Consider the following 115,343-nt stretch of genomic DNA (forward strand, 5'->3'; position numbering starts at 1 on the left):
TTTTGGGGTGCGGCTCATTCTTGGGTTTTTTGTCATCTAATTAGCACTGATTTAGTACTGATTTGACCCTAAGCATCGCCAAATTTGCGAGCTTTTTTGGCTTGGCGTTTGGCAAAAAAGACTTCTTCAACTGCTTTTGGTCGATGGCTGCCGTGTGGGCGGTCTTTGAATGACTTAGCGCCTGCTTTTGCCCCTTTATCAAAGCTTGGCTTATCTTTGCCAAACTTCTCACGGCGATCAGCTCGTGCACCACGCTCAAAACGGTCATTGCGGTCAAATTTCGGCACATCAAAGCCTTTATCAAAGCCCTTGTCAAAACGACGCTCGCCACGATGCTCAAAACCACGCTCATTACACTCTGAACGCTCAAAGCGATCACCATCGGCACGATAGTAGCTGTCACGATTTTTGTATGGCTTATCAAAACTGCGATCACTACGATCGCCACGCTCACGATGCTCAAAACGCTCTTCACGGTTAAAACGCTCAGACTTCGGCTGATCAAAGTTTCGGCGATGGCTACGCTCGTGATTGCGCTCAAAACTGCGTTCGCCACGACTTTCAAAACGCTCGCCACGATGCTCAAAGCGATCGCCACGCTCAGCACCACGCTCAAAACGCTTGGCATCATCAAAGCGTTCGCCCCGAGACTCAAAGCGATCCGAGCGACCTTCAAAACGAGATTTGCGACCAAATCCGCCACGCTCTTGGCGAGCGCCGTCACGATCATCACGGCGACGATTGCGACCGCCTTTGCCTTTACGGCGTGGCTCATCGATGATACCAAAATTTCGGCGTGGCTCTAGTCCTTCGATGGTGGCAATCGCCATATCACGCTTAAGGTAGCGGTTGATATTGGCAAGCTGTTTGTTGTCATCTAGGCTACACAGATTCACCGCCACGCCTGTACGCCCAGCACGGCCACAGCGACCGATACGATGCACATAGTCTTCGACTTGGCGGGGCAAATCATAGTTCACCACATGGCTGATGGCAGAGATATCGATACCACGAGCGGCGACATCGGTGGCGATGAGCAGGTCGCACTTACCTGCTTTCATGTCGCTGACGATGCGGTTACGCTTGCCCTGTGGCAAATCGCCATGCAGATAGCGTGCCTTGTAGCCAACTTCGTTTAGGGTGTCGGCAAGCTTTTCGGTAGATAGCTTGGTGGCGGTAAAGATAACGGCTTGTTTGATTTCTGGATTATTCAGCACTTCAAGCAGGATTTTGTTTTTGTGATTAAAATCATCACAAAAATACACACTCTCATCGATGTGCGCTGACTCAACCTTAATCGAGACTCGCTCAGGGTTGGTGGTAAAGCTCTCAGCAATCTTACCCACCGCACCATCCCAAGTGGCAGATGACATCACCGTTTGGCGAGTGCTTGGGGTGTTTTCTAGAATTTCTTTGATATCATCGGCAAAGCCCATATCCAGCATACGGTCAGCTTCGTCCAAAATTAGCATATCAAGCCCTGACAAATCCACACGCCCTTCACGCATATGGTCAATCAAACGGCCCGGAGTGGCAATCACCACTTGCACGCCCTTACGCAGTGCACGTAGCTGCCCACCATACGGCGCACCACCCACCAACGGCACGCTGAACATCCCACGCATCCCATCGCCATAGCGACGCACGCTGTCATGCACCTGCAAGGCAAGCTCACGAGTCGGGGTCAAAATCAGCGCATGAATGTGCTTTTCAAGCTTGGGCAGACGGCTCATCTTATCAAGCACAGGTAGGACGAACGCCGCTGTCTTGCCGCTGCCTGTCTGGGCAGATAATAATAAATCACGACCATTTAGCGCATGGGGAATGGCTTGGGCTTGGATAGGCGTTGGCGTGGTGTAGCCACTTTTGGTCAGTGCCTTGATGATGCCTTTGTGCAGACCTAAGTCCGAAAATTGTAGCACGAACTCGCCTGCCTGCTCGTCTGCTTGGGCGGTGTCTGCGGCGTGTAATTGATTAGTCATAAAAAACCTTGTATCAGTCATGCCCCCACGATGAGCCAATTTTTTTGGTCAAAAAAACCGACAAGCCAACTTCAGCAGATGCTTTAGGCTTGCTACAAAATTGCATTTTGGATTTGGGTGGCGTATTGTCGCTCAACTGCTTGTCGTGGTGCAAAAAAAGCACAATAAAAAACAAGCCAAAATCATCGCGACAGTTAGGACTAATAAAGATAAAATAGACAAAGCAGGTGGCAAGCCACAAGCTTAGCAAGAAATCATATCATCACATGGGTCAAGTCAAACTTACCCATCAAAATCGGTGCGATGTCATCAAAAGCGTGTGTGAATTATTCACGAAAGATGAGATTATAACATGGTTTGGATAAAATTACTTGATTTATTTTATAAAACTGCTGATTCATGACTTTTTGGCATAAAATTTATCGATTTTGTCTTTAAAATTACACGCCAAAGTGCCATAATACTAAGATAATAAAACGAAATTGGTTTGGACAAGGATACAACCGTGGTACAGATTCGTGACAGCCTGCCCCTGTTGGGTGGTAACAGTAGCAGCATGGACAGTGCGACACTGGCGGCAAGTTTGGTCGCCAAACAGCTGCATCCTGATTTTAAGGCACAGCTTGCCAATCACAAGCTGGTCAGCGCCCTTGACCACACCAACAGCACCATCAATCCAAGCGATTTGAATGTCTCAGACATCGACATCGAAGCGTGGATTGCCAAAGTCGCCGCTCGTATCGGCAAGGATGATTTGCCTATTTTGCGCAAAGCCTGCCAATTCGTCCAAATCCAAGTCAACAAACCCCATGTCACCCGCTCAGGTGCGTATATCACTGGTATCGGCATGGCAGATATTTTGGCGTATCTATTCCAAGATGAGAACGCCCTAGCCGCTGCCATGCTGTATCGCACCGCTCGCCGTGAGCTTGTCAGTATCGATACCATCAAAAAGAACTTTGGCGATGACATCGCACAGCTGGTCACTGATACGCTTGCGATGGGTAAGCTGTCTGAGAGTATTGAGAGCAACAAGCGACTTGAAGATTATTTTGAGAGCAATCAGCGAGATCAATTATCCAACATATACAGTATGCTCATCAGCACCACCAATGATGTGCGTGCGGTGCTGATTAAGCTTGCTGAGCGTACCTTTGCCATGCGTGAGCTGTCATTTTCACCGCCTGATCGCCAAAAGCGAGTGGCTCGTGAAGTGATGACCATCTATGCACCGCTTGCACATCGCTTATCGATTGCACAGCTTAAATGGGAGCTTGAAGACTTAGCATTTCGCTATCTTGCCCCTGATGAATACAAAAAAATCGCCTCACTACTTGCCGAAAAACGCAGCGAGCGTGAAGCTTATATCGAGCTTGTCAAAGCCAAACTCAGCGCCGAGCTTGAAAAAGCAGGCATCCAAGGCGAAGTATCTGGGCGTGTCAAGCACATCTATTCAATTTGGCGCAAGATGAAATCAAAGAATTTATCCTTTGATCAGCTCTATGACATCCGAGCCTTGCGGGTGATGGTCAATACCAATGCCGAGTGCTATTATACGCTAGGTCTGGTACATGGACTGTGGCGACACATTCCTGAGCAGTTTGACGACTATATCACCAATCCCAAGCCCAATGGCTACAAATCACTGCATACAGCGGTGATTGCTGAGAATCGTACGCTTGAAGTGCAGATTCGTACCTTTGATATGCACTTTGAAGCCGAGCTTGGCAAAGCGTCTCATGTCAATTATAAAGAAGGTCTAAAAGCCAAAAAAGACGATTATCTCACCCAAAAAATCAGCTCACTGCGTCAGCTACTCGGTCAAGACATCCCTGATGGCGAAGATGAGATTGAGCTGGATGTCGATAATGCTGAGCGGATTTATGTCTTTAGCCGTGATGGTGATATCACTGAGCTGCCCAAAGGGGCGACGGTGCTTGACTTTGCTTACTATGTACACACCGAAGTCGGCAACCGTGCTCAAGGCGCACGGGTCAATGGTCGCTATGTACCGCTCACCCATCAGCCCAAGACAGGCGATCAGATTGAGATCATCACCAAATCCAGCCGTGAGCCGAATCGTGATTGGCTGATGGCATCGCTTGGCTATATCCATACCAATCGTGCCAAATCCAAACTGCGCCAATGGTTCAACAAACAAGACCGTGATAAGAATATCGAAACCGGCAAAGGGCTACTGCTTAGAGAATTTGACCGCTTATCCATCGCCCCAAATCAGGTCAATCTGTCCGACTATTTTGGTGAGCTTGGGGTCAAATCCGAAGACGATCTGTATGTCGCACTGGTCATCGGTGATGTGAGTGTCACCCAAATCAGCAACCTAGTCGCCCAAAAACTGCACATCGCAGAACCTGTGCCAGATGTGCCAACCATCGACATCAAGACGCCTGCTCGCACCAATAAGTTTAAGATTGACTTGGATGGTTTTGATAATGTCGAGATGCACCTTGCCAAATGCTGTAACCCTGTGCATGGCGAGCCGATTACTGGCTTTGTCACACTATCAAACGGGATCAGCATCCACAATCAAGGCTGTCCTGAATACCTAAGACTGATCGAAAAAGAGCCTGATCGTGGGGTCAATGCACATTGGCAAGACAGTTTTGGTCGTTATCAGCCTGTGGTGATTCATGTCGAAGCACAAAACACATCAGGGCTACTGCGAGATTTGGTGCACGTGATTGACCGTGAAAAAGTCAATATCAGCCGAGCCGAAACACTGAGCAATGACGGTGCGATTAGCCATATGAAGTTTTATGTAGAAGTGGCAGGCATTTCGCATTTATCACGCCTGCTCAATAAAATCGAGCAACAGCCCGGGGTGCTACACGCTCGCCGAGCCACAGCATAACGCCCCTTTCACACTTGATTAACCAATGCCGAGTAGCATACGGCATTGGTTTTCTTAACTGATCATAAGTACAGACCATGCCAGAATTACCCGAAGTCGAAACCACCAAAGCCAGCCTTGAGCCACTACTGAACCAAACCGTCACCAAAGTCAGCATCCGCTATCCGACCTTGCGTTATGCCATTCCTGCCGATTTGGGCACTTTGGTCGGCTTTGGGCTCGTGGCGGTGCGTCGCCGTGCCAAATACCTGCTCTTAGATTTTTATCACACGATTGATCATCGGCACAAGACGGTGCTGATTCATCTTGGGATGTCAGGCAGCCTACAACAGCATCGAGACCTAGACGCTCGCAAGCATGATCACCTGCTGATTGATTTTATTGATGATGATGGCGTGACGACGACGCTACATTATCATGACCCCAGACGCTTTGGGATGATCTTGTGGACGCACAATGATGACTATATCGGCACAATTGATACCGCCGAGCGGTTCTTGTCGCATCTTGGGCCTGAGCCACTTGATGATGCCTTTGATGTCGATTATCTACGCCGTATCATCCATCGCACGGACAATCTACGCCAAAAAGCCATCACCAAACCCATCAAATCAGTTATCATGGATCAGGCGGTGGTGGTTGGCGTGGGTAATATTTATGCTGCTGAAAGTCTGTTTTTATCCCACATTCATCCTTTGACACCAGCTTATCAAATCGATGATGATAAGCTTGAAAAACTGGTCGCCAATATCAAACACATCCTTGCCAAAGCCATCATCCAAGGCGGCTCAAGCCTAAAAGATTTCACCGTTGGTAGTGGCAAGACGGGCTATTTTCAGCAGACGCTACTGGTCTATGGGCGAGATGGCGAAAGCTGTTATCACTGCGGCAGCCTACTTGAAAACACCAAAATCGGTGGGCGAGCGAGTGTATATTGCCCTAGCTGTCAGCCATTACACACTTGATAAAATCAAAAAGCCCAGAGTTGACCATCTGGGCTTTTTGGCAGATTTCTTAAGAAAATTTCTTAAGCAAAATCAATTATTTGCAATAAACTTTTGCAGTGCGTGGGGTGTAGATACCCAAGGTCACAAAGCTCAAAACAGCATCTTTTGGCTCAAGCTTGCTTTCAACTTTTGCCACATTATGAGCGCCTTGGCAAACTTCTGCGGCATTCACGGTTTTTTGTTGGCCAATGCCTGATACAAAAAATGGTTGTGATTTTTGATAGGTTGGCGTTGCCTTAGCGCCACCGTTCACCAACGTAGTTTGTGCAGCACAGCCAGTCATCACAGCTGCCAATACAGCAAGACTTACAATCTTTTTCATGATTATTCCTTAAGTATTTAATTATTTGCAATAAACTTTGTTTTGGTGTGGTGTGTACAAACCATTTGAAACAAAGCTTGCCAAACCATTCAAGAATGATTGTTGCGTTTCGATTTTGGCAACTTTGTGTGCGCCACCACAAACTTCAGCGGCATTTTCTACCACTTCTTGACCGATACCGCCAACGAAGAAATGTTGCCATTTATCAGCCGATGGTGCAGTTTGACCACCTTCTGACAGTAGATAAGTTTGGGTTGCACAACCTGTGCTAAGTGCGGCTACCAAGCCAATCATTGCAAGTTTTTTCATAATTCATCCTTAGGATTAATAACACAGTTAAGATACTGTAATTGTAATTATATAACTTCAGAAATATGATTGCAACTATTATTTACACAAAATAACTTTTTGAACAGCTAAATAATACATCCAAAGCACTGACTTAAATGACCATCAGCCATTTACAAATCCCCGATATTTTTGTAATATATCTGTAATAAATCCTTTGAAATACTTGCCAATATATCATGAGCACACAAACTTATTATGACATCCTAGGTGTCGCCCAAAGCGCAGACATCACCATCATCCAAGCCGCCTATCACGCCCAAATCAATAAATATCGCCATGACCCTGCACAGGCGCATATGCTTGGCATGGTCAATCAAGCCTATGATGTGCTCAGCAACCCCGCCAAGCGAGCCGATTATGATGCGTGGCTACGAGTCAATCAGTCACAGCCTGCCAGCGCACCGCCCTATACACCGCCCGTGCAAGTGTATCAGATGTCTGAACCAAGCTATCGTGCGCCTGCCAAGACGAGCAATTCTAAGATTATCGCTTGGCTGATTGGGCTGTTTTTTGTACTTTTGACCATTATTGTATTGGCATATATGTTCTTGTCATCGGTTGGGACATTTGATGACGACGACACAGTCACGCCAATCAATCAACCTGCCCAAACCGTGCAAACCAACCCTGTTACTCTACAAGAAGTACAGCCACTTGAGCCGACCACACCTGTCACTATCGACCCGCCAAAGCCTGTGGTCACCGTGACCAAAGAACAACAGACAGCACGCAACCAAGCGCACGCCCAATATCTGGCTGCGGTCAATCGTATCAATAGCGTTTGGAACAGCCTACCCAAATCCACCCAAAACGCCCTGCGTGCCGAGCAACGAGCCATCAATGCCAAGCGTGAAGCCGACTGCAAAGCCCAAGCCGCTAGCCAATACACCGCCGCCATTGACCAAGAAGCTGCTCGCTTTGCTTGTGAAGTGCCACGCATGGATGCACGCACCGAAGAATTGCGTGTCTATGCCGAGACTATCCGCAGTCAGCCCCCAGCACCCGTCCAAAGCGATGTCAGCGATGACCCTGTGCACTATCTGAGCCCATCAGAAGCTCGTGCACTCTATGAAGCATCTGTGGCGAACATCAATGGCGTCTGGAACAATCTATCTGACGACACCCGAGAAACTCTGCGTGCCGAGCAACGAGCCATCAACGCCGAGCGTGAAGCCCGCTGCAAGCAATATGCCAAAGAGTATTATAGTAGCAAAAACGACCAAACCGTCGCCCGCTATCTGTGCGAAGTACCCGAGCTTGATGCTCGTGCGATGGAGCTTGCGGAGTATTATTAATCGGTTTATCACCAAGCAAGTATCAGCATAAGCTCAATCAAGACGCATTGAACTGCACCAAGATGATTTGTATAATACACTCATCTATCTGTATAGGGTGATGAGAAGTTTATGAAAACACTGTCTTGGTTGATGCTTGGCGTGATGCTAAGTGCAGCACTTGGCGCATCTGCTTATGCCAACACAGATGCTAGTGCCGATGATGACACTTGGTATCAGACATTTTTGGGCAAACCCAATACAGCCGAATACATCAAAATCAACTATGACAGTATCGCTCGCCATCCCATGCGTAATGGGTTTTATACCAGCGCATGGATTGAGCGGCGCCATGAGCATTTCCAAAAAACCAACTTTGGCACAAGCTACGCCATCGACCGCACACACTGGCTGACGGATTGTGCAAATGACCGCTATTTGCTTGATGAAATCAGCTGGCACGATGCCAAAGGCAAGCGACTAGATGGCGCAACCAAATCTGTCAATCCAAGCACCGCCACCGATTGGACTGTCGTTATTGCAGGTAAGCCTGATTATGATGTCTATCAATGGATTTGCTGGATGGATAAAGTAAAAGCCCAAGACCAATCTGCTATGTGACCGCTAAGCTGGGCATTAGACTTGGCAGATTTAGCTTTTTTTTACAAATATATAGATTTATAATAACTTTATCATAACTTATCAAAGATGGGCGACCCATCAGTCATCATTCGCCTGCTTTAGCCCGCCAAAATCTGCTATCATGGGCAAATCTTTTTAAGCACATCGGAACGTCTTATGTATCCTTTTATCCGTCTTGGCACAGGCATTGGCAAAAGCATCTATCACACGCTAAAGGGTGATACGCTTGGCGTCACCGACACTGGCGAAGTCAGCTTTGTGTGCAATATCAATGACATTGATAATTTTCTTGAAATGAACAATGGGCGGATTTTGACGCTGTTTGACCTTGGGCGCAACGACTTTGCCATCCGTACAGGACTTGGCAAAAAACTCATCGCCAACCGCTGGGGGCTAGTGGTCGCAGGTAGCACCATCCAATACCGTAAACGCATCCGCCTATTTGATAAAATCACCATCAAAACTCGTATCTGCGCCATCGATGAGCGTTGGTTCTACATCGAGCAGACCATGTATGCCAAAGGCGTACCGACATCGCACGCACTGCTACGCACAGGCGTGACCAATCTGATGAGCGGTAAAGTCATCGACACCAAGCAGGTACTTGATGCGCTCGGCGTAAGCGGGCTTGATATACCACCTGATAAATGGGTGCAAGCATGGATTGATGCTGATAAACTGCGACCCTTTCCAAATGAATAACAACAAAGCCCACCGATAGACCATCGATGGGCTTTGATGCACAAAGCTGATTGTGCTTATTTTTTCTTGACGGTAGGCTTGTCGCCTTGTTCGATAACATCTTTGGTGACGATGACTTCACTGACATCAGTCATGCTTGGCAGCTCGTACATGGTGTCCATCAGGGCATTTTCGATAATCGAGCGCAGACCACGAGCACCAGTTTTGCGAGTCATGGCGCGCTTGGCGATGGCGGTCAATGCATCAGGCTCAAAGCTTAATTTCACCCCTTCCATATTAAACAGGTACTGATACTGCTTGACCAGTGCGTTTTTTGGCTCGGTCAAAATCTGCACCAACGCCGCTTCATCGAGCTCTTCTAGGCTTGCAATCACAGGCAGGCGACCAATCAGCTCAGGAATCAGACCAAACTTAATCAAGTCTTCGACTTCCACTTCACGGAACAACTCCGTGATGCTCGACTCATCCGCCGCCTTGACATCGGCATTAAAGCCAATGCCTGTCTTCTCGGTACGCTGACGGATGACCTTATCCAGCCCTGCAAACGCCCCACCAACAATCATCAAGATGTTGCTGGTATCCACCTGAATCATCTCTTGGCGTGGATGCTTACGACCGCCTTGCGGTGGGATATTTGCCACCGTGCCTTCGATGAGCTTGAGCAGTGCTTGCTGTACGCCTTCACCTGAGACATCACGAGTGATGGATGGATTTTCGCTTTTTTTGGAAATCTTATCAATCTCATCGATGTAGATGATGCCTTTTTGGGTTTTTTCGACATCGTAGTCCGCCGCTTGTAGGAGCTTTTGGACGATGTTCTCGACATCTTCGCCGACATAGCCTGCTTCGGTCAAGGTCGTCGCATCCGCCATCGCAAATGGCACATCAAGCATCTTGGCAAGTGTCTGTGCAAGCAATGTCTTGCCCGAACCTGTCGGCCCAATCAATAAGATATTACTCTTGGCAAGCTCAACATCCGCTTCATCGGCATCATTTTGGGCGACTTTTAGGCGTTTGTAGTGGTTATAGACCGCCACCGACAGCGCTTTTTTGGCGGCATCTTGACCGATGACATAGTCATCCAGATACGCTCGTAGCTCTTTTGGCTTTGGCAGTGGTTTATTGAGCCAATCTTCCAAGCCATCTTGCTTGTCTGCTTTGGTGTCATCCGCCTTATCTGCTTTGCTGGTTTTGGCTTTAGCAGGCTTGTCTTTACTTTTTTGATTACCCAATAAATCACCGCACACTTCGATGCACTCATTGCAGATATTGGCATCAGTGCCTGCGATGAGCTTTTCGACTTCGGTTTTTTTCTTGCCACAAAATGAGCAGCTTGGTACTTCGGTTTTACTCATAGCACTCTTCTCTTATAGGGCTTTTGGGCGTTTTTGTAGCACGATATCCACAAGCCCGTATTCTTTGGCTTGCTCGGCACTCATAAAATTATCACGGTCAGTATCACGCTCAAGCGTCTCAACAGATTGACCAGTATGCTCCGCCAATAGACGGTTTAGCTTGGCTTTGAGCTCGATAATCTCACGGGCGTGAATCTCGATGTCCGATGCCTGACCACGAAAACCACCCAACGGCTGATGAATCATCACGCGAGAGTTGGCGAGCGCATAGCGTTTGCCTTTTTCGCCCGCTGACAGTAGGAACGAGCCCATTGATGCCGCCTGACCTAGACAGATGGTTGAGACATCTGGCTTGATGAAATTCATCGTATCATAAATCGCCATACCCGCTGTCACCACACCGCCCGGTGAATTGATGTACAGATGGATATCTTTTTCGGGGTTGTCCGCTTCTAGGAATAATAGCTGAGCGACGATTAGGTTCGCCATGTTGTCTTCGACTTGACCGGTCAAAAAAATCACACGCTCACGCAATAGGCGAGAGAAAATGTCAAATGAGCGTTCGCCACGACCTGACTGCTCGATGACCATCGGCACAAGTGCGTTTTGGGGTGCATGATAAGCATCCGCCAATTGGTCATAAAAAGGATTGTTCTTGATATTCATAAATATTCCACTGTTTAATTAATTATCCATACTAAGAAACTTGAGAACAAAAACCCCAATGCATACGCTTTGGGGCATTTGTCAATTTGCTAAAATTCAACCTTTAGCCGTCTAAGTACTTGGGCAATTAGATGGCTTGTTGTTGTGCTGCCGCCAATAGCTCTTGGTACTTGACTTCTTTTTCAGTCACTTTGGCTTGACCCAGTAGATAATCCACGACCTGATCTTCTAGCACCACAGACTCAACTTGAGCACGCTGCTGCTTGTCGTTGGTGTAGTAGTCGATGACTTCTTGTGGGTCTTCGTAGTTTTCAGCAGCTTCAGCAATGAACGCAGAGACACGCTCTTGATCCACTTCTAGCTTTTGTGCTTCGATGATTTGGCTTACTAGCACACCTAGACGCACCGCACGCAATGCTTGGTCTTCAAATAGCTCATTTGGTAGCATATTTGCATCAAAGCTTGCAGGGTTTGCGCCGAACTGCTGTGCAAAGCGGTTTAGCATCATTTGACGCTGACGATCAATCTCTTGATCCAGCATCGCTTTTGGCACATCAAATTCGTTCTTTTCTAGTAGCGCATCAAATGCCGCTTGCTTGACTTGGTTGCGACCTGCGTGCTTAACTTCACGCTCCATGTTCTTGCGAACATCAGCTTTTAGCTTGTCAAGACCGCCTTCGGTCACACCAAATAGTGCAAAGAATTCATCGTTTAGCTCAGGCAAGGTCGCAGCTTTGACTTCTTTGACAGTGATGACAAACTGTGCATCTTTGCCCGCTAGGTGTTCAGCTTGGTAGTCCGCAGGGAAAGTAACGGTGATGGTTTTTTCTTCGCCAGCTTTCATGCCTTTCATGCCATCTTCAAAGCCTGGAATCATACGACCAGAGCCGATCACTAGCGTGTAGTTCTCAGCGCTGCCGCCTTCGAATTTTTCGCCATCGATTGAGCCTGAGAAATCAAAAGTCGCTTGGTCGCCATCTTCGATTGCACCGTCTTTGGTTTCAAAAGTTTGGCGTTGTTTTTGTAGGCTTTCGATCATCACATCGACATCTTCGTCAGACACGGTCGCTACTTGACGCTCAACTTCGATTTCGCCTAGACCTTTAACTTCCACTTCTGGGAAAGTCTCAACAGTCGCTTGATAAACCAAGAAATCGTTTTCTAGCTTGACATCATCGATGTTTGGCACGCCAACCACACGCACTTTTTCGGCTGCTAGTGCTTCAAATACGGTGTCACGGATGACATCGTTGATGACTTCTTGTTGGATGCCTGCGCCGTATTGGGCACGGATGTGTGATACAGGCACTTTGCCTTTGCGGAAACCGTCGATCTTCGCAGTCTTAGCAACGCTACGGATACGGCTTTCAACTTTGTTTTGGATATTGCCAACTGGCACTTTTACGGTTAGCTGTGTTTCTTTGTCAGAGATGACATTCACAGATACTTGTAGATCGCTCATAACTCACCTTAAAATTAAAATAAAAAACGAAACAGGTCGGTCAAAAAACTGACCAAAAATCTGGCTGTGCCAATGCTAACTAAATCCATTTTTTAATGATAATTAACAATAAGCACATAAAAATACTAAAAGTAACACAGTATAGCCAATCATTGCAAAAATTACAACCAAAACGCCAAAAGTTTCGTATTAAATTGTGGCAAAATGGTGCAAATTGATGCTATCAACTAATGCTGATAATTGGCTACATTGCACCGCTTAAAGCTGTGCCAACAGCTGTGCCATCGCTTGCCCACGGTGGCTGATGGCATTTTTGGCAGACTTTTCAAGCTCGGCGGATGATTTGCCAAGCTCATTCACCCAAAACAGCGGATCATAGCCAAAGCCATGCTCACCACGGGGCGCATCCAAAATCTCACCCTGCCATTTGCCAATCGCAATCAGTGGTAGCGGGTCATCGGCATGACGCACCATCGCAAGCACGCACACAAAAAACCCCGCAATCGGCGCATCCCCCCGATAGGGACGCAGCTCCGCCAACAGCTTCTCATTATTCGCCTGATCGTCGCCATGCGTGCCTGCATAGCGTGCCGAATAAATCCCCGGTGCATTGCCAAGCACGGGCACACACAGACCGCTGTCATCAGCAATCGCAGGCAAACCACTAGCAGCCGATGCATGACGGGCTTTGATGATGGCATTTTCTACAAAGCTTAGCCCATCTTCGATAGCATCATCGATGCCCAGACTGCCTTGATTGATGATTTGTACACCCAAGTTCGCTTGGTCAAATAATGCTTGAAATTCGGCAAGCTTACCTTTGTTATTGCTGGCTAAGACCCATTGTTTCATAGAGTTTCCTTTGGTTGGATAAGTTGAATTGGTGATGATTGTAACAAGACTTCCACTCTTTGCCAATCATTCATTTGGCAGGCAATACTTGGGCTTTGATAAGCAATCAATTGCTGAATTATTTGATAAGAATTTTCAATGTCTTTATTAAATATTGGTTCATGATGTGCAATGCGGTTTCGTAGCCACCGAATTTTTTCCAAATCATCAAAAATAGCTTTACGTGCTTCGGGCAAAGTAGGCATCATCAAATTGGGAAAATACTTCGCAAGCCTGCCCTGCCAAAGCTGATGATCAAATCGCTTGGTAAAAAACTGTTGCCAAAAGAAAAAGGATAATTTAGCGATGACTTGGTCAGTTGATTGCACGCCATTGATGGCTTCTTGTAGGCTTTTACGGGTTTTATCCGCCAAGCTTGCCTGAAAAGTTTTGTTCATTGCCCAATTTTCGCCATGCAATTCAATCAAAGCTTGAGAAATGGTGTTTCTTATCAAAACTTCACAGATGCTAATACATTCAAATAACGCCGAAGAAATTTGAATATTCCACCAATACAATTGTATCGCTTCGTCCAAATTATTCGTATATTTCTCATAAGTCGATAGGCGTGCTGGCGACAGCTGTCGTTTTATTAAACACAATTTCTGATTATCACTTGAAATCATCCATCAATCATCCTATAATAACCCTGTTCGCTGGGAAGAACGTGGTCTGATTGACCTACAACCCAGACATACGCAAAAGTCCATCCGCTCGGGTGGGCTTTTTATTTTAAGCATCCATCGGCGACACCACCGCACTAATCGGCAGATGGTCGGATAAATTTGACCACGGCACACCGCCATGCACCATCGCATTATGCACCTGTAGCCCGCGCACATAGATACGGTCAAGGCAGAGCATCGGCATCTTGGCAGGATAAGTCGCAGGATACGCCCCATGACAGACATCAAACACTTCATCCAGCCCAAGACCTGACAGCGCTTGGCAAGATTTTTTTGACCAATCATTAAAATCCCCCGCCAAAATCAGTGGCGCTTGCTTATCCAAAGTGGCGATATACTCACGGATGGCTTGGTATTGTTTTAGCCTGTCTTTGTGTAGTAAATTTAAATGACAGCACAGCACAATCACAGGCATCTGCCATCCATCAGGCACCACTTCACAGTGCAAAATGCCCCGTTTTTCTAGGCGATTGACCGTGATATTGACATTGTGCTTGGGGTCAAGCGGATGGCGTGACAGCACGGCATTGCCATGATGACCATGCTCGTATTCGGCATTTTTGCCATAACTATCCGCATAACCCAAAAACTCGCCAAACCACTCATGCTGCGGCTGTGATGGAAATTCATTAAAGGCGATGGCTCGTTTTAGATTTTGCCCTTGGACTTCTTGTAGGCAGATGATATCAGGGTTTAGGCGTGCCAAAGCATCTTTCATGCCAATCAATCGCACGGCACGATTGGTCGGCGACATACCTTTGTGGATATTAAAACTGGTAATCGTGATGGGTGTCATGAGTGAATTTATCGCAATAAAAGGCTATTGTAGCATGAATTTGTCTTGTAAAATATGCATTTGGACGCATAATAGAACCAGCTTTTTTTGATAATTGAGATGCAATGACGATGACTACGATTGATTTGACCACAAGCCCACTGGATGCTCGCTTGGCATTGGTGGATTTTGATAAAGCCACACCAAATTCCTTGCAAGCCTTGACCGAACAAGCACTACAAACCGCCACCGACAAGCTTGATGCCATCGAAGCGATGGATGGTGATGTGAGCGTGGCAGACGCTTTTGCACAAATTGAAACTTTTAATACGCTTAGCCGTGCCATTGAGCGTGCATTTGGCGTATTATCACACCTAAATAGCGTGGCAAGCACTGACGATATTCGCCATGCACATCATGAAGTATTGCCCAAGCTGTCTGCCTTTGGCACTCGTGTGGGTCAATCAAAAGCCCTGTATCAGCTGTATCAGACCGTGCATGATGGCTTTGAGCAATTGCCAAATGAGCATCAAAATGACGCCCAACGCCAAGCCATCAAAAAAGCCCTACAAAGCTTTGTGCTATCAGGCGTGGCACTCGATGACGCCAAAAAAGCCGAATTTGCCGACATCCAAAGTAAGCTTAGCCTATTATCCGCCAAATTTTCGGATAATCTAATGGATGCCACTCGCCACTATACTCGCCCGCTGACTACTGATGAATTATCAGGGATTAGCGACAATGGCTTGGCACTACTCAAGGCCGCTGGTGATGCTTATCGTGCTAGCCATCCTGATGTCAATTTGCCAAGTGATTATGTAGCAACACTTGATATTCCGATGTATTTGGCGGTGATTAGCTTTGCTGATAGCCGTGCACTGCGTGAAGAGATTTATCACGCCTACAATACTCGTGCATCTGACCAAAGCCCTGATACCAAAGACTTTGATAATTCGCCACTCATGACCGACATCATCAATCTGCGTACCCAAAAAGCCAAATTGCTTGGCATGGCAGATTATAGTGAATATTCGCTCGCGACCAAGATGGCAGAAAACAGCCAAGAAATCGAAGCGTTTTTGTTAGATTTATCAAACAAAGCCAAGCCAAAAGCATTGGCAGAATATGCCGAATTACAGGAATTTGCCAAATCTCTAGGACTTGATGAGCTTAAGCCTTGGGATGTCGCCTATGTCAGCGAAAAAATCCGCCAAGCCAAATTTAGCCTGACATCTGACGAGCTACGCCCTTATTTCCCATTGCCTGTGGTGCTCGATGGCTTGTTTGACATCTGTCGCACCTTGTTTGGCGTGGTCATCGAAGTTGTGGATAAGCAGGCGTATTCTGCTTGGCATGATGATGTGCTATTTTGTCAATTGAGCGATGAAAATAGCGGTGAATTGCTTGGCGGTCTGTATCTTGACCTATTTGCCCGTAGTGGCAAGCAAGGCGGTGCATGGCTTGATGATTTCCAAAAACGCAACGAGCAAGGCGATAGCACCACCTTGCCTGTGGGCTTTATTGTGGGGAATTTTGCCCCGCCGGTGAATGACAAGCCAAGCTTGCTATCTTTTGACGAAGCCAATACCTTATTCCATGAGTTTGGCCATGCCTTGCACCATCTATTGACCGAAGTCGGTGTGGCGGATGTGGCAGGCATCAGTGGCGTGGAGTGGGATGCGGTCGAGCTACCCAGTCAGTTTATGGAAAATTTTGCCATCACTGATGAAGGCTTACAAAAAATCAGCCGCCATATCGACACTGGCGAGCCACTGCCAAGCGATAAAAAAGACGCGCTGATTCGCACCAAAAATTTCCAAACAGGACTACAGACCCTACGCCAAATGGAGTTTGGGCTGTATGATTTGCGCCTACATAGTCAATCAATGGCGAACTTTGGCAATGTCAGCTACCAAGACATCCTAGCTGTCGCCGATGCCGTCCGCCAAGAAATTGCGGTGGTGATGCCACCTGCTTATCAGCGTTTTGGCAATGGCTTTAGTCATATTTTTGCCGGTGGTTATGCCTGTGGCTATTATTCGTACATCTGGGCAGAAGTGCTGTCGTCGGATGCGTTTGGTAAATTTGAAGAAGATGGGATTTATAATCCTGCTACCGGTCGTGCATTTCGTGCCGAGATTTTGGCTCGTGGTAGCTCACGAGATGCCAAAGACAACTATCTGGCGTTCCGTGGTCGCAAGGCGACTAATGAAGCACTGCTTCGCCATCGTGGCTTGGCATAGGAGCGGTCATGCGCTATCAATCCAATCGCCCAAAACGCCAATTTCTAGCTGGCGTTGCTTGTCCATCATGCAAAAAAGTCGATGTCATCGTACAAATTCAGGTGTTCTCGCCACAGTTTGATGAATACATCGAATGCATCGACTGTGGGCACAGCGAACGCCGCCCCACCCCTGATGAGACCGCCATCATCCAAGAGCAAAACGCCAAAGCTGATGGCGTGGGCGTGGTGAAGTTTAAATAGACGGTTTAATTTATTTACAAAAAAATCTTAAAAAATCACCGACACTAGCCCTATGTACACAACTCAAATTAAGCTCTGTTGTACAAACAGAGCTTAATTCTTGCAAATATTTTGAAATATTATTACAATAAATTCATTTGCAAGGAGCGATTTGTCATGACACCACTAAAAACTTTTTGCTGCACAATCGTATTATTGAGCGCAACCACCGCCTGTACTGATACATCAAACACCGCCACACACCCAAGTGATGATACATCGCATGCTCATGCCGCTGATTCGGCGGTCACTACTCCTATAGTGACATCTGCGCCAACGACACCCGACCCAGAAGACGACCCAAGCATCACAGGCACTAATGTGCTAGGCTTTAAGCTACAGGCATCGACCTTTGAATCCGTCAAAAAACGCTTGGAAAATTACCAATTTGATGAATATGCCAAATCATACGCCGGTGGATATATTCTAGAAAATGACGGCACAGGCTTTGGCATAGAAGGCTTAAATCATGTGCAATTTGGCTTTGATACCAATCAAAAATTGGTTTATGTCTTTATGCAGATACACGAATCCGACCCCATGGATCATACCACCTACAAAAAGATTGTTTCTTATGTTAAGCAAAACGACTACACAGTTGTTGGAAGCAAAGAGCCATTTGTTGGTGATCGTGAAACACGATTTAAGACCCCAAGAGCCGAAACCATCACGGTATCATCGCCACACATGGGTGATTTTCAGGTCTATGTAGAATACTATACAGAGGAATTTGGCAAGATGCGCAAGCAAGCACAACACAATACCAAAACCAGCCAACAGCAGACAGAATCCAAAAATTTCTGAAAAAACCAAGCCTAAAACCACACCCCAAAAGTTGGGCGCTTAGACAGTTACGCACTTAGGCTAGGCTTTTGGGTGTGGTTATGACAAACTTTTTAGATAATTTACCAAACACCACTCATGCCATAAAGCCCATAGGCTGCGGCAGACTGTCTTGCTTTGCCACTTGTTTTGCGCCCACTATACCTTATCATGCATCTATCAGCTCATCCACCGCCACCTTCTTCACCTGCCACACGCTCTCGCCAAAGCCATTGAGCCAGCGATCTAGCATATCACTATCCATCACGGTGGCACGGACATGATAATAGCCATCATGCGCTTGTATCACTTGATCAGCTGATAATGGCGTCTCGGTCAGATGGAATCCTTCAATTACATCAATACAAAACTCAAGGCAAATCCGCTCTCGCCCAAAGCCAAAACCCGCCTGCTGATTGATATAATCCGATAAATCAAACCCGCTCGGATACTCAAATGTCAGCGACGACACGGCCGCAGCCTGACAGCGATGCAGTGCCAAATGACGAATATCATCAAAGCCATCAAACTGTGCGACCAGATACAGATTGCTCCCTTGTTGCACGAGCGCCAAAGGCTTTATGCTGTATTCACTGCTAAGATTGTGGCGACGCTGAGTTTGATTGGCGTATCTGATGGTCAAATATCGATTGTCATACAGGGCTGTGCTGATAGCATCAAGCACTTCAGGCAAAATCACAGGGGGTAATAATGGCTGAGCCATCGGCGCAATGGCAACCTTTTTCATCCATGCTTTGGCATGATCATCGGTCGCATCCCGATGATACAGCTCATAGCCTGCTTGTGCAAAGAGAGACTCCAGCGATGTCTTGGCAGAATTTGGCAAAAAATGCTTCAGATGCTGATATGCCAACTGCAGCAACAACGCTTCTTGGTCATTCATCTGCGAGATGCTCACGCCAGAAGACTGCGCCGACCACTGATAACGATAAGGCGTCTGACGATCATCACAAATAATCCCAAACGCATCGCACAACGACTGTAGATCCCGCTGTAGCGTACGCAGACTGAGCGTATAGCCCTGTGCCGTCAGTGCATGATGTAGCTCGCTACTACTGATGCTTTTAGGCCGTTTAGGAATTTTCTTAAGCATTTCAAGCAGGTAAACCGCCCCTTGCTTATTGGATTTGCGTGCTTTTGTCGCCATCTGATCGATACTCCTGTCATCGATAGGTGCTAGATTTTGTGTTATTTTGCCATAAAAACACCCCAAAAGCGCAAAACTTTTGGGGTGTATCAAACTTAAGTTAAATCAATCAGTTTATTGATTACTTGCGTTTTTTGCGTTGGATAGCGTGGATTGCACGGCCATCAGCAGATAGTGCCGCTTCATGCACCGCTTCAGAGACAGTTGGGTGAGCAAAAGTCATCAACTGTAGATCTTCGATGCTAGATACAAACTCCATCGCAATCATGCCTTGGTGGACGATATCGCCTGCGCCCACGCCGACCATGTGCATACCTAGTAGGCGGTCAGTTTTGGCATCTGCCACGACTTTGACCAAGCCCATGCCTTCGCCTTGTGCTAGTGCACGGCCGTTGGCTGCTAGGCTAAATGTACCAGTTTTGACTTCATGACCCTTAGCGATGGCAGCTTCTTCGGTCAAGCCCACCCATGCGATTTCTGGGTGTGTGTAGATGACGCTGATAATGGTGTCGTAGTTCACTTGCGCTTTTTCGCCGTGGATACGCTCAACTGCCATCATACCTTCTTCCATCGCTTTGTGTGCAAGCATTGGGCCACGCACTAGGTCACCGATGGCATAGACGCCGTCTAGGTTGGTTTTGCATTGATCATCTACTGCTACCAAGCCACGCTCAGTCAGCTCAATACCACAGCCTTCGGCAAGTAGTTTTTCGCTATAAGCACGACGGCCGACGCAGACGATTAGCTTATCAAAGGTCTCGGTTTTTACTTCGCCTTTAACATCAGTGGTTACAACCACTTCGCCATTGACCACTTCTGCATTGGTCACTTTGGTATCGACACGGATGTCTAGGCCTTGTTTTTTCAGGAGCTTAGCTGCTTCTTTTGAGATTTCTTTATCAGCCACTGCCAAGAACTCAGGCATCGCTTCATAAACGACGACTTCAGCACCTAGACGACGCCATACAGAACCAAGCTCAAGACCGATCACACCAGCACCGATTACGCCTAGGCGTTTTGGCACTTCAGCGAACTCTAGCGCACCAGTTGAATCAACGATGTATTCGCCGTCAGTCTTAGCCACTGGGATTTCGATTGGCACAGAACCTGCTGCTAGGATGACATACTTAGCAGTGATGGCAGACTCTTCACCTTCTAGTGAAGTGAATTTCACTTGTTTTTCAGCCGATTTACCATCAACCAGCGTACCCCAGCCTTGTAGCCAGTCCACGCCATTGCCTTTTAGTAGACCAGCGACACCAGCAGTCAAGCCTTTGACGATCGCATCTTTGCGCTCAAGCATCTTGGCGATGTCAATGTTCACATCACCTGTGGTGATGCCGTGCTCAGCCAGCTCATGCTTGGTTGCTTCATAGCGATGTGAGCTGTCAAGCAGTGCTTTTGATGGAATACAGCCGACATTCAAGCAAGTACCGCCAAGCGCAGGTTCGCCTTTGTGAACACGCTTTTCGATACACGCTACGCTAAAGCCAAGCTGTGCGCCACGGATTGCTGCTTCATAGCCACCTGGGCCACCGCCGATGACAACTAGATCATAAGAATTTTTCATAACTATCTCTTTATTATTGATTTATAAAATGGACAAAGAATTGCCAAGCCATCAGCCGACAATCCTTTGTGTGAATCATGCTACAGACATTATAGGTCTAGTAGTAGCATTTGTGGATCTTCGATCAGCTCCTTGATAGTCACTAGGAACTGTACCGCTTCTTTACCGTCGATTAGGCGATGGTCATAAGATAGCGCAAGATACATCATCGGTAGGATCACCACTTCACCATTGACCGCCATTGGACGCTCGTTGATGGCGTGCATGCCTAGGATGGCAGTTTGTGGTGGGTTGATAATTGGGGTTGATAGTAGTGAACCAAAGACACCACCGTTGGTGATGGTGAATGTACCGCCAGTCATCTCTTCGATAGATAGCTTGCCTTCACGAGCTTTGATCGCATAGTCACGGATACCCGCTTCAACATCAGCCATGCTCATGTTGTCAGTATCACGCAGTACAGGCACAACCAAGCCACGATCAGAAGATACTGCCACGCCCACATCATAGTAACCATGATAGATGATGTCGTTGCCATCGATTGATGCGTTCACCGCCGGGAAGCGTTTTAGCGCTTCGGTCGCTGCTTTTACAAATAGTGACATAAAGCCAAGTTTTACGCCGTGGCGTTTTTCGAAACGATCTTTGTACTTGGCACGCAGATCCATCAATGGCTTCATGTTCACTTCGTTAAAGGTGGTCAGCATTGCAGTTTCTTGGGTAGCTGACAATAGGCGCTCAGCGATACGCTTACGCAGACGAGTCATTGGCTCGCGTTTTTCGATACGCTGACCTACGGCAGTTGCGATGACTTGACCATTGTCACCTTTTAGCGTTGGGTTGACCATGTCTGCTTTGGTCACACGACCGCCACGACCTGAACCTTGAACATCAGCAGGGTTTACGCCAGTTTCTTTGGCAGCTTTACGTACTGCTGGGCTTTGGTCTTTGAAATCACCTTCAGCGCCAGTTGATGCTGGTGCTGGTGCAGCTGCGGCAGCTTCTGCTTTTGGCGCTTCTTCGGCAGCTGGTGCAGCGGCAGGTGCTGCAGCGACTGCGCCCGCTTCAAAAATAGCAACCACTTCTGCTGATAGGACAGTGTCATCGACATTTTTGACGATGCTGGTGATTACGCCATCATCAGGGGCAACGATTTCTAGCACAACTTTATCAGTCTCAACTTCAGCCAATAGCTGGTCACGGCTGACTGCTTCGCCTTCGGCAACATGCCACTCAACGATCGTACCATCTTGAACTGATTCTGGGAATACTGGGGCTTTGATTTCAGCCATAATAAACTCCTTAAAAGTTTATAAATATCAATTAATTTAATTTTAAAAAGGAAAAACAGCCAAACCAGTCAAATGATTTGGCTGCGGATCAATTATTGTAGCTCATCAACAGTAACGCCAAGCGCTTGAGCGACTAGGGCTTTTTGTTGTTCTGCGTGCATCTTCGGTGAACCAGTCGCCGGTGCAGCTGCCGCTGGGCGAGCTGATGGTGCGATGATTTTCGCCTTGGTTGGCGCAGGTACAACGATGCGATATAGCTCTGGCGCTAGGTAGTACCACGCACCTTGATTCAATGGCTCTTCTTGTGACCAGATGATTTCTTCTAGATTTGGATATTTTGCAATCTCTTCTAGAATGCGTGCTTCTGGTAGCGGATATAGCTGTTCGATACGCACGATGGCGATATGCTCTTGACCCAGCTTACGGCGTTGATCAAGTAGATCGTAGTACACTTTACCGCCACACAGTACCAAGCGAGTCACTTTGCTGTTGTCGATGGTGTCAATCTCTGGCAATACTGTCTCAAACTTACCTGTTGCCAGTTCTGACAGCTCAGAAGTCGCTAGCGGATGGCGTAGCAAGCTCTTTGGTGACATCACAATTAATGGCTTACGCACTGGGCGAACCACTTGGCGACGCAATGCGTGGAAAATCTGCGCAGGTGTTGTCGGTGTGATGACTTGCATATTTTCTTCGGCACACAGTTGCAAGAAACGCTCTAGGCGGGCTGATGAGTGCTCAGGGCCTTGACCTTCAAAGCCGTGTGGCAATAGCATTGTTAGACCACACAGACGCTGCCATTTGGTTTCGCCTGATGAGATGAATTGGTCAATCACCACCTGCGCACCGTTCACGAAGTCGCCAAACTGCGCTTCCCAAATAATCAATGAATTTGGCACTGTAGTTGCATAGCCATATTCAAAGGCAAGCACCGCTTCTTCGGATAGTAGCGAGTTATAAGTCGCAAATCGTGCTTGGGTTGGTGAAATGTGCTGTAGCGGAATGTACATACTGCCGTCATTCATGTTGTACAGCTCACTGTGGCGATGTGAGAATGTACCACGACCGACGTCTTCACCGGTGATACGCACCAATGAGCCTTCGTCTGCAAGGCTAGCATAAGCCAAAGTCTCAGCAGCACCCCAGTTCAGTGGCTCTTGACCGGTTTGCATGGCTAGACGCTGTTCCACGACTTTTGCCACTTGACGCTGCAAGGTGAAGCCTTCTGGGATTTTTGCCATTGCTTCGCCATAGGCTTTTAGCTTATTGATATCAACGCCAGTTTCCCAGTCATCTTCTAGCTTATGACCCAGATAAGGTTTCCAATCCACGAACAATTCGGTATTTGGCTCGCTGACCCAGCCACTTGCGACATTTTGACCATTGTCTAGCGCGACACGATAGTCGTCTTCGTACTTGGCATTTTCTTCGGCACTAATCACGCCTGCTGCGACAAGCTTGTCCGCATACTGCGTGCGAGTGGTTGGTAGTTTTTTGATGACAGCATACATCAGCGGCTGTGTGGCTGATGGCTCATCTGATTCGTTATGACCGTTACGGCGATAGCAGACGATATCAATCACGATATCTTTGCCAAATTCACGGCGATAATCCACCGCCAATTGAGAAGCGAATACCACCGCTTCAGGGTCATCACCATTGACATGGATAATCGGTGCATGAACCATCTTGGCAACATCAGTACAGTACTCGGTTGAGCGAGCATCTTCTGGACGTGATGTGGTAAAACCTACTTGGTTGTTGATGACAATGTGCACGGTGCCGCCTGTCTTATAGGCACGAGTTTGTGACATTTGGAAAGTTTCTTGGTTCACGCCCTGACCTGCAAAGGCAGCATCACCATGCACCACGATTGGCATAACGGTGCTGTTGTCAATCTCATAGCCGTACTTGTCTGAGCGACGAGCTTGACGAGCACGCACTGAGCCGAGCAGTACTGGCGAGACAATCTCTAGATGCGATGGGTTGAACGCCAATGCCAAGTGCATCTCACCACCCGGGGTCATCACGTTTGATGAAAAACCGTTGTGGTATTTGACATCGCCTGAACCAACCGCTGGCTGTACTTTACCGTCAAATTCATCAAACAAATCGCTTGGATTTTTACCCAAGATATTGACAAGTAGGTTCAAACGACCACGGTGTGCCATACCGATAACGACTTCTTTTGAGCCGTAGCCACCAGCACGCTGTACCATCTCATGCATTGCAGGGATAAAGCTTTCGCCACCTTCTAGACCAAAACGCTTCACACCTGTGTATTTACGAGCTAGATATTTTTCTAGACCTTCAGCTGCGGTTAGACGCTCTAGGATTTCTAGTTTTTTGGCTTTGTCAAAGGTGATATGACCTTGATTTGATTCGATATAATTCTCAAACCAGCGTTTTTCGGTGGCGGTGAATACATGCATGTACTCATAGCCGATGCTGCTGCAATAGATACGCTCTAGGATCTCGATGATCTCACGCAGCGTTGCGCTGTCTTTGCCGATGGCAAGATCATTGGTTGGGAATACGGTGTCAAGATCAGCTTCAGATAGACCATGATATGCCAAAGTCAGCTCTTCTAGCTGTGGGCGATCTTGTAGTCCTAGCGGATCTAGGTTTGCCATGCGATGACCACGGCGGCGATACGATGAGATCAGCTGCTGTACTGCCATCAATTTTGGATTGGTGTCACCAGAAGACTGAGCTACTGCTCGTGGTGCATTGGTTTGGTTGCGTGCCAAAAGCAAGAACTGCTCTTTGATGGCATTGTGTGGAGCATCAGTCGGTTGCTGATAGTTGGCAAAGTAGGTTTGCCACTCGGTGCTGACACTGTTATTATCTTCTAAATATTGTTCATACAGTGCTTCGACATAGGCTGCACTGTCTGCCGCCAATTCGGTGTTTAAAAACGCCACCGTCTCTTTACTGTTTGTCATTGTATTACGCCATGGTTAGCCAAAATCAGATTGCCATCCTGACTGACTCATCAAATGATGGCAACGAACTATGCGTCTTGTTATAAGACATACCGCTATATAGTGTACGCCTTTTTTCTAAAGATAACAAGTTTCAATCGTGTAAATGTCGATAAAATTCGTGCCGATTGACGCAATTATTTTCAAGGTTTGGCTAAACAGTCTGTTATTTTAAGAATTTTAAAAATGTCAAGACGTTTGACGGCTTTTTATACGAAAAATTTTAATCGTTATCATTGATTTTTTTAAAGTTGATTGTGCCCAGTGATACGTTATTTGTTTACATTTTAGCAAGTTATTGATACAAAATAACTACAAGATGCCATTTGCCAAGCATCAAATTTTTCATGCATTATAAGTGTATCGACAATGCAGGGAATGCATGGTGGCATCGCCTGTTGCGTTGATGACACAGTCACTCATAAAAGGAACTTATCATGCGTTATGCCAATCCGAATACCGAAGGCAGTAAAGTCAATTTCAAAGAAAAATACGACAATTTCATCGGTGGGCAATGGGTCGCCCCTGTGGATGGTGAATATTTTGATGACATCTCACCGGTCGATGGCAAGCCTTTTGCCAAAGTCGCCAAATCCAATGCCAAAGACATCGAGCTAGCACTTGATGCTGCACACGCCGCCAAAGACGCTTGGGGCAAGACCTCACCGACCGAACGCTCTGCATTATTATTAAAAATCGCTGACCGCCTAGAAGCCAATCTTGAGACGCTGGCGGTCGCCGAGACTTGGGAGAATGGTAAGCCAATCCGTGAGACGCTGGCAGCCGATATTCCGCTTGCGATTGACCATTTCCGTTATTTTGCTAGCTGTATCCGCAGCCAAGAAGGTAGCATCAGCCAAATCGATGACGATACGGTGGCGTATCATTTCCACGAGCCGATTGGTGTGGTGGGTCAGATTATCCCTTGGAACTTCCCAATCTTGATGGCGGCATGGAAAATCGCCCCTGCTCTGGCGGCAGGTAACTGTATCGTACTCAAGCCTGCCGAACAAACCCCTGTCAGCATCATGGTACTCATTGAGCTGATTGCAGATTTGCTACCAAAAGGCGTGCTCAATGTGGTCAATGGCTTTGGCCCTGAAGTCGGCACACCGCTTGCGACCAATCCACGCATCGGCAAAGTCGCCTTTACCGGCTCAACCGAAGTCGGCCAAAAAATCATGCAATACGCCACCGAGAACATTATCCCTGTGACGCTTGAGCTTGGCGGTAAATCACCGAATATTTTCTTTGCCGATGTCATGGACAAAGATGATGACTTCTTGGACAAAGCACTCGAAGGCTTTGCGATGTTCGCCCTAAACCAAGGCGAAGTCTGTACCTGCCCATCTCGTGCACTGGTGCATGAGAGCATCGCCGAAGAGTTCTTGAAAAAAGCTGTTGAGCGTGTCAAGAAAATCAAAACCGGTCATCCGCTCGACACCGAGACCATGATTGGCGCACAAGCATCCCAAGAGCAGCAAGACAAGATCTTAGGCTGCATTGCTAAGGGCAAATCAGAAGGTGCTGAAGTATTGACTGGCGGTGAAGCACGCAGTGAGATTGATGGCGGATTTTATATTGAGCCGACCATCTTTAAGGGTGAGAACAGCATGGAGATTTTCCAACAAGAAATCTTTGGCCCTGTCTTGTCCGTCACCACCTTCAAGGACTTTGACGAAGCCATCGCCATCGCCAACGACACCATGTATGGACTTGGCGCGGGTGTCTGGAGCCGTGACGGTAACACCGCCTATCGTGCTGGCCGTGCCATCCAAGCAGGCCGTGTGTGGACCAACTGCTACCACATCTATCCTGCACACGCTGCCTTTGGTGGCTACAAGAAATCAGGTATCGGCCGTGAGACACACAAGATGATGCTTGACCACTATCAACAAACCAAAAACCTAATGGTCAGCTACTCTGCCAAGGCGATGGGATTTTTCTAAGTCGATTTCCTAGACCAAAACACCGTTTGACAGTTGCAAACGGTGTTTTTACTTTAGAAAGTTGACAAACTCAGTAAAATAAAACGGTGTTTTGCTTTACTTTTTCGCCTGTTCCAAAACCGCCCGATAGCCATTCGCTCGTTCTTTAGAAAAATAGTCAATCACGGCAAACGAAGTCCCCAAAATAAGTAACGCCACTGCCCACGCTTTCCATTTCACGCCCACATCAAAATGCAATAACGCCAACGCCACCGCAAAACTAACCACACTAATCGCAATAGACATCGGATACAAATATTGAAAATTCGCTACCCGTTTTAATTCATCGACAACAAATTGCGTTTCGCCCACGGCTTGATAAGTGTCTGCCACGTTTGCCATGGTCTGTATATTGCTATAAATCATCGGCACACCAATCGCCAAAAACAGCACCAAAAGCACCATCATCGGCACAAACAAGGCTTTCGCCCCTGTACTTTGCCCATAAAAATGGCACAGCAAACCAATCAGCCCCAAACAAACGCCCGCCCCCACAATAAACCATGCTTCCAAAATTTCGCCTTGATACCAAGCAATCGTGTGTTGATACATTTTATTATCCTAAAAAGTGAAAGGTTTTGGCATTATTAAAACACCAAAACCCATTGATTTTTAAAAATTACTTGGCACAAAAACCGCCATCAACATTTAAAATCGTTCCTGTCATAAACGGCACATCAGGCGATGCCAAAAACACAATCGCATTAGCAATAGAACTCGTATCGCCCATTTTATTCATCGGGTGAATGCCTGCAATTTTATCTTCTGGATAAACGCCTGCGTTAATAGCATTTTGCAAAATATCGGTTTTAATTGCCCCAGGGGCAACGGCATTGACCCGAATGCCTTGCGTCGCATAATCTAACGACGCACTTTTGGTTAAGCCGACCACTGCGTGTTTGCTTGCCGAATATTGTGAAGTAAATTCAATGCCATTTAAACCTGCAATAGACGCCAAATTGACCACCACGCCACCGCCAGTTTTGAGCATTGCGTCAATGGCGTATTTCATTCCCCAAAATAGCCCCATCACATTGACTTCAATCAACTCACGGAAATTTTCGGTAGAATGTTGATGTAATGGTACATTTTCACGCCCTGCAATGCCTGAATTATTGACCATTACATCAATTTTACCAAAATGGGCAACGGCTTGTTCAATCAAGGCTTTGACTTCATTTTCTTGGGTAATGTCTGTTTTGACAAAAATCGCATTCGCACCCAACGATTTGATTTCATTGACAACTTCTAAACCTTCTTTTTTACGGCGACCGCTGACCACGATATTGTCGCCTAATTTGGCAAATGCCAATGCCGTTTCTTTGCCGATACCCGATGTTGCCCCAGTAATGACGATAGTGCGTTTCATAAAAAATCCTTGTGTGTGTTGAAAATTTAAGATAAGTGTATTTTAGGAGATTTTTATGTGTTAAAATAGCTATAAATGATATTTAAATTTCAGCATATCCATACAAAATACATAAAAAGTATGCTTATAATGAAATTAACCAGCAAATAGTTTAACCAACGAGTAAGCCATGAACAAAACCGACCTGCGTGTGATTAAAACACGCGAAACTATGCACCGTGCTTTAATTGATTTGTTACACGAAAAGCCATTTGATGAGATTACCGCTAAAGATGTGATTGAAAAAGCAAGGGTTAATCGCACGACTTTTTACCGTTATTATTCGGGATTGGTTTCTTTAATTGATGAAGTGTTTTTTGATTTTAAACAAAAATTTGCGGATTTGCTCGCTAATGAACATTGTCAAACCGAACAAGTTTTTCAAGATTTTCTCAATTCTCGGCACACTATTTCAGCGTTATGGAGAATCCAATCTCGCCGTTATGGGCTATATGATGATATGCACAAAATGTTGCGAGTTGCTTTTGCTGATGAATTGGTTAAGCAAAATATGGTGGGACATTCTTTGCATTATCAATCATTTATTTGTGCCAGTTTGTGTATGGAAAGTTTGAGATATGCGATTTTGCATAATGAAACCATGAGCTTGAAACAGAGTATTGATGATATTAAGTCATTGGCTGGTTTATTTTGATTAAAATATTGAAAGCAAGCTTAAGCATAGCTGATTAACTAAGTTCCACATGAAACCCACAAAAAAAGACATCACCGATTGGCGATGTCTTGGTATGGGTGCTGTGGCATTAGGCACGATTGCGTTCATTCTCCGCATCGACGATCTCATCAGCGATACTCATCGCCTGAAAGCTGTTCGGATCGGCAAGCAGCCACATATCATCGAGCACACGGCGACCACAGTCACCGGTCAGTAGCGAGCCTGATTCGATGAATTGATAATGCTCTGACAGTAGCTTGATCCAGCCATCGGGCTGACGACGCACGATGTGATGTGGCATCAGCTCGGTTGGGTGGGTAAGCCCTGCACAGCCGACGATTTCTGCGAGTGCCTTTAGGGTGTTGCCATGATAGTTTTTGACACGGCGAGATTTATCTGGCACATCCAGTGCCTTTTGGCGGGCTGGGTCTTGGGTGGCGACACCGGTTGGGCACTTGTTGGTATGGCATGAGCGAGACTGAATACAGCCCACCGCAAACATAAAGCCACGCGCCGAGTTACACCAATCCGCCCCAAGCGCCATCATCTTGGCAATATCAAAGGCGCTGATGATTTTGCCACTGACGCCGACTTTGATTTTGTCACGAATGCCTGCACCGACCAAAGTATTTTGGACAAAAATCAGCGCATCGACAAGTGGCATCCCCACCGAATCCATAAACTCCACAGGCGCAGCACCTGTACCACCTTCAGCACCATCGATGACGATAAAATCAGGATAGTTATTCTCTTCTTTCATCGCCTTGACAATCGCCATAAACTCCCACGGCATACCGATACATAACTTAAAGCCCACAGGCTTACCGCCTGATAGCTCACGCAGCTGCTGCCAAAACTGCACCAGCTCTTTTGGCGTGCTAAATTCAGGATGCGTCGCCGGCGAAATGCAGTCTTTGCCCATCGGAATATCACGGGTCAAGGCAATCTCTTCGGTAATTTTTGATGACGGTAGCACACCGCCCTTACCCGGTTTTGCGCCTTGTGATAGCTTGATTTCAATCATCTTGACTTGTTCAAGACTGGCACGCTGTTTAAAGGTCTCGGGATTAAATCTGCCATGCTCATCACGACAGCCAAAATACGCCGTGCCAAGCTCCCAAATCAAATCACCGCCATGCTTTTGGTGATAAGGGCTGATACTTCCTTCGCCCGTATCATGGGCAAAACCGCCTTCTTTTGCGCCTTTATTCAGCGCTTCGATGGCATTGGCAGACAACGCCCCAAAGCTCATCGCCGAGATATTAAACACGGACAAATCATAAGGCTTAAGGCAGCGCTCATTACCGATACGCACACGAAAATCATGATTATCAATCTTGTGGCTACGCCCCGAGTGCAAGAACCAATCCGTCCCCGGCTTACTCAAATCATTCAAGCTGCCAAAGGCAGTGGTGCTGTCCAAATCTTTGGCACGCTGATAGACGATGGAGCGCTGCAAGCGTGAAAATGGCACTTCTTCGCGGTCGCCTTCGATGAAATACTGACGCACTTCTGGGCGAAAATTCTCAAACAAAAAGCGAATGTGTCCACTGATGGGATAATTACGCAAAATCGCATGGCGTTTTTGGTTGATGTTATAAATGCCAAGACAGGTCAAAGCCACTGCAATGACAAGCAACCACCAAATCTGAAAAAACCACGCCACAGGAATGAGCGCCACACACACCCAAAACAGGGCAAATCGTGGCAACACCAAAAAGAAAAAGTTGGCTGAATGGTTATTTGGCTTGGGATAAGACATAACAATCACTTCTAAATGTAGCGAAGGGCATGACAAGCACGCCCTATGTATTTCTAAAATTTTTGTCAATTATAACACAGCCAATTTATCATCATAATTTGATAATATTAATAAACCTATCGATTTTTTTGATAAAACGGGTGGCAATTGTCAGCACTTATCATCATCAGATTGGCAGTCGCATATACATTCATCAACAAATGATTAACACACCTGATACTTTGTGCTATGATGTGTCAATTTTCATCCTGTTATTCAATGGATACGCCAGCTTCATGTCTTTTTTTGGGGTATTGATGGCAATATCATCAGCCATCTGCGTGCCAACAAGGGGTAAATCGTGCCAAAACAACCTGCCTATTTGACCATCAAAAATGCCATTCTAACCAACATCCATGCCGGCATTTGGCATCAAGGGAGTGCCATTCCTGCCGAAATCAGTTTGGCTGAGAAATTTGGCGTCTCTCGCATGACGGTCAATCGCGCCCTAAAAGAGCTAGAAAATGAACGTGTGCTTGAGCGTCGTCAGGGTTCAGGCACGTTTGTGGCACAGCAAAAATACAATCACACCTTTATTGAAGTGCGTAACATCGCCAAAGACACCATCGATGCCGGCAAAACTTATCGCGCCGACGTGGTGCTGATTGACACTTTGGATATTCACAAGCTCAATTTACCTGATAATCATGAGCTTAGCACCATCTTTTTTGGCGGTGCGCCACAAGCCGATGACAAGGTTTATCAAGTCAGCATCATTCATTATGCGGACAATCAGCCCGTGCAGTATGAAGAGCGATGGGTGAATGCCAAAGTCATCCCTGAGTTTATTGAGCAGGATTTTACCAAAGTTAATACCAGTGATTTTTTGATTGCTCACGTCCCCCTAGAAGCGGGTGAATACACCATTTTTGCCAAAAATCCCACCGACACCGTGCGTACCGCTCTACAGATGGCTGAGTGCGAACCTGCACTACTACTGACCCGCAAAACCCGCTCACAAGGACAAGCGGTAACCATTGTCAATATGTGGCACGCCGGCAGCCGATATCAGTTCGGTGGTAAATTATAAACAGCCCGCCTTTATCACGCATTGTCAAAGCCATCAAATCTGCACCAATCATCGAGTTTGTGCAGGTTTTTTTGTCAATCACTCACTAGACTATTGCTTTGCCTGTGATGATTGGGGTAAATATGCTATAATGGCTTATTTTTGACTGTCCCACCATCTATGAGCCAACACAGTGCCACATCGAGTGGTTATCACAGCCCTGCCATTCATGGTATGACCACTACCACCCCCACGCCGACTGATGAGCAGTTGGCGTCTTTGGACATGGCATTGACGGGGCAGTCGTTCAAGATTGTCGCTTATGCAGGCGCAGGCAAGACAACGACGCTTAAGCTCATCAGCGAAAATCTGCGTGGTCGTGGGCTGTATTTGGCATTCAACAAAGCCATCGCCGCCGAAGCACAGGGCAAATTTCCGCCCAATGTCCGCTGTCAGACCTTTCATTCACTCGCTTATCGCCATGTCAATCGTGACATCACTGCCAAGATTAGCCTACCCCGCCTGACACCGTCACGGCTGGCGGCTGAGCTTGATTTGACTGCCATTAGCACCGAGCGGATGATTGATGGTATCAAAAAACCCGTCACGCTCACGCCTGCCAAGCTTGCCAATATCATCAGCGAGTCGATTACCACCTTTTGTAAGACATCATCCGCCTATCCTGCCCCACGCCACATCAGTGCGCCATCATGGATGAGCGAAGCCGATGCCAGTCAGCTACAGCAGACACTGTATCCCGCCTTTGAACGGCGGTGGCTACAGTCGATTGACCCACGCCATCAAGCAGGCATCAGCCATGATATTTATCTAAAATTATGGACGCTGTCCAATCCCATTATCCCTGCCGATTTTATCTTGTTTGACGAAGCCCAAGACGCTGACCCCTTGATGATGGGCGCACTCATCCGTCAAGATAAGCAGACCATCTATGTCGGCGATGCGCATCAGCAGATTTATGAATGGCGTGGCGCGCTCAACGCCATGAAACGCCTGCCCTATCCGCAGACGCTATTGACGCAGTCGTTTCGTTTTGGGGAGGCGATTGCCGATGTTGCCAATGTGTTTTTGACCGCCTTACAAGAAGATATCCCGCTCAAAGGCAATCCCAATCAGCCATCGACCCTTGCCAAAAGCCTAGTACACAGCGCAAAAGATGCCATTCTTTGTCGCACCAACGCCACCGCTATGAGCCATCTACTTGATGGGCTCAAGCTTGGGCATAAGGTGGCACTGCAGGCGGACAGTCAGCGAATTTTACGCTTTTGTCAAGGGGCGGACAGCCTAAAAAACGGCAAATCCGCCTATGGCATCCCCGAGCTTGCCTACTTCAATCACTGGGGCGAAGTCCAAGAGTTTAGCGAAACTGGCGAAGGTCGTGACCTAAAAACTTGGGTCAAACTCATCGAAGAGCACGGCACAGGCACCATCACCAAAGCCATCAATAGCCTATCCACCCAAAGCCATGCCGACTATGTCGTCTCCACAGCGCACAAGGCAAAGGGGCTTGAGTGGGGTCGGGTACAAATCAGCGATGATTTTTTGTACGATGTCAATGCGCTATCGGTCAAAATCACCCCCGAAGAGCTGCGCCTGCTGTATGTCGCCTGCACTCGTGGCAAAAGCCTGCTTGATGTACATCATATTGGCGATTTGCTGCATGGCTTGGTGCACAAAAAAGTGATTTATGGCTAAGCTGCCATCAATGTTTGCATTCAACCCCATTCCAATATTTTAACAGTATTTATCCGAACTTTATGACTTTTAACCATTTCTTCCCCCATCCTGTCCGCCTACTTGCCCCGATGGAAGGTCTGACTGACCCGCTGATGCGACGGATTTTGACTGATATTGCTTGTACACTTGGCGCGCCTTATGACTGGGCGGTGAGTGAGTTTATCCGTGTCACGCATTATCCTTTGCCCGCCCATGTTTTTTATAAATTTGTCCCAGAACTACATCACGGCGGTCGGACAGCCAGCGGTACACCTGTGCATATTCAGCTACTGGGCAACAACCCCGAGACGATGGCAGAGAGCGCTGTGACAGCGGTCAGCCTTGGGGCGGCGGCGATTGACCTAAATTTTGGCTGTCCTGCCAAGACAGTCAATAACCACAAAGGTGGCTCGGTACTGCTAGAAGAGCCCGAAGTGCTGTACCACATCATCAGCGCTGTGCGGAGTGCTGTGCCAAGCGACATCCCCGTCTCTGCCAAAATCCGTCTGGGCTACACGGACACGAGCCTGATGACTGACATCGGACAAGCCATCAAATCCGCCAATGCCAGCTGGCTGACCGTCCATGCTCGCACCAAAGTCGATGGCTACAAGCCCCCTGCTTATTGGGATAAGGTCGCCCCCTTTACCACGCTTGGGATGCCTGTGATTGCCAATGGTGAGATTTGGACAGCGGATGACGCCAAACGCTGTATGGCTGAAGCTGATACCCCACATCTGATGCTCGGTCGTGGGGCGGTCACTCGTCCTGATTTGATTGCTACCATTGCAGGCTTGGATGGCATGGACTGGGCAAGCTTATGCCAATATCAATTACAATTTTTGGCGGATACTACGGATAACCAAAATGGGCTGATTGGTCGCTATAAGCAGTGGCTAGGTATGCTCACCAAAGGCTATGATGAAGCGGACACGCTGTGGCACATCATCAAAAAAATCAAGGATAAGGGGCAGATTGAGCAATTATTAGCCAATCAGTAAACTCATCTGTAGCACCTGCTTTAAGCTTGCTTGGCTTAGTTTTGCTTAGCTTAGCTTTGTATTATTTGACTTAGTCTTGCTTAGTGCTTGTGCAAATGACGGATTTCGATAATCAGCTTATGCAAAGCAAGCTCATCAATGCGTGCATCAAGCTGTGCGGTATTATCTGCATCCAAATTAGCATCCCATTCATCCAACAAAATCACAGGCACATCAAGCCCTGCAATCTCATCAAATTGCGCCATCAACTGCTGTCCTGTTGAGCCTGCCATCCGCTCACGAAAATACAGATGATGCTTTGTGGGCAGATAATACGCCTGCTCGCCCAGCTGCTCTTTGAGCAATAATAATTGACTGCTTTTGCCAGCGCCATTGTCCGCAATGAGCGTCATGCGCCCAGCGGTAGGCAATGCATTTGGGTTAAACACTTGCCCAGTTTGCCAAACCTTGAGTTTATCAGCACAAATTCGCTCCTGCAACTTAGGCTTTGGCGTACTCAATATCTCGCTAAGCCCCTGTAATCTTGAGCATATCACCCGAATATTGACATGATGACCAAGCAAGCTATAGCACACTTGTAGCAGCTGCACCTGTCTTGGCAAAGTCGCAATCAGCACCGCCAACAGCTCAAGCTGTGTGATATGTTGATAAAAAATCACCGCCGTCATTAGCATCACAGGGCATAGCAGTAGCATCATCCCCACATTCGAATAGCCATGTCGCACCGCCTGACAGCGAACGTTGGCAGCGGTTACGGTATCAAATTTTTGTGCCAATGTCTGCTGATACAGTGTGTGATTGTATTGATTATTCAAAACAACATTATCCCACGCATGATTGAGCACCGAAATCACGGCAAGTCGGCTTTGTTGCGCTTCTTGCGCCACTTGATTGATACGGCGTGAACGCTTAAGATAGAAAAACGCCACCGCCATGCCCAATGCATAACCCAGCAAAATCACACTATCTAACATCAATGCAAACACCACAATATTAAGCACGACATTTAATATCAGCCCCAACACATCAAATACCGTGTTTAGCGTCTCATCAATCGAACTTTTGCTTTCTTGGGCAAGCATGGATAGGCTTGTTGTCTTGGTAACATCATCAGCATAAAAGCTTGCCTGACCCAAAAAATACTGCTCAAACCGCCAAGCATACGCCTGCCAAGCACTGTATTTGGCACGCTCCAAATACACCATGCAAAAATACGCCGGCAAATATACCACCACCAATGATGCCACAAACAGCACGGCATACTGCATTTGGATGTCGCCTGCACCCACGCCTGCCGCCAATTTGGCAATAAAATAGGTCGATGATGCCACAATCAGTTGCTGCACCAATAAGAAAAGACAGGTAATTTTGAAGTATTTATTAAAAATATATCCGTATTGATGCATCATATCGCCACTGCCTTGTCTTGATAATATATGCTTTTTCAAAGCGTTATTCTTGTTTTACTCCACCCCCAACCACTGATTCGTATGCTATAACATAAAGTATGTACTGTCAACATTATGCCATGCCTAAAAAAGCCAACCTATAAAGGCTGGCTATCGGGTGTCAGATGATAATTAAGGCAATCGACGCTCTAACTTTGCCAAAAATGTTTCCATCGACACATTGATATCAATGCCCATGCGTTCAGCTAAGACAATTTGCCACCAAATATTTTCTGCAAGTTTATGGGCAAGCTCACTGTCCACATCGCTATCTGACTTTGTCCAACGTCCTTCATGTGCCATCGTCAAGCGACCCACCAAGCCTGCATCGGTTAAAAATGCTAAGGCATCTTCTTCTATCGTCCATTTTGAGCCATGATGCTTGTCTTCTAGGGCATGATATTTGGCACGAATTGCCATAGAACGATTGATAATTTCTTTAAAATCAGACATAAAATTTCTCCAAAAAATTGTCACGGCACAGTTAGTAGCAGTTTATCATTGGTACAGCCACCACACCAAGCCAATTCATCACGCCATCGCATCAACAATCACAGGCTTGCCATCATGATATAGCACGGTGGCATCGACTTGATACAGCTGTTTCATCGTGCTTGCGGTCAGTACATCGATAGGCTTGCCTGTGGCGATGACTTGCCCTGATTTCATCATCACCACCGTATCAGCAAACTGCGCCGCTTGGTTGATGTCGTGTAGGACGATGACGATGGTTTTGCCCGCTTTGGCAAGCACTCGAAGCTTACGCATCAATCGCCCTGCATGGTACATATCCAGATTGTTCAATGGCTCATCAAGCAGCAGATACGGCGTATCTTGGCACACCACCATCGCAATCAGCACCCGCTGACGCTGACCACCGGACAAATCGGACAAAAACCGCTCCGCTAGCGCCGTCAGCTCAAACTCCGCCATCACCTGCTCAACTCGTTCATCATCCACCGCCGTTGGCACGCCTTGATGATGCGGATACCGCCCAAACATTAACAGCTCACGCACTCGCAGCCGTCCTTGCACATGATTTTCTTGGGTGAGCATGGCAAGCGTACAGGCAAGCTTGCGACTGTCTGTCGTCGCCACATCACAGCCGCCAAAGCTCACCTTGCCCGACTGTAGTGGCGTGATGCGCGCCATCAGATTGAATAAGGTGGATTTGCCTGCGCCATTTGGCCCAATCAGCGCCACCACTTGCCCTGTGTGCAGTGACAAATTAACATCATCCAAAATCTGCGTGCCGTTATTGAGTCGATAGCCGACGCCTTGAACTTGTATCATCGTGTTGCCTGCTTTTGATATTGATGAAAAATAATCCACAAAAATGCCAAACCGCCTACCAGCTCAATCACCACTTCAAGCACGCCTGCCATCTTGAGCAGATGCTCAAAAATCATCTGCCCTGCCACCAAGCACAGCATGGCAATCAGACTCACAAGCACCAGTCGCTTGCCGTGATGCATCGATGGGCTAATCGCATTGGTCAGCGCACACACCAGAAGCCCAAAGAAAGTCACCGGCCCCACCATCGCCGTCGATACAGCGACCAGCAGCGCAATCATCGCAAGCATCCCAAGCGTCAGCCGAGTATAATCAATACCCAGATTAATCGCAGGCAGTCGCCCAAGCAGTAGAATATCTAGCTTATGGCGCATCCGATACATGAGTAGCGCACAGATGGCGCAAAGCACCATGCCGACGCTGAGCACTTGGGTATTAATCGTGTTAAAGCCTGCATAGCTCACTGATTGGATGGTCACAAACTCTTCGGGGTCAATCATCCGAGCCACCAAAAATGACAAACTGCGAAACAATAGCCCAAAGACCACACCCACCAAAATCAGCCGTGTCAAATCCTGACTGTGTCGCCCAAACAGCATCCGAAACATCACAAGCGATAGGCTAAGCATGATGATGACTTCAAAGCCAAACTTACCCAAAGTCGGTATCGACGCCATCCCCACCGACCCCAAGAAAAACACCATCAAGCTCTTAATCAGCACATACAAGCTATCAAAGCCAAGCAGCGCTGGGGTCAAAATCGGATTGTGCGTCAAAGTCTGAAACAGTAGCGTCGATGTGCCAATGGCAAAACCGACGGCCAAAAGCGCGAGCAACTTTTTACCACGCAAACTTAGGATAAACGACCAATTACCACTGGCATTGACACTCATAAACAGCAGCATGGCGATGGCAAGTAGCACCGCCATCACGGCAATCGGTCGTGCCTGAATCAGCGCAATAGGACGGGCAAACAGTTGGGTAACAGACATGATTGATCAGGTTAATTATTTAAAAAAGCCGAAAAAATTGGCGATTGTCAGTGATGATTTAGTAAATTAATTATAAAGAAAGCTATTTGGGATTTTTTAATAATAAATACAAAAACACCATCGCCCCAAGCACCCCAAAGACCACCGTCACAGGGATTTCAAACGGATAAATAATCAGCCGCCCAATGATGTCGCACAGTAGCACCGCCGATGCACCAAGCAGTGCCACCGCAGGTAGGGTAAGCCTAAGTCTATCACCCATCAGTCGGCTGATGATATTCGGCACGACCAGCCCGACAAACGGAATCATACCAACCGTCGCCACCACCACCGAGCTCACCAAAGCCACCATCACCACCGATAGGCGTAAGATGGTCTCACGATTCACCCCCAAGTTGGTTGCGATATGATCGCCAAGCCCAATGATGGTCAGCTTATCCGCCAAGACATAAGCCATCACCGACACCGCACCGACGAGCCACAGTAGCTCATAGCGACCTGCCAAAATACTCGAAAAATCGCCAAATCGCCACACACCAAGCAGCTGCACCATCTCGGTCTGATACGCAATAAAGGTGCTCATCGCATCAATGATACCACTAAAGACAATCCCCACAAGCGGAATCATCAGATGGTCGGTGGCAGGCAGTCGCTTAATCAGCATCATAAAAATCATCATGCCCGCCATCGCACAGACGGTAGCGATACTGATTTTGGCGATGATAGGTGCTGATGGCAATACAAGTGCAGTGATGAGCATCCCAAGTGCCGCACTTTGGGTAGCGCCGACCATCGATGGCTCGACAAAGCGATTTTTTAGCACGACTTGCATCATCATGCCACTGATCGCCATGCCTGCACCAGTCAAGATGATGGCAAGCGTACGGGGGATACGGCTTTGTAGTAGGATTTGGGTGTCTTGGCTGACTTGGCCTGTGATCAGGTTTTGCCAACTAAAATCCGCCACACCCACAGACAGGCTCACCACGATCAGCACCGCCATCACCGCTAGGCTTGCAGCATTGATGCTGATGGCTTTGTACCAAGGATTGGATAATGTGGCGGTGGTCATAACACTCTCAAGATACGCACGGATTGGCTAACTACTCGGAAAATATCAGCAAAACAAAAGATGGCAAGTATCACACCTGCCATCCTTGGGATTATTGTGCAGTTTTGGCGTTGAACGCATCGGTAACGATTTGGGCGTCATTGAGCCATTGATAATAACCGCCAAATGCCAAATAGCTGTCTGGGCTTAGATAGACGATTTGTTTGTTTTTCCACGCCTTAGTGCCGTGCATCAGTGGATTATCTAGCACCACTTCAGCTGATTCACCTTCTTCGCCGATCGCTGCACCACGATCTAGGACAAATAGCCAATCTGGATCGACTTTTTGTAGGTATTCAAAGCTGATTGGCTGACCGTGGCGAGCATCTTCGATATTGGCATCTGCCATCGGGATACCAAACGCCGTATGCAAAAAGCCATAGCGAGATTTGTCGCCATAGGCAGACAGCTTATTGCCATTCACCATAATCGCAAGTCCATTGCCCTTGCCTGCCGCCGCTTGTTTGGCGGCTGCGATTGCCGCATCGATGTCGCCGATGGCAGTGGTCGCTTCGGCTTCTTTACCAAATAGCTTACCAAAGTCAGTCAGCTGCTGCTTGGTGGCTTCGTACGGGTTTTTGGTGTCGATGGTTAAGTTCAGTACTGTGCCGATTTTGCCAAGCTCTTCGGCTTTTTCTGCCATGCGAGAGCCGACGATGATGGCTTTTGGTTGTAGGGCGTTCAGTGCTTCAAGATTCGGCTCTAGCACAGTGCCGATTTCTGCTGAATCTGGGGTGTTCGCCGCTTTTAGGTTGGTCAAGCGTAGCTCAGATGGCATCCCTTCGACCGCCACGCCAAGCACAGCAAGGTTCTGCATGGCTGTCATGTCATACACTGCCAGCGGGTGTGGATTGCCCGCAATGGTCGCATCACCGGTGGCTGTCTTGATGGTGACATCACCTGTTGGTGCAGCCGTTTCGGTGCTTTGGGCATCGGCTTGGGTCGCTTGGGCTGATTCGTTGTTTTGTTCGGTTTTTGACTCGCCACAAGCAGCCAAACCTAGTGCCATCATGACCGCCAAACCCAGTGATAAACGCTTTTTCATAATTACCCCTATGATTAATCGTTGCTTGAGCCAATGAACAAGTATCACTTGCCAAGTTCGCTCAAATTTGCCGTGCCATTATAATGCACAGATAGCCAAGATTCAAACCAAATAAGAATGTTTTTTATTTGCAAATTATTTTTATACAATATGATAACAGTTCGGTAATGCTATCGTTACTTTGCCAAGCCAATTTACTTTTTTTGGCAAAAAAATAACCGCCCAACAGGACGGTTATTTGGCATCATTGCCAATCAATCAAGCAAGCAATCAATCAGCGGATGGTCGCACGGTATTTAACAACCGCTGTACCGCCCAGACCAATCTCTTCGATGGTCCAGCGCAAGGCTTTGTATTGCTCAAATGGTAGGTTTTGTACCACGCCATTGACATTGGCACGGATAGGCATATGCAAGAAACGTGCGCCATCAACGCTCGCTAGCGCGCCCAGTGCAGGGTCGGCTTGACCGGTGAATACCGCACCTTCAGGCAGGCTGAGTGTTACTGTCATATTGCGGATACGGTCAGCACCTTTGTTGGTGAATAGACCCTGATATTCTACCACATCACCTGCTTTGATGGCGGTGGCTGCCGTTACAGGCTCAAGCGTCTCTTGACCATCAACTGTACGCACCACAAAGGCATTGACAACTGCATCGACACCAGCAGGTACGCTCGTTACTGCTGCGGCGCTTGCTTTTGATGCGCTTGGTGCTGGGGTAGCTGTGGTTGCTGTTTTGGTGCTTGGCATTGCGCCACACGCTGCTAACGTCGCCGCCACAGTGGTAATTGCTAGAATCTTATAAGCTTTCATAAGCGTGTCCTATAAACTATAAATCAGTCAAATGAATTGCCCGTATCATATCACAGCTTTGGGCAATGGCGAACCGTTCAACTGTTTATTTATGGTAAATTGGGCGGATTTTGGCAAATTTCTTGGCATATTTTTGATAATCCCCCAAAATGCGTCATAATTTTGGCAATTATCCATCAAATATCCGCCAAAAAACTTGGCAGAATCCCAAAACTTTGTTATCGTATCAAGATTATTTTCTCATAAATGTACCCATAAGAAAAATTTGCATTTTTGCCCAATTTGGAGCCACTTGGAGCTACGACATGAATCCAATTACCACACACACCGCCGCCACCGAATCACAGTTCAACCATGTTCATTGGTTCCGTAATTCTGCCCCTTATATCAACACCCACCGTGGCAAGACTTTTGTCATCATGTTTGGTGGTGAAGCGGTCGCTCGTGATGGTTTTAGCACTTTGATTCATGATTTTGCGCTACTACATAGTCTAGGAATTAAGCTTGTGCTCGTGCATGGCGCACGCCCACAAGTCGAACAAAACCTGATTAAACAAGGGCTTGCCACCAATATCCACGATGATGTGCGTGTCACGCCAAAGCAAGCGATGCCTGCTCTGCTCGAAGCGGTCGGCTCAATCCGCCTACAAATCGAAGCGCAGCTGTCGATGGGACTTGCCAACTCACCAATGTACGGCTCTCGCATTGATGCGATTTCGGGTAATTTTGTTACCGCTCGCCCTTTTGGTATCCGTGATGGCGTGGATTATCAGATGACTGGTGAAGTCCGCTCTATCGATGTCGATGCCATCCGCCACAATCTGGACAATAACCACATTGTCATCCTAGGGCCGACAGGATTTTCGGTCACCGGTGAGATTTTTAATCTGCTTGCCGAAGATGTCGCTCTACGCACCGCAGTAGCACTAGGTGCTGATAAGCTGATTTTCTTGGGTGAAGAAGATGGCATCATCAGCCGTGATGGTCGCCTATTGCATGAGATGATCCCAAACGAAGTCGATCGCCTACTGCGTGATCGCAATGACCAAGAAGAGATTACTCATTTCCTACGCTGTGCCGCCGCTGCCTGCCGTGAAGGTGTGCACCGCACGCATATCATCAGCTATGCCAAAGACGGCGCACTGATCGAAGAGCTGTTCACCCGTGATGGCTCGGGTACGCTGGTTAGCCACGACCCATACGAAGAGATTCGCCGTGCCACTGTCAATGATGTGATTGGTTTATTAGAACTACTCAAGCCACTTGAAGAACAAGGCATCTTGATTCGTCGCACCCAAGAGCGTCTCGAACAAGAGATTGAATATTATAATGTCATCGAACGAGACGGCACTATCCTAGGCTGCGCTGCCCTATATCCGCTTGATGAGCAGTCAGCCGAAGTCGCAAGCCTTGCCATCCATCCTGACTATCGCAAAGGCAGCCGTGGTGCGGATTTATTGGCATTCTTGGAGCAGCAGGCGCGCAGTCACGGTCGCCATCAGCTATTTGCCCTGACGACACACACGGCGCATTGGTTCGTTGAGCAGGGCTTTAGTGAAGTGGCGGTCGATGATTTGCCTGCCGAGCGTCAAGCGGTGTATGACCACAGCCGTAATTCAAAAGTTCTAAAAAAACAACTCTAATTCTACCCGACCGCTCATGCATGGGCGGTCTTAACACATGGAATGATGATGACACAGACACTTGTTAAACCACGACTGAAACCACTACTTAAGCTTGGCTTGGGTGCACTGCTACTGACCACATTGCCTGCACTTGCCAATACGGTGAATTATCAAGCACTGAACCCAAAAAACGCTTTGGTGTTTAAAACTGGTAAAGGCGGCGTCAAATTCTCTGTCATCACCGACCCCAATTGCGGCTACTGCCGTAAGCTTGAACAAAATCTTGCCCGCATTGACAACATCACGGTCAATAAATATCTGGTCAATTATTTTGGCAGTAGCGATAATAGCCAAAACATCTGGTGTAGCAAAAACCGCAATCAAGCCTTTTTGAACTTGATGCAATACAACATCCAGCCACCGGCTCGTGCTTGGTGCAAAACCCCAATGACAAGCAATATGATTGTTGCCAAAAGCTTCAATATGCGTGGCACGCCAATGATTATCAAGCCAAATGGTGAATATATCTACGGCGCACCGCCGGTTGATGAGCTGATTGCATGGCTGAATAAATAAGTATCAATTGTCAATTCACCAAAATCACCCAAAACAAAATCCCTGAAAATGTACTTTTCAGGGATTTTATCGCAACATATCAGCTAGGATTATTTGCTCTCGGTCTTGGCAGCTTCAGCCGGCTTAGCTTCGGCGGCTGATTGGGTCGCAGCTTGGGCTTTTTGTGCTTCTTCCATTGCCTTAGCTTGCTCTTCCATCATTTTTTTCACTTTAGCTTCAGCTTCTTTGATTTGTGCATCGTTTAGTAGCTCAACGGTGAAAATCAGCACGCTGTTTGGCTCGATGTTTTGGTTGCCTTGCTCACCATAAGCCAGTGCCGATGGGACATAAAATTCATATTTGGCACCCGGTTTCATCAACTGGATACCTTCAGTCCAGCCTTTGATGACTTGATTTAGCGGGAATTGTGCTGGCATATCACGCTCATATGAGCTGTCAAATACCTTGCCATCAATCAGCTTGCCTTCATAGTTCACGATAACAGTATCGGTTGCTTTTGGTGAATTACCGCTACCTTCAGTAATGACTTTGTATTGCAGGCCTGATGCGGTGGTTTTTACGCCTTCTTTCTTAGCATTTTCGGCTAGGAATTTTTCGCCATCAGTTTTGTTCTTGGCAGCAGTTTCTTCAAACTTCTTCTTCATTTCTTCGGTTTTGCGAGTTTGATACGCTGTGATGACCGCTTGTGCTTGCTCTTCGGTCAATGCGCTTTCTTTACCTTCAAAGCCATCTTTTAGTGCTTTGTTATAAATCTCCAAATCAATCGCTTCATCGATTGTTTTGGCTTCTTGACCTGCGCCAAAGCCAAGCAAGTAGCTCACTTTTTCCATTTCGGTGCTTTTTTCGGTCACGACCGTTGATTTTTCGGCTTTGGCATCAGTAGCAGATGCAGCTTCTTTATCTTTATTACAACCAGTCAAAACCAATGCCGCAGCGATTGCAGAAACCAATAGATGTTTTTTCATAAAAAAATTCTCAAAAATGGTGAAAAAAGAAATACAAAAATGTGTGCCAATAATAGCAAAAAATTCAGCATTTCGCCATCAAAAACGCCGATTTTATTGTGGTCGCTGTATAAATATTGTTAATTTTGTGAATATAGTTTAACAGTAGGCGAAACAATTGCCAATTTGGTGTTACAATCTGCGAAACTTTGCGGTTTTTATCAATGATTTTCTCTTTTTGTGGTTTAAAATGGAATAACACATTGCATGGGCATTCCCCATCATTGATAAGAACTTTTTTATTGATTTTTTATGAATTTGGAGCAATGGTATGGATTTTTCAAAAATCGCCATTTTAAACCAAAGCCTACAAGGTCCATTGGGCTCAATCATTGGGGCTTTGATTATCCTTGCAATCGGCTGGTTCGTTGCAGGTATCATCCGTCGTGTCTTGGCAGCAGCACTTGCCAAAACCAAGCTAGATAGCAAACTCTCTTCTGAAGCAGGCATTCAGCCTATCAGTGGCATTATCGCTGACTTGATTTATTGGTTCATCTTGCTGATTGTACTGACTATGGTCGTGGGTCGTCTGGGTCTAAATGGGCTATTCACCCCATTGACCAATATGATTGATAAGATTTTTGCCTTTATGCCAAATGCGATGTTGGCAGGCTTTGTGATGTTCATTGGCTTTATCGTTGCCAAGATTGTCCGCAGCATGGTAACAACGGTGGTCTCACGCCTAAACATTCAGGCGCTAGTTAGCAAAGCTGGTGTCGATAGCAAAAATAATCTGCCAAATATCGCAGGTTCGGTGGTATTTTTGCTTACGATTGTGCCATTTACCATTGCAGCACTGGATGCACTAAAAGTTGAGTCTATCTCACGCCCTGCCACCAATATGCTGAACAAAGTGATGGAGTCATTGCCAAATGTCTTTACAGCATTGGCGGTGCTTGTCGTTACTTTCTTGGTCGTGCGTTTGGTTGCTGATGTCATCAAAGGCTTGGTTGCCAACACCCAACTGGATGATTTACCAAATAAAATCGGACTACAAAACGTGCTAGGCACCAAAAAACTGTCTGATGTCATCGGCTGTGGCGTGCTTGTGTTTGCGATGCTATTTGCCATCATCGCAGCGGCAGATTTGCTTGGCTTTGGTCAAATCAGTGACATCGTGACTATGTTTATCGCTTTTGGCAGCCAAATCATTCTAGGTGCGGTGATTTTGACCATCGGTTTTTGGCTTGCCAATCTTATCGCTGGTGTGGTTGAGCGTTCTGAACAAGGCTCAAAATTCCTAGCCAACATCGTCCGAGTCCTAATCATGGGTCTGGTACTAGCGATGGGTCTAAAAGCGATGGGTATCGCTGACAGCATCGTCAATCTTGCCTTTGGTCTAACGCTTGGCGCTGTGGCGGTGGCATTTGCTCTGTCATTCGGTCTGGGCGGTCAAGAAGCAGCAGCTCGCTATCTGCGTCGCCTACAAGACAAGCTTGAAAAAGACAGCAATGAATAAGTAGCGATGATTATCCTACTTGGACACTCTAAAATTGGCAACGATTTTAGAGTGTTTTTTATTGGGCGGTTGGTGTTATGGTGATGTGGATAAATCCCCCAATTCCCCTAGTGCCTGTTTAATAATGGTAAAACTAGCACTTAACGCCAAACTTGCCAAAATAAATGCTACGATTAAATCAGGATATTTTGAACTGGTAAAATATACGGCAATGCCTGCCCCAATCACTGCTACATTGCCAATCGCATCATTACGAGAGCACAGCCAAACGCTTTTCATATTACTATCGCCATCACGAAAATGATAGAGCACCCAAAGTGCTGATAAATTCGCCAACAAAGCAAGTACACCGACAATACTCATTTCGCTATGGCTAGGAACTTCACCATACCACAGGCGATACAATGTAGTTGCTAAGATAAATAAGCCAAACCCGCCCATTGTCGCCCCTTTAAGCAAAGAAGCTTTGGCACGATAAGATAACGCCATTGGTAGCACAATCAAGCTAATCACATAATTAGCACTATCGCCAAAAAAGTCTAAGCTGTCGGACAATAAGGACACCGACCCTGAGTTAATCCCTGCCATAATTTCAATGACAAACATCGCCAAATTTAGCCCTAAAGCAATCCATAAGGCTTTTTTATAACGTGGCGAAAGCTGTTTATCATGTGTGTCGTGTGAGCAAGATGTACAAGCCATCATCATTCCCCTATCAAGTCATCATGTGATGAGATATACTATAAACCCTGTAGTAGCTACGGAGTCAAGAGGGAAATGATGTATAAAATGAGCGAACTAGCCAAATTAAGTGGCGTTCATCTTGAAACCATTCGTTATTATGAACGGCTAAAGTTAATCACACCTGCACAGCGAAATACTAATGGCTATCGAGTATTTAGTGAAGTGCAATTCAATGAATTACAGTTTATTAAGGCGTGCCGTGCTATTGGCTTTAGTCTTGATGAAATCCGTGAACTGCTTGCCTTGCAAGCCAATCCAAGTAACCCTTGTCAAATCGCTGATACGCTTGCCAAACAGCGCCTTGCCCAAATTGACCATCAAATCGAGCAATGTCAAAAAATCAAAGCCTTGCTTGAAGGCATTATCAATTGTCATTCTGCTGATATTGACCATTGTCAAATTATTCAAGGAATTAAGGAATTTGGAGAATAAATTATAACTCCCCAATGCCCAACGAACGCAAATATTGATAAGTCCCATCATAAAAACACGGTTTGCGAGTATCGTCTGCCCTGCTACCTTCAGGAATCCAAATTACCATACCTTGCCGAGCACGTGTCAGTAGTACACGGTGGGCATTTTGGGTATATTGCCTATCGTCCGCTTTATTGACATTTTGCCATTTACTGCCCTTAAAATTTTGATACTGCCATTGCCCATTGTGATAATAAAAATTTTCACCCCATGCCACGCACGCCCAATCCAGCTCAAGCCCCTGCACGTCAAATTCAGTCGCCACATCCTCCAAAAAGTACGACGAGCGCACATCATCTTTACCATTTAAAAACCAATGTTCGACTTCAATCTCATTTTTGACATTCACACCAAGCGCTTTTAGACGACGCGCACCCGATGAAGCAATCAAGCCATAACGTTCACTGCCTTTGGCTTGCTCAATCAGCCAAGATTTTGCTTTTGTCAAATCCCGAGTTAAGACAATAGGATACTGTGATGAAATTTCTTGATAAAGAGCCTTTGCCTGCTCATGCCCCGCCAATAGCGCATGAACAAAAGCAGAAACTTTTTCTGAACGAAACGAACGCACTGACACTGCCAAATGCAAAGAAGGGTGCGCTTGCCCGCGTTCTTGCAACCAGTGTTTTAATGATAAATCTGACAAATAATGGGCTTCATCGACGATTAACTCTGAATAATGCACTTGCCAATCAGCATAATGTTCTTTGAGCGCCATCATCCATTCGCCAAGCCCTGCTTCGCCCGTATTGATTTCTTGGCCGCCACCAATCAGACACACGATGACGCACCAGTCCTGATGGCGATTCATCACATCAATCAAAAACTCTGGCTCTGATTGATTAAAATCACTCTGTCCGCGTTTTTGATTCATAAATTTACTGGCTTGCTCTTTGTTCCAAGCGCGCTGCGCCTCATCAAATACCACCACTTTTTCGGTTGGCGCTTGCGTGTCTTTTAAATACTCATCACGAAAATGGTGAATATTTTGAATAAAAGCTTTGGTCTCTTTGAGCGCCTCTTTTTTACTTTTGTCCTTGCCAGCCACATTTCTTGCTAGAGCTTCTTGTAGTACTTTTACCAACGGGCCATTGCCAGACAAGAAAACAGCATGCTCATCCTCTGCCATTTGCAAGCGCTGATTTGCGATATTAAGCCCTGCCAACGTTTTACCAGCACCCGGCACGCCTGTAATAAAACAAATGGCTTTTTGTTTATTGGCTTTGGCTTGCTCAATAATTTGATTGATACGGTGTGCGGTGATGGATAAATTTTCTGCACCTGCATCAGAACGGGTAATTTCTTGCACATCATGCGATTGGTACAAAGCTTGTGCCGCTTCTACAATCGTTGGCGTGGGTTTATACGCCGATTGTTCCCATTTTTGTACATTTAGTAAGGGCTGATGCGGAAATGAATGTAAAAATTGGCCTAAGTTTTCTGCATTGACACAAATGGCCGAGCGCAAATCACGTGCTTGTTGAAGTTTATCTGCATCAATCACTTTCGCCTGTGCTTTTTCGGCAATCAGCACAGGGATTAAGGTAATCTTGTGACTACCCTCATGAAAATGATGCAAATCTAGTGCATAATCAATGACTTGCTCGATGGCTTGTTTGTCATAAGAGGTTGCACCGATTTTAAATTCCAATACAAAAATTTGCCGCCCTAATATCACAATATTATCCACACGTTTGCCCATACGCGGAATAGCAAATTCAAAATAAATCTGCCCTTCTAGTCCGGCCAATTGGGCTTTTAGTATCGCAATCTGTCTTTGCCATGCACTGTTCTGGGCATGTTCTAGGACTTGATGACGATGATTTGCTGCCAATTTCCCTAAAATACTTTTTTGGCCTTCATCAAGAAAATCGGAAATTTGATTGCTATAATAGGCTCGTGTCATGAGTGTCTGCTCTGGATATACTTTGGCTTAGCATATCATATAATAACAAGAAGGCAAAACGCCCCACCCATTTACATTATTTAAAAACTGTATTATCATGCAAAAGACAGTGATACAACAAGGACGCACCATGACCATGACCATCACCCACAACACCACCGCACAACGCTTTGAGACCACCATCGATGGCATCACCGCTTATCTGAGCTATCAAGTGGCTAGCGATGACACGCTGATTTATGACCACACTATCGTCCCAAGCGCACTTGGCGGTCGTGGCATCGGCTCGGCATTGACCAAATTTGCCCTAGATTATGCCATCAAGCATGATAAGAAAGTCGTGCCAAGCTGTTCTTTTGTTGCGCATTACATAAATAAGCACACCCAATATCAATCTGTGCTAAAATAAGCCACATTCTGATTTATTTTTTTAGGAAATACTATGAGCAGTCTAACTTCTGACCAAGTCGCCCTACAGCTTGACGGACTACCGGGGTGGTCTCGTGACGGCAACAGCCTGATTAAGACTTATACTTTTGAAGATTTTGCCACGGCGATGAGCTTTATGGTGCGTGTGTCATTTTTTGCCCAAAGCCTTGAGCATTATCCAGTGTGGCAACATGACTACAATGTCGTGAGCGTGCGTATCGGCGATGCAGAACAATCTGCTGTCCAAAGCCGTGATGTACAGCTTGCCAAGCGTATGGAAAGCTCATTGCAAGCCCTGTAATATTTTATTTACCCAACAAAAGCAATGGCTTGACGGTCATTGCTTTTGTTGTATTTGCTTATAAATCGGTCGGTTTGGCATTGCCTAACGCTGATAAAACTTGCTATCATAGTCGATTATTTCTGATTGATACCCTATTATGACCACGCACATCGATACCCGCTCGGTAAGCGACTTTACCGAATACGCCTATCTCAACTACGCCATGTATGTCATCATGGACCGTGCGCTACCGCACATTGCTGACGGGCTCAAGCCTGTACAGCGACGCATCGTCTATGCCATGAGCGAGCTTGGGCTACGCCACACCGCCAAGCCCAAAAAAAGCGCTCGTACCGTCGGTGATGTGCTGGGCAAATACCATCCGCATGGCGACATTGCGTGCTATGAAGCGATGGTGCTGATGGCACAGCCGTTCAGCTATCGCTACCCGCTCATCACCGGTCAAGGTAACTGGGGTAGTCCTGATGACCCAAAATCCTTTGCCGCCATGCGTTACACTGAAGCCAAGATGAGCCAGTATGCCAATACGCTACTGACCGAGCTTGAGCAAGGTACGGTGGATTGGCAAGATAACTTTGATGGCTCATTGACCGAGCCTGTCACCTTGCCTGCTCGTCTGCCTAATATCTTATTAAACGGCACCACAGGCATCGCTGTCGGTATGGCAACAGACATCCCACCGCACAATCTGAACGAAGTCGTCAAAGCCTGTATCCGCCTATTAAAGAACCCTGATTTGTCGGTTAAGCAGCTGACCCAGACCATCCTTGCGCCTGATTTGCCGACCACCGCCGAAATCATCACTCCAAAAGATGAGCTCGTCGCCATGTACGAGACTGGTCGTGGTAGCTACAAGATGCGTGCTACTTATCACATCGACCCAAAACAAAAAAATCTCGTCGTCATCGATGCCCTGCCTTATCAAGTCTCTGGCAACAAAATCATCGAACAAATCGCCAAATTGATGAACGATAAGAAACTGCCTTGGGTCGTCGATGCCAATGACGAATCGGACAATGCCAATCCGTGCCGTATCGTGATTGAGCTCAAAAAAGGCAAGCTTGAGATTGATAAAATCATGGGGCATCTATTTGCCAATACCGACCTTGAGACCAGCTTTCGGGTCAATATGAACATGATCGGCGTCAATGGCAAGCCTGAAGTCAAAAACCTAAAAACCATCCTATCTGAATGGCTGTCGGTGCGTCGTGGCGTGGTCATCCGCAGGCTCAATCACCGCTTGGATAAGATTGACAAACGACTGCATATCTTGGCAGGTCTATTGATTGCTTATCTGAACATCGATGAAGTCATCCGCATCATCCGTGAAGAAGACGATCCCAAGCTTGAGCTGATGAATCGCTATGGACTATCGGACATCCAAGCCGATGCCATCTTGGACATCAAACTGCGTCAGCTTGCCAAGCTCGAAGAAATCGAACTCAACGCCGAGCGTGACCGCCTAGAAGCCGAGCGTGCGGTGATTGCCGAACAGCTTGCCAATCCGGATGCCTTGACCGCCCTACTCATCGATGAGCTGACCGCCGATGCCAAAGAGCATGGCGATGCGCGCCGATCGCCTGTGGTGGAGCGTGATGAAGCCACCAGTCTAAAAGCCACCGAGCTCATCAGCGCCGAGCCTGTGACGGTGGTCATCTCGCAAGCAGGCTGGATTCGCCTTGCCAAAGGACACAGCACCGACCCAAGCGAGATGAACTATCGTGCTGGCGATGGCTATTTGACCCACGCACTTGGTAAATCGACCGAACGCCTGATTTTGCTAGATAACACAGGGCGTAGCTATGGACTGGATACGGTCAATCTGCCATCAGCTCGTGGTCAAGGCGACCCGATTACCAGCCTGTTAAACCTAGCCAGCGGCAGCAAAATCGAACAGCTACTATTTGGCACGCCACACAATATTATCATGGCAAGCAGCACGGGCTACGGCTTTGTCAATAGTATCAATAACCTTGACACCGCCCAAAAAGCTGGTAAAGCCAGCATCAATCTAGGCGATGGCACACTACTACCTGTGGCGGTGATGGATGCGAGCGATACGCTTGTGGCGGTGAGCGTCTCTAATGGTAATCTGCTGATTTTCCCACTTGATGAGTTGCCACAGCTTGCCAAAGGCAAAGGTAATAAGCTTGTCAATCTCAAAGGCGATGAGACCATCACCGCCATCGCAAGCCTATCGGCAGATGACAGCCTAGTCATTACCGCAGGCAAGCGCACCTTGACGCTAAAGCCCAATGACATCGCCAATTATACTGGCAAGCGTGCTACTCGTGGCGCAGCCCTGCCAAAGGGCTTTGGCAAGGTGAGTCAAATGACTAAGCTTATCAAAGATAGCGAATGATATAGACGGTGGTGTAATAGCCACCGTTTTTTTATTGATACATCAGTCATCAATCATCTCAATACTGATTATTAAGATAGGATAATTATAGTCATATTTTTAATTATTCCATATACGCATAAACCTAGCACCAAATCCACCCTTGATAAATATCCTAATGCACCCAACCTAAGTACTACCGATGATTTTGTCGGTGTGTTTTAAATAAATCAAAGGACATTTCCTATGAGTATGAAAGTCGCTCGCTGGTACGGTCAGCGTGATATCCGTGTCGAAACCGCCCCAATACCAAGCCCAAAAGCCCATCAAGTCAAAATCGCCGTCAAATACACAGGCATCTGCGGTTCTGATTTGCACGAATACTTAGGCGGCCCAATCTTTATCCCTACCAAAGACAACCATCCATACTCAGGTCAAAAAGCCCCAATCACCATGGGTCATGAGTTCGCCGGTGAAATCGTCGAAGTCGGTAGCGATGTTACAGGCATCAAGGTCGGCGACCGTGTCACTGTCGAGCCTATCCTTGCCAAAAATGGCTTGACAGGCAAATATAACCTAGATGAAAATCTAGGCTTTGTCGGTCTAATGGCAGATGGCGGTTTTGCTGAATTTTGTGTGGTGGATGCCGAGCTTGTGCACAAGCTACCTGACAGCATCGACTACGAGCAAGGCGCACTGACCGAGCCTGCCGCTGTTGCCCTATATGCCGTCCGCCAAAGCAAGCTAAAAGCTGGTGACACCGCTGCGGTCTTTGGCTGCGGCCCGATTGGACTGCTTGTCATCGAAGCCTTGCGAGCTGCTGGTGCGTCTGACATTTATGCCGTTGAGCTATCACCAGAACGCCAAGCCAAAGCAACCGAACTTGGCGCTATCGTCATCGACCCAACCAAAGTCGATACCGTCGCCGAAATCAAACGCCTAACAAATGGCGGTGCAGATGTGTCGTTTGAAGTCACAGGCGTCGCCCCAGTGCTTAAGCAATCAATTGAAGCCATCAAAAATGACGGCGAGTGCGTAATTGTCAGCATTTGGGAAGGTGAAGCATCTATCCATCCTAACGAAATCGTCATCAAAGAAAAAACCGTCAAAGGCATCATCGCCTATCGTGATGTATTCCCTGCGGTACTTAAACTCATGGAACAAGGCTACTTTAGCAAAGACAAGCTAGTCACCAAACGCATCAAGCTTGAAAATATCGTTGAAGAAGGCTTTGAAGCGTTGGTTAAAGAAAAAAGCCAAGTCAAAATCTTGGTTGAGCCAAAATAATCTATCGCCTGATGAGAGCAATCAGCCCCCAAGCAAACCACTTGGGGGCTGATTGTCATATCAGCTTGATGATGTCTTAATCTGACTCAACATCAACCGTCTGATACACTTCATACGCAGGCACTTCGTACGGATGCGCATCCTTGTAAGCCTGTACTACATCGCACAGCTTGTTTTCAGGGACGATCATTTCCACTTTCCATTCAGAGACAGTGGTGGTTTGGTTCACTTCGCCAATGCTTGGATTTGAGCCATCAAGCGGGCGAAACTGCCCCACGCCAAGCGTCTGCCAACAGCAGTGCGAATAGTTGCCATAGTGTCCTGCCCCTGCTTCAAACATGGCATTTTTGACGGTTTCTAGGGCAGACTCAGGGATGTAGGTGACGATTTTATACAGTTGAAAATACATAGCGATTGCAAAATAATGGACGGATAAACAAACAGGGCGAATTTGCATCCACCCTGTCAGATTGTAAAATTGGGCTTATTCTAGTGGCACACCGATACGGCGAGCTACTTCTTCGTAGCCTTCGACGACATCGCCTAGACCTTGACGGAAGCGGTCTTTGTCCAGTTTTTTCTTGGTTTCTTTGTCCCACAGACGGCAGCCATCTGGTGAGAACTCATCGCCAAGCACCACACGGCCGTGGAATAGACCAAATTCTAGCTTAAAGTCCACCAACATCAAGCCTGCATCATCAAACAGCTTTGATAGCACTTCATTGACTTTTAGGGTCAGCTCTTGCATTTGGCGTAGCTCATCAGGTGTGGCATAGCCAAGCGCAATCGCCGTTGATTCTGACAGCATCGGATCGCCAAGCGCATCATCTTTATAAAACAGCTCATAAGTCGGTGGCAATAGTGGCAAGCCTTCTGATAGACCCAGACGCTTCATCAAGCCACCAGCGGCATAGTTACGCACGACCGCTTCGACAGGAATCATTTTTAGGCGTTTTACCAAGACTTCATCGTCTGATAATTGCTTTTCAAAATGCGTCTCGATGCCAGCTTCGGCAAGCTTTTGCATGATAAAAGCATTGAAGCGATTGTTTACCATACCTTTACGGTCAAGGCTTGCCATCTTCTCGCCATTGAATGCGCTGGCATCATTGCGAAAATGCAATACCAAAAAATCAGGATCAGCGGTTTCATAGACAGATTTGGCTTTGCCGGTATAAAGTAGTGCTTGTTTTTCCATGGGAGCTCTCAAAGTTGCAAACATCAAAAAATGGTCAGGTTTTAAGTACAAAAGTGCGACACATCACATCGCACTTTTGGGGTATTAACGCACGCTTGGCGGCTTTGGCAAGGCGTATTGCTTGCCTGATTCGTTGGTGAATGCCGGTACATCGCCTGTGACTGTCGGTGTCTGATACAGTGGCACAAACTCGGCAGATGGCTGATTGGCTGGCAATTTGATTGGGTCAATCTTTTGGGCAGTGCGATAATCCAGACTGCCATTATCGCGCTTGCCAAGTAGGTTCTTGGTGGCGCTGCAGCCTGTCAATGCGATGGTAGCTGCCATGATACCTGCTGTTAGCTTTAAAGTTTTCATAAATAATCCAAAGTCTTAGGATTCAATCAGCTTGGCTTTGACCAATGCGTCATCAATCACACTGTGGTAAGCTTCCGATAGCCAAACCAATGGCAGGCGGATGCCTTGATCAATTTTGCCCATCTTATGCAGGGCGTATTTGGTCGGTTGTGGGCTTGATTCGATGAACAAATCTTGGTGCAGATGCTTGATGGTGTCATGAATCGCCGCCGCTTCATCAAATTTGCCATCTAGCGCCAATGCAAATGCTTGGCTCATGGCTTTTGGTGCGACATTTGAAGTCACCGAAATATCACCTTTAGCACCATATTTAATCATCTCAAGCGCTGTTGGATCATCGCCTGACAGGACGACGATACGATCGCTGACACGTTTGATTAGGCTTTTGCCACGCTCGACATCGCCTGTAGCATCTTTGATGGCGACGATATTTGGGATGTCAGCTAGGCGATTGACCGTCTCTTCGTTCATATCGACGACGGTACGCCCTGGGACATTATATAGCATCTGTGGCATATCCACCGCTTCGGCGATGGCTTTGAAATGCTGATACATTCCTTCTTGGGTCGGCTTATTATAATAAGGCACAACAAGCAGCGCACAGTCAGCACCAGCTGCTTTGGCGTGTGTCGTCAGCTCAATGGCTTCGTGGGTAGAATTTGCCCCTGTACCTGCAATGACTGGCACTCGGCCTGCCACTTGCTTGACAAAAAAGCGAATCACTTCACTGTGCTCAGCCATCGTCAAAGTCGCTGATTCGCCCGTCGTACCGACCGCCACCAAGGCATGAATCCCTTCGGCAATCTGCCACTCAATCAGACTGGCAAGCTTGTCATAATCCACCGCACCATCTGGGGTCATCGGGGTGATTAGGGCAGTGATTGCCCCTTGTAACTTGGACTTGATGTCTTGATATGCGTCTGTCATAAAAAGCCTTGATGCAAAATCTAAAATAAACTTGGGCTTGGCAAGCAAGCGGTACGCTTTAGTTTATCACATTTGGATGATAATTTTATAGCAAATTTTTAACCCACATCAAAAATTATTCAATCCGCATACCGATGATGGCAGGCTCGCCTTGACGAATCAGCTGTACAGGGACAACGCCTTGTTTTGGTAAAGCTGCCACCACATCTGCAAAGTCATCCACCCCCGTGACGGCATAATTATTCAGCCCAACAATCACATCACCTGCCATGATGCCTGCTCTGGATGCATTACCCACCAAATCCACCGATGTAATCATCACACCACCTTTTGCCCCTTGATAGCTCAATGAACGACGCTCGCTTGGCAATAGCTCTCGCAGGCGTAAGCCCAATCGCACGCCATCGCTTTGGCTGGATGCTTCGGCGGCGACATCAGCAGGTGCTTCGCCAAAGTTGCCCTTGGCAGTATATGTTTTGCCTTGACGCAGATAAGTTAGGCTAAAGTCTTGATTTGGCTTGGCTTTATTGGTCAAATCAAACCACTCATGCGCAAGTCCAATCGGCGTGCCATTGAAACTGAGCACCACATCACCTACTTGTAGCCCTGCACGCTCGGCAGGAGAGTCTTGGGCGACTTGGGTCAATAGCGCCCCTTGTGGCTTGGGCAGCCCATAGACTTCTGCTAAGTTGCGGTCCAAATCCTGCACCGTCACGCCCATACGTACTCGGGTGACTTTGCCCGTGGTTTTGATTTGTTCATAAATATCCATCGCTGTGGCAATCGGTATCGAGAACGACAGCCCCATATAGCCGCCTGTACCGCTAAATATCATCGAATTGACCGCAACGACTTCGCCTTGTTGGTTGAACAAGGGCCCGCCTGAGTTGCCGGGATTTAGGGCGACATCACTTTGGATAAATGGCACAGAGCCTTCGCTTGGGATACTGCGAGATTTGGCAGAGACAATCCCTGCCGATGCCGAATAATCAAAGCCAAACGGCGAGCCAATGGCAAGCACAGGCTGACCAACCTTGAGCGTGTCTGTCTTGGCAACAGGCAGGGCAGGATATTGATTGCCATCGACCTTGAGCACGGCGATGTCTGAGCTCTCATCACTGCCAATCAAGCGCGCATCGAGCTCGGTGCGGTCGCTTAGCGTCACGGTGATACGCTCGGCATCTTTGATGACATGATGATTGGTCAAAATATAACCATCACGACTGATAAAAAATCCCGTGCCATAGCCCTGCTCCACCACAGGCATCTGTGGCAGATTGGCACTGTTACCCAGATAATCTTTGAGCATTTCGATGGCTTGGGCGGTGGCAAGCGTCTCACTATCGACTTTTTTGGTGATGCTGACACGCACCACGCCTGCCGATGCTTGCTCGACCAAATCCGAAAAATCCACACCGACTGATGCGTATGCCGCCGTCGGCATGATGGCAGTGATGGATGTGCCGATAGGTAGAGCTATGCTTGTACCAAGCAGCAGTGCCAATGTTGTTTTTTTCATAATCTATCCCAAGATGTCGTATCGTCCTTGTTGAATTGACATAATCAATGACAGCGTGACAGCATCAGCCCATCGGACGGTAGATGACTTTGATAATCGTTTTGATTTAGAAAATTTTAGTATCCTAAAATTCTATCTTACCGTCAAGTGAGATTTGGCGACAATTTCTTGCCATAATCCAACAATTCTTGCTGTCAGCTCACAAACCATTACAAGCCAAGTGCCGTATCGATACGAGATGCCACTTGTGCCACTGTGCCATCGGCATCGATACGATGAATACGCTGTGGGTGCTTGCTGTGCTGATACGAAAGTCCCTGATGCACACGCTCAAAAAACGCCAAATCATTGGCTTCAAGCCTGTCAGCCACACTACGCTTACCTGCACGCATCATGCCTGTGGCAACATCCAAATCCAGCCATAGCGTCGTATCTGGCATGACGGGGACAAACGACTCAATCAGCATCTCAATCTTATTGAGCGCTTTGGCATCACCGCCAAAACGCCCAAAGCCCTGATACGCCACCGTGCTATCAAAGAACCGATCGCACACCACCCATTTACCTGCCTGCAATGCCGGCAAAATCACCTGATGCACATGATCGGCACGAGCCGCAAACATCAGCAAAATCTCGGTGTCAGCATCAATCGTGCGACTTGGATCCAAAAAAATCGATCGCAAATGCTCCGCCAAAGCACTACCCCCCGGCTCACGAGTACGCACCACATCAATGCCACGACTTGCTAGACGCTCACACAGTCCGTCGATGGCTGTGGTCTTGCCCACGCCTTCTGTGCCTTCAAAGCTGATAAATCGTGCGTTCATTGGCTACCTTCCTTTTGTGCCATCACAGCACGATACTCAGCAACGGCTTTGCTGTGCTCATCTAGCGTTTTGCTAAACTTATGCCCGCCATTGCCCGTCGCCACAAAATACAGCACATCGGATGCATCAGGATGCATAGTAGCACGGATAGCTTCGGCTGATGGCAGGGCAATCGGCGTCGGTGGCAAGCCGTCGATTTGATAGGTGTTGTAAGCGGTTTTTTCGTTGATATTACTGCGATAAATCTTGCCATCATAGCGGTCAAACAGCCCATAAATGATGGTCGGGTCGGTCTGTAGGCGCATCCCTTGACGCAGACGATTGACAAATACCGATGACACCAGCGTTCTTTCGGACTTGATGCCTGTTTCTTTTTCGATGATACTTGCCATGATGAGCGCTTCATATGGCGTCTGATAAGGCAGGTTCTGGTCTCTGCCCTGCCATGCATCATCTAGGATGCGTTTTTGGTCGTCGTACAGTTTTTGTAAGATGGCTTTGTCGCTGACGCCTTTATTAAAATGATATGTATTGGGCGCAAACCAGCCTTCTAGATTGCCATTAGGCGACTCAATCCCCAACGCCTTTGCCACCGCTTCATTATCTCGTGCGACATCCGTCCATGCATAGCCATCAGCAGGCGGTGTGAGTAGCTCAAGCTTGACGCCGTCGGTGGTTTTGATGGCGTGGTACAAATCCTTGACCGTCTTGCCTTCGATGATACGGATGGTGACTTGCTCGGTCTTGCCCCCTTGTTGTAGGATACCGAGCGCCGTCGCTAGGCTTGCCCCGCTTGGGATGGTGTATTCGCCTTCTTGTAGTGGCTTATTTGCCATCAGTGCCAAATACGCTTTGGCAACTGGCGACAACGACAGCGCCGCACCCGACCAAGACTCATTGGCAAGCAGGCTATAATAAGTATCGCCTTTTTTGACGCTCAAGTTCATCTCAGGGTGCTGACTGCTGGCAAAAATCGTCTGATACAGCACCAGCACGCCAAGCAATAGCACAGCGATGATGGCGATGATGATTGATTTGGCAGACTGCTTGGACTGCTTGGCTTGCCTAGATTTGGCTGATTTGGAAGTGTTGGGTGATTTTGCCATCGGGACAACTCATAAAAAAAATTTGCCCCATTTTACCAAATATCCCCCACGCCTTGCCATCCAAAAATTGTAGCTAATAAGAATGGTGGTGGTTTGGATAATACACATCCCAATTTTAAAACCAAACCCCCAAACCTGTATAGCTTGGGGGTTGTGCAATTTCTTGGATGGTTTAGTCTTGCTTCTCAATAATGATTAGAAATGAGCTTTTCATTTTTTGCATAGCAACCACTTGATAGCCTAGTTGATAAATATCATGTACAGTTACAGGTTTTTTATCAAATAATTTATAGCAACGAAAATCCGCATCCGTGCTTTCATAAATAGAGTAACACATATCACCATCTTTACCGCCAGCATTTGCCGCTGTCGCAGACAAAGCGCCAAGTGATAGTAATGATGCACAAACAAGCTTTTTAAACATTTTAGCCATCCTTTTTAAATGTTGAGCGAAAGATATCTATTGGATTGCCAATATATGTTATATTCTACTCATAATTGATATGATTGGCTAGTCTTTTTTATTAAGTATATTCATAAGGTAAATTACCGACATCATCATTCACAATCCCCAATCGGCAATACCATCTGCAATGGCTTGATAGCCCCTGCCAGCTTAAGCTGTGCCACAGGGACGATGCCACGCACGGCATTGGTCATGCACAGTGCTTGTAGCTTTGGCAAATCATCGTCGGACAATATCCGCTCTTGCACAGCTTTGTCCGATTGCACTGCTTTTGCCATCACCATCTGACGCATCACGCCTGCCACGCCCGAGATATCCACCGGTGGCGTGTACCAATGCCCATCCAATTGATAAAAAATATTGCCCACCGTCGCACAGACCCACTGCCCATGTACATTGGCAATCAGCCCATCATCACTGTCATCACCTGCTTGCTGACGCGCGAGTAGCTCAGCGTGTGCCAGCACTTGCTCAGGACAGGCAATCAGCTTTAACCCTGCCAAGCGTGCCGTGCGATGACCGATGGTGCTCGTCAGCGTCGTTATGGTGATACTTGGTGCAATCGGTATGCCATCATGCCACTGATGCTGTGCGTATAGCGCCGATGGCATCAGCCGAATATCCGCCATCGCCACCATGCCATCTGCTGTCGGTAGATAACCATAGCCACGCACCGCCTGCGCTTGGCGAGAGATGATGACTTTGATGATGCCGTGTTGCATCTGCTTGGCACGCTTACCCAGCTGTACCATCAGCCCATCGACATCCATCTGCATCCCAAATGCCGACAGTGAATTGGTGATACGCAAGCGGTGCCCATCGACACCCACAATCTGCCCATCATGCACGCCCATCGTGCTAAAAAACCCATCGCCATAAGCAAAGGCACGCATCTGCATCACATCCAACGTCCGCTTGGTCAGTGGATAAGTCATGCTCTGTGCAGTAGTTATCGCTGCCATCTGGATAGACCTACTTTGCCAAGATAAGCTTGCATTGATAATCTTGGCACTTGGCATAGGTCAGTCGCATCTTGCCAAGTGCCTGCCGTGCCACCGCCTTGCCCTGTAGCATCTGTGCGACCACCGCCGTGCCCTGCTCGCCATCAAGCTTGCCCATCATGTGATAGACACGCTTGGCAAAGTCAATCGCCTGTGCTTTAGTCTTGTCATCATCAGTCGGTGCAGGATAATACCACACCACTTCAAGCAGTCCATCGGATAAGATGGCATATAGCGGTGGCTCATGCCCCGCACTATAGCGATAACGCTCGGCTTGATTGCCATAATAATCAAGCGCAGGCTCAGTGGTCGCAGCCGCCCCAAGCTCTGCCATCAAGCCTTCGGCATCCGTCGCTGACTTGGGCAAGCTCTGCCAAGTCGCCGTGTCATACACCACAGGCTCATAAACCTTTGGCTTGCCATCATCTGCCACCACGCTCTCGGCAGGAGTCACAGGACGAAAGGTCAAAAACAGCACAATCGCCACCGCCAAGATGACAGCAGCAATCAGCCAAGTGCGTTTGGACTTTGGTGGTTGGGCGGTGGTATCGGTGCTCATACTGGTTCCATGATGCGTATTTGTGGATTATTCTAACACAGATACCCACCAAAGCTTTACTTCCCCTTGCTATTTTTGCCAAAATCAGCGACACTGATGGCACATTTTTGTCCGATTTTTTTGTTTGGATACATTCATGCAGCATTTTATCGTCATTGGCAATCCGATTAATCACTCAAAAAGTCCGCAAATCCATCATGCCTTCGCCGAGAGTGTCGGGCTAGATATCTGCTATCAGCGGCAGTTTTGTCCTGATAACAAGGACAGCTTTGAAGCGGTGGTGCAGGCGTTTTTTGCTGGTGGTGGCGTGGGCGCCAATGTCACTTTGCCTTTTAAGGAAACTGCACATCAGCTGTGCCATAGTACAGGGGCATTGAGCGATGATGCCAAGATGGCAGGGGCGGTCAATACCCTAATGGTGCGTGATGGCAAGCTATACGGCGATAATACCGATGGTCGTGGCTTGGTGTCAGATTTATTGAGTCAAGGTATTGATTTAACTAATAAAAAAATCGCCATCTTGGGCGCAGGTGGGGCGACTCGTGGGGCGATTTTGCCCCTACTGCATCAAGGGGCGCACTTGGCAATTTATAATCGCACCCTTGCCAAAGCCGAACAGCTTGTACAAGACTTTAATCACCCAAATTTATCTGCACACAGTTTAGATGAACTACAACAAGACACCCATTTTGATGTCATCATCAATGCCACTTCGGCGACCACCACAGGTCAGTCGATGGATTTTGGGCGTATCACAGCGGATTTTGCTTATGATATGATGTACGGCAAGCCATCGGCATTTTTGGCACATTTTGCCAATCAAGGTGCAGGCACATCCGATGGCTTCGGGATGCTGATTCATCAAGCCAAGCTTGCCTTTGAGCTGTGGACGGGGGCGACGGTGGATTTATCAGCGGTGGCGATTGCACCTTGAATTTTGTGGCAGGTAGCACCATCTTAGGCGAACCTTAGACGAATTTAAATTTATCACTTAAGTAGGAGTAGGCGATGAGCGAGCAGATGGCAGACGAGTTTGATGTTGATTTTGATGATTTGGACAATCTACTGGACGACTTTGACGGCGTGGCTGTCGAAGGTGGCGTCGATAGCATCAATGATGATGGCTGTGAAGGCGGTGCGTGCAAGCTATAACAAGCTATAAATTGCACAAAAAAAGGTTGAGGGCGATGCTAAATCGCCCTTTTTATTTGACAAAAAAGTCAGAAATAATAACAAAAAATTTGCCAAAATAAAATTTATTATGAAAATAAGTTATCATAAGCCAAAAAACGCTTTTTCTTGGTGCAATTTGTTGTATAGTGTTCTTAATGGCGATTGCCAATCACTGACCCAATTTTCAATCTTCGTATCACACGATACCCCCAACAAGGATGAGTTATGCTGACTTATAAAGCCCCGCTTCGTGAAATTAAATTTTTGATGAATGAAATGTTCGATTTTCAGGCGCATTATCAGACGCTGGATAATGGTGCGGCTGCCGATGCCGAGACGGTGGACATGATTTTGTCAGGCTTTGCTGATTTTGCCGAAAATGTGCTATCGCCGCTGTATCAGCCTGCCGATGCCGAAGGATGCACCTTTAAGGATGGTGAAGTCACCACACCAACAGGCTTTAAAGAAGCCTATCAGCAATTCGTCGAAGGCGGCTGGCAAGGCATCAGCTATCCTGAAGCCTTTGGCGGTATGAACCTGCCAATGTCACTCAATCTCATCAAATCTGAGATGATGGGCACTGCCAACTGGCCGTGGGCGATGTATCCAGGTCTGACCACAGGCTCGGTGAACACCATCTTGCAATATGGCGATGACGCCCAAAAAGCCACTTATCTACCCAAGCTTATCTCAGGCGAATGGTCAGGTACGATGTGCTTGACCGAAGCACAGTGCGGTACTGACCTAAACCAAATGAAAACCCGTGCCATGCCAAACGATGACGGCACTTACGCTATCACAGGCAGTAAAATTTTTATCTCAGCAGGTGAGCATGATTTGACCGAAAATATCGTGCATATCGTGCTGGCTCGCCTACCCGATGCGCCTGCTGGCACCAAAGGCATTTCGCTGTTTATCGTACCGAAATTTTTGCCTACAGATACTGGCGAAGTCGGCGCGCGCAATGCGGTGGCTTGTGGCTCAATTGAGCATAAGATGGGCATCACCTCATCAGCTACTTGTGTGATCAACTTTGATGGTGCGACAGGTTTTCTCATCGGTGAACCAAACAAAGGCCTAAAAGCCATGTTCACTTATATGAACACTGCGCGTATCGGCACAGGCATCCAAGGCCTATCACACATGGAGCTGTCATTCCAAAACGCCCTTCCATACGCCAAAGAACGCCGCTCGATGCGCGCTTTATCAGGTACCAAAGAGCCAAATCAGCCTGCCGATGCCATCATCCACCATGCGGATGTACGCCGTATGCTACTCACCCAAAAGGCATTTACCGAAGGTGCGCGTTCGATGATCTATCACACCGCACGCTATGCGGATAAGCTTGCCGAAGCGGTGGCAAAAGGTGATGAAGAAGCCATCAAACAATGGGATGATAAGATTGGTTTTTATACACCCATTCTCAAGGGTTTCTTGACTGAGCTTGGCATTGAGTGTGCCAAACATGGTCAGCAAATCTACGGCGGTCATGGCTATATCAAAGAATCTGGCATGGAGCTGATCGCCCGTGATGCACGCATCTCGACACTGTACGAAGGCACCACAGGCGTGCAAGCGCTTGACCTACTCGGTCGCAAGGTGCTATTGCATGGCGGTGGCAAGGTCATCCGTGACTATACAGCAGGTATCATGAAATGGTGTGGTGAATATGCACTGGACAAAGATATGCGTAAATTTGTCTGGACCCTCACCAAGCTGTGTGCTGAGTGGAATATGCTGACCGCACGCCTGCTACTGACCGCTCGCAAAGACCGTGATATCGTCTCGGCAGCATCGGATGACTTTTTGATGTATTCAGGCTATGTGATGATGGCATACCATTGGGCGCGTATGGCAGCAGTGAGTTTTGATAAACTTAAAAATGGTGGCGAGCAGCCAAAAGAGTTTTATCTTGCCAAAACACAAACGGCGGAATTTTATTTTGAGAAACTGCTACCAAGAAGCTCGGCACACGCTGAGAGCATGACCGTACCAAGCGAAGTCATGATGCAGATGGATGTTGAGCATTTTGCGTTTTTGGAATAATACCCAAACTCAAACAACCAGTCCGCAAACAACAAGCCCATGCAGATAGTTGCATGGGCTTGTTTGCATTTGGCGCTATCCGCCATATCGGCCACGATAGCCATTGGGGTTACCACTTTGCCAACGCCATGTATCAGCACACATCTCATCAATGCCCAATGTTGCCGTCCAGCCGAACAACTCTTGCGCCTTGTCACTGCTGGCATAACAAGCCGCCACATCGCCAGGTCTACGATCGACGATGGCATACGGTACAGTTTGCCCTGTATTCGCCACAAAAGCATCCACAAGCTGTAGTACTGATGTGCCATTGCCTGTGCCTAGATTGACAGGGCAAAAACCAACGCCACTTGATGCCTTGGCCAAATATTCCAGCGCTGCCACATGACCTTTTGCCAAATCGACCACATGGATATAATCACGCACCCCTGTGCCATCGACGGTGTCATAATCATTGCCAAAAACGGACAATTTTTCCAATTTACCCACTGCTACTTGGCTGATATAAGGCATCAAGTTATTCGGGATATCACTTGGGTCTTCGCCAATCAGACCACTTTTGTGTGCACCAATTGGGTTAAAATAACGCAGTGAGACGATATTAAACGCATTATCTGCTTTTGCCAAATCTTCCAAGATATACTCAACAGTCAATTTAGACTGACCGTACGGATTGGTGCAAGAGCGTTTGGCAGTCTCAACGATTGGCAATACTTCAGGATCACCATAGACAGTTGCCGATGATGAAAAAATAAAGTTTTTCACCCCGTATTCTTGCATCACTTCAAGTAGGTTCAGCGTGCCTGCGACATTGTTTTGGTAATACTTGACAGGCTTAGCGACCGACTCGCCCACCGCTTTTAGTCCAGCAAAATGAATCACGCCAAAAAAATCATGCTCAGCAAAGGTCTTGGCAAGCAAGTCTTTGTCCAAAATATCACCTTGGATAAATGGGATGCTTTGCCCCACAATCTCTTCAACTCGTTCAAGCGCCACAGGACTTGAATTAGACAGATTGTCATACACCACAGGCGCAAAACCTGCCGCGATAAGCTCAATCAAGGTATGCGAACCGATATAGCCTGCGCCACCTGTTACTAAGATTTGTTTCATTATACTTCACCCTTGCTATGATTACGACCAATACCGTGATAGTCACCTGTGTAGTGTGCAATCAATTGATTATTCAAGATATTTTTGGCATCAAAAATCGGTAAACCAAACTGATTTAATCGGTCAATAGCTGGCAATACCGTCTCTGACCAGTTTAGGATAAACAAAGCATCACTTCCCACCAAATCATAAGCATCATCACATAGACCAAATAACGGCTCATCGCCATAAATTTCCGTCAGCTCAAAGCCTGCATTCGGGGCATAAATGCTCGTCTTGATGCCATATGACCATAACAGCTTTAGGAGCGGATGAATGGCCGAATTGGTCGTGCGACCCGTATTGGCACGATAGCCTGCACCCCAAATCATCACGGATTTATGATCAATAAAGCCATCAAAATATCGCCAAAATTTACGGAAAATCAGCTCTTTTTGGTCTTCATTAATCTGCGATACAGTGGATAATAGACGGCTTTGGACATGATTTTGTTTAAAAAACTGATCAAGTAGCTCAACTTCTGTAGGCAGTGTCTGACCGCCAAAGCCCCATCCTGCCGACAGATAATCCTTGCCGATACGCTTATCCAGCCCCATCACTGTCTGCACCGTGGTGATATCCACACCACTGGCATCCGCTAGACGCGCCATCTCATTGACAAAACTTAGACGTGTGGCAAGCATCGCCATAATCCCTGCACGGGCAAATTCCACCGTCTTAATATCACCAACAAACTGCTTATCCGTGCGAGATAACAGCATGAGTAGCAGCTCATTGGTCGTATGCACGCCCAGGGTCTTCTCACCAATCATCACCATATCAGGCGATGATAATGAACCAAAACCCGTACCATCTTTCATAAACACAAACGGCACATAGCAGACTTGGCTAGTGACAAACTCATTTGCCAAAGTTGCCACATCACCGATAGTCACCGAACCACTTAAGATGACTTGAGCGGTGGTGTCAAATAACGATGACAACTGCTTATCCACGCCTTGGGCATCCAAAAACAGCCACGCATAGGCGGCAACACTAGGCGTATCCACCACGGTGATTTGCCCTGTCTGCGTGTACATTTGCCATAGGGCTGACATCTGATGGTCAAATTTATAGCTTGCCAATGTGTGCGACACTGCACTTTCATCCGCCAATAATTGCACTGATTTATTCAGACTTGCCAGCCAAATGGCGGTATTGATGGACTCATTGGTACAGCCGATGAGTAGGATAGAATCAGTCATCACACACCCCCTTGTAAGGCTTGAGCCTGTAGAATCTTGGCAAGCAGTGCATTGGTTGAGCCATCAAAGCCCTCCGCCTTGCCATCATTTAGGGCGTCAAACACACTGTTTGCCATCACTTTGCCCACTTCCACACCCCATTGGTCAAAAGGATTAATTCCCCACAACACGCTCATCACATAGACCTTGTGTTCATATAGGGCAATGAGTGCACCCAAAGTAGATGGGCTTAAACTATCTAATAATAAGGTTGTGGACGGCTGATTGCCCCGATAGCGTTTAAACTCATTCAATTCATCCTGAGTAGTTTCGCCAAGCGCCCCATTACCAAAAGCAAGCACCTGCGACTGAGCAAGGCAATTTGCCAAGGATAATTTATGCTGCTCTTCTAAATAGGCATCGTGATGGTGCTGCTGATTGTCATAACGACGAATCGGCGTGATAAAATCGCACGACACGCGCTGAGTGCCTTGGTGTAGTAGCTGATAAAAAGCGTGCTGAGCGTTTGAGCCAATATCACCCCATAGAATCGGACAGGTGTCATAATCCACCGCCACGCCGTCACGCGCCACCGATTTGCCGTTGGATTCCATCTCAAGCTGGGTCAGATAATTGGGGAAAAACGACAATCGCCCATCATAAGGCAACACCGTATGGGCATTGATCCCCAAAAAGGTAGAATTCCACACGCCAATCAAGCCAAGCAGTACAGGCAGATTGTGCTCAAAGTCAGCGGTGGCAAAGTGTGTATCCATCGCATAAGCACCCGCCAGCAGTGCACGAAAACCCGTCATGCCAATACGAATGGCGATGGCAAGCCCGATGGCTGACCACATACTAAAGCGACCACCCACCCAGTCCCACAGCAAGAGCTGATTGTCCGGATGAATGCCCCACGCACTCATCTTATCGGTGCGAGTAGAGATGCCGATAAAATGCCGACGCAGTAGACTTTGTTCTTTGGCGCCAGTGGAGAGTAGCCACGCCTTGGCAGTTTTGGCGTTTGAGAGTGTGTCAATTGTACCAAAAGATTTGGACGAGATGATAAACAGTGTCGTCTGCGGATTGAGTTTTTTAAGCAAGCCATCAAGCTGTGTACCGTCCATATTGGAAACAAAATGCACCCGAATGTCCGTATCTGCCCATTCCTCCAGTGCCGTCGCCGCCATGAGCGGTCCAAGGTCTGAGCCACCAACCCCGATATTGACCACATCGGTGATTGCCTTGCCCGAATAGCCACGCCACACACCAGCGCGGATACGGCTGACAATCGCTTCGCACTTATCTAGGCTATCATGCACCTGCCCACCGACATCCACACCATCCACCAACAAGGGCTCACCCTTTGGCAGGCGTAGAGCCGTGTGCAAGGCAGCACGATTTTCGGTGTCGTTGACCTTGACACCTGATAATAACTCATTGATTTTATGGGATAAATTTTTGGATTTGGCAAGGGCTATCAATGCCGACAGACGCTCATTATCCAGCGCCTGCTTGCTATAATCCATATAAATCCCACAAGCAGCCGCACTAAATTGCTCACTGCGACTACCATCAGCAAATAATTCACCGATATTTGATGTGGTGGCAGCAAGCGTTTGTAGGGCTTGCCAAGCGGTATTGGTGGTATGGCTCATGAATTATCCTTAATTCGCAGACTTGACACCCAATTTATCAGCAAAATACACAAAGGCCTGCATATAGCTGGTCATATCGCCAGCATCAAAGCTGTTGCCCACCATCGTCACTACATCCATACCCTGTGTGCCAATCAGCGCATCAATGGCATCAGTGAGCTGAATCTCGCCACCGACACTTGGGGCAGTCTTGGCAAGATAGTCAAAAATCGCATTATCAAACACATAGCGACCCACCACCGCAAGGTTGGACGGTGCAACATCAGCCGATGGTTTTTCGACAAAGCCTTTGACATCAAAGCAGATATTGTTATCTGATTTTTCAATGGTTTGGGTGTTGGCTAGGCGGGCGATACCATATTTATGAATGTCTGCCGTCGCCACAGGATCGACTAGAATCTGACTACGCCCTGTCTTGGCAAATTCAGCCATCATAAAGGCAAGGTTATGAGCCCGATAGTCAGACGCATAAGGGTTTAGCACCACATCAGGCAGCAATACCGCAAAGGGATTATCGCCCACCACGGCACGACCCTGTAGCACGGCATGACCCAGCCCCAACGGTTTGCCTTGGCGGACGCTGGTGATAGTCACATCATCAGGCAAGAAGTTGAGACTGTCGGCAAGTACATCTTTACCCTTGCTGCGCAGCTGAGTATCTAGCTCGCTATTGATATCAAAATAGTTCTCAATTGCCATCTTTTGGGCGTGATTGACCAGAACGATATTTTTGATCCCAGCAGCGATGGCTTCTTCGATGACATACTGTATGGCAGGCTTGTTGCCCAGTGGCAGCAGCTCTTTTGGCACTGCCTTAGACAGTGGCAACATACGAGTACCAAAGCCTGCAACAGGGATAATGGCGTGGGTGATGGCGGTCATGATTTCAAGTCTAATCCAAAATGATAACTTGCATATTATAACAAAAAGCACAGTAAATAAACTGCGCTTTTTGTTATGCGTTATTCAATTTCCAATTTAGGCATAGATTTTACCAAATCATCAATCGCTTTTACCTGGCTTAAGAAAGCCTCCAATTGATTCAACGGCAAAGCACTTGGACCATCACATTTTGCTTGATTGGGATCTGGATGAGCCTCCAAGAATAACCCTGCCAATCCTATTGCCATACCAGAGCGTGCCAAATCCACAACTTGGTTGCGACGCCCTCCTGACGCTTCTGAGCCAGAATCTCGACTCTGTAAAGCATGGGTGACATCAAAGATAATCGGCAAATCATTAGTAACTTGCTTCATCACACCAAAACCAAGCATATCCACAACCAAGTTATCATAACCGAAACAGCTACCACGCTCACACAGCATCAGCCTATCATTGCCCATTTCGTTAAATTTATGAACGATATTTTTGGTTTGTGACGGACTTAAAAACTGCGGTTTTTTAATATTGATTGGACGATTGGTTTCTGCCAAAGCTTTTACCAAATCCGTTTGTCTTGCCAAAAATGCGGGTAATTGCAAGACATCGATCACTTCACTGGCAGGCTGAGCCTGATACACTTCATGAATATCAGTAATAACAGGCACGCCAAAGGTTTCTTTAACTTCTTGGAAGATCTTCAACCCCTCATCCAATCCAGGTCCACGAAATGAGTGTACTGAAGAGCGATTTGCCTTATCAAAGCTTGCCTTAAATACATAAGGGATGCCAAGCTTATTGGTAACTTCTGTATATTGCTCACAAGCACGCATTGCCAAATCTCGAGACTCAAGAACATTAATGCCGCCAAATAGAACGAACGGAAGGTTATTACCAACTGAGATTTTATCTGTAATTTTCATTTTTTACCTTTTTAATTAATACCTGCTTGAACCAAATCACGCAATGCCAAAACACCCACCAAGTTCTGATTGTCTAGCACTAGCAATTGGTTCACACCCTTTTCTTTCATAAGCTGCAATGCATCAGTTGCCATCGTTTGAGAAGTGGTTGATAGTGGATTTTTTTTCATCACTGTTCTAATAGGCTGATCCATATCTTGTTTTTGGCTAATCAGACGGCGAATATCGCCATCTGTCAGGACACCCAAGCCATATTCAGCATCATGAACCACTGTCATGCCAAGTCGCTTCTCAGTAATCTCAAACAAAGCATCCATGATGCTCGTATTGCCAGATACTACAGGAATATCGTCTCCAGCTTTCATAATATCGGCCACATGAGTCAATAGGCGCTTACCCAAAGAGCCTGCCGGATGGGATAAAGCAAAGTCTTCAGACTTAAACCCCCTTGCTTCAAGCAGTGCGATGGCCAAAGCATCGCCAAGCACCATGGTGGCTGTTGTGCTAGAAGTTGGGGCTAAACCAAGCGGACATGCCTCTTCAAACTCGCCCAAGGTTAAAGCAATATCTGCTTCTTTTGGCAGACGGCCGTTGAGATTTTTGCTGATGCTAATTAAGGGAATATTTAGGCGCTTAATCACAGGCAGCAACACATTAATCTCATCACTGTTACCAGAATTTGAGATCGCAATAACCACATCACCCTTAACGATCATACCAAGGTCACCATGACCCGCTTCACCTGGATGTACAAAGAATGCTGGGGTGCCCGTCGATGCAAAAGTTGCCGCCATCTTGCGGCCGACCAAACCAGATTTACCCATGCCGGTAATAATAAGCCGACCTTGACATGCAAGAATGGTCTGACAGGCCTGAATAAATTTTTCATCCACAACTGCATGCAGTTCGTGAAGAGATTGAATTTCTACAGCGATAGACTTCTTAGCCGATGACATAAAATCAAAATTAGTCACTTTCTACCCTTCTTGTAAAAAAATTTTAACTTGCTCAAGGCTGGATTCTTAGAATCGGCAAAAAAAGCATAAGGGTCTCTTTTAAATTTATTTTTCAATCGTACCAACCTCTCAACTTCAGCCAATGCTTCCATTTGCCTTACACCCTCTTTTCTATCAACTTCTGGCAAGGTAGGCTCATCCAAAGACTGCGCTTGTACCAAAACCTCAACCTGCCCCAATTTTTGGGTTTTGGTAGATTCTACATTGGACACTGGTTTGGATACCTGATCGGCCAAAGGCTTAGTGCCAGGGGGTGCCGCAACCACATTTTGATGCTTTAATACATCTATAGGCGAGCGAAAAACACTCGGATTTTTTTTCATTTCTCTGATAATGCTTGGTAGAAAAAATCCATAAACTTTGGAGTGCAATGGTATGGCATACTCTCTGTATTTTACATCTAGCGCTATACCGTCTGGAGTTCGGATTTGATAAAATTCCAAAGATTCCAAGATAGACCTAAAACTTCCATCCTTCTCGGTTCTACGCGAATAACTTGCGTTTGCAAAAGAGTAAAAATCATTTTTCAGATAATGAATAAATTTAATCACATCGGATTCAGAGACGATAAACTCACTTTCGAGCATTTTGATAGCCTCGTTGCTGGATTTTGCATAGCTATTAATTGAAGGAAAACTATAAAAAGCCTCCCCCATATGAATAACATGCTTTCTAAACAACATAGCAAGCAGTCCAACGCCTGAGTTGATAAGCATTACCTTATGCGCAATACTAAGCAAATCGTGAATATGATATTCATTATCCACCAACAATACATTATTTGAGACGCTTAAGCCTTTTGGAAATTCTGGCTCAAGTGGGTGTTTTTTAATAACAATATACCATTCCTGCGGATCAAGAGAAGCAATAACATCATTAACAGCCGTTATAAAGTTGTCATAACTCTGAATAGCCCCAGAGAAGAATTTAATAACGCTGTCGCTAGGCCTTTGAAGTCCGATGAAAAGTATCTTTCTACCTCCAACTCGATATTTTACATCAAATATTTCTCGAATAAGGGCTTCACCTCGGTAGTTATCATTCTTCTCCAAAGTATTTCCAGACTGGATGACACTGTTAATATATTCTTCAGTATCAATGATTTCGTCATTAGATAAGAATCTATCCCAGTTCTCTTGTGCATAAGATAAGCTATCTGCATTAAATCCCTTATCAATAAACCATGAGTCTGGCAACGCACCTCTTTCAAAGACATAAAAAGGAAAGTTGTTTAAAATTGCCCATCGGTATATAGCCAATCTAGTTTCATTTCCATACGGATTCCAAAATAAAAATCTAGTTATATTTCTTGACCTAATTAAGTCACCAATTTTATTAATGTCAACTTTCAATTCAGAAATATACTCCACTTTTCCCAATAATGGTAGAAGCTGGCGTATGCTTAACCACGCCGTATCCTTCCTAACACCGAACACGAGCGTAACATCATTCTTGCTTAAGTCATCTAAGGGGTCTATCTTTGACTTACCGCTATCAAAATCTCTCATAAATGTTTGCAACATCTCTTTGTTTTTAGGTGTAGCAACTTGATATTTGTCCTTAGGTCTGGGGTGCCAAAGATGAACGGCAAAAAGTCCATTATTGTATACAGAATATCCCGCCATTGAGAAATAGCTTCTAAAGCCCTCATATTCAATAGATGAATAATCTTTCTTATCCGTATAATAATTATATGTTCGATGATGTTTACGGGCATAGGTCGCCAATCGATGTGCAAGCTCAAAATCTTCGCTGCCGTGTCCGGAAAATTCATTTCTATGTCCACCGATTGACAAAAAATGCCAGCGATTAATCACAAAAAGGGAAGTTGCTGGAGCAAAACTCTGAATCCCGGTATTATTACCACATTCATAATCGTTTTGTAATTTTCGATAATGCGCCGGATTGGTGATATCTTCCAGACCCAAAAATTCCGATGAATATCCTTCATCTATATAAAAACATGGGATGCAGAAATATTCTGCAATATTCACAAACATATCCCTGATTTTAATTTCAGCGATAATTTTGTCAAAAAATAATTTGTCAAAAACCAGGTCAACATCTAAAAACATTATACATTGACCAGTTGCGACTTGTGCACCTAAATCTCTAGCCCTACCAATAGAAAAAGTTTGGCTACGAGTATCCTGATAAATATACCTAGTCTGGTATTTATTACATAACCTTTTAATTTGTTCAGAAAAAAATGAGGTGCTACCAGAATCCACCAAAATAAATTCCACATCAGGATGATTTGGTTTTATAGATAGGATGCGGGCAATATTATCTAACACATATTGACGGTTGTTAGATACTCTGACCGGAAAAATAACTGACAATATCATAAAATAACCTTTTTTGCTTTGGACTAAAGTATAAACTAATTACATATTTGGCAGAGCTTTTAACTCTTTAATCTGTTCTATAGCTCTTTTAACATTCTTAAAATCAACCATTGTTAAATCTTTTGGTGCAAAATCCCACCAACAAAGCTCCAATAAGTCTGCAATGGTAGCATCATCAAATCGAAATCTGAGTATTCTGGCTGGCTGGCCCACAACAATAGCATAATCCGGGACGTCTCTATGCACAAAAGCACCCCCCCCTATTATTGCACCATGTCCAATTTTAACACCAGATTTTATAATGCTTTTAGCACCAATCCAAACATCATTACCTATTTTTGTTTCTCTATCGTATTCAAAAGCAACCTTTCTTCTAAAAGTGGTATCTGGATGGCCTCGCATCAAAGTATTGCTATACTGAATATTTGAAGTTGATAACCAATCGTGAGGATGTGCAGCTACACCAACTTCAACAAATCGGGCAATAGAACAATACCTACCTACCTCCACATCGGAGTAAAGCACCGAATAATTGTTCACTAGAGAATAAGAACCCAAAATACATCTGTCATGAACTTCGGCCATCTTGCCAATAGTGACAGGATGGTGGATAATTGCAGACTTTGATATTTGCGCCGATTGGGCAATAAATTTGTTATTCATAAATTTCAACTTAACATATACAAATTTAAATTCATTCGTATTTATCAACCGATTTGCCATTATAGCACGCTTAAGATAAAATAATTTTCCTGTATGCAAATTAATACAAAAATCTACTATGTGTTTCAATAACATACATTTCTTTACTTATCACTTTTTAGCTATTAAGCTTACTTGTCATAATCATGCATACATCATTAGTCTGAAAAAAACATATCAGCAACAATACCAAAACCAACCACCAATACCTTTTGACAAGCTGCCATAAAAACTCAGACAAACTAGGTTTTGTGTAAACATATTCTTTCTTCTTACTAAAATCTAAAAGGTAACGGTGGCAGTAAATTCCAGAGGTCATTTCGATTCGATTAACCGCCCGTCCAATATCTAAGTGATAGCTTAAACCAGCCTCTCTTTTACTGCGCTCCCAATCGTGCTTTAATAATATAGAAACTGCGCATTTAAATTGTTTTACCGCTATTTCTCGAGAAAATTCACTTTCATTACTACCAAACATTCTCTCTGCAAACTCTAAAAGCTTCCAATCGTTCTCATCAAAAGGATTGAGTCGCGATTGCAATTCAGCAATTAATACTTGACATCTATTCTTATCATCGTCACCACGCTCCGCTTTGTGCACTAAACCTACCAACTCCGTAGAAATTTCTCTAATTCTCTCCCGCCATTTGATACGCTCTTCTGAGATGTTTTTATTAAAATAACCCAAGAACACCTGATAAATTGCAAACGCTCCAGTAATAAGACCGCCGACAAAAGTTAAAGTTTCCATATTCCCACTCCTACCGCCACCGCTTCTTCTTGCCCATCTCTTGCATCGCAAGGGTGATTTCATCATGGCTTAGGCTTGCCGTGTGGCGCAGTAGCTGCATCATATCAGGATGTAGGACGAATTTGGCATGCTCAGCGATCTTATCGATGCGCTCATCGAAGGTCAGCAGCCCTGTCTTATCATCGATGGTGACATAGCCGACACGCACCAGCGTATCCATAAAGCTTGTAAACAGCGCCTTATCAAACATATCTGGCAAATCATCAGCGTGTAGCACCGACACACGCTGACCAAGCACATAGCACAGATTGACCACTTGCTCAGTATTTAGGCGGTTTGAGCCTTGCTCAGACAGCAGTGTCAGCGCCATAAAATACCGCTCAAGGCTTTGCTGGGCTGGGCTTGCCAGCACCATCAGCTGTTGATAGGCTTCAGAGTTCCCTTCGGGGCTACCGACCACACCATCACCCAGATCGACGATGACACCACGCTCGATGAGTAGGTTTAGCACACGCTCGGCTTGATCAGCGATGTTGCGTAGGGCAGTTTTTAGGAATAATTCACTTTGTAAAAATGGATACAACAGCTCAGTGATACTATCTAGCTTATCCCGATAAATACGACCATTACGCTGCACCAATGCCGCCAAGAAGCTTGCGATGATAAACACGTGCAAGATATTATTTCTAAAATAACTCAGTAGTGGAGCTTGCTTATCCGCCACACGAATCATATCGCCTAGGATATGCGGTGTGCGTTCGATGAGTTTTAGCTTGATGCCATAGTCTAGGATTTGCTTTGGTGTCATATCCGTGACATAGGTGTCGGCATCATAAGGCAGTGCTTGGGCGATGTGCTGATACAGCTTAATCTGCTCAAGGCACTGCACTTCATCAAGGGCGGCATTTGGGGTGGATAGTAGCACGAGCGCAAGCAGTGACACAGGATTGACCACAGCGGCTTTGTTGATGTTTTGCATCACTTTGACGCCGAGATTCTGCACCATAGCATGAGTCTTGGTGGCGTTATCCGCACTGTCATCTTGGGCTATGACATCGAATTTTGCCATAAAATCATTAAGATACAGCGGCTCGCCAAATGCCAAATGCACCGTACCAAAAATTCGCTCAATCTTGCGGGCAGTTTTTAGTAGACCTAATAAGTTCTCGCTTTCTTTTGGCTTACCTTTGAGCTCACCAACATAAGTCGCCCCTTCCATGATACGCTCATAGCTGATATAGGTCGGGATAAAGACCACAGGCTTGGCAGGCTCACGCAGGTGGCTATTGACCGTCATCGCTAGCATCCCAAGCTTTGGCGGTAGCAGACGACCCGAGCGAGAACGCCCCCCTTCGATAAAGTACTCAATCGGCGCTTGGCGCTGCATCAGGCTGTGCACATATTCTTTGAACACCGTGCTGTACAAGGCATTGCCCTTAAAGCTACGACGCATAAAGAACGCACCGCCACTACGCAGCAGCTCGCCAAGCACAGGGATATTGAGATTCTCACCCGCAGCGACATGGGGAATACGCAAGCCACGCTTATAAATCACATAAGATAATAATAGATAATCAATATGGCTACGATGACACGGCACATAGACGATTTGAAAATCAGGCGCAAGCGCACGCACTCGCTCAAAGTGACGCACTTCGACGCCATCATACAGACGTGTCCATAGCCAAGTTAAGAAATGGTCAAAAAATCGCACCACCGAATGTGAATAGTCGCTCGTGATTTCGCCAAGATAACCTTGGGCTTCTGCTTTGACGGCGGCGATGGATTTGCCGGTCTCGGTAGCGTGTTTTTCGATCGCAGCAGTCACCACTGGTGATGACAGGATCGTGCCGGCGATGTTTCGCTTATCCGATAAATCAGGGCCAATGATGCTGGTGCGCTGTTTATCCAGATAGCCTTTTAGGCGCATGGCGATGGTTGTAGTCAAATCATCACCTACACCTGCTTTGGCATCACGGATGAGTGACTGCAAATCCTTGGGTTCGCTAAATCGCACAAAGGTATCACGACCCATCACGCCGATATTGAATAGCTGTTTTGCCTTGGATGGTGATTCCCATTCATCCGCCATCATCAGGCGAAACAGTGACTCTTCCTTGTCAGGTGCGCGCCCCCACAGCACCGTAACCGGCACCAGCTGAATCTTCAGCTCAGGATTATCAAGACACGCGCTAATCAATCGCTCTAGGCGTGGTACGCTCGTCTGACGTGTACCATCAGAGCGACGGTCTTTCAAAAAAATCATCGCTGACGTCTCATGCACTCCATCCGTGCGCACTTCGGCAAGTGCTGATGGCAAGCCAAGCTCATCGGTCTGCATACCCACAAGCAGGCTGTTTGAGCGAGAATAAGCACGTAGCACATAAAAGGTTGGGATGCTTGGTTCAAGCTGTGGCACTTCGCCAATCAAGGTCGGCTTGACCGCAAGCGACAATCCCTTTGCTGATAGCTGACGATAGGAGCTTGGCGCACGATTGCCACCTTGTTCGTTCGTGTGTTGTTTTTCAGACTTGGATGACTTTGAAGAAAACCAATTAGGAAACTTTAGCATATTCTCATAGACCGTGAAGACTGGATAGACCATTCTACCATTTTTTGGGGCGTTTGGCTTGATTTTTGGCTCAAAATCCACCAAAAAAGTGTTATACTTTTGCCATCCAAACTCATTGATCAACCAGCGATACTTATGAAAACTTCCTTTGAGCGCTATGCAGTCGTGCCACCTGATGCCGTGCATAAAGTTGAAGACTTATTAAACACCCTAAAACTCACCAAAAGCGCACCCGATACCTTTGTGGGCAGTAGTCATGACTATGTCGGACCCCGTATTTTTGGCGGTCAAGTGCTCGCCCAAGCGATGATGGCGGCGGCGCACACGCTCGAAGATGACAAGCCCTGCCATAGCCTGCATGGATATTTTTTGCGTGGCGGTGACATCCGCTTACCCGTGACTTATCAAGTGCGTCGCCTGCGTGATGGCCGCAGCCTATCAGCTCGTGAAGTCATCGCCGTGCAGTATGTCGATGGACTGGATAAAGATAGTCAAAAAGTCAGCAAAGAGCAGGTGATTTTTTCGATGATTGCGTCATTTTCGCCGATGGAAGGTGGGCTGGATTTCCAAGAAACCATGCCTGATTATCCACCGCCTGAATCGCTTAAAACCGAACAAGAACTCAAAGCAAACCACCTAGAGCGTATCCCCGAAGCACTCAGAGCACGCTTTTTGCGTGAGCGTCATGTCGAGATTCGCCCTGCCAATCCCCAAGACCCCATCTCGCCTGCACCCACCAAGCCAAGACAAGCCAACTGGATTCGCATTGCTGAGTTGGATGAACAACCAGTTGCGGTGCACCAAGCGCTGCTTGCCTTTGTGTCGGATTTTTATTTGGCAGGTACAGCGCTGATGGGGCATGGGCTGAGCTTTATGACCAAAGGGCTACAGATCGCGAGTATTGACCATTCGATGCATTTTCATCGCCCCTTTGATATCCGAGATTATCTGCTGTATGAGATGTGGAGCGATACCACAAGCCATGCCAAAGGACTCAATCACGGGCAGTTTTGGCAAGCTGGCAAGCTGGTCGCCACCACGCAACAAGAGTGCTTGATGCGCCTACATCAAGACCCAAGCATCATGACCAGCTCCAACTAATCTCCCAATCCTTGCATGACCCACTTATCCATCCGTCAAAGGTGTTTTTGGCGGATTTTTTTCGCTTGCTTTGCCATCACTATGACAAGCTTTCTGCTTGGTGTATTTTTGTACAATGTGCACAAGCCTATTGCCATGCAAGGTATGATTGATTAAGATATGCTAACACTCAAACTGGAGATGCAGGCTAATGCTGCCTGATTTTTTTGTTTGGATGTGCTTGTTTTCGTTGTTGGCAAAACTCCCAATGTCGTTCAAGGATTTTATGCGTACTTCTCGTTTTTTTAAGCTTACTTTACCGATTAGCTGTATGCTTGGCTTGGCAAGCTGTGATTTGGTCGAAAAAACGACCCAAAGCACGCCCACCTTATCCGACCAAGAAATCGCCAAACTCATCCCAAGCCGAGTCAAAAACACCAAAAGCTGGGCGGCGGACATCGCTCGTGTCTATGATGAGCTCAAATTGGTCAAAAATACCCAAAACATCTGTACGACCATCGCCATCATTGACCAAGAGTCCAATTTTCACGCCAATCCTAGCGTGGCAAATCTTGGCAACGCCGCCCTAAAAGCCATCGATGAGAAGCTTGAAGATAAGCTTGGCAAAAACTTGGCAGGCGTGTTTCGCAATATGCTAGAGACTCGCCCAACCAAACAAGATAATTTCATCAAACAAATCAAAGCGGTCAAAAACGAAAAAGAGCTTGATGAGCTGTACCGAGAAATTTTTGATTATTTTACAAAGACTTATAAGGTATCAGGCATCGCCAACATCACCAAGCTATCTGGTCAGGGCATCGATGAGCGCATCAATCCTGTCACCACACTTGGCTCGATGCAGGTGCATATCGATTATGCGCGTGAACATCGCCGTACCAATATGAGCGATAGAGAGTTGCGCAGTGATTTGTACACGCAGTTTGGTGGGCTGTATTATGGCATCCATCGCTTGATGGTGTATCAGGCGGATTATGACAAGCCCTTGTATCGCTTTGCTGACTATAACTCTGGGATGTATTCAAGTCGCAATGCCGCCTTTCAGCAGCGGGTCAGCTCATTAAGTGGCACAAAGCTTGATATCGATGGTGATTTGCTGTTGTACAAAGATGGCGACCCCATCAGCAAAAAATCATCCACCGAGCTTGCCGTCGTCAAGCTACTTGCCAACGCTCCCACACCGCTGAACGAACGCCAAATCCGAGCCGATTTGCGTAAAGAAAAAAGTAAGGACTTTGAGCAGACCAAGACTTATCTAGCGGTCAGTGACTTATTCCAACAAAAATATGGCAAAAAACCAAGCTACGCCATCATGCCACAGGTGGTCATCTCAGGGCCAAAGCTTAGTAAAGACTACAATACCAACTGGTTCGCCACTCGAGTTGATGGGCGTTATCAAACCTGTATGGCGACCGCCAAACGCCTAAAGCTGGTCAAAGGCTAATTGGGTTGGTGGCTAACAAAGCTAAGCGGTTCTGCGCGTCAGCTTATCAATCACTCATGTTAATCACTCATAGCCAAAAGCCAAAATTCGTGCCTAAAAAAGCAATCTGTGATAGATTGCTTTTTTGGGTTTATGTTGGTTAATTGGATTTTTTGTTTAATAAATACATCCCTGCTAAGGTGCTCAGCACAATCGGCACAATCGCCATCAACATCGGTGACAATCCTGTGGCCAATGCCACAAAGCCTACAAGGTCGGTCAAATAGCTAAATAATAAGCCCGTCAAGAGTGCCAAGACGATACGCAGCCCCAAGCCTTGCGAGCGCAACGAGCCAAAGACAAATGATGATGCCACAAGCACCAACGACAGCACCGAAAATGGCGAAAACAGCTTTTGCCAAAACGCCACTTCATGCTTGAGCGAGCGCGACCCTTGATGTGCCATCAATTGCCCGTGTGCATACAAATCGGTGAGCGACAGCTCATCAGGCTCTCGGGTCAACAGATGCACATCCGTTGGCGCAATCGGCAATTCAAGCAGCTGATTATCCACGCTGGATTTTTTGACCCCTGATTGGCTGATGGCGACTTGGCTGACTTGATTGAGTTGCCAAGTATATAGCCCGTCATTGCTTGCTTGTGGCTGATACGTGCCACCTGTTGCCTTGAGCGCTGTGGTCAGATTGCCATCGATGAGCTGATAGCGTTTGACTTCGCCAAGCTTGCCGGCGTTGTCGGCATAATTGATATACACCACATCTTGGGTATTATCATGATTGGCAACCGACCAGTAGCCATTGATGGTGATGAGTTTGTCTTGGTTGATGCCTTGCTTGATAGCACTGGCTTGATAATTGGCGGTCGGCAGGATGAACTGATTGACCCCAAGTGAAATCAGCACAAACACAAACGCCGGCAACATCACCCAGCCAATGATGCGATACAAGCTCAGCCCCGCTGCTCGCATGATGACAAGCTCACTATGATTGGCAAGCAAACCCAGCCCCACCACCGCACCAAGCAGCGCACCTGTCGGGATAAATTCGGATAAAAAATACGGCGAGCGATAAATAATATAGCGCAGCGCCTCTTTGAGCGTATAAGTATCACTCAAATCTTCAAGCTCAGCCAAATACGCAAAAATCGTCTGCAATAGCCACAAGCCGACCACCGCACCCGTCATCGCAAGGAGCGCCGAACGAATCACATATCTTGGCAAAATCAAGGATTTCATTGGGATGTCTCGCTTGTGTGTCGTTTTAGGCGGAGTCGATTCATCAGCCTATCATGATAATTCAGATATAAAGCAAACAGCGCCACCGCCAAGATTGCCACAGGATACATCATAGCAGACAGCTTGCCTTTGGCGATACTGTCTTTGAGCGAAATCACCGCAAGCACACTCGCCACATAAATAAAAATCGCAGGGATGAGCTTGAGCCATCTGCCTTGACGGGGTCTGACATAAGACAAGGGCGCAGCGAGCATCACCGCAAGCAAAATCAGCCAAGGCAAGCTTAGTCGATAGCCAAGCTCAGCATAGACTTCATTGGTATTTTCTCGTTGTGCCTGACCGCTGATGACTTCGGTCAATGCCTTAGTAGAGAGCCCTTCGATACGCATGGCTTGGGTATCGGGTGCGCTTTTGCCCGCCAAGGTGATACGATACCGCTCAAAGCCGATTTGGCTATATTTTTGGCTCGTTGGGTCAACTTCATAGCGACGCCCTTGGTGTAAATCCAACTGAATTGAGCCGTCTGTGGTGGCGACTTGGGTCGCAGATTTGGCAAAAATCAAAGAATCTTTTTGGCTTTTGTATTCATCAGGAATCTGCTCAAGCGCTGCGGCATCTTCGCTTTGAATCTCATGATGCGTCGGTGCTTGATTTCTTTGAGCCTGCGTATCCATCATGCCTTTTTTGGCATTCATCTGAATGACGATGACATCTTGGAGCGACTCACGACGAGCACCAATCTCACCGACATATAGGTGATAATCGCCACTACTGATAAACTCTTTTGGGCGAATCAAATCAAACACCTGCGTCATCGACTGCTCAGTCCAGATGTTGGTCGCACGCTCCATACCCCACGGCTTGGCAACGAGCGCAATCCACCCTTCAAGCAGCATCAGCACAATCACGAGCGGCGCAAGCATCCGTGCCAAACGCCCACGGCTGATACCACTACTATTAATCACCGCCATCTCATGGTCAGAATATAGCCGCCCAAACACGAGCATCAATGCGATAAAAAACGACAAGGGCAAAATCAGCTCAAGAAAATACGGCAAATTATAACCAATCAGGCTAAACAGCACATTTACGCCCAAACCGCCTTCTGCCGCCATACCAAAATAACGAATCAAGCGACCACCAAGCAACATCACCACCAAAAAGCCCAAAACCAAGGCGGTGGTACTAGCAACTTGTGTGGTGATATAACGGCGTAAAATCACAGAAAAGGACTTCCAAAAAATGATTGGCAAATGGCTTATGATAACAAAAAACCGCCTAAGTTTTAAGCGATTTGATAAGTTTATTTTGTTGCGAATTTTTGCTTAATAATTACAGCATGATTACAACCCATCTTGCCAAGCCGATGCGTGTCATTATCAGGATTTACCGATGATTTGCCCTGTAAATTTCATTTTTGCATGACCGTAATTTGTGCTACACTAGATGCGTGTTTTCACAAAAGCGTTTCTGATTTTTAGACCAGTGTTTTAGATAATTTATAAGGATTTACTATGCCAACAAGTGCAATCAAACTTGGCGTCCACGCCGAATTGACACTCAAAAAAGCCACCAAAAATAACCCACTACCAACCATCGTCGTCTATGCAACTGACGCAGGGGATGTGCTTGGTGGTTTTGGTGATGCTGAATATCTATTGCGTGCCGATAGCCTAATCAAACAAAGCGGTTTTAAGGGAGGGCTGGGCGAGAGCGTGACTGACTATGCCATCCATGCCAAAGATTTCCCTGTGGTGACTGTGGTCGGTGTGGGCAAGCTTGACAAACTAGCGGGCAACATCGCCAAAGTCGCCGCTGCCACTTATACCGCCATCAAAAACAGCCAAAAAGCGGCTATCTTGTGGGGTGATACCATCTGCCATAAGCACTTTACGCAGTTTGTCCTAGCGCTACTGGCGGCTGCTTATCGCTTTGACCATCACAAGAGCAAGCCTGCCGATGCTGATGCCATCAGCGAGATTAGCATCATCTCAAACCGTGATGAATTGAGCGCTTATCAAACGGCACTGGATTTCGCCCTTGCAACTGGTAAAGGCGTGAGTGCGGCTCGCGACCTTGCCAATGAAGCACCAAATGTCCTTAGCCCATCGGAGCTAGCCAAAAAAGCAAAGCAGCTCGCCAAAGAGTACGCCGACAAAATCAGCGTGAACGTACTTGGCGAAAAAGAAATGCAAAAACTTGGCATGGGCTGCTTTCTCGCCGTCTCGCAAGGCTCAGACGAAGAAGGCAAACTCGCCGTCATCGAATACTATGGCAAAACCGGAAGAGCTGGCAAAAAAGCTCGTCTGTCTAACCCAATCGCCTTGGTCGGCAAGGGTCTGACCTTTGACTCAGGCGGTATCTCTATCAAGCCATCAGCAGGCATGGAAGAGATGAAATTTGACATGGGCGGTGCGGCATCGATTTTAGGCACAGTGCGAGCGGCTGCCGAAGCCAATCTTGCCATCGACATCGTCGCTGTGATTGCCTGCGCCGAGAATATGCCATCAGCTCGTTCAGCTCGCCCGGGCGATGTCGTCACCGCGATGAACGGCACAAGTGTCGAAATCCTAAATACCGATGCCGAAGGTCGCCTGGTACTGTGCGATGCACTGTGCTATGTCCAAGAAAACTACACACCAAAAGCCATCATCGACACCGCCACACTCACCGGTGCGTGCGTCATTGCGCTAGGTAGCGTGCGTTCTGGCTTATACAGTAACGATGAAGATACGCTATTTGCTCTAGAAGCGGCAAGCGAATTTACCAATGATTTGGTATGGCATATGCCACTTGATGATGACTATGATGCCCAAATCAACTCAAAAATCGCCGACATCCAAAACATCGGTGGTCGTGAAGCGGGCTCAGTCACCGCAGCGTGCTTCCTAAAACGCTTTATCAAAGACGGTCAAGCATGGGCACACCTAGACATCGCAGGCACCGCATGGAAAGGTGGTAGCACAAACACCGCCACAGGTCGTCCTGTCGCCCTATTGACGCAGTATCTACGCAGTCAGGTCGAAGAATAAGCAATACAGGCTAAGCAAGCAAAATGCTTATCCCAAACAAAATGCGGTTCATCATGAACCGCATTTTTATTGCATCCGTCTAAGTTTATTTGGCGTTTATTTGGCGTGTGTCATGCACAGCGTGGCAAACGGCACAGCATCCAAGCGACCTTCTTCGATGTCTTCGCCACACTCGGCGCAGATGCCATAGCCACCTTCTTCGATACGGCGAAGTGCAGCATTGACTTGGGTGAGCTCATGCTCAGCTTCGTGCACGAGTGCCATACGCATCTCATCACGGGTAGCAGCGACGGCTTGGTCGTCCCAGTCTTGGTTGCTGTTGTCATCTGGGTGGGCGATGCGGTCTTTAATCTTATCGATACGGGCTTGATATTCTTGCTTGAGCGCAAGTAACACATCTTGATAATGCTCAGTGCTTTTCATGGTCATAGCTCCTTATTTGCTTGGTTAATCGATGTCATCAATGATGATATTTCACTCTTTTTCCCACTTCTATTATTCATCAATTCTTATCAAAACTCAAGTGATTTTCTGATTAATCAGCCCATTATTTTAACCGTCATTATCATGCCATTATCAGCAAACTTTCTCCTATTTTTACCCAATTTTCATCAAATCGCTCAAACTTTTTACCCAAATTTTTTATAAAAAAATCGGCGCATCTTGCACCGATTTTTTGCTTTGCCATATGGCTTATCACGACATGACAACCTAAAAATGATAAGTCGCCCCAAAGCTGATGCTACGCCCCATCTGCGGAATATAGGGCAAATAAGTTGCGTGTGCATAGACTTTTTGATTGAGCAGATTATCCGCTTTGATAAAGACATCGACATCGCCATATGCCATCGGTTTTTGGTAAGCCAGCCCCAAATTTAGCATATCATGCCCTGCGGTCTTGTGCTCGAATTTGGATAATTTATCTTGGTCAAACACTCGATAATACTCAAGCTCGCCCGTCCACTGCTCACCAAACTCAGCCTTTAGGCGTGTGCCTAGACGCATGGGCGGTAGGCGTGGCGTGGGTCGGTTGGCTTGTGGTTCATAGGTTTTTTCGCCTGTCGTTCTATCATACGCCACCACCGCATCGGGCAAATCCACCAATCGCCCAGAGATGACATCGCCAAATACGGATGCATGATAAGTATCATTCAACTGATAACCAATCTTACCTTCAAAGCCATGAAACTTCGCCCCAGACTGACTATAGCGGTTGATTTTGAGCGAATACGGCGCAATCACCGTGCTATTGCCAAGCGATTCATTGAGCGTCTGTAGATAGATATAATTATCAAAATCATAATAATAAGCGGATAATTGATAATCCAGTCGCTCGCCTTGATACCCGAGTGCAAGCTCAATGTTGTTGGATTTTTCTTTGGTCAAATCCTTATTCCCCACCTCAAATGAGCTGGTCGCTAGGTGCATCCCATGCGTATAAAGCTCTTGAGCGGTTGGCAGGCGTTCTTGGTGCGATGCACTGATGCTTAGACGGTATTCAGGCGTCACTTGCCACTTAGCACCGATGGCGTATGAAAAGGCGTGCTGTTCGTTTGGCTTGGTATTGTCTAGAGCATTTGCCAAATCAGATGCACGCTCGGCATTGGCGGCAGCGACAGTCGCTGAACAAACCGCATTTTTGGCACAACGCTCACTAATCGGATTGGGCTGCATCACTGATGCAATCTTGTCGGTATCATAGTGCATCTTGATACGCTGTGATGCCGCACGAGCCGATGCTTCTAGCGTCACATCACCAAGCTGATATTGCTGTAGCCCAAAGATTGCCCAATTATCCGTGCTATTTGTGCCAAGCATTTGCCGTCCTTTATAGACACTCGGGGCAAGTGCACTATTATCCGCCGTCAGATACTGCACGCCCCAGATGCCTGAGAGTCGCTCAGTGGGTGCTTGGGTCAGCTCAATGCGTGCGGTGGTGGCTTTGTTACGAAAATCACTGCTGATGCGTGTGCCTTCTTTTTCTTGATGCTGATAATCAGCATGAGCGACGCTCACGCCAAGCTTATCCACGCCTGCCATCGGCTGATATACCGCCGCCTTGATGTCATAGCGACGATTAGTCAAGTCAATCCAAGGCGCACCATGCTCATGCGACTCGGTACTGCTGTGCGTATGATTGCCACTCGAATCAAACGATGCCGCCTGCAAGCAGTCCGCTCGTGGATTAAGATAATTGACATCCGTCTCATCCATCAGCTGTGGATAGCTCATCAGATACGGCTTTTTGCGCTCGCTCGATGGCAAAATCACATATGCCCCACAGCCTTCGTACATCGCATTGTGCGCAGGCAGACCGTACTCATCATGGCGATGACTGATGGATGCGCCCACATAGCCACGCTCACCCACCCACGAGCCACCAAGTGCTAACGCATCCGACTCCGACCAGCTCTCAGGCAGATAATCGAGCGTCTGCGGTGTGACGATGGCGTTTTGGTAGGTTTGTTTTTTGGTTTGATAATCACTCTCGCTACGGATAAAGTGACGCTCACCTACAGGACGATAGCGAAAATACGGCGTCTGATGGCGATTGGCAAGCCAGTGCTGATATTCTGACTCTAGACTTGCCAAGTTATCAGGGGCGGCGATGTGTGCTTTGAGTGCTTTTTCGCTATCAAAATGATACTGCTGATGCTTGGGCGTCTGATAATCACCCGCACGGCGAACGAGCCCTTGTGCGGTGATGGCGATATGCTCGCCAATCCCTGCTGATACCGCTGCACTGACTAGCTTCTCATCATTAGCACTGCCATAGCGGGCACTGACTTCACCAGTAGCGACACTTGGCACGCTCGTCTTAATCACATCATCCACGACATTGATTTGCCCTGCGACATTACCTGCACTATACAGCAGGGTGCTTGCGCCACGCACGATTTCGACTTGCTTGGCAAGCAAGGTATCGACCATCACCGCATGGTCAGGTGATAGATTTGCCATATCAAGCACATCGGTGCTGTTTTGGAGTACCTTGAGTCGCTTACCTTCTTGACCACGGACGATGGGCGCAGATGCACCACCGCCATAGTGGTTGGAGTGTACGCCAAGCTCGCCTGCCAAAGCATCGCCAAGCGTTGCCGAATTTTTCTTGAGTGTCTCTTGCTTGATGATGACATCCGATGGCTTGGCTTGTCCAAATAGGCTCTGGGCGGTGCGACGACTGACGATTATCTCATCACCTTCGAGCACCACAGTTGGCACAATATCCGTCGATGTCGTGGCAGGTGCGGCAGATGTGGCGTCATCAGCATAAGCTAACTGCATGGCGAATACACCACCGATTGCTAGTAATAATGGGCTTAGGCGTCTTGTTTGGGTGTGCATGATTTTTTCCTAATCAATGATAAAGTATAACAATTATTTCAAAAATGTATTAAGTCAATGAATAAAGTTACATAATGTTATATTATTATATAACTATCGTCAAGCAAATTTGTAAACAAGACCCATTTTCAGATAAGAAATTAGGCAAAAAATAGAAACATTTTTAAGTACAATTTAAAGACAAATCAGTCATTCACGATGCCAATTCTTGGCGTATAATAGGCTCAAATCAATGCATTTTGGAAAAAACTATGTATTCAGCTCATACCGAACCGCATTTTAGCTCACGCAACAACTGGCTACGCGCCGGCGTACTCGGGGCGAATGACGGTCTTATCTCGACAGCTAGCCTGCTCATGGGTATGGTCGCAGGTAATGCCACTATGAATATCTTGATGCTCACCGCCCTAGCCGCCATCATCGGTGGTGCGCTGTCAATGGGCGCAGGCGAGTACATCTCGGTGTCATCACAGTCGGATACCGAAAAAAGCGACCTTGCCAAAGAAGCCTATGAGCTCAAGCACAATCCTGACAAAGAGCTGAACGAGCTGACTGAAATCTACAAACTGCGTGGGCTTGATGATACACTTGCCAAGCAAGTCGCCGTCGCCTTGACCGAGCACAACGCCCTAGAAGCGCACGCCCGTGATGAGATTGGGCTTAGTGATGCCCATTCTGCCAAGCCACTTGAAGCGGCGATGGCATCAGCGGCCGCCTTTGTCGTCGGTGCGGTGTTGCCACTCGTTAGCCTGTGGCTTGGCAATCGCATTGGGGCGGATTTGAGCATCATGCTTGGTGCGACGACTTTGGTGGGGCTTGCGCTATTGGGTTATTTTTCTGCCAAGCTTGGCGGTGCCAAAGTCGTACCGGCAATGGCTCGAGTGCTGATTTGGGGTGTGTTTGCGATGGCGGCGACTGCGATGATTGGTCGCTTGTTCGGTGTGTCGGTGGCAGGCTGATGGACAGGTGGCGAGCGTGTACGAAATTTCGTACAAACATTGCCGATTTTTGCCACTTTTACTGACACTGTCATTTTGGCATAATATATCCAACAGCAAAGGAAACCGATACAGGATGTATCAAGCAAGGATGATAAGCTGTTAAGTATGGAAACACCGTAAGGATGCACGCAGGATATGCACCAAAAAAGCCACAAGTGAAAGCTTGTGGCTTTTGCTTTGGGGGATGGGTGATGATAAAGCCGTCTGAATATCATTTCAGACAGCTTTCTCAATTTATGAATGTAATGCAATGCCTTTGGTTAATTTATCCACCGCATTTTTCTTACCACGAATGGCAATGCCAACCAAATTTAAATTGCTCGTTTCATGTTTGGCAATTTCTGCACGATTATCTACATCATTGTAAGTTTTAAACAATTCTTCGGTATAAATTGCCACCGCCATTTCTTTTTGATTGGCACTTTGCAAAAGTTCCAATAATGTTGCACGGTCTGCCTGATGTACCATAATCGGCTGTTGGCTCATTGGCAAATACTGAACACCACTAGCGTCTTGATAGGGTTCGCCCACAATATTTTGCGTTGCACCCAAGCCACTCATCAAAAAGGCAGTTACATTTAACGCCTGCCACGTTGCCAAATCATCACGCAAAATCACTTTGATTTTTTGTATCAAAATTCATCATTCTCTCCAAGAAGTTGTTTAAATTGATAAGAGAATTGTACCGATTTTGCTATAAAAAAGGTTTGCGTTTTTTGCTATAATTTGCCTTATTTTTAGAAAATTTTTGCGTATGGATAATTTAGATAAGAAAATTTTGGCTCATATCCAAGAAAATGGGCGAATTTCTCTCACGGAATTGTCAGATAAAGTGGGGTTGAGTATCTCGCCTTGTCAAAGACGGTTAAAGCAACTGGAAGACAGTGGCGTGATTAGCGGTTATCGTGCCGAAGTCAATCCCGAACGGATTGGCTTGAATTTTTCCGCCATTGTGTTTGTGAAAATGAAAAATAATAGTGGCGACAATATCCGTGAATTTGAACAAGCCTTAATGGATATTCCTGAAATTATTCAAGCACAAAGTTTGTTGGGCGACCCTGATTTTATTTTGCACATTGTTACCCAAGATATGAAATCGTTTCAGCAATTATATGACCGTCGTTTAACACAACTACCGCATATTACGGGGATTACTTCTACATTAGTGATGAAAAATATTATTCCATTGCGAGCCATGCCGATTTAAATCGTTTTCAGGCTGGCTGAAAAGATTGGGCGATAAAAAAGCCGTTTGAACAAAAGCATTCAAACGGCTTTTTTCACTCATCCACCACCACGCCATACACCCCAAGCCCTGCGCCAAAGTCATCCACCCGCGCCGCATCCATCTGTGCACGGATGATGACATCAGCGTCATAGCCCACCGAGATGATCTCGCCATCAACCGCACCGATCAGATAGCGCATCTGCGCTTCATGGGCGAAGCTTGTTCGCACCGTCACCACCGCCTTTGGGATAAATGTCGTCAGCGCCATCTGATCCACCGCCATCTGTGCCGATGTCGCATAAGCACGGGTCAAGCCCCCTGCACCAAGCTTAATCCCGCCAAAGTATCGCACCACGATGATGATGCAGTTACCGATCGCCTTATGTTGTAAGACATTCAAAATTGGCCTGCCTGCCGTGCCGTTTGGCTCGCCATCATCATCAAAGCCTGCGCTGGTGGTGTTATTGGGATCGCCGATGATATAGCCATAGCAATGATGGCGTGCATCAGGATAGCGCGCCTTGAGCGTGGCGACATATCCCATCGCTTCATCTCGGCTATTGATGGGATAGGCGAATGCCAAAAACTCGCTTTTTTTGATTTCATACACCGCTTCACACGGCTGGCTTGGGGTTTGGTAGCTCACAACTGCTCTTTTGTGGTGGATTTGGGATATTTTCCCACACTTTGACCATTTGTACAAATCATCAAGACTCGGCACGCTTAGCAAAAATATGCTACACTAGCATTATTTATCGATGGAAATACTCATGCGTTTGGATAAATTTTTAAGCAAAGCCACCGAACTGTCTCGCAAAGACGCCAAAAAAGTCCTGCACGCCGGCGAAATCAGCGTCAATGGCATCATCATCAAAGACTCAAGCCATCACATCGATGTCGCCTGTGATGAAGTGCTTTGGGCAGGTGAACCACTGTCTGTCGCCGAAGGCAACCGCTATATTTTGCTGTATAAGCCAGACGGCTTTGAATGCACCCTAAAAGCCAAAGAATACCCCATCGTCACCGATTTGATCGCTGTGCCCGAAGTCGATAGCCTACGCATCGCAGGCAGGCTCGATGTCGATACCACAGGCGCACTGCTACTGTCCGATGATGGTGCATGGCTACATCGTGTCACCAGCCCAAAACGCCATCAGCCAAAACGCTACGAACTCACCCTAGCCGACCCGATGGATGCCGACGCACAGGCGCACGCCATCAAACAAGTGGCAAACGGTATCTTGCTTGATGGCGATGACGAAAAAACCCGCCCTGCCGAATTATCATTCATCGATGAGACGCACGCCGTGCTGATTTTGACCGAAGGCAAATACCATCAGGTCAAGCGTATGATGGCGTATTTTGGTAATAAAGTCATCGAACTACACCGAGCTAGCATCGGTGATATCACCCTTGATGGGCTTGAGATGGGCGAATGTCGTTTCCTAAAGCCTGATGAGATTGCGCAGTTTTGATGTAGATTTAACATCTTGCCGATAAGTAGGTTTCACGTGAAACCTACTTTTTTTGTTTGGTATCTGTCAAGCACAAAAAGCCAAGCACAAAAAAACAGGCATTTTACAATCTGCCATACAGCGACTCAGTGCATTTGAATTGGCACAGTTAATTTAAAAAAAATTCCCCAAAATTTGCAGGTATTTGACAATTTAGGCTTGATAAATCACCCCATCAGCACCATATTTAGGCATATTTTTTGTATTTTTTATGAGTTTTGGATATGAGTAAAGATTTTTATAGTGTATTGGGCGTGGATCGTTCTGCCGACGAAAAAGAAATCAAAAAAGCCTTTCGTAAAATTGCGATGAAATACCACCCAGACCGCAACCCAGACAATCCAGAAGCCGAAGAAAAGCTCAAAGAAGCCACCCGAGCCTACGAAACCCTAAGTGATGCCGAAAAGCGTGCCGCCTACGACCGCATGGGTCATGATGCTTATGAGCAGGGCATGGGCGCAGGCGGCTTTGGCGGTGGTGGTTTTAGCGCCGAAGACATCTTTAGCCAATTCGGTGATATTTTTGGTTCGGCATTCGGTGGCGGTGGTGGCTTTGGCGGATTTGGCGGTGGTTCAGGCCGTCGTGCCAGCCGTGGGGCGGATTTGTTGTACAACATCAGCCTAACGCTCGAAGAAGCGGTCAAAGGCTGCAAAAAACAAATCACCTTTTCGACATCAGTCACCTGCGGCACCTGTCATGGCAAAGGGGCAAAATCAGACAGCGACATCGTCACCTGTAGCCATTGCCACGGTCAAGGTCAAGTGCGGATGCAGCAAGGCTTTTTTGTCATGCAGCAGACCTGCCCACAGTGTCATGGCACAGGCAAACAAATCAAAAACCCTTGCCCTGATTGTCATGGCGAAGGCAAAAAAAGCGAACAGCAAACTTTGGAAGTCTCTATCCCTGCCGGTGTCGATGATGGCGACCGTGTGCGCCTAGCAGGCAAAGGCGAAGCAGGCGACAGCGGTATGCCAAATGGCGACCTATATGTCGAAGTGCGTGTACAGCCGCACAGCATCTTTACCCGTCGTGGGGCGGATTTGCATATGGATGTCCCTGTCTCGATGGTGACAGCAGCGCTTGGCGATGAAGTAGAAGTGCCGACACTCGATGGCAAAATCAAAGTCAAAATCGCCGAAGGTACACAATCAGGCAAGCTACTGCGTGTGCGTGGCAAAGGTGTCACCACCGTGCGTGGACATATGCAAGGCGATTTGATTTGCCGTATCGTGGTGCAGACGCCTGTCAATCTGACCCAAGAACAAAAAGAGCTGATGCGCCAGCTACAAGCGAGCCTAGGCGAGAAAAATAGCGGCGAGCAGAAAAAAGGCTTCTTTGATAAGATCAAAGACGATGTCAAAGATTTGTTTGACTGATATCAGCACCTAAATCATTTGACAAAGCCATCATATCCTGCGTATGATGGCTTTTATTTTTGGAATATTTTATGAAAAATCAAACCGCACTCATCCATGATGCTCGCCACGCCCCGCAGTACATTGACAGCTTGCAGCCGCCTGTATATCGAGCATCGACGATTGTGTTCAAAGGCACCGCACAGCTATTTAACCGCCACTGGACGGACCGCTATGATTATAGCTATGGCACGCATGGCACGCCGACGACTTATACGCTTGCCGATCAGATTGCACGGCTTGATGGGGGCGACTACTGCCTGCTTGCGCCAAGCGGTCTGTCGGCGATCAATTTGGTCAATAGTACATTCTTGAAATCAGGTGATGAAGTGTGGCTGCCTGATAATGCCTATGGACCAAACGCTGAACATTTAGAATTTTTACAAAATCACTACGGCATCATCCCAAAGGTCTATGACCCATTAGACGTCAGTTCATTTGCGCCATCAGATCGCTGTCGGCTGATTTGGCTAGAAGCGGCGGGCTCAGTGACGCTAGAATTTCCTGATTTACAAGGACTAATCAAAAAAGCCCAAGCACACGGTATCTTGACGGCGATTGATCATACTTGGGGTGCATCGCTTGCCTTTAGTCCGTTTGCCATCGGTGATGAAGCCCTAGCGGTGGATATTGCCGTGCACGCCTTGACCAAATACCCAAGCGGCGGCGGTGATGTGCTGATGGGTAGCGTGGTGACCAAGGATAAGGCTTTGCACACCAAACTGCTACTCACGCACGCACGACAAGGCATCAGCATCTCAGGTGATGACTGCGCCACTGTCTATCGCAGTCTGCCTAGCATGAGTATGCGTTATGATAAGCAGTCTGCCACTTGCTTAGAATTATTAGAATTTTTAAAAAATAAACCGCAATTTAGCCAAGTGCTACACCCTGCAATGACAGACAATGCCAGCTATCAATTTTGGCAACAAAACTGCCCGACCGCCAAAAGCGCAGGACTGGTCAGCGTCATCCTAGATAAGCACTATTCATGGGCAGATGTCTGCCGATTTGTCGATGCACTACAGCTATTTAAAATCGGCTTTAGCTGGGGCGGGGCGACCAGTCTTGTGATGCTCTATGACATCAAAAAAATGCGTAAGCTTGCCAACAACCATCTTGCCGATGGCTATCTGGTACGCTTTTGTATCGGGCTTGAAGATGCCTGTGATTTGATGGCGGATATTGAGCAGGCGCTCAAGGTGTTAAAATTGGATGAAAAAACAGATTAAAATGGGTATAATCAAACTCATCAAAACAACCATCATAAGGATGTCATTATGAGTCAACTCAATATCGGTATCATGGGCGCATCAGGTCGTATGGGTCGAATGCTCATCGAAGCAACGCTGAACAATCCCAATACCAAGCTTGCAGGGGCGTTCGTCCGCAGTATCTCAAGTCTCATCGGTGCAGACTCTGGGGAATTTATCGGCGTGGGCAAAACAGGCGTGCCACTATCCACCATCACGCTGGATGGCGTGCAGGCGCTGATTGACTTTAGCTTACCTGAAGCACTCGATGAAGTGCTAGACGCTTGCCTTGCACACAAAGTACCACTGGTGATGGGCGTAACCGGTCTGTCTGATGCCCAAGAAGCCAAGCTCAAAGCCGCCAGCGAACATGTCGCCATCGTCTATGCTGGCAACTACTCAACGGGGGTCAATCTGTCGCTAAACTTACTTGCGACCACGGCGCGCGTGCTTGGACTAGATGCGGATGTTGAAATTATCGAACACCACCACAAGCACAAGATTGATGCGCCATCAGGCACAGCACTGATGATGGCAAAAGCCGTCGCCGATGCTCGTGGTCAGCACTTGCCAAATGCCCTAGTGCACGGCCGTCACGGTGCTGCCAAACGCCAAGTGGGGGATATTGGTATGCACGCTATCCGTGGTGGTGAAATCATCGGCGAGCATACAGTCGAATTCATCATGGATGGTGAAATCATCGCCATCACCCACAAGGCACAAAGCCGCGCCACCTTTGCCACAGGTGCGGTCAGAGCTGCCGAGTGGGTCGCCACACAGCCAGCGGGTCTTTATACTATGCAAGATGTGCTTGGGTTAAAAGGCTAACATAGCAGACAAAAAGCGGAAAATTTATCTTTTCCGCTTTTTTTGTTTATCCCATCAACTCACACATCAATCTGACTTAATACAAAGTCCAAATCCTTATCACCACGCCCTGATAAATTAACCAAGATTTTTTGGTCTTTGCCAAGCTTTTTGGCTTCACGGATGGCGAACGCCACCGCGTGCGAGCTCTCAAGCGCAGGGATGATGCCTTCCATGCGTGACAGTAGCATAAAGGCATCTAGGCACTCTTGGTCGGTCGCTGATTGATACTCTACTTGACCGCTGTCTTTCAGATAGCTATGCTGTGGCCCAACACCAGGATAATCCAGCCCCGATGCAATTGAATGCACAGGCGCAGGCTCGCCGTTTTCATCGAGTAGTACATAGCATTTAAACCCTTGGATTTCACCTTTGACACCTAAGGTCAAGGTCGCTGCATGGCGATGATGACTGTCAAGCCCTTCACCCGCAGGCTCAACGCCGACTTTACGCACCGTATCATCATCCAAGAACGCATTAAACAGACCCAAAGCATTCGAGCCACCGCCCACACAGGCTGTCACCACATCAGGCAGTCCGCCTGTCAATTCGCTAAACTGACGGCGAGCTTCATGCCCGACGATTGACTGAAAATACCCCACCATCTCAGGATACGGCGCAGGACCTACCACCGAACCGATGGCGAACATACTGTCATCTAGCTGATTCAGATAACTTTCAAACGCACTGTCCACCGCTTCTTTGAGCGTGCCTGCACCACGAGAGACGGGCACAAGTGTCGCACCCAAAATCTTCATGCGAGAGACATTCGGATGTTCTTTGGCGATATCCACGACGCCCATGTGGATTTCGCACTCAAGCCCGAGCAGTGCCGATGCTGTCGCTAGTGCCACACCATGCTGTCCTGCACCTGTCTCGGCGATGACTTTTTTCTTACCAAGTCGTTTGGCAAGCAATACTTCGCCCAGACAATGATTAATCTTGTGCGATCCTGTGTGGTTCAAATCTTCACGCTTCAGATAAATCTGCGCACCACCTAAATGCTCAGACAGTCGGCGCGCATGATAAATTGGGCTTGGGCGGCCGACATAATGTAACTGTAGCGCTTCGATTTCTTTTAAGAAATTCTCATCAGCAATCATCGCACGAAAGCCGTCTTCGATTTCTTGCATCGCTGCTGCCAGTGCAGGATGTCCGATTTTACCGCCAAATTCACCGAATAGGCCGTCTTGGTTTGGCACGACGGTATCATTTAATCCATAAAGCTTGGTCATCATATTCCCCTTAAGTATAAAATGGGCGTGCCAACCACGACACGCCCATTCATTCTAGCCATATTTTAAAAAAAGTAAAGCCGATTTTGAACACCAAAGGCGGTTTTGCTATTTTGGTGCACTGCCCACCATATCGATAATCCACACTTCAGACTGCGAACCTAGACGCAGCGGCACGCCCCACAGTCCATAGCCAGATGAGACCACCGTGTGCATATTGCCCACTTGCTCATAGCCATATCCGATGCGGTTCATCATCGCAACGATAAAATTCGCTGGGAAAATTTGCCCATTGTGCGTATGCCCCGAGACTTGTAAATCAATGGGTAATTGGCTGTTGTCATCGATTTGGCTTGGGCGATGATCAAGTAAAATCACAGGCTTGGTGCTATCGACTTGCTCAAGTAGCTCTTTGGTATCAAGACGCTTGGCATAATGATCATCAAAGCGACCAATCACCGATAGGCTTGTGGTTTGGCTGTCTTTTTGGATGTCGATTTGGGTGGTTTTATCATCAAGTAGCACTGCGCCTGTGTCGGTGATGGCGGTGATGATGTCGGTTTGGGCTTGTCTGCGGTACAAATCATGATTGCCAAGACTTGCCACTGCGCCATAGCCAGTCGCATCGACCACCGCCTTGAAATGACTTGCCATGCCAAGCGCATCATAGGCTACCGTATCATCATCCATGACATCACCCGGGATCAGTAGCAGGTCCACCTGTTCATCTTGTAAAATCTTGGCAAGCTTATCAAGATGATCAATACCAACAAGCTCCCCCAAATGCAAATCACTCACCATCGCCAAACGCACAGGCGCAGGCATCGGCTTATCAATACGGATACTTAGGTGACGCACCGTCGGCGTATAGACATTATAAAGACCCAGCCCAATCAAGCCCACAAAGCTTGCCACACCAAAGGCTCGAAGGCTATGCCCAAGCGTGATGCCAGCTTTGGACGCCACAAAGCCCGCCACCAAAGTCAGTGCCATCGCCATCACCGCAATCCACATCATGCTAAGATAGCTCATGCCAAAGCGAAACGAGCCTGTGATCAGTAGCACCAAGATGATGTTGCTTATGACAAACAGTGCTATCATCACTGCCTTTAGCATCGTATCGGACGCCCGCGGACGCACAAGCCACTGCACGCCTGATGCCAGTGCATAGGTGCACAGCTGAAATAAGATGGCAATCACCGCCATAAATAAGATACGCATCACGCTTTGCCTATGGATAATTATTAATTATTATTAAAAAATGATAATGCAGAATTAGCAACGAAACTCAGATCAAATTGACGAGTTTTATAATCATAATCCACAAAGCCAATATGCCCGCCGTGCTTGGTATCAAGCAAAGTGACATCCGCCGACACATCGCCTGCCGTCGCCGTCAAGCCCAAAAACGGATCATCTTTGGCAGTGATAATCAGCGTCGGATGCGCCACATCAATCAGATAAGGCAGTGCCGACGCCTGACGGTAATAATCGTTCTTTGAGCGGTAGCCGTGTCGTGGTGCGGTAAAGGCTTCATCAAAGTCACCCATACGCTTGGCACGCTTGAGCAATTGGATTTCATCGGCACTTAGGCGATTATCTAGTGCTTTTTTGACGATAGGGTTGAGTAGATATGGCGTATAGATGTGCCGCCCGAGCAGTCGCTCCATCGCCACCGATGCCGATGCCAGATCCACCGGTGCCGAGACGACGACCGCCTTTTGGCACAGTGCTGATGTGCCGTATTCGCCCATGTACTTGGCTAGGGCATTACCGCCCAGCGATACACCGATGGCATAGATGGTGGCAAATTGATTGGATAGATATTCTAAATAATGATGCACTTCTTTGGTGTCGCCAGCGTTATAAAACACATCACCCGATACCGCCACGCCACCACATGAGCGAAAATGCACCACCACAAAATGATAGCCCTGCGCCTGCACTGCCTTTGCTAGCGTGCGTGCATAGTGGCTTTGGCTTGAGCCTTCCATGCCATGAAACAGCACCACCAGTGGCGTGTGATATTTACCATCATCACCGATAATTTCATCGGTCAAAAGATAATCAAACGCCACATCGCTTTGGTTGAGTGAATCTTTGATTAGGGTGCGTGTGTAATTTGGCTCAAATTTGACCAAAAACTTCGGCAAAATCGTCTGTAGGTGCGGATTTTTTAGCCATAATGGTGGGTGAAACTGTGTCGGCATGGGCATCTCTGACTTAAGTAGGAAATTGTGCGGTTGGTTGTTGATGGTGGCGATGGGGTGATTTTTCTAGGGCGGAGTGGTTTGTTTGGCTAAATTTTATACAGTATCACGCATACTTAGCCTTGTACTTCAAAGACCACCACCAAATCGCCTGCACCATCGCTACTTGGCAAGCCCCGACCGCTTAGGCGAACACTGGTCGGATAATACGCATGGGCAGGCACGCCAAGCTGTAACGATAGTGGCGGTGGCAAGACCACCTGCGCCCCTGTATCGATGTCGCGACGGCTCAAGGCGACCGTATAATAGACATCCAGCCCACGCACGATGACATTGGGCTCGCTGATGGCAATCTGCACCGTGACTGTGTCAGCGCCACGAGTCAGATGAATGGTGTCGCCTGTGGTCAGCCCCTTAGGTAGCGTCGTCTGCCATGTCTGATGGTTCACCGTGAAAGTCACTTCACCGCCATGATAGGCCAGCTGTAGGCTAATCTGACAAATGGGTAGCTTACTTGTATGATTAAGCTGTCGCCACAGTCGCTTGGCGTGCTTGATGGCTTGCCCTGCGATACGCCCTGCACCGCTTGCGATATTATCTTGTACAGATGTGGGCACTTTGGATTTGACGACTTTACCAAGCTTATCAACTTGCTGTTTGGCAAATGTGCCTACCGTATCTGCTACCTGCTGTTTTTTGGCGAGTAGCCACTGTCTGCTTTGATGCTCAAGCCATCGCTCATCATAGCGTTGTCGCAGATCGGTATCTTTGAGCGTGGCATAGGCGGTATTGAGCAGGCTTGCCATCTCATCATCATGCCTGCCATCGACTCTGTCGGGATGATGGCGAGCGATTTGACTGCGGTAGGCACGCTTGATGGTGGCGACATCTGCCGACTTTGGCACGCCAAGTAATTGATAATAATCAATAAAATGATCAGACTGCCCAGAATGTTTTGTCATCTTATCCCATCATTTCTTGTTATGCCAAGTCCGCTTCAAGTGTCTCAAGCTCATCCATCGCTGTGAGCATACTCTCTTCAGCGCTGTCGATTTTGGCTTTGATGTCGCTTTGTTCGTTTAATAATTCTAATAACTTTGGCTTATTGGCATCATCATACAGACTGCTGTCAGAGAGTGTGGTTTCTATCGTTTCAAGCTTGGCACTCAGCGTCTCAAGCTCACTTTCTAGCTTGGCGATTTGTTTGCGCAGTGGCGCAGTCTGCTCACGGATTTGGGCATTTTTTTTGCGTCGCTCTTCTTTGCTTAGCCCATCATTGGCAGGGGTCTGTGCTTGTGGGTTAGCACTGTCAGCTTTGACGGGTTCTTTTGATTCTTTGTGGGCAAGCTGTCGTTCTTGGCGAGCTTTTTTGAGATGCTCGGCATAGTCACTCATATCACCGACAAACTCAGTGCAGCGACCATCGGCAACCAGCCACAGCTCATCACACACCGATAGGATCAAATCACGATCATGCGACACCAAAATCAATGCCCCTGCAAAGTCTTGCAGTGCAAGCATCAACGCATTTCGCATCTGCAAATCCAGATGGTTGGTCGGCTCGTCAAGCACCAAGACATTGGGGCGTTGCCACACCAATAATGCCAGCATCAGCCGAGCTCGCTCACCGCCCGAGAACAGTCGGCTCACCGTGTCAATACGCTCACCCCGAAAATCAAAACTACCCAAAAACGCCCGCAAATCCGCATCCGATGTCTGCCCTGCGATGCGTCTTAGCATCAGCATCGGCGTGGCATCATCATCTAGGCTGTCCATCTGATGCTGATTAAAATAGCCCAGTTTCAATGTCTCAGACACCTTATGCACACCGCTAATCAGTGGTAGCTCACCGACCAAGGCTTTGATTAAGGTGGATTTGCCTGCGCCATTTGCCCCTAGAATACCCATGCGTACGCTTGGGGTGATTTGTAAGTTTACCTTAGAAATCATCGGCACGCCATCATAGCCGATGGTGGCATTATCAAGGCTGATGAGCGGGGATGCCATGTGCGATGGCTCATAGAACTTAAAACTAAACGCACTATCCGCCATCACAGGGCTTAGCTCAGTCATACGGTCAAGCTGTTTGATACGGCTTTGGGCTTGCTTGGCTTTGGTCGCTTTGGCACGAAAACGGCGGATGTAGTCTTCTAGGTGCGCACGCACGGCTTGCTGTTTTTCGTAGGCTTGTTGCTCTTGGGCAAGTCGTTCGGCTCGGGTGCGGACAAATTGGCTATAATTGCCTGTATATAAAGTGATTTTGCCCTGCTCAATGTGCAAAATATGCCCACAAATGGCGTCCAAAAATGCTTGGTCGTGACTGATGAGCAAAATGAGTCCATCGAACTTTTGTAGCCATTCTTCGAGCCACAAAATCGCATCCAAATCCAAATGGTTGGTCGGCTCGTCAAGCAATAGCACATCAGCACGGTGCATCAAGGTGCGAGCAAGGTTTAGACGCATTCTCCAGCCGCCTGAGAACATCGCCACCGCCCGAGCGTGCTCAGCTTCACCAAAGCCCAAGCCTGACAAAATCATCGCCGCCTTAGCACGGGTGCGATAGCCATCAATCTCTTCAAATCGCTGATAAATCGGCGCAATCTCATCGGCAGACAGCGTATCTTGGCGGCTGATTTTGTCATTGAGTTGCCACCATTCGGCATCGCCAGAGAGTACATAGTCGATGGCAAGCATATCGGTGGCATGAATCTCTTGCGCCATATGAGCGATTTGCCATGACGACGGCATCGAGACCTGCCCAAGATCGGTGGTATATTCACCCAAGATGGTGGCAAACAAGGTGGATTTGCCCGTGCCATTATTGCCCGTCAGACCGATTTTTTGTCCTTTGTGTAATTGTAAATTGACATCGCTAAATAGCAGTCGCCCTTCTCGGCGCACCGCCACATCTTTAAATTCAATCATGCTGTGTATCTACTGGTAAATAATGGCTTATTTTAGCACATTTGCCTTATAATGCAGATAAAGTGGCGCACAAAACCGCCATCGCTGATAAATTTATCCTACGCCCCTTGCAAAAGCCCATCACCATCCCTATACTAAGCCCATCTTTCACTTAACTTTTTATAAGGAAAACAAGATGGCTCGTCTAACCGTCAATACCCTAGAAACCGCCCCAGAAAAAGCCAAAGAGCGCATGGAAATGGTACAAAAAGCCAATGGCTTTATCCCAAATCTGATTGGCGTACTTGCTAATTCACCACAAGCGCTTGAAATGTATCAAGAAGTGGGTAAACTCAACAGCCGCACCAGCCTAACGCCTGAAGAAATCGAAGTGGTGCAAATCACTGCAGCGGCGCACAATGGCTGTGATTTTTGTGTGGCGGGTCATACCAAAATCGGTACACTTAAATTAAAAATGCCTGAAAATGTGCTAAACGCCCTGCGTGCTCGCACCACCATCGAAGACAACGCCAAATATCAAGCGCTAGCACAGTTCACCATGCAGCTGATTGATAAGCGTGGTAAAGTATCTGATGAAGAACTAGCAGCGGTCAAAGCAGCAGGTTATAGTGAGCAAAACATCCTAGATGTGGTGCTTGGTGTGGCACTAGCGACCCTGTGCAACTATGCCAACAATGTCGCCCAAAACGACATCAACCCAGAATTGCAGGCGTATGCGCCCTAAGCTTGGACAGCTTAAGCTCGGCCAACATAAGCCCTGAACGCAAGTTTGGGGCTTAGTTGTATTAATATCCAAATGATGTACCGATAAATACCTATCCTTAGTCAAAAACAGAATAAGAAATTTACCGCACACCTGCCTATAATAATCTGTTTATTTAATTTTTAAGCCGTTGTACCGTTTGGGGTCTTGTATGCATCAGTTTGACTCGTATTTTGCCGACACTTCATCCATCAATCCTGCCACCGATGCCGTCTTGGCGTGGCAATCGCCTGATTTTTTGACCAATATCAGTCAAACCGCACGCCAATCACTTGACCCCATCGCCATTGACAAAGGCTATTATCCGACTGCCGAGATGGCACAGCTGGCTCGACTTGGGGCATTTTCGGCGCATTTGTCTAGCCAAGGCAGCCGCTTTGGTGATGCCATCCTTGCCACTGCCAAGATTGGTGAAGTCTGCGGTACGACAGGCTTTTTGTCATGGTGTCATCAGGTGTGTGGCTTGTATCTTGACCAATCAGAAAATACCACGCTCAAGGCGAACATCCTACCAAGCCACATTGTCGGTGATAGCTTTGGCGGTACGGCATTGTCCAATCCAATGAAAACTTTTGCCAATATCGAATCGATGATTTTGCGAGCGACCAAAGTCGATGGCGGTTATGTAGTGTCAGGTACACTGCCATGGATTAGCCACATTGCGCCGAACCAATACTGCGGTGCCATCGCTCGTGTGGACGGTGAGAATAAAGATGTATTTTTCTTGCTAAGCTTTGATGACGCACGCCGTGGACAATGGCAACTAAACGCCTGCCCGACCTTTAGCGGTATGGAAGGCTCAAGCACTTGGCAGATTGAGCTCAATCAGTACTTTGTGCCGACAGACACCATCATCGCCGACCCTGCCAAAGCCTTTATTGAGCGTATTCGCGGGGCGTTTGTGCTGATGCAGCTTGGCATTGGCGCAGGTATTATCCAAGGGGCGATTAACGACATCATCGCTGTCGATGCTCAGCTTTGCCATGTCAATCAATACCTAGAAGACCAAGCAGGCACACTGCAAGAGTCACTAGATAAGCTTGTGGCACGCACGCTTGACCTTGCCAAGACACCGTTTGAGTCGCACAAAGAATTTTTCCTAGATGTGCTAGATGCTCGCATCCAAGGGGCACAATTATCACTCACCGCCACCCAAGCAGCACTACTACACCAAGGCGCAAAGGGCTATCTGATGACTGCTGCACCACAGCGTCGTATTCGTGAAGCGCATTTTGTGGCGATTGTCACGCCTGCCATCAAGCACCTACGCAGTCTGTCACAGCAGCTGATGAGCGATGTATCACCAACCTAAGGAATGAGCAATGAGTGACATGATAGCACCTATGAACATGGACAAAGACGGCAACCCAACCGATGGCCGTGGTGCATGGCGACAATATCTGTGCCGTGCTTGTGGCTGGATTTATGATGAAAAATTGGGCGACCCTGATGGCGGACTGCCTGCAGGTACTCGCTTTGAAGATATTCCTGACGACTGGATGTGCCCACTGTGTGGCGTGACCAAACGAGACTTTGAGCCCTTTGTTCAGCGAGAAACCTTGGCGGTCATCGCCAAGCCCTGTGCCGATAATGGTGTCATCGTCATCGGCGGTGGTACGGCAGGTTGGACAGCGATTGAAGCGCTACGCAAGCTTGATGATTGCCTCCCTATCACGCTCATCACCTCTGACAGCGGTGACCGTTATATGAAGCCGCAGCTGTCCATTGCCATCAGCCAAAACAAAACGCCTGATGTGCTCATCACCAAAAAAGCGATTGACCTTGCCAAAACGCTCGATGTCAACCTGATTGCCTATACCTTTGCCACCGCCATTGACAGCGATAAACAACTGGTACGCACGACACGGGGTGATTTTGGCTATCGCCATTTGATTATTGCTCAAGGGGCGACACCATTTTTACCACCAAGCCTGCCTGCTGATAAAGTCTGGCGGATTAATCACATTGATATGTTTGGTCAATTACAAGCCAAACTATCTGCCCGTCCAAACCAACACATCGCCATCATCGGTGCTGGTATGATTGGCGTGGAGCTTGCTGAAGACATCGCCAAAGCAGGTCATCAGGTCACACTCATCAACCGTGATGAGTTGCCCCTTGCCGAAATCCTACCGCCAATCGCAGGTCAAAAAGTCCAAGATGCGCTCACTGGCATCGGTATCCGCTATCATGGCAGCGCTACCGTGCATGGCATCGACAAGACAGCTGACGGCTATCAAATCCATCTTGATAATGACATCATCACTGTTGATGAAATCGTGGCAAGCACGGGGCTTATCACCGACAATCGCTTGGCACGCATGGCAAACCTTAAGCATACCCCACAAGGCATCATCGTCGATAGCCATACCCTACGCACATCCAATCCGCATATTTTTGCCATCGGTGACTGTATCGTGATTGATGGCAAGCCATGCCGTTTTGTTGCACCACTGCGTGAGCAAGCCGCCGCCATCAGCCACGAAATCTTATCCTTGCCACACGCAGGCTATCAGCACAAAGCGCCACTGGTTCGCCTAAAAACCAAGTCCATCATCGTCTCGGTCACAGGCAATCCTGACAAAACTTGCGACTGGCAAATCATTGACGATAGCGATACGCTGTTTGTAATGACCCAAGCGCGTGACGGCGTAACCACTGCCAAGATTGAGCTGAAGTTATAATCATATCCTAAAAGTGAATTTACCATGCCGACGCTTTTGGGCGTAACATGGTGCTGTTTTTTATTCTAAGTGTTTATTATGTCTAATATTTTTCGCCCCTTTGATGATAAGCCCATTCAGTTTGGCTGCTCGTGTGGCAAACACAATAGCCAAACAGAGTGCAATCAAAGCCTGCTACTTGATGAGCGATTTGCCCATGTCCAAAACGACAGCCGCAGCGAGCATACCACCACCGATATGATTGAAGCGGTGGCAGTCAAGGCACTGTTTCCACATGAGCCGACTCGCCGTGCGTTTTTAAAATCAGTCGGTAAAGGCACTGCCCTTGCCGCCATCGCAAGCGTCTTGCCCCTAGCAAGCCTACAAGAAGCTGCCGCCATTGATGTGCTTAAGCCTGAAAAAAAGAGCGTGGATATTGGCTTTTTGCCGATTTTATGCTCAACACCGCTGATCATGGCTGACCCATTGGGCTATTATGAAGAGCAAGGCATCAAGGCCAATTTGCATAAGCGCGCAGGCTGGGCGCTCGTGCGTGACCAGATGATGAACCGAGAGCTTGATGCGACGCATTTTTTAGCGCCGATGCCACTTGCCATCAGTCTTGGCTTGGGCTCAGCCAAACAAGACATGAAAGTCGCCGCCATTCAAAACACCAATGGTCAAGCTCTGGTGATGGCGCTCAAGCACGCCAATAACCGCGACCCAAAGAACTGGAAAGGCTTCACCTTTGCCATTCCTTTTGAGCATAGCATTCATAATTATCTGCTCAGATATTTCTTGGCAGAACATGGACTTGACCCTGATAAAGATGTCAAGCTTCGCCTGACCACACCGCCTGATATGATTGCCAACCTAAAAGCAGGCAACATTGACGGCTTTTTTGGACCCGAGCCGTTCAATCAGCGTGCCGTTTGGGATAAAGCAGGCTATATCCACACATTGAGCCGTGATATTTGGCTAGGGCATCCGTGCTGTTCGTTTGGTACTTCACAAGCGTTCATCAATGAAAATCCGCAAACCTTTTTGGCAATGTATCGTGCGATTATCAAAGCCAATGTCATGGCAAATGAGCCAAGCATTCGCAAAGACTTATCCAAGCTGCTCTCGCCTGCCAAATACCTAGGTCAGCCTGAATTGGTGCTACGCCAGTCCATCATGGGGCGTTTTGCCGATGGCGTGGGCAATGTCCAAGATTTCCCTAACCGCATGGGCTTTGATGTCATGCCATGGCAGTCGGTGGCGGTGTGGATGCTGTCGCAAATGAAACGCTGGGGCTATCTAAAAGACAACATCAATTATCAAGATATCGCAAATCAAGTGTTTATGCTCACCGATGCCAAAAAACAAATGCAAGAAATGGGCTACACCGTCAAAGAAAACGAACCACAAATCACCGTGATGGGTAAGGCGTTTGACGCAAGCCGTCCTGATGAGTACATCAATTCCTTTGCCATCGGTCAAAAGGTGAGCGTATGAAACTGACAACCAAAACCAAAGGCTATCTATTATCCCTACTCATCGTGCTTGCGACGCTTGGCGTCTGGCAATGGGCGACCTTGCCACAAAAGGTCTATGCACCGACCGACCCGCTCAAGCTTGAGTACAGCGTACTGATGGGTGATATTCCTGAATTTACTGAGCCTGGTGCATTGGTCGCAAGCCAAAAGAGTGAATTTCCTACGCCGAGCGACTTTGGGCAAACAGCCGCCAAGCACCTGTCCAATCCCTTTTATGATAATGGCTTAAATGATAAAGGCATTGGTATTCAGCTTGGCTATTCTATTGGGCGGGTGCTCTTAGGCTTTTTGCTTGCGATGATGGTGGCGATTCCTTTGGGCTATGCCATTGGTATGTCGCCGATTTTGGGCGCAGCTGCCACGCCGTTTGTGCAGATTTTAAAGCCGATTTCACCGCTTGCGTGGATGCCGATTGCCCTTTATACGATTAAAGATTCTAATGCGTCCAGTATTTTTGTGATTTTTATTTGTTCTATTTGGCCAATGCTCACCAACACCGCCTTTGGGGTGGCGTCTGTCCGCCGTGAATGGCGTAATGTCGCCAAGACGCTTGAGCTGTCGCCTTTACAGACCGCTACCAAAATTGTCATTCCTGCTGCCGCACCGACCATTGTTACGGGTATGCGTATTTCTATGGGGATTGCGTGGCTGGTGATTGTTGCTGCCGAGATGCTCGTGGGTGGTACGGGCATTGGTTATTTTGTGTGGAATCAGTGGAATAATCTATCGCTTGCCAATGTGATTTTTGCTGTGCTGCTGATTGGCTTGGTGGGTATGGTACTGGATATGCTGTTTGGCGTGCTACAAAAAAAGGTGAGCTATGTTGAATAATGATGGCAAATTGATTGAAGTTGGCAGTCTGTCCAAACGCTACGGCGATGGCGATAATGTCTTTGAAAATGTCAATTTTGATATTTATAAAAATGAGTTCATCTGCTTGATTGGACATTCAGGCTGTGGCAAATCGACAATTTTAAACGCCCTAGCAGGACTTGAAAACGCCACATCAGGCAGCATCACCATGAATGGTAAAGAAGTTGTCAAACCAAGCCTTGAGCGGGGTGTGGTGTTCCAAAGTCATGCCCTGCTCCCATGGCTGACTGTCGGCGAGAACATCGGCTTTGCTCTAAAAGCAAAAACGCCCAACATCAGCGCCAATGACCTTGCCCAAAAAATTGATTTTTATCTAGCGATGGTCGGACTTAGCAAGGTCAAAGACAAAAAGCCAAGTCAGCTATCAGGCGGTATGAAACAGCGTGTGGGGATTGCCCGTGCCTTTGCCACACAGCCAGAGCTGTTACTGATGGACGAGCCGTTTGGGGCACTGGACGCTTTGACTCGTGGGGTGATTCAAGATGAGCTCGTGAATATCGTCGATGAAACGCAGCAGACGGTGTTTATGATTACCCATGATATTGATGAAGCGATTTTGCTCGCTGACCGCATATTTTTGATGAGTAATGGTCCACGGGCGTTTTTGGCGGAGATTGTCGAAAACACCATTCCGAAGCCACGCCACAGGGATAATATCCATCATCATGCGCATTATTATAAAATTCGCAATCATCTCTTGGACTTCTTGGTGCATCGCAGTAAAGCACTACAACAGCAGAGCGAACGCCCAAGCCATCCAAAGGTCATCAACTTTAGCCAAATGGCGTGGGATGGCTTATAAATCACCAAAAAAATCAGCCCAAAACCTATGCTTTGGGCTGATTTATCATTCAAGCAATCAAATCCGCTCACGACCACGGGCAATCGCCGCCTTGACCTGATTTGGCGCTGTACCACCGATGTGATTACGGGCGTTGAGCGAGCCTTCTAGTGTCAAGCACTCAAAGACATCATCGCCAATGAGTTCACTAAAGCTTTGTAGTTCAGCTAGGCTAAGCTCACTTAAATCCACACCTTTGGCGACGCCTAACGCCACAGCCTTGCCGACCACTTCATGCGCATCACGGAATGGCAGACCTTTTTTGACCAAATAATCCGCCAAATCGGTCGCTGCGGCATAGCCTTTCATCGTCGCCGCTCGCATATTCTCGCTATTTGGCACAAGATTTGGCAACATATCAGCAAAGGCAAGTAGTGAGCCTGTCAAGGTATCCACGCAGTCAAACAGCGGCTCTTTGTCTTCTTGGTTGTCTTTGTTGTACGCCAGTGGCTGATTTTTCATCAAGCTCAGCAAAGTGGTCAACTGACCAAACACGCGCGCCGCCTTACCACGCACCAGCTCCGGCACATCAGGATTTTTCTTTTGTGGCATGATGGATGAGCCTGTGCAGAAGCGGTCAGGCACTGCCACAAAGCCAAATTGCGCACTCATCCACAGGATAATCTCTTCGCTCATGCGAGATAGATGCATCATCAGAATCGACGCATTGGCGGTAAATTCAATGGCAAAATCACGGTCGCTGACAGCATCTAGCGAATTTTGGCAAATACCTTCAAAGCCGAGAAGTTCAGCGGTGATGGTGCGGTCAATCGGATAAGTCGTGCCTGCTAGAGCTGCACTGCCTAGTGGCATCTGATTGATACGACGGCGAGTGTCAGCAAAACGCTCGCTATCACGGGTCAGCATCTCAAACCACGCCATCACATGATGACCAAAGCTCACCGGCTGCGCTGTTTGTAGATGGGTAAAGCCCGGCATGATGGTGGTGGTGTGCTTATCCGCCAAATCCAATAAGCCTGATTGCAAGCGTTTTAGCAATACCAAGATATTATCGGTCTCATCTCGTAGCCACAGGCGAATGTCGGTCGCCACTTGGTCATTGCGACTGCGTCCTGTGTGTAACTTTTTGCCGACATCACCGATGATGGCAGTCAGACGGCTCTCGACATTCATATGTACATCTTCGAGTGCCACCGACCATACAAATGTGCCATTATCAATCTCGGCTTGGACTTGCTTTAGGCCATCGACGATGGTTTGGCTTTCGTCCATCGTGATAATCCCACAGCGACCCAGCATGGTGGCGTGGGCAATAGAGCCTTGGATGTCTTGTTTTGCCATGCGTTTGTCAAAATTCACCGATGCGGTAAATTCGGCGACAAAGCTGTCGGTCGCTTCACTAAAACGACCGCCCCACATACTTGAAGTTTGTTCACTCATGATAAATCCTTTGATTTACTTAACTTTGCCAAAGTATAACACATCTTCGCCATCGCATTCATCAATTATCCGCAGGCATAACATGGCTTTTATGCCCCAAAGGTTTTATAATAGGATAATTTTTATGATTTTTGCAAAATTTGGACACGCTTATGACCACTCGCACACTGACCATCGCCACTCGCCAAAGTCCATTGGCACTATGGCAAGCCAATTTTATCAAAGATGCGCTTGAACGCCTGTACCCGCAGATGACCGTCACCTTACTTGAGATGGTGACTCGTGGCGATAAGATTTTGGATACGCCACTTGCCAAGATTGGTGGCAAGGGTCTATTTGTCAAAGAGCTTGAACAGGCTCTATATGATGGGCGTGCTGATATTGCCGTGCATTCGCTCAAGGATGTGCCGATGGTATTGCCCGAAGGCTTGACGCTTGGGGCGTATTGCAAGCGTCATGCACCGACCGATGCTTTTGTGTCAAATGCCTTTGCAAGCCTTGATGAGCTGCCAAGTGGTGCAGTGCTTGGCACATCTAGCCTACGCCGTGAATGCCAGCTTCGTCAAGCTCGCCCTGACCTTATCATCAAAAGCCTGCGTGGCAATGTCGGCACACGCCTAGCCAAGCTCGATGCTAGTGAATATGATGCGATTATCCTAGCCACGAGCGGACTTCAGCGACTAGGACTCGATGCTCGCATTCGCCATGAGCTCAATGAATCGCTATCGCTACCTGCGGTGGGTCAAGGGGCGCTTGCCATCGAATGCCGAGCTGGTGATGATGAGATGTTGTCACTACTCGCACCGCTCAATGACACCGCCACTGCCCTGTGCGTGATGGCAGAGCGAGCGATGAATCGTACGCTAGAAGGCGGCTGCCAAGTGCCGATTGCAGGCTTTGCTACCATCGATGATGGCACACTGCGCCTGCGTGGTCGTGTCGGCTCTGTCGATGGCAAGGTGCTACTAAAAGCCGAAAACACCATCACCCTAGGCGATGATGAGACTGCCAATATCACAGCAGTAGAAGCGCTTGGCGAACAAATCGCCCGTGAGCTACTCGCCCAAGGTGCGGATGCGATTTTACAAGAAGTGTATCAATCCGCTGATAACGCCTAATATGCCAACGACCTTGCCCGTGCTCATCAACACCCGCCCTATTCATCGGGGTGATGTCATCCGTCAGATGGTGGGCGTGACAGTGGTGGATTTACCATTACTTGAGATTCGCTCACTGCCCATCGCTGATGATGCACGGGTGATGATGGCGCAGTTTTGTCAAGGGGGGTATGATGCACTGGTCATCACCAGTGTCGAGTCAGCACGGCGAGCCTTGGACTATCTGCACACGCATCAGGTGGCTATGCCCATCCATCTGCCAAATACACCCATCATCGCCGTCGGCACTGCCACCGCCCAAGTGATGCAAGTGCATGGCTTTGATGTCATCTTGCCCCAGACCACCAACAACGAAGGGATGCTAAGCCTACCGCAAATCGCAAGTCTGACAGCACATGACCGAGTGCTGATTTGGCGTGGGGTTGGCGGACGGCGACTGCTACACGACACGCTGGTGGCAAAGGGCGTGCACATCGATGCGATTGAGTGGTATGAGCGGACGACACCGTCTGATTTGTATGATAACTTTAGCGCCATCTTGCCGACATTGCCCACCATGCCTAGCCATGCCCATGTCATCATCAGCAGTGAGATGGCGTATCAAGCTTGGGCAAGCCTACCGCACGCAGGGACGAGCTATCATTATTTGGCACTGGGCAAGCGACTTGCCCGCATCATCCGTACGCACGAGCCATCAGCCATCATCAGCACGATTGATGATTTGTCCGTACAGGCGATTGGGCGTGCTATCCATACCAAGCCATCAGCCATCATTGCATAACTATCGCAACGGATTATCCGTCACACCCGCCATCGGTACGATTACTTGGCGATTTTTTGCCAAAAATTTCATCTTTTATCACCCCATTCCCTTGAAAAAATACCCCTTTACCATTATCAATGTAGGGATTTTCATTGAAACTAAATTTTGGGGTAATTATGACCGAGCAAACCAACAACGACATCTTGGATGATAGCGTAGAAACCATCGAGCAAGCGACCGAGCTTGACGAAGTTGCGACACTCAAAGCCACCATCAGCGAGCTTGAAGCACAAGTCAAAGACGCCAAAGAAGTCGCCGCGCGTGCCAATGCCGAATCCTACAACGCCCAGCGTCGTATGGAACAAGAAACGGACAAGGCAAAAAAATACGCCCTACAAAAATTCGCCAAAGAACTACTCGATGTCGTCGATAACCTTGAGCGCGCCATCAAAGCCAGCGAGAAAGCAGGCGCTGATGACAGCACCCTTGAAGGGCTAAAACTGACCCACAAATCACTGCTTACCGTCCTTGAAAAAAATGGCGTGGTCGCAGTCGGTCAAGTTGGTGATGCTTTCAATCCTGATATTCACGAAGCTGTTGGCATCTTCCCTGATGCCGAAAAAGACACCATCGGTCAAGTGCTCCAAAAAGGCTATACGCTCAACGAACGCACTCTACGCCCTGCAATGGTGCTTGTTGGCGGCTAATGCGTTGACTTGGGATTTATTGAATGATTTCAATGGTTTAAAAGTCAAAAATTTTTGAAAAAAATTCAATTTTCTCCCTTGAAAAGTACAAAATCACACAAATATAGCAGTTAAGCTTGGCAAGATTGTTAAAATAAAATTTTCAACCTTGCCTAATTAGTAAAAATTTTCACATTAAAATATCTAAAATTGGAGTAAACTATGTCTAAAGTAATCGGTATTGACCTAGGTACCACCAACTCATGTGTGGCTGTCCTAGAAGGTGACAAAGTCAAAGTCATCGAAAACGCAGAAGGTGCGCGCACCACGCCATCAATCGTTGCGTTCAAAGATGGCGAAATCTTGGTCGGCCAATCGGCAAAACGCCAAGCCGTCACCAACCCAAAAAACACCCTATTTGCCATCAAGCGTCTGATTGGCCGTCGTTTTGAAGACAAAGAAGTCCAAAAAGACATCTCACTTGTCCCATTCAAAATCGTCAAAGCTGACAATGGCGATGCATGGGTAGATGTCGATGGCAAAAAACAAGCGCCACCACAAATCAGTGCTGAAGTACTGCGTAAAATGAAAAAGACTGCTGAAGACTATTTGGGCGAGCCTGTGACTGAAGCCGTCGTAACCGTACCTGCGTACTTCAACGACGCACAGCGTCAAGCGACCAAAGATGCGGGTAAAATCGCAGGTCTGGATGTCAAGCGTATCATCAACGAACCAACCGCTGCTGCCCTTGCTTATGGCATGGACAAAAAAGGTGGCGATAAGACCATCGCTGTCTATGACCTAGGTGGTGGTACATTTGACGTGTCAATCATCGAGATTGCTGATGTCGATGGCGAACAACAATTTGAGGTACTAGCAACCAACGGTGACACTCACCTTGGCGGTGAAGACTTTGACTTGGCATTGATTGATTATTTGGTTGAAGAGTTCAAAAAAGAACAAGATGTCAACCTAAAAGGCGACCCACTAGCGATGCAACGCCTAAAAGAAGCTGCCGAAAAAGCCAAAATTGAGCTATCAAGCAGCCAATCAACCGAAGTGAACTTGCCATACATCACCGCTGATGCGACAGGTCCTAAGCACCTTGTCATCACCATCAGCCGTGCTAAGCTTGAGAGCCTAACCGAAGAGATGGTTGCTCGCACGATTTTGCCTTGCAAAACTGCACTAGAAGATGCTGGCCTATCTACCAGCGACATTGATGATGTCATCCTAGTCGGTGGTCAAACTCGTATGCCACTAGTACAACAAAAAGTACAAGAATTCTTTGGCAAAGAGCCACGCAAAGATGTGAACCCTGATGAAGCGGTCGCAATGGGTGCAGCAGTTCAAGGTGCGGTACTGTCAGGCGACAAAAAAGATGTATTGCTACTAGATGTGACCCCGCTTACCCTAGGTATCGAAACCATGGGCGGCGTGATGACTGCGATCATCGAGAAGAACACCATGATTCCAACCAAAAAATCACAAGTGTTCTCAACAGCAGCCGACAACCAACCTGCGGTATCAATCCAAGTGTATCAAGGTGAGCGTAAAATCGCCAACCAAAACAAACTGCTTGGCAACTTTGATTTGACTGACATTCCACCTGCACCACGCGGCGTACCACAAATCGAAGTCACCTTTGACATCAACGCTGACGGCATCATGAACATCAGCGCCAAAGACAAAGGCACTGGCAAATCACAGTCAATCCAGATCAAAGCCGACTCAGGTCTGTCTGATGCCGAGATCGAAGAGATGATCCGTGCCGCTGAAGCGAATGCTGCTGAAGATGAGAAATTTGCTGCCCTTGCCAATGCTCGTAACGAAGCAGACGGCCGTATCCATGCTGTCCAAAAAGCACTCAAAGATGCTGGCGACAAAGCAACTGCCGAAGAAACTGCCGCTGTCGAAGAAGCCATCAAAGCGCTAGAAGCAGCGACCAAAGAAGACAATGTCGATGACATCAAAGCCAAGCTTGAAGCACTTGACAATGCCTTCTTACCAATCGGTCAAAAAATCTACGCCGATGCTGGTGCACAAGGTACTGACGCACAGCCACAACAAGATGCTAAGCCTGCCGATGATGGCGTGGTGGACGCTGAATACACCGAAGTCAAAGACAAATAATCCAAAGTTTTTGTTCAAGACATCAACAATGACCCGTCCGTGTGATGGGTCATTTTTTTATAAAACTGCTTAGCAAGCTTAGTTTTGGATTTGCTAATAAACACAGCTTTTGTTAAACAAAGTCATACAAAACGCCAAACACAGTGACAAATCTTAGCCAACATTCATCAGCAAAAGTGATATAATAACCACAATCCTTGTAAACCTATAAAGTGAGACAGCCATGAGCGACATCATCAGCCAATTCATCCCCATTTTTGCGGTGACTTTTGGGGTGTTTCTACTGTTTTTCTTATTCATGGGTGTTGGTTATTTGGTCAAAAAACAACCACTCAAAGGCTCATGTGGCGGCGTTGCCAATTTGATGGGTGATGAGTATTGCCAATTTTGTGGCAATGACCCCAACAAGTGCGAAAGCCAAGCCAAGCTGGATGCTGACACCAAATCCAAAGCCGAAAGCTTGTCCAAGCCTGCTTAATCACACTCATATCACGCACAAGACTTGGTTGCATTACACCAAGTCTTTTTGTTTTTTTCTTAGGCACTTAAACTCTAGCCCGTCCTTTACCAAAAGTTGGCTTAG

103 protein-coding genes are annotated in these 115,343 nt (G+C 47.3%); 44 read left to right on the top strand and 59 right to left on the bottom strand.

Annotation, left to right across the window (positions count from 1 at the left end; genetic code table 11):
- Positions 1–68 precede the first annotated feature (68 nt).
- A complete protein-coding gene (locus B0680_RS07525; protein WP_228143772.1) occupies positions 69–1,982 on the bottom strand; it encodes a DEAD/DEAH box helicase in 1,914 nt (637 codons plus the stop codon).
- A gap of 505 nt (positions 1,983–2,487) precedes the next feature.
- On the opposite strand from B0680_RS07525, the gene B0680_RS07535 reads away from it, so the two are divergent.
- Positions 2,488–4,854: a RelA/SpoT family protein gene (locus B0680_RS07535; protein ID WP_078254494.1), complete on the top strand. Its 2,367-nt coding sequence runs from the start codon at positions 2,488–2,490 to the stop codon at positions 4,852–4,854.
- A gap of 77 nt (positions 4,855–4,931) precedes the next feature.
- Positions 4,932–5,819, top strand: a complete 888-nt coding sequence (gene mutM / locus B0680_RS07540; protein ID WP_078254495.1) for a bifunctional DNA-formamidopyrimidine glycosylase/DNA-(apurinic or apyrimidinic site) lyase — start codon at positions 4,932–4,934, stop codon at positions 5,817–5,819.
- Between the two features lie 76 nt (positions 5,820–5,895).
- Here the strand turns inward: mutM and B0680_RS07545 are convergent, their stop codons facing one another.
- Both B0680_RS07545 and B0680_RS07550 read right to left on the bottom strand, forming a co-directional pair.
- Complete coding sequence (locus B0680_RS07545) at positions 5,896–6,183, bottom strand: Bor family protein (RefSeq protein WP_078254496.1); 288 nt, start codon at positions 6,181–6,183, stop codon at positions 5,896–5,898.
- A gap of 21 nt (positions 6,184–6,204) precedes the next feature.
- Positions 6,205–6,492, bottom strand: a complete 288-nt coding sequence (locus tag B0680_RS07550; protein ID WP_078254497.1) for a Bor family protein — start codon at positions 6,490–6,492, stop codon at positions 6,205–6,207.
- Positions 6,493–6,710: 218 nt separating this feature from the next.
- Here B0680_RS07550 and B0680_RS07555 point away from each other — a divergent pair, with 218 nt between their 5' ends.
- The 3 genes from B0680_RS07555 (at position 6,711) to B0680_RS07565 (ending at position 9,152) form a co-directional block, all read left to right on the top strand.
- Complete coding sequence (locus B0680_RS07555) at positions 6,711–7,829, top strand: DnaJ domain-containing protein (protein ID WP_078254498.1); 1,119 nt, start codon at positions 6,711–6,713, stop codon at positions 7,827–7,829.
- Between the two features lie 111 nt (positions 7,830–7,940).
- Positions 7,941–8,429, top strand: a complete 489-nt coding sequence (locus B0680_RS07560; RefSeq protein ID WP_078254499.1) for a hypothetical protein — start codon at positions 7,941–7,943, stop codon at positions 8,427–8,429.
- Positions 8,430–8,606: 177 nt separating this feature from the next.
- Entirely contained in the window at positions 8,607–9,152 is a 546-nt protein-coding gene (locus tag B0680_RS07565; RefSeq protein WP_078254500.1) for an acyl-CoA thioesterase, read from the top strand.
- A 56-nt stretch (positions 9,153–9,208) separates the two neighbouring features.
- Here B0680_RS07565 and clpX read toward each other — a convergent pair whose 3' ends face one another.
- The 6 genes from clpX to B0680_RS07595 all read right to left on the bottom strand — a co-directional run bounded on the left by clpX (position 9,209) and on the right by B0680_RS07595 (position 15,008).
- Positions 9,209–10,507: an ATP-dependent protease ATP-binding subunit ClpX gene (gene clpX / locus B0680_RS07570; RefSeq protein WP_078254501.1), complete on the bottom strand. Its 1,299-nt coding sequence runs from the start codon at positions 10,505–10,507 to the stop codon at positions 9,209–9,211.
- Positions 10,508–10,519: 12 nt separating this feature from the next.
- The gene (gene clpP / locus B0680_RS07575) at positions 10,520–11,173 is read right to left on the bottom strand and encodes an ATP-dependent Clp endopeptidase proteolytic subunit ClpP (RefSeq protein ID WP_078254502.1); all 654 of its coding nucleotides are present in this window, start codon (positions 11,171–11,173) and stop codon (positions 10,520–10,522) included.
- Positions 11,174–11,300: 127 nt separating this feature from the next.
- Positions 11,301–12,635, bottom strand: coding sequence for a trigger factor (gene tig / locus B0680_RS07580; RefSeq protein ID WP_078254503.1), 1,335 nt, complete (start codon positions 12,633–12,635; stop codon positions 11,301–11,303).
- Positions 12,636–12,893: 258 nt separating this feature from the next.
- On the bottom strand, positions 12,894–13,487 hold the full coding sequence (gene rdgB, locus B0680_RS07585) for an RdgB/HAM1 family non-canonical purine NTP pyrophosphatase (protein WP_078254504.1): 594 nt from the start codon (positions 13,485–13,487) through the stop codon (positions 12,894–12,896).
- Positions 13,484–14,152: an Abi family protein gene (locus tag B0680_RS07590; protein WP_078254505.1), complete on the bottom strand. Its 669-nt coding sequence runs from the start codon at positions 14,150–14,152 to the stop codon at positions 13,484–13,486. Before B0680_RS07590 ends, rdgB begins: the two co-directional genes overlap by 4 nt.
- A gap of 106 nt (positions 14,153–14,258) precedes the next feature.
- On the bottom strand, positions 14,259–15,008 hold the full coding sequence (locus B0680_RS07595; protein ID WP_078254506.1) for an endonuclease/exonuclease/phosphatase family protein: 750 nt from the start codon (positions 15,006–15,008) through the stop codon (positions 14,259–14,261).
- Positions 15,009–15,112: 104 nt separating this feature from the next.
- On the opposite strand from B0680_RS07595, the gene B0680_RS07600 reads away from it, so the two are divergent.
- The 3 genes from B0680_RS07600 to B0680_RS07610 all read left to right on the top strand — a co-directional run bounded on the left by B0680_RS07600 (position 15,113) and on the right by B0680_RS07610 (position 18,315).
- Positions 15,113–17,230, top strand: coding sequence for a M3 family metallopeptidase (locus B0680_RS07600; protein WP_228143773.1), 2,118 nt, complete (start codon positions 15,113–15,115; stop codon positions 17,228–17,230).
- Positions 17,231–17,238: 8 nt separating this feature from the next.
- Positions 17,239–17,472 (top strand): YheV family putative metal-binding protein, encoded by a 234-nt coding sequence (locus tag B0680_RS07605; RefSeq protein WP_078254507.1) that lies wholly within the window; start codon positions 17,239–17,241, stop codon positions 17,470–17,472.
- Between the two features lie 156 nt (positions 17,473–17,628).
- The gene (locus B0680_RS07610) at positions 17,629–18,315 is read left to right on the top strand and encodes a hypothetical protein (RefSeq protein ID WP_078254508.1); all 687 of its coding nucleotides are present in this window, start codon (positions 17,629–17,631) and stop codon (positions 18,313–18,315) included.
- Between the two features lie 187 nt (positions 18,316–18,502).
- Here B0680_RS07610 and B0680_RS07615 read toward each other — a convergent pair whose 3' ends face one another.
- From B0680_RS07615 to B0680_RS07630, 4 genes are all read right to left on the bottom strand, one after another.
- A complete protein-coding gene (locus B0680_RS07615; RefSeq protein WP_078254509.1) occupies positions 18,503–19,501 on the bottom strand; it encodes a helix-turn-helix transcriptional regulator in 999 nt (332 codons plus the stop codon).
- 121 nt (positions 19,502–19,622) lie between these two features.
- On the bottom strand, positions 19,623–21,071 hold the full coding sequence (gene lpdA, locus B0680_RS07620) for a dihydrolipoyl dehydrogenase (protein ID WP_078254510.1): 1,449 nt from the start codon (positions 21,069–21,071) through the stop codon (positions 19,623–19,625).
- 89 nt (positions 21,072–21,160) lie between these two features.
- A complete protein-coding gene (odhB, locus tag B0680_RS07625) occupies positions 21,161–22,363 on the bottom strand; it encodes a 2-oxoglutarate dehydrogenase complex dihydrolipoyllysine-residue succinyltransferase (RefSeq protein ID WP_078254511.1) in 1,203 nt (400 codons plus the stop codon).
- Positions 22,364–22,455: 92 nt separating this feature from the next.
- Positions 22,456–25,308, bottom strand: a complete 2,853-nt coding sequence (locus B0680_RS07630; RefSeq protein ID WP_078254512.1) for a 2-oxoglutarate dehydrogenase E1 component — start codon at positions 25,306–25,308, stop codon at positions 22,456–22,458.
- Positions 25,309–25,784: 476 nt separating this feature from the next.
- Between B0680_RS07630 and exaC the strand changes: the two genes are divergently transcribed.
- Positions 25,785–27,296 (top strand): acetaldehyde dehydrogenase ExaC, encoded by a 1,512-nt coding sequence (gene exaC, locus B0680_RS07635; RefSeq protein WP_078254513.1) that lies wholly within the window; start codon positions 25,785–25,787, stop codon positions 27,294–27,296.
- A gap of 96 nt (positions 27,297–27,392) precedes the next feature.
- Here exaC and B0680_RS07640 read toward each other — a convergent pair whose 3' ends face one another.
- On the bottom strand, positions 27,393–27,887 hold the full coding sequence (locus B0680_RS07640; protein WP_078254514.1) for a hypothetical protein: 495 nt from the start codon (positions 27,885–27,887) through the stop codon (positions 27,393–27,395).
- A 67-nt stretch (positions 27,888–27,954) separates the two neighbouring features.
- Positions 27,955–28,704 (bottom strand): SDR family NAD(P)-dependent oxidoreductase, encoded by a 750-nt coding sequence (locus tag B0680_RS07645; RefSeq protein ID WP_078254515.1) that lies wholly within the window; start codon positions 28,702–28,704, stop codon positions 27,955–27,957.
- 169 nt (positions 28,705–28,873) lie between these two features.
- On the opposite strand from B0680_RS07645, the gene B0680_RS07650 reads away from it, so the two are divergent.
- Complete coding sequence (locus tag B0680_RS07650; RefSeq protein ID WP_078254516.1) at positions 28,874–29,398, top strand: TetR/AcrR family transcriptional regulator; 525 nt, start codon at positions 28,874–28,876, stop codon at positions 29,396–29,398.
- A 109-nt stretch (positions 29,399–29,507) separates the two neighbouring features.
- On the opposite strand, the gene B0680_RS07655 is transcribed toward B0680_RS07650, so the two are convergent.
- On the bottom strand, positions 29,508–31,181 hold the full coding sequence (locus B0680_RS07655; RefSeq protein WP_078254517.1) for an FMN-binding glutamate synthase family protein: 1,674 nt from the start codon (positions 31,179–31,181) through the stop codon (positions 29,508–29,510).
- A gap of 340 nt (positions 31,182–31,521) precedes the next feature.
- On the opposite strand from B0680_RS07655, the gene B0680_RS07660 reads away from it, so the two are divergent.
- The 3 genes from B0680_RS07660 to B0680_RS07670 all read left to right on the top strand — a co-directional run bounded on the left by B0680_RS07660 (position 31,522) and on the right by B0680_RS07670 (position 34,964).
- On the top strand, positions 31,522–32,250 hold the full coding sequence (locus B0680_RS07660; RefSeq protein WP_228143774.1) for a UTRA domain-containing protein: 729 nt from the start codon (positions 31,522–31,524) through the stop codon (positions 32,248–32,250).
- A gap of 213 nt (positions 32,251–32,463) precedes the next feature.
- Positions 32,464–33,942, top strand: a complete 1,479-nt coding sequence (locus B0680_RS07665; protein WP_078254589.1) for a UvrD-helicase domain-containing protein — start codon at positions 32,464–32,466, stop codon at positions 33,940–33,942.
- A 62-nt stretch (positions 33,943–34,004) separates the two neighbouring features.
- Positions 34,005–34,964 (top strand): tRNA dihydrouridine synthase, encoded by a 960-nt coding sequence (locus B0680_RS07670; protein ID WP_078254519.1) that lies wholly within the window; start codon positions 34,005–34,007, stop codon positions 34,962–34,964.
- 80 nt (positions 34,965–35,044) lie between these two features.
- On the opposite strand, the gene B0680_RS07675 is transcribed toward B0680_RS07670, so the two are convergent.
- From B0680_RS07675 to B0680_RS07705, 7 genes are all read right to left on the bottom strand, one after another.
- Entirely contained in the window at positions 35,045–36,412 is a 1,368-nt protein-coding gene (locus B0680_RS07675) for an ATP-binding cassette domain-containing protein (RefSeq protein WP_143821391.1), read from the bottom strand.
- A gap of 132 nt (positions 36,413–36,544) precedes the next feature.
- Positions 36,545–36,865: a nucleoside triphosphate pyrophosphohydrolase family protein gene (locus tag B0680_RS07680; RefSeq protein WP_078254521.1), complete on the bottom strand. Its 321-nt coding sequence runs from the start codon at positions 36,863–36,865 to the stop codon at positions 36,545–36,547.
- 78 nt (positions 36,866–36,943) lie between these two features.
- Entirely contained in the window at positions 36,944–37,705 is a 762-nt protein-coding gene (locus B0680_RS07685) for an ATP-binding cassette domain-containing protein (RefSeq protein WP_078254522.1), read from the bottom strand.
- Positions 37,702–38,697 (bottom strand): iron chelate uptake ABC transporter family permease subunit, encoded by a 996-nt coding sequence (locus tag B0680_RS07690; protein ID WP_078254523.1) that lies wholly within the window; start codon positions 38,695–38,697, stop codon positions 37,702–37,704. The genes B0680_RS07685 and B0680_RS07690 overlap by 4 nt, the downstream gene beginning before the upstream one ends.
- An 82-nt stretch (positions 38,698–38,779) precedes the next feature.
- Positions 38,780–39,769, bottom strand: coding sequence for an ABC transporter permease (locus B0680_RS07695; protein ID WP_143821392.1), 990 nt, complete (start codon positions 39,767–39,769; stop codon positions 38,780–38,782).
- Positions 39,770–39,860: 91 nt separating this feature from the next.
- Positions 39,861–40,853 carry a siderophore ABC transporter substrate-binding protein gene (locus B0680_RS07700; RefSeq protein ID WP_078254524.1) on the bottom strand — a complete coding sequence of 331 codons (993 nt, stop codon included), beginning with the start codon at positions 40,851–40,853 and terminating at the stop codon, positions 39,861–39,863.
- Between the two features lie 274 nt (positions 40,854–41,127).
- A complete protein-coding gene (locus B0680_RS07705; protein ID WP_078254525.1) occupies positions 41,128–41,667 on the bottom strand; it encodes a hypothetical protein in 540 nt (179 codons plus the stop codon).
- A 305-nt stretch (positions 41,668–41,972) separates the two neighbouring features.
- Here B0680_RS07705 and argA point away from each other — a divergent pair, with 305 nt between their 5' ends.
- Positions 41,973–43,310, top strand: coding sequence for an amino-acid N-acetyltransferase (gene argA / locus B0680_RS07710; protein ID WP_078254526.1), 1,338 nt, complete (start codon positions 41,973–41,975; stop codon positions 43,308–43,310).
- 48 nt (positions 43,311–43,358) lie between these two features.
- On the top strand, positions 43,359–43,868 hold the full coding sequence (locus B0680_RS07715) for a DsbC family protein (RefSeq protein WP_158078313.1): 510 nt from the start codon (positions 43,359–43,361) through the stop codon (positions 43,866–43,868).
- 89 nt (positions 43,869–43,957) lie between these two features.
- Here the strand turns inward: B0680_RS07715 and B0680_RS07720 are convergent, their stop codons facing one another.
- The gene (locus tag B0680_RS07720) at positions 43,958–44,833 is read right to left on the bottom strand and encodes an FKBP-type peptidyl-prolyl cis-trans isomerase (RefSeq protein ID WP_078254528.1); all 876 of its coding nucleotides are present in this window, start codon (positions 44,831–44,833) and stop codon (positions 43,958–43,960) included.
- Positions 44,834–45,143: 310 nt separating this feature from the next.
- On the opposite strand from B0680_RS07720, the gene B0680_RS07725 reads away from it, so the two are divergent.
- On the top strand, positions 45,144–46,331 hold the full coding sequence (locus B0680_RS07725) for a mechanosensitive ion channel (RefSeq protein ID WP_078254529.1): 1,188 nt from the start codon (positions 45,144–45,146) through the stop codon (positions 46,329–46,331).
- A gap of 75 nt (positions 46,332–46,406) precedes the next feature.
- Here the strand turns inward: B0680_RS07725 and B0680_RS07730 are convergent, their stop codons facing one another.
- A complete protein-coding gene (locus B0680_RS07730) occupies positions 46,407–47,036 on the bottom strand; it encodes a cation diffusion facilitator family transporter (RefSeq protein WP_407662010.1) in 630 nt (209 codons plus the stop codon).
- 84 nt (positions 47,037–47,120) lie between these two features.
- On the opposite strand from B0680_RS07730, the gene B0680_RS07735 reads away from it, so the two are divergent.
- Positions 47,121–47,507, top strand: coding sequence for a MerR family DNA-binding protein (locus B0680_RS07735; RefSeq protein WP_228143775.1), 387 nt, complete (start codon positions 47,121–47,123; stop codon positions 47,505–47,507).
- A 1-nt stretch (position 47,508) separates the two neighbouring features.
- Here B0680_RS07735 and B0680_RS07740 read toward each other — a convergent pair whose 3' ends face one another.
- A complete protein-coding gene (locus tag B0680_RS07740; protein WP_078254532.1) occupies positions 47,509–49,455 on the bottom strand; it encodes a DUF2075 domain-containing protein in 1,947 nt (648 codons plus the stop codon).
- 130 nt (positions 49,456–49,585) lie between these two features.
- Between B0680_RS07740 and B0680_RS07745 the strand changes: the two genes are divergently transcribed.
- The 4 genes from B0680_RS07745 (at position 49,586) to B0680_RS07760 (ending at position 53,816) form a co-directional block, all read left to right on the top strand.
- Positions 49,586–49,864 (top strand): GNAT family N-acetyltransferase, encoded by a 279-nt coding sequence (locus tag B0680_RS07745; RefSeq protein ID WP_228143776.1) that lies wholly within the window; start codon positions 49,586–49,588, stop codon positions 49,862–49,864.
- A 33-nt stretch (positions 49,865–49,897) separates the two neighbouring features.
- Entirely contained in the window at positions 49,898–50,185 is a 288-nt protein-coding gene (locus B0680_RS07750) for a 4a-hydroxytetrahydrobiopterin dehydratase (RefSeq protein ID WP_078254533.1), read from the top strand.
- Positions 50,186–50,324: 139 nt separating this feature from the next.
- Positions 50,325–52,550: a DNA topoisomerase IV subunit A gene (gene parC, locus B0680_RS07755; RefSeq protein WP_078254534.1), complete on the top strand. Its 2,226-nt coding sequence runs from the start codon at positions 50,325–50,327 to the stop codon at positions 52,548–52,550.
- A 225-nt stretch (positions 52,551–52,775) separates the two neighbouring features.
- On the top strand, positions 52,776–53,816 hold the full coding sequence (locus tag B0680_RS07760; protein WP_322853490.1) for a 2,3-butanediol dehydrogenase: 1,041 nt from the start codon (positions 52,776–52,778) through the stop codon (positions 53,814–53,816).
- Positions 53,817–53,892: 76 nt separating this feature from the next.
- Here the strand turns inward: B0680_RS07760 and B0680_RS07765 are convergent, their stop codons facing one another.
- The 10 genes from B0680_RS07765 to B0680_RS07810 all read right to left on the bottom strand — a co-directional run bounded on the left by B0680_RS07765 (position 53,893) and on the right by B0680_RS07810 (position 61,776).
- Positions 53,893–54,213, bottom strand: coding sequence for an NGG1p interacting factor NIF3 (locus tag B0680_RS07765; RefSeq protein ID WP_078254593.1), 321 nt, complete (start codon positions 54,211–54,213; stop codon positions 53,893–53,895).
- A gap of 87 nt (positions 54,214–54,300) precedes the next feature.
- Positions 54,301–55,014 (bottom strand): phosphoribosylaminoimidazolesuccinocarboxamide synthase, encoded by a 714-nt coding sequence (purC, locus tag B0680_RS07770; RefSeq protein WP_078254535.1) that lies wholly within the window; start codon positions 55,012–55,014, stop codon positions 54,301–54,303.
- 84 nt (positions 55,015–55,098) lie between these two features.
- A complete protein-coding gene (locus B0680_RS07775; protein ID WP_078254536.1) occupies positions 55,099–55,371 on the bottom strand; it encodes a hypothetical protein in 273 nt (90 codons plus the stop codon).
- A gap of 15 nt (positions 55,372–55,386) precedes the next feature.
- Positions 55,387–56,298: a 4-hydroxy-tetrahydrodipicolinate synthase gene (gene dapA / locus B0680_RS07780; protein ID WP_078254537.1), complete on the bottom strand. Its 912-nt coding sequence runs from the start codon at positions 56,296–56,298 to the stop codon at positions 55,387–55,389.
- 115 nt (positions 56,299–56,413) lie between these two features.
- Positions 56,414–57,742 (bottom strand): trypsin-like peptidase domain-containing protein, encoded by a 1,329-nt coding sequence (locus B0680_RS07785; protein ID WP_407662012.1) that lies wholly within the window; start codon positions 57,740–57,742, stop codon positions 56,414–56,416.
- Between the two features lie 284 nt (positions 57,743–58,026).
- The gene (gene tmk / locus B0680_RS07790; RefSeq protein ID WP_078254539.1) at positions 58,027–58,644 is read right to left on the bottom strand and encodes a dTMP kinase; all 618 of its coding nucleotides are present in this window, start codon (positions 58,642–58,644) and stop codon (positions 58,027–58,029) included.
- Complete coding sequence (gene mltG, locus B0680_RS07795; RefSeq protein ID WP_169835334.1) at positions 58,641–59,750, bottom strand: endolytic transglycosylase MltG; 1,110 nt, start codon at positions 59,748–59,750, stop codon at positions 58,641–58,643. The genes tmk and mltG overlap by 4 nt, the downstream gene beginning before the upstream one ends.
- 172 nt (positions 59,751–59,922) lie before the next feature.
- Positions 59,923–60,174 (bottom strand): hypothetical protein, encoded by a 252-nt coding sequence (locus B0680_RS07800; protein ID WP_078254540.1) that lies wholly within the window; start codon positions 60,172–60,174, stop codon positions 59,923–59,925.
- 134 nt (positions 60,175–60,308) lie between these two features.
- The gene (locus B0680_RS07805) at positions 60,309–61,178 is read right to left on the bottom strand and encodes an aminotransferase class IV (RefSeq protein ID WP_158078314.1); all 870 of its coding nucleotides are present in this window, start codon (positions 61,176–61,178) and stop codon (positions 60,309–60,311) included.
- 10 nt (positions 61,179–61,188) lie between these two features.
- A complete protein-coding gene (locus tag B0680_RS07810; protein ID WP_078254542.1) occupies positions 61,189–61,776 on the bottom strand; it encodes a hypothetical protein in 588 nt (195 codons plus the stop codon).
- A gap of 136 nt (positions 61,777–61,912) precedes the next feature.
- Here B0680_RS07810 and aroE point away from each other — a divergent pair, with 136 nt between their 5' ends.
- The 3 genes from aroE (at position 61,913) to B0680_RS07820 (ending at position 64,995) form a co-directional block, all read left to right on the top strand.
- Positions 61,913–62,710, top strand: a complete 798-nt coding sequence (gene aroE, locus B0680_RS07815; RefSeq protein ID WP_078254543.1) for a shikimate dehydrogenase — start codon at positions 61,913–61,915, stop codon at positions 62,708–62,710.
- Positions 62,711–62,784: 74 nt separating this feature from the next.
- Positions 62,785–62,928, top strand: a complete 144-nt coding sequence (locus B0680_RS10875; RefSeq protein WP_169835335.1) for a hypothetical protein — start codon at positions 62,785–62,787, stop codon at positions 62,926–62,928.
- Between the two features lie 246 nt (positions 62,929–63,174).
- Positions 63,175–64,995, top strand: coding sequence for an acyl-CoA dehydrogenase C-terminal domain-containing protein (locus tag B0680_RS07820; protein ID WP_078254544.1), 1,821 nt, complete (start codon positions 63,175–63,177; stop codon positions 64,993–64,995).
- Between the two features lie 75 nt (positions 64,996–65,070).
- Here the strand turns inward: B0680_RS07820 and galE are convergent, their stop codons facing one another.
- From galE to plsB, 10 genes are all read right to left on the bottom strand, one after another.
- On the bottom strand, positions 65,071–66,108 hold the full coding sequence (galE, locus tag B0680_RS07825; RefSeq protein WP_078254545.1) for a UDP-glucose 4-epimerase GalE: 1,038 nt from the start codon (positions 66,106–66,108) through the stop codon (positions 65,071–65,073).
- Complete coding sequence (locus B0680_RS07830; RefSeq protein ID WP_078254546.1) at positions 66,108–67,352, bottom strand: UDP-glucose/GDP-mannose dehydrogenase family protein; 1,245 nt, start codon at positions 67,350–67,352, stop codon at positions 66,108–66,110. Before B0680_RS07830 ends, galE begins: the two co-directional genes overlap by 1 nt.
- Positions 67,352–68,989 carry a glucose-6-phosphate isomerase gene (gene pgi / locus B0680_RS07835; protein WP_078254547.1) on the bottom strand — a complete coding sequence of 546 codons (1,638 nt, stop codon included), beginning with the start codon at positions 68,987–68,989 and terminating at the stop codon, positions 67,352–67,354. The genes B0680_RS07830 and pgi overlap by 1 nt, the downstream gene beginning before the upstream one ends.
- A 9-nt stretch (positions 68,990–68,998) precedes the next feature.
- Positions 68,999–69,871, bottom strand: a complete 873-nt coding sequence (locus B0680_RS07840; RefSeq protein ID WP_078254548.1) for a UTP--glucose-1-phosphate uridylyltransferase — start codon at positions 69,869–69,871, stop codon at positions 68,999–69,001.
- An 80-nt stretch (positions 69,872–69,951) separates the two neighbouring features.
- Positions 69,952–70,791 carry a 3-deoxy-8-phosphooctulonate synthase gene (gene kdsA, locus B0680_RS07845; protein ID WP_078254549.1) on the bottom strand — a complete coding sequence of 280 codons (840 nt, stop codon included), beginning with the start codon at positions 70,789–70,791 and terminating at the stop codon, positions 69,952–69,954.
- A gap of 11 nt (positions 70,792–70,802) precedes the next feature.
- Positions 70,803–71,747: a KpsF/GutQ family sugar-phosphate isomerase gene (locus B0680_RS07850; protein WP_078254595.1), complete on the bottom strand. Its 945-nt coding sequence runs from the start codon at positions 71,745–71,747 to the stop codon at positions 70,803–70,805.
- A gap of 14 nt (positions 71,748–71,761) precedes the next feature.
- Entirely contained in the window at positions 71,762–74,155 is a 2,394-nt protein-coding gene (locus B0680_RS07855; protein ID WP_078254550.1) for a glycosyltransferase, read from the bottom strand.
- A 39-nt stretch (positions 74,156–74,194) separates the two neighbouring features.
- Positions 74,195–74,953, bottom strand: coding sequence for a CatB-related O-acetyltransferase (locus B0680_RS07860; RefSeq protein ID WP_078254551.1), 759 nt, complete (start codon positions 74,951–74,953; stop codon positions 74,195–74,197).
- A gap of 22 nt (positions 74,954–74,975) precedes the next feature.
- Complete coding sequence (locus tag B0680_RS07865) at positions 74,976–75,608, bottom strand: hypothetical protein (protein WP_078254552.1); 633 nt, start codon at positions 75,606–75,608, stop codon at positions 74,976–74,978.
- Between the two features lie 10 nt (positions 75,609–75,618).
- The gene (gene plsB, locus B0680_RS07870) at positions 75,619–78,180 is read right to left on the bottom strand and encodes a glycerol-3-phosphate 1-O-acyltransferase PlsB (RefSeq protein ID WP_078254596.1); all 2,562 of its coding nucleotides are present in this window, start codon (positions 78,178–78,180) and stop codon (positions 75,619–75,621) included.
- Positions 78,181–78,315: 135 nt separating this feature from the next.
- On the opposite strand from plsB, the gene B0680_RS07875 reads away from it, so the two are divergent.
- Both B0680_RS07875 and B0680_RS07880 read left to right on the top strand, forming a co-directional pair.
- A complete protein-coding gene (locus B0680_RS07875; RefSeq protein ID WP_078254553.1) occupies positions 78,316–79,281 on the top strand; it encodes an acyl-CoA thioesterase in 966 nt (321 codons plus the stop codon).
- A 265-nt stretch (positions 79,282–79,546) separates the two neighbouring features.
- Positions 79,547–80,722: a DUF1615 domain-containing protein gene (locus B0680_RS07880; RefSeq protein ID WP_078254597.1), complete on the top strand. Its 1,176-nt coding sequence runs from the start codon at positions 79,547–79,549 to the stop codon at positions 80,720–80,722.
- Between the two features lie 139 nt (positions 80,723–80,861).
- Here the strand turns inward: B0680_RS07880 and lptG are convergent, their stop codons facing one another.
- Together lptG and B0680_RS07890 are read right to left on the bottom strand one after the other, a co-directional pair.
- A complete protein-coding gene (gene lptG / locus B0680_RS07885; RefSeq protein WP_078254554.1) occupies positions 80,862–81,956 on the bottom strand; it encodes an LPS export ABC transporter permease LptG in 1,095 nt (364 codons plus the stop codon).
- A complete protein-coding gene (locus B0680_RS07890; protein ID WP_078254555.1) occupies positions 81,953–83,275 on the bottom strand; it encodes an LPS export ABC transporter permease LptF in 1,323 nt (440 codons plus the stop codon). The genes lptG and B0680_RS07890 overlap by 4 nt, the downstream gene beginning before the upstream one ends.
- Positions 83,276–83,470: 195 nt before the next feature.
- On the opposite strand from B0680_RS07890, the gene B0680_RS07895 reads away from it, so the two are divergent.
- Positions 83,471–84,988 (top strand): leucyl aminopeptidase, encoded by a 1,518-nt coding sequence (locus tag B0680_RS07895; protein WP_078254556.1) that lies wholly within the window; start codon positions 83,471–83,473, stop codon positions 84,986–84,988.
- 96 nt (positions 84,989–85,084) lie between these two features.
- Here B0680_RS07895 and B0680_RS07900 read toward each other — a convergent pair whose 3' ends face one another.
- The 3 genes from B0680_RS07900 to B0680_RS07910 form a co-directional block, all read right to left on the bottom strand.
- Positions 85,085–85,411 (bottom strand): TraR/DksA family transcriptional regulator, encoded by a 327-nt coding sequence (locus B0680_RS07900; protein WP_078254557.1) that lies wholly within the window; start codon positions 85,409–85,411, stop codon positions 85,085–85,087.
- Between the two features lie 142 nt (positions 85,412–85,553).
- Positions 85,554–85,676, bottom strand: coding sequence for a hypothetical protein (locus B0680_RS10980; protein WP_265734180.1), 123 nt, complete (start codon positions 85,674–85,676; stop codon positions 85,554–85,556).
- A 23-nt stretch (positions 85,677–85,699) separates the two neighbouring features.
- Entirely contained in the window at positions 85,700–88,333 is a 2,634-nt protein-coding gene (locus B0680_RS07910; RefSeq protein WP_078254559.1) for a TonB-dependent receptor domain-containing protein, read from the bottom strand.
- Positions 88,334–88,584: 251 nt separating this feature from the next.
- Between B0680_RS07910 and B0680_RS07915 the strand changes: the two genes are divergently transcribed.
- The gene (locus B0680_RS07915) at positions 88,585–89,292 is read left to right on the top strand and encodes a VIT1/CCC1 transporter family protein (RefSeq protein ID WP_078254560.1); all 708 of its coding nucleotides are present in this window, start codon (positions 88,585–88,587) and stop codon (positions 89,290–89,292) included.
- Between the two features lie 276 nt (positions 89,293–89,568).
- On the opposite strand, the gene B0680_RS07920 is transcribed toward B0680_RS07915, so the two are convergent.
- Entirely contained in the window at positions 89,569–89,970 is a 402-nt protein-coding gene (locus B0680_RS07920) for a DUF2000 domain-containing protein (protein ID WP_211271267.1), read from the bottom strand.
- 118 nt (positions 89,971–90,088) lie between these two features.
- Here B0680_RS07920 and B0680_RS07925 point away from each other — a divergent pair, with 118 nt between their 5' ends.
- Positions 90,089–90,541, top strand: a complete 453-nt coding sequence (locus B0680_RS07925) for an Lrp/AsnC family transcriptional regulator (RefSeq protein ID WP_078254561.1) — start codon at positions 90,089–90,091, stop codon at positions 90,539–90,541.
- A 73-nt stretch (positions 90,542–90,614) separates the two neighbouring features.
- Here the strand turns inward: B0680_RS07925 and B0680_RS07930 are convergent, their stop codons facing one another.
- Positions 90,615–91,208: a YigZ family protein gene (locus tag B0680_RS07930; protein ID WP_078254562.1), complete on the bottom strand. Its 594-nt coding sequence runs from the start codon at positions 91,206–91,208 to the stop codon at positions 90,615–90,617.
- Between the two features lie 124 nt (positions 91,209–91,332).
- Between B0680_RS07930 and B0680_RS07935 the strand changes: the two genes are divergently transcribed.
- From B0680_RS07935 to dapB, 4 genes are all read left to right on the top strand, one after another.
- Positions 91,333–92,037 (top strand): pseudouridine synthase, encoded by a 705-nt coding sequence (locus tag B0680_RS07935; protein ID WP_078254563.1) that lies wholly within the window; start codon positions 91,333–91,335, stop codon positions 92,035–92,037.
- A gap of 263 nt (positions 92,038–92,300) precedes the next feature.
- Entirely contained in the window at positions 92,301–93,452 is a 1,152-nt protein-coding gene (dnaJ, locus tag B0680_RS07940; protein WP_078254564.1) for a molecular chaperone DnaJ, read from the top strand.
- Positions 93,453–93,523: 71 nt separating this feature from the next.
- Entirely contained in the window at positions 93,524–94,723 is a 1,200-nt protein-coding gene (locus B0680_RS07945) for a PLP-dependent transferase (protein WP_078254565.1), read from the top strand.
- A gap of 48 nt (positions 94,724–94,771) precedes the next feature.
- Positions 94,772–95,572, top strand: a complete 801-nt coding sequence (dapB, locus tag B0680_RS07950; protein WP_078254566.1) for a 4-hydroxy-tetrahydrodipicolinate reductase — start codon at positions 94,772–94,774, stop codon at positions 95,570–95,572.
- 59 nt (positions 95,573–95,631) lie between these two features.
- Here dapB and trpB read toward each other — a convergent pair whose 3' ends face one another.
- The 5 genes from trpB to B0680_RS07975 all read right to left on the bottom strand — a co-directional run bounded on the left by trpB (position 95,632) and on the right by B0680_RS07975 (position 101,981).
- Positions 95,632–96,846, bottom strand: coding sequence for a tryptophan synthase subunit beta (gene trpB, locus B0680_RS07955; RefSeq protein ID WP_078254567.1), 1,215 nt, complete (start codon positions 96,844–96,846; stop codon positions 95,632–95,634).
- 108 nt (positions 96,847–96,954) lie between these two features.
- Positions 96,955–98,067 (bottom strand): metallophosphoesterase, encoded by a 1,113-nt coding sequence (locus B0680_RS07960; protein ID WP_078254568.1) that lies wholly within the window; start codon positions 98,065–98,067, stop codon positions 96,955–96,957.
- 23 nt (positions 98,068–98,090) lie between these two features.
- Positions 98,091–99,056 carry a YheT family hydrolase gene (locus tag B0680_RS07965; protein WP_228143778.1) on the bottom strand — a complete coding sequence of 322 codons (966 nt, stop codon included), beginning with the start codon at positions 99,054–99,056 and terminating at the stop codon, positions 98,091–98,093.
- Positions 99,057–99,172: 116 nt separating this feature from the next.
- Positions 99,173–100,018, bottom strand: coding sequence for a DnaJ domain-containing protein (locus tag B0680_RS07970; protein ID WP_078254570.1), 846 nt, complete (start codon positions 100,016–100,018; stop codon positions 99,173–99,175).
- Positions 100,019–100,037: 19 nt separating this feature from the next.
- The gene (locus B0680_RS07975; RefSeq protein ID WP_078254571.1) at positions 100,038–101,981 is read right to left on the bottom strand and encodes an ABC-F family ATP-binding cassette domain-containing protein; all 1,944 of its coding nucleotides are present in this window, start codon (positions 101,979–101,981) and stop codon (positions 100,038–100,040) included.
- A 175-nt stretch (positions 101,982–102,156) separates the two neighbouring features.
- On the opposite strand from B0680_RS07975, the gene B0680_RS07980 reads away from it, so the two are divergent.
- The 6 genes from B0680_RS07980 to B0680_RS08005 all read left to right on the top strand — a co-directional run bounded on the left by B0680_RS07980 (position 102,157) and on the right by B0680_RS08005 (position 108,620).
- On the top strand, positions 102,157–102,705 hold the full coding sequence (locus tag B0680_RS07980; RefSeq protein ID WP_078254572.1) for a carboxymuconolactone decarboxylase family protein: 549 nt from the start codon (positions 102,157–102,159) through the stop codon (positions 102,703–102,705).
- Positions 102,706–102,895: 190 nt separating this feature from the next.
- Positions 102,896–104,056: an acyl-CoA dehydrogenase family protein gene (locus B0680_RS07985; protein ID WP_078254573.1), complete on the top strand. Its 1,161-nt coding sequence runs from the start codon at positions 102,896–102,898 to the stop codon at positions 104,054–104,056.
- A gap of 10 nt (positions 104,057–104,066) precedes the next feature.
- Complete coding sequence (locus tag B0680_RS07990) at positions 104,067–105,428, top strand: FAD-dependent oxidoreductase (RefSeq protein WP_078254574.1); 1,362 nt, start codon at positions 104,067–104,069, stop codon at positions 105,426–105,428.
- A gap of 78 nt (positions 105,429–105,506) precedes the next feature.
- Positions 105,507–106,904 carry a CmpA/NrtA family ABC transporter substrate-binding protein gene (locus B0680_RS07995; protein ID WP_078254575.1) on the top strand — a complete coding sequence of 466 codons (1,398 nt, stop codon included), beginning with the start codon at positions 105,507–105,509 and terminating at the stop codon, positions 106,902–106,904.
- Positions 106,901–107,776, top strand: a complete 876-nt coding sequence (gene ntrB, locus B0680_RS08000) for a nitrate ABC transporter permease (protein WP_078254576.1) — start codon at positions 106,901–106,903, stop codon at positions 107,774–107,776. Before B0680_RS07995 ends, ntrB begins: the two co-directional genes overlap by 4 nt.
- Complete coding sequence (locus B0680_RS08005; protein WP_078254577.1) at positions 107,766–108,620, top strand: ABC transporter ATP-binding protein; 855 nt, start codon at positions 107,766–107,768, stop codon at positions 108,618–108,620. Before ntrB ends, B0680_RS08005 begins: the two co-directional genes overlap by 11 nt.
- A gap of 57 nt (positions 108,621–108,677) precedes the next feature.
- Here B0680_RS08005 and argH read toward each other — a convergent pair whose 3' ends face one another.
- The gene (gene argH / locus B0680_RS08010) at positions 108,678–110,060 is read right to left on the bottom strand and encodes an argininosuccinate lyase (RefSeq protein ID WP_078254578.1); all 1,383 of its coding nucleotides are present in this window, start codon (positions 110,058–110,060) and stop codon (positions 108,678–108,680) included.
- Between the two features lie 152 nt (positions 110,061–110,212).
- On the opposite strand from argH, the gene hemC reads away from it, so the two are divergent.
- The 5 genes from hemC to nqrM all read left to right on the top strand — a co-directional run bounded on the left by hemC (position 110,213) and on the right by nqrM (position 115,238).
- Complete coding sequence (hemC, locus tag B0680_RS08015) at positions 110,213–111,178, top strand: hydroxymethylbilane synthase (RefSeq protein WP_078254579.1); 966 nt, start codon at positions 110,213–110,215, stop codon at positions 111,176–111,178.
- Positions 111,135–111,959, top strand: a complete 825-nt coding sequence (locus tag B0680_RS08020; protein ID WP_228143779.1) for a uroporphyrinogen-III synthase — start codon at positions 111,135–111,137, stop codon at positions 111,957–111,959. Before hemC ends, B0680_RS08020 begins: the two co-directional genes overlap by 44 nt.
- Positions 111,960–112,117: 158 nt before the next feature.
- On the top strand, positions 112,118–112,648 hold the full coding sequence (gene grpE, locus B0680_RS08025; RefSeq protein ID WP_078254581.1) for a nucleotide exchange factor GrpE: 531 nt from the start codon (positions 112,118–112,120) through the stop codon (positions 112,646–112,648).
- A gap of 201 nt (positions 112,649–112,849) precedes the next feature.
- Complete coding sequence (gene dnaK, locus B0680_RS08030; protein WP_078254582.1) at positions 112,850–114,760, top strand: molecular chaperone DnaK; 1,911 nt, start codon at positions 112,850–112,852, stop codon at positions 114,758–114,760.
- 223 nt (positions 114,761–114,983) lie between these two features.
- Positions 114,984–115,238, top strand: a complete 255-nt coding sequence (nqrM, locus tag B0680_RS08035; RefSeq protein ID WP_078254583.1) for a (Na+)-NQR maturation NqrM — start codon at positions 114,984–114,986, stop codon at positions 115,236–115,238.
- The last annotated feature ends 105 nt before the right edge of the window (positions 115,239–115,343 follow it).

It is taken from the genome of Moraxella pluranimalium (genome assembly GCF_002014825.1).
Classification (GTDB): domain Bacteria; phylum Pseudomonadota; class Gammaproteobacteria; order Pseudomonadales; family Moraxellaceae; genus Moraxella; species Moraxella pluranimalium.

Bases quoted from the DNA above. Each gene is read 5' to 3' on its own strand.
- B0680_RS07525 (WP_228143772.1), bottom strand. From the start codon at position 1,982: ATGACTAATCAATTACACGCCGCAGACACCGCCCAAGCAGACGAGCAG.
- mutM (WP_078254495.1), top strand. From the start codon at position 4,932: ATGCCAGAATTACCCGAAGTCGAAACCACCAAAGCCAGCCTTGAGCCA.
- B0680_RS07545 (WP_078254496.1), bottom strand. From the start codon at position 6,183: ATGAAAAAGATTGTAAGTCTTGCTGTATTGGCAGCTGTGATGACTGGC.
- B0680_RS07550 (WP_078254497.1), bottom strand. From the start codon at position 6,492: ATGAAAAAACTTGCAATGATTGGCTTGGTAGCCGCACTTAGCACAGGT.
- B0680_RS07555 (WP_078254498.1), top strand. From the start codon at position 6,711: ATGAGCACACAAACTTATTATGACATCCTAGGTGTCGCCCAAAGCGCA.
- B0680_RS07560 (WP_078254499.1), top strand. From the start codon at position 7,941: ATGAAAACACTGTCTTGGTTGATGCTTGGCGTGATGCTAAGTGCAGCA.
- B0680_RS07565 (WP_078254500.1), top strand. From the start codon at position 8,607: ATGTATCCTTTTATCCGTCTTGGCACAGGCATTGGCAAAAGCATCTAT.
- clpX (WP_078254501.1), bottom strand. From the start codon at position 10,507: ATGAGTAAAACCGAAGTACCAAGCTGCTCATTTTGTGGCAAGAAAAAA.
- clpP (WP_078254502.1), bottom strand. From the start codon at position 11,173: ATGAATATCAAGAACAATCCTTTTTATGACCAATTGGCGGATGCTTAT.
- tig (WP_078254503.1), bottom strand. From the start codon at position 12,635: ATGAGCGATCTACAAGTATCTGTGAATGTCATCTCTGACAAAGAAACA.
- rdgB (WP_078254504.1), bottom strand. From the start codon at position 13,487: ATGAAACAATGGGTCTTAGCCAGCAATAACAAAGGTAAGCTTGCCGAA.
- B0680_RS07590 (WP_078254505.1), bottom strand. From the start codon at position 14,152: ATGATTTCAAGTGATAATCAGAAATTGTGTTTAATAAAACGACAGCTG.
- B0680_RS07595 (WP_078254506.1), bottom strand. From the start codon at position 15,008: ATGACACCCATCACGATTACCAGTTTTAATATCCACAAAGGTATGTCG.
- B0680_RS07600 (WP_228143773.1), top strand. From the start codon at position 15,113: ATGACGATGACTACGATTGATTTGACCACAAGCCCACTGGATGCTCGC.
- B0680_RS07605 (WP_078254507.1), top strand. From the start codon at position 17,239: ATGCGCTATCAATCCAATCGCCCAAAACGCCAATTTCTAGCTGGCGTT.
- B0680_RS07610 (WP_078254508.1), top strand. From the start codon at position 17,629: ATGACACCACTAAAAACTTTTTGCTGCACAATCGTATTATTGAGCGCA.
- B0680_RS07615 (WP_078254509.1), bottom strand. From the start codon at position 19,501: ATGGCGACAAAAGCACGCAAATCCAATAAGCAAGGGGCGGTTTACCTG.
- lpdA (WP_078254510.1), bottom strand. From the start codon at position 21,071: ATGAAAAATTCTTATGATCTAGTTGTCATCGGCGGTGGCCCAGGTGGC.
- odhB (WP_078254511.1), bottom strand. From the start codon at position 22,363: ATGGCTGAAATCAAAGCCCCAGTATTCCCAGAATCAGTTCAAGATGGT.
- B0680_RS07630 (WP_078254512.1), bottom strand. From the start codon at position 25,308: ATGACAAACAGTAAAGAGACGGTGGCGTTTTTAAACACCGAATTGGCG.
- exaC (WP_078254513.1), top strand. From the start codon at position 25,785: ATGCGTTATGCCAATCCGAATACCGAAGGCAGTAAAGTCAATTTCAAA.
- B0680_RS07640 (WP_078254514.1), bottom strand. From the start codon at position 27,887: ATGTATCAACACACGATTGCTTGGTATCAAGGCGAAATTTTGGAAGCA.
- B0680_RS07645 (WP_078254515.1), bottom strand. From the start codon at position 28,704: ATGAAACGCACTATCGTCATTACTGGGGCAACATCGGGTATCGGCAAA.
- B0680_RS07650 (WP_078254516.1), top strand. From the start codon at position 28,874: ATGAACAAAACCGACCTGCGTGTGATTAAAACACGCGAAACTATGCAC.
- B0680_RS07655 (WP_078254517.1), bottom strand. From the start codon at position 31,181: ATGTCTTATCCCAAGCCAAATAACCATTCAGCCAACTTTTTCTTTTTG.
- B0680_RS07665 (WP_078254589.1), top strand. From the start codon at position 32,464: ATGACCACTACCACCCCCACGCCGACTGATGAGCAGTTGGCGTCTTTG.
- B0680_RS07670 (WP_078254519.1), top strand. From the start codon at position 34,005: ATGACTTTTAACCATTTCTTCCCCCATCCTGTCCGCCTACTTGCCCCG.
- B0680_RS07680 (WP_078254521.1), bottom strand. From the start codon at position 36,865: ATGTCTGATTTTAAAGAAATTATCAATCGTTCTATGGCAATTCGTGCC.
- B0680_RS07685 (WP_078254522.1), bottom strand. From the start codon at position 37,705: ATGATACAAGTTCAAGGCGTCGGCTATCGACTCAATAACGGCACGCAG.
- B0680_RS07690 (WP_078254523.1), bottom strand. From the start codon at position 38,697: ATGTCTGTTACCCAACTGTTTGCCCGTCCTATTGCGCTGATTCAGGCA.
- B0680_RS07695 (WP_143821392.1), bottom strand. From the start codon at position 39,769: ATGACCACCGCCACATTATCCAATCCTTGGTACAAAGCCATCAGCATC.
- B0680_RS07700 (WP_078254524.1), bottom strand. From the start codon at position 40,853: ATGAAAAAGCGTTTATCACTGGGTTTGGCGGTCATGATGGCACTAGGT.
- B0680_RS07705 (WP_078254525.1), bottom strand. From the start codon at position 41,667: ATGAAAGCTTATAAGATTCTAGCAATTACCACTGTGGCGGCGACGTTA.
- argA (WP_078254526.1), top strand. From the start codon at position 41,973: ATGAATCCAATTACCACACACACCGCCGCCACCGAATCACAGTTCAAC.
- B0680_RS07715 (WP_158078313.1), top strand. From the start codon at position 43,359: ATGACACAGACACTTGTTAAACCACGACTGAAACCACTACTTAAGCTT.
- B0680_RS07720 (WP_078254528.1), bottom strand. From the start codon at position 44,833: ATGAAAAAACATCTATTGGTTTCTGCAATCGCTGCGGCATTGGTTTTG.
- B0680_RS07725 (WP_078254529.1), top strand. From the start codon at position 45,144: ATGGATTTTTCAAAAATCGCCATTTTAAACCAAAGCCTACAAGGTCCA.
- B0680_RS07730 (WP_407662010.1), bottom strand. From the start codon at position 47,036: ATGATGGCTTGTACATCTTGCTCACACGACACACATGATAAACAGCTT.
- B0680_RS07735 (WP_228143775.1), top strand. From the start codon at position 47,121: ATGAGCGAACTAGCCAAATTAAGTGGCGTTCATCTTGAAACCATTCGT.
- B0680_RS07740 (WP_078254532.1), bottom strand. From the start codon at position 49,455: ATGACACGAGCCTATTATAGCAATCAAATTTCCGATTTTCTTGATGAA.
- B0680_RS07745 (WP_228143776.1), top strand. From the start codon at position 49,586: ATGACCATGACCATCACCCACAACACCACCGCACAACGCTTTGAGACC.
- B0680_RS07750 (WP_078254533.1), top strand. From the start codon at position 49,898: ATGAGCAGTCTAACTTCTGACCAAGTCGCCCTACAGCTTGACGGACTA.
- parC (WP_078254534.1), top strand. From the start codon at position 50,325: ATGACCACGCACATCGATACCCGCTCGGTAAGCGACTTTACCGAATAC.
- B0680_RS07760 (WP_322853490.1), top strand. From the start codon at position 52,776: ATGAGTATGAAAGTCGCTCGCTGGTACGGTCAGCGTGATATCCGTGTC.
- purC (WP_078254535.1), bottom strand. From the start codon at position 55,014: ATGGAAAAACAAGCACTACTTTATACCGGCAAAGCCAAATCTGTCTAT.
- B0680_RS07775 (WP_078254536.1), bottom strand. From the start codon at position 55,371: ATGAAAACTTTAAAGCTAACAGCAGGTATCATGGCAGCTACCATCGCA.
- dapA (WP_078254537.1), bottom strand. From the start codon at position 56,298: ATGACAGACGCATATCAAGACATCAAGTCCAAGTTACAAGGGGCAATC.
- B0680_RS07785 (WP_407662012.1), bottom strand. From the start codon at position 57,742: ATGCCGACGGCGGCATACGCATCAGTCGGTGTGGATTTTTCGGATTTG.
- tmk (WP_078254539.1), bottom strand. From the start codon at position 58,644: ATGAACGCACGATTTATCAGCTTTGAAGGCACAGAAGGCGTGGGCAAG.
- mltG (WP_169835334.1), bottom strand. From the start codon at position 59,750: ATGGCAAAATCACCCAACACTTCCAAATCAGCCAAATCTAGGCAAGCC.
- B0680_RS07800 (WP_078254540.1), bottom strand. From the start codon at position 60,174: ATGTTTAAAAAGCTTGTTTGTGCATCATTACTATCACTTGGCGCTTTG.
- B0680_RS07805 (WP_158078314.1), bottom strand. From the start codon at position 61,178: ATGGCAGCGATAACTACTGCACAGAGCATGACTTATCCACTGACCAAG.
- B0680_RS07810 (WP_078254542.1), bottom strand. From the start codon at position 61,776: ATGAGCACCGATACCACCGCCCAACCACCAAAGTCCAAACGCACTTGG.
- aroE (WP_078254543.1), top strand. From the start codon at position 61,913: ATGCAGCATTTTATCGTCATTGGCAATCCGATTAATCACTCAAAAAGT.
- B0680_RS10875 (WP_169835335.1), top strand. From the start codon at position 62,785: ATGAGCGAGCAGATGGCAGACGAGTTTGATGTTGATTTTGATGATTTG.
- B0680_RS07820 (WP_078254544.1), top strand. From the start codon at position 63,175: ATGCTGACTTATAAAGCCCCGCTTCGTGAAATTAAATTTTTGATGAAT.
- galE (WP_078254545.1), bottom strand. From the start codon at position 66,108: ATGAAACAAATCTTAGTAACAGGTGGCGCAGGCTATATCGGTTCGCAT.
- B0680_RS07830 (WP_078254546.1), bottom strand. From the start codon at position 67,352: ATGACTGATTCTATCCTACTCATCGGCTGTACCAATGAGTCCATCAAT.
- pgi (WP_078254547.1), bottom strand. From the start codon at position 68,989: ATGAGCCATACCACCAATACCGCTTGGCAAGCCCTACAAACGCTTGCT.
- B0680_RS07840 (WP_078254548.1), bottom strand. From the start codon at position 69,871: ATGACCGCCATCACCCACGCCATTATCCCTGTTGCAGGCTTTGGTACT.
- kdsA (WP_078254549.1), bottom strand. From the start codon at position 70,791: ATGAAAATTACAGATAAAATCTCAGTTGGTAATAACCTTCCGTTCGTT.
- B0680_RS07850 (WP_078254595.1), bottom strand. From the start codon at position 71,747: ATGTCATCGGCTAAGAAGTCTATCGCTGTAGAAATTCAATCTCTTCAC.
- B0680_RS07855 (WP_078254550.1), bottom strand. From the start codon at position 74,155: ATGATATTGTCAGTTATTTTTCCGGTCAGAGTATCTAACAACCGTCAA.
- B0680_RS07860 (WP_078254551.1), bottom strand. From the start codon at position 74,953: ATGTTATTGAAACACATAGTAGATTTTTGTATTAATTTGCATACAGGA.
- B0680_RS07865 (WP_078254552.1), bottom strand. From the start codon at position 75,608: ATGGAAACTTTAACTTTTGTCGGCGGTCTTATTACTGGAGCGTTTGCA.
- plsB (WP_078254596.1), bottom strand. From the start codon at position 78,180: ATGCTAAAGTTTCCTAATTGGTTTTCTTCAAAGTCATCCAAGTCTGAA.
- B0680_RS07875 (WP_078254553.1), top strand. From the start codon at position 78,316: ATGAAAACTTCCTTTGAGCGCTATGCAGTCGTGCCACCTGATGCCGTG.
- B0680_RS07880 (WP_078254597.1), top strand. From the start codon at position 79,547: ATGCGTACTTCTCGTTTTTTTAAGCTTACTTTACCGATTAGCTGTATG.
- lptG (WP_078254554.1), bottom strand. From the start codon at position 81,956: ATGAAATCCTTGATTTTGCCAAGATATGTGATTCGTTCGGCGCTCCTT.
- B0680_RS07895 (WP_078254556.1), top strand. From the start codon at position 83,471: ATGCCAACAAGTGCAATCAAACTTGGCGTCCACGCCGAATTGACACTC.
- B0680_RS07900 (WP_078254557.1), bottom strand. From the start codon at position 85,411: ATGAAAAGCACTGAGCATTATCAAGATGTGTTACTTGCGCTCAAGCAA.
- B0680_RS10980 (WP_265734180.1), bottom strand. From the start codon at position 85,676: ATGGCAAAGCAAAAAATCGGTGCAAGATGCGCCGATTTTTTTATAAAA.
- B0680_RS07910 (WP_078254559.1), bottom strand. From the start codon at position 88,333: ATGCACACCCAAACAAGACGCCTAAGCCCATTATTACTAGCAATCGGT.
- B0680_RS07915 (WP_078254560.1), top strand. From the start codon at position 88,585: ATGTATTCAGCTCATACCGAACCGCATTTTAGCTCACGCAACAACTGG.
- B0680_RS07925 (WP_078254561.1), top strand. From the start codon at position 90,089: ATGGATAATTTAGATAAGAAAATTTTGGCTCATATCCAAGAAAATGGG.
- B0680_RS07935 (WP_078254563.1), top strand. From the start codon at position 91,333: ATGCGTTTGGATAAATTTTTAAGCAAAGCCACCGAACTGTCTCGCAAA.
- dnaJ (WP_078254564.1), top strand. From the start codon at position 92,301: ATGAGTAAAGATTTTTATAGTGTATTGGGCGTGGATCGTTCTGCCGAC.
- B0680_RS07945 (WP_078254565.1), top strand. From the start codon at position 93,524: ATGAAAAATCAAACCGCACTCATCCATGATGCTCGCCACGCCCCGCAG.
- dapB (WP_078254566.1), top strand. From the start codon at position 94,772: ATGAGTCAACTCAATATCGGTATCATGGGCGCATCAGGTCGTATGGGT.
- trpB (WP_078254567.1), bottom strand. From the start codon at position 96,846: ATGACCAAGCTTTATGGATTAAATGATACCGTCGTGCCAAACCAAGAC.
- B0680_RS07960 (WP_078254568.1), bottom strand. From the start codon at position 98,067: ATGCGTATCTTATTTATGGCGGTGATTGCCATCTTATTTCAGCTGTGC.
- B0680_RS07965 (WP_228143778.1), bottom strand. From the start codon at position 99,056: ATGCCGACACAGTTTCACCCACCATTATGGCTAAAAAATCCGCACCTA.
- B0680_RS07970 (WP_078254570.1), bottom strand. From the start codon at position 100,018: ATGACAAAACATTCTGGGCAGTCTGATCATTTTATTGATTATTATCAA.
- B0680_RS07975 (WP_078254571.1), bottom strand. From the start codon at position 101,981: ATGATTGAATTTAAAGATGTGGCGGTGCGCCGAGAAGGGCGACTGCTA.
- B0680_RS07980 (WP_078254572.1), top strand. From the start codon at position 102,157: ATGGCTCGTCTAACCGTCAATACCCTAGAAACCGCCCCAGAAAAAGCC.
- B0680_RS07985 (WP_078254573.1), top strand. From the start codon at position 102,896: ATGCATCAGTTTGACTCGTATTTTGCCGACACTTCATCCATCAATCCT.
- B0680_RS07990 (WP_078254574.1), top strand. From the start codon at position 104,067: ATGAGTGACATGATAGCACCTATGAACATGGACAAAGACGGCAACCCA.
- B0680_RS07995 (WP_078254575.1), top strand. From the start codon at position 105,507: ATGTCTAATATTTTTCGCCCCTTTGATGATAAGCCCATTCAGTTTGGC.
- ntrB (WP_078254576.1), top strand. From the start codon at position 106,901: ATGAAACTGACAACCAAAACCAAAGGCTATCTATTATCCCTACTCATC.
- B0680_RS08005 (WP_078254577.1), top strand. From the start codon at position 107,766: ATGTTGAATAATGATGGCAAATTGATTGAAGTTGGCAGTCTGTCCAAA.
- argH (WP_078254578.1), bottom strand. From the start codon at position 110,060: ATGAGTGAACAAACTTCAAGTATGTGGGGCGGTCGTTTTAGTGAAGCG.
- hemC (WP_078254579.1), top strand. From the start codon at position 110,213: ATGACCACTCGCACACTGACCATCGCCACTCGCCAAAGTCCATTGGCA.
- B0680_RS08020 (WP_228143779.1), top strand. From the start codon at position 111,135: ATGCGATTTTACAAGAAGTGTATCAATCCGCTGATAACGCCTAATATG.
- grpE (WP_078254581.1), top strand. From the start codon at position 112,118: ATGACCGAGCAAACCAACAACGACATCTTGGATGATAGCGTAGAAACC.
- dnaK (WP_078254582.1), top strand. From the start codon at position 112,850: ATGTCTAAAGTAATCGGTATTGACCTAGGTACCACCAACTCATGTGTG.
- nqrM (WP_078254583.1), top strand. From the start codon at position 114,984: ATGAGCGACATCATCAGCCAATTCATCCCCATTTTTGCGGTGACTTTT.